General features: G+C 72.2%; 100 protein-coding genes (1 of these 100 only partly in view). 66 read left to right on the plus strand and 34 right to left on the minus strand.

The genetic code is table 11. The features are described from left to right. Positions 1-498: 498 nt before the first annotated feature. Positions 499-1,605, minus strand: a complete 1,107-nt coding sequence (locus ACIQFZ_RS01760) for a pyridoxal-phosphate dependent enzyme (RefSeq protein WP_402690388.1) — start codon at positions 1,603-1,605, stop codon at positions 499-501. 268 nt (positions 1,606-1,873) lie between these two features. Here ACIQFZ_RS01760 and ACIQFZ_RS01765 point away from each other — a divergent pair, with 268 nt between their 5' ends. The 5 genes from ACIQFZ_RS01765 to ACIQFZ_RS01785 all read left to right on the plus strand — a co-directional run bounded on the left by ACIQFZ_RS01765 (position 1,874) and on the right by ACIQFZ_RS01785 (position 7,181). Beyond that, entirely contained in the window at positions 1,874-2,626 is a 753-nt protein-coding gene (locus ACIQFZ_RS01765) for a GntR family transcriptional regulator (protein WP_365417901.1), read from the plus strand. A gap of 418 nt (positions 2,627-3,044) precedes the next feature. Next, positions 3,045-3,239, plus strand: a complete 195-nt coding sequence (locus ACIQFZ_RS01770) for an SPOR domain-containing protein (RefSeq protein ID WP_365417900.1) — start codon at positions 3,045-3,047, stop codon at positions 3,237-3,239. Between the two features lie 42 nt (positions 3,240-3,281). After that, positions 3,282-3,710 (plus strand): (deoxy)nucleoside triphosphate pyrophosphohydrolase, encoded by a 429-nt coding sequence (locus ACIQFZ_RS01775; RefSeq protein ID WP_365774085.1) that lies wholly within the window; start codon positions 3,282-3,284, stop codon positions 3,708-3,710. Positions 3,711-3,829: 119 nt separating this feature from the next. Beyond that, a complete protein-coding gene (locus ACIQFZ_RS01780) occupies positions 3,830-4,294 on the plus strand; it encodes an ATP-binding protein (RefSeq protein ID WP_365417896.1) in 465 nt (154 codons plus the stop codon). Between the two features lie 274 nt (positions 4,295-4,568). After that, positions 4,569-7,181: a SpoIIE family protein phosphatase gene (locus ACIQFZ_RS01785; protein WP_365774086.1), complete on the plus strand. Its 2,613-nt coding sequence runs from the start codon at positions 4,569-4,571 to the stop codon at positions 7,179-7,181. A 21-nt stretch (positions 7,182-7,202) separates the two neighbouring features. Here ACIQFZ_RS01785 and ACIQFZ_RS01790 read toward each other — a convergent pair whose 3' ends face one another. Continuing rightward, positions 7,203-8,975, minus strand: a complete 1,773-nt coding sequence (locus ACIQFZ_RS01790; RefSeq protein ID WP_402690389.1) for a hypothetical protein — start codon at positions 8,973-8,975, stop codon at positions 7,203-7,205. Positions 8,976-9,411: 436 nt separating this feature from the next. On the opposite strand from ACIQFZ_RS01790, the gene ACIQFZ_RS01795 reads away from it, so the two are divergent. Together ACIQFZ_RS01795 and ACIQFZ_RS01800 are read left to right on the plus strand one after the other, a co-directional pair. Further along, complete coding sequence (locus tag ACIQFZ_RS01795) at positions 9,412-10,548, plus strand: hypothetical protein (RefSeq protein WP_402690455.1); 1,137 nt, start codon at positions 9,412-9,414, stop codon at positions 10,546-10,548. Between the two features lie 28 nt (positions 10,549-10,576). Next, on the plus strand, positions 10,577-10,900 hold the full coding sequence (locus ACIQFZ_RS01800; RefSeq protein ID WP_383058168.1) for a hypothetical protein: 324 nt from the start codon (positions 10,577-10,579) through the stop codon (positions 10,898-10,900). Between the two features lie 6 nt (positions 10,901-10,906). Here the strand turns inward: ACIQFZ_RS01800 and ACIQFZ_RS01805 are convergent, their stop codons facing one another. The 4 genes from ACIQFZ_RS01805 to ACIQFZ_RS01820 all read right to left on the minus strand — a co-directional run bounded on the left by ACIQFZ_RS01805 (position 10,907) and on the right by ACIQFZ_RS01820 (position 14,872). After that, positions 10,907-11,677 carry a succinate dehydrogenase/fumarate reductase iron-sulfur subunit gene (locus ACIQFZ_RS01805; protein WP_365417884.1) on the minus strand — a complete coding sequence of 257 codons (771 nt, stop codon included), beginning with the start codon at positions 11,675-11,677 and terminating at the stop codon, positions 10,907-10,909. After that, positions 11,674-13,641 carry a fumarate reductase/succinate dehydrogenase flavoprotein subunit gene (locus ACIQFZ_RS01810; protein ID WP_402690390.1) on the minus strand — a complete coding sequence of 656 codons (1,968 nt, stop codon included), beginning with the start codon at positions 13,639-13,641 and terminating at the stop codon, positions 11,674-11,676. Before ACIQFZ_RS01810 ends, ACIQFZ_RS01805 begins: the two co-directional genes overlap by 4 nt. 25 nt (positions 13,642-13,666) lie before the next feature. Then, positions 13,667-14,503 (minus strand): hypothetical protein, encoded by an 837-nt coding sequence (locus ACIQFZ_RS01815; protein WP_365774094.1) that lies wholly within the window; start codon positions 14,501-14,503, stop codon positions 13,667-13,669. Between the two features lie 81 nt (positions 14,504-14,584). Continuing rightward, complete coding sequence (locus ACIQFZ_RS01820) at positions 14,585-14,872, minus strand: hypothetical protein (protein WP_361413207.1); 288 nt, start codon at positions 14,870-14,872, stop codon at positions 14,585-14,587. A 329-nt stretch (positions 14,873-15,201) separates the two neighbouring features. On the opposite strand from ACIQFZ_RS01820, the gene ACIQFZ_RS01825 reads away from it, so the two are divergent. The 13 genes from ACIQFZ_RS01825 to ACIQFZ_RS01885 all read left to right on the plus strand — a co-directional run bounded on the left by ACIQFZ_RS01825 (position 15,202) and on the right by ACIQFZ_RS01885 (position 32,299). After that, complete coding sequence (locus tag ACIQFZ_RS01825; protein WP_402690391.1) at positions 15,202-17,466, plus strand: ABC transporter family substrate-binding protein; 2,265 nt, start codon at positions 15,202-15,204, stop codon at positions 17,464-17,466. A gap of 269 nt (positions 17,467-17,735) precedes the next feature. Beyond that, on the plus strand, positions 17,736-19,643 hold the full coding sequence (gene typA / locus ACIQFZ_RS01830) for a translational GTPase TypA (protein WP_365434341.1): 1,908 nt from the start codon (positions 17,736-17,738) through the stop codon (positions 19,641-19,643). A gap of 604 nt (positions 19,644-20,247) precedes the next feature. Next, positions 20,248-21,876 carry an ABC transporter substrate-binding protein gene (locus tag ACIQFZ_RS01835; protein ID WP_365774097.1) on the plus strand — a complete coding sequence of 543 codons (1,629 nt, stop codon included), beginning with the start codon at positions 20,248-20,250 and terminating at the stop codon, positions 21,874-21,876. 145 nt (positions 21,877-22,021) lie between these two features. Further along, positions 22,022-22,954 carry an ABC transporter permease gene (locus tag ACIQFZ_RS01840; protein WP_383061213.1) on the plus strand — a complete coding sequence of 311 codons (933 nt, stop codon included), beginning with the start codon at positions 22,022-22,024 and terminating at the stop codon, positions 22,952-22,954. Next, a complete protein-coding gene (locus ACIQFZ_RS01845; RefSeq protein WP_365426261.1) occupies positions 22,947-23,897 on the plus strand; it encodes an ABC transporter permease in 951 nt (316 codons plus the stop codon). Before ACIQFZ_RS01840 ends, ACIQFZ_RS01845 begins: the two co-directional genes overlap by 8 nt. Positions 23,898-23,908: 11 nt before the next feature. After that, positions 23,909-24,967, plus strand: a complete 1,059-nt coding sequence (locus ACIQFZ_RS01850) for an ABC transporter ATP-binding protein (RefSeq protein WP_365426264.1) — start codon at positions 23,909-23,911, stop codon at positions 24,965-24,967. Further along, positions 24,960-26,120: a dipeptide ABC transporter ATP-binding protein gene (locus tag ACIQFZ_RS01855; RefSeq protein ID WP_365426267.1), complete on the plus strand. Its 1,161-nt coding sequence runs from the start codon at positions 24,960-24,962 to the stop codon at positions 26,118-26,120. Before ACIQFZ_RS01850 ends, ACIQFZ_RS01855 begins: the two co-directional genes overlap by 8 nt. Positions 26,121-26,204: 84 nt before the next feature. Beyond that, positions 26,205-26,606 carry a VOC family protein gene (locus tag ACIQFZ_RS01860; protein WP_365774099.1) on the plus strand — a complete coding sequence of 134 codons (402 nt, stop codon included), beginning with the start codon at positions 26,205-26,207 and terminating at the stop codon, positions 26,604-26,606. A gap of 122 nt (positions 26,607-26,728) precedes the next feature. After that, positions 26,729-28,342: an ABC transporter substrate-binding protein gene (locus ACIQFZ_RS01865; RefSeq protein ID WP_402690392.1), complete on the plus strand. Its 1,614-nt coding sequence runs from the start codon at positions 26,729-26,731 to the stop codon at positions 28,340-28,342. A 6-nt stretch (positions 28,343-28,348) separates the two neighbouring features. Then, complete coding sequence (locus ACIQFZ_RS01870) at positions 28,349-29,272, plus strand: ABC transporter permease (protein WP_365426275.1); 924 nt, start codon at positions 28,349-28,351, stop codon at positions 29,270-29,272. Continuing rightward, entirely contained in the window at positions 29,265-30,230 is a 966-nt protein-coding gene (locus tag ACIQFZ_RS01875) for an ABC transporter permease (protein ID WP_365426278.1), read from the plus strand. Before ACIQFZ_RS01870 ends, ACIQFZ_RS01875 begins: the two co-directional genes overlap by 8 nt. Before the next feature lie 7 nt (positions 30,231-30,237). Next, entirely contained in the window at positions 30,238-31,224 is a 987-nt protein-coding gene (locus tag ACIQFZ_RS01880; protein WP_376651296.1) for an ABC transporter ATP-binding protein, read from the plus strand. Further along, on the plus strand, positions 31,205-32,299 hold the full coding sequence (locus ACIQFZ_RS01885) for an ABC transporter ATP-binding protein (RefSeq protein WP_383061216.1): 1,095 nt from the start codon (positions 31,205-31,207) through the stop codon (positions 32,297-32,299). Before ACIQFZ_RS01880 ends, ACIQFZ_RS01885 begins: the two co-directional genes overlap by 20 nt. A gap of 99 nt (positions 32,300-32,398) precedes the next feature. Here ACIQFZ_RS01885 and ACIQFZ_RS01890 read toward each other — a convergent pair whose 3' ends face one another. Next, positions 32,399-34,528 (minus strand): prolyl oligopeptidase family serine peptidase, encoded by a 2,130-nt coding sequence (locus ACIQFZ_RS01890; RefSeq protein ID WP_365774101.1) that lies wholly within the window; start codon positions 34,526-34,528, stop codon positions 32,399-32,401. Positions 34,529-34,726: 198 nt separating this feature from the next. Between ACIQFZ_RS01890 and ACIQFZ_RS01895 the strand changes: the two genes are divergently transcribed. Beyond that, on the plus strand, positions 34,727-34,921 hold the full coding sequence (locus ACIQFZ_RS01895; protein ID WP_030419064.1) for a hypothetical protein: 195 nt from the start codon (positions 34,727-34,729) through the stop codon (positions 34,919-34,921). 90 nt (positions 34,922-35,011) lie between these two features. Here ACIQFZ_RS01895 and ACIQFZ_RS01900 read toward each other — a convergent pair whose 3' ends face one another. Further along, positions 35,012-35,458, minus strand: a complete 447-nt coding sequence (locus tag ACIQFZ_RS01900) for a hypothetical protein (protein WP_383061219.1) — start codon at positions 35,456-35,458, stop codon at positions 35,012-35,014. A 93-nt stretch (positions 35,459-35,551) separates the two neighbouring features. Here ACIQFZ_RS01900 and mshB point away from each other — a divergent pair, with 93 nt between their 5' ends. The 7 genes from mshB (at position 35,552) to ACIQFZ_RS01935 (ending at position 42,932) form a co-directional block, all read left to right on the plus strand. Then, positions 35,552-36,466: an N-acetyl-1-D-myo-inositol-2-amino-2-deoxy-alpha-D-glucopyranoside deacetylase gene (gene mshB, locus ACIQFZ_RS01905; RefSeq protein ID WP_402690393.1), complete on the plus strand. Its 915-nt coding sequence runs from the start codon at positions 35,552-35,554 to the stop codon at positions 36,464-36,466. After that, positions 36,463-36,879 (plus strand): DUF6113 family protein, encoded by a 417-nt coding sequence (locus ACIQFZ_RS01910; protein ID WP_383061221.1) that lies wholly within the window; start codon positions 36,463-36,465, stop codon positions 36,877-36,879. Before mshB ends, ACIQFZ_RS01910 begins: the two co-directional genes overlap by 4 nt. Before the next feature lie 159 nt (positions 36,880-37,038). Next, a complete protein-coding gene (locus tag ACIQFZ_RS01915; RefSeq protein ID WP_402690394.1) occupies positions 37,039-39,270 on the plus strand; it encodes a hypothetical protein in 2,232 nt (743 codons plus the stop codon). A 176-nt stretch (positions 39,271-39,446) separates the two neighbouring features. After that, positions 39,447-40,376 (plus strand): ABC transporter ATP-binding protein, encoded by a 930-nt coding sequence (locus tag ACIQFZ_RS01920; protein WP_365430584.1) that lies wholly within the window; start codon positions 39,447-39,449, stop codon positions 40,374-40,376. Beyond that, complete coding sequence (locus ACIQFZ_RS01925; RefSeq protein ID WP_365430582.1) at positions 40,373-41,113, plus strand: ABC transporter permease; 741 nt, start codon at positions 40,373-40,375, stop codon at positions 41,111-41,113. Before ACIQFZ_RS01920 ends, ACIQFZ_RS01925 begins: the two co-directional genes overlap by 4 nt. Continuing rightward, positions 41,110-42,321: a sensor histidine kinase gene (locus ACIQFZ_RS01930; protein ID WP_383061225.1), complete on the plus strand. Its 1,212-nt coding sequence runs from the start codon at positions 41,110-41,112 to the stop codon at positions 42,319-42,321. The genes ACIQFZ_RS01925 and ACIQFZ_RS01930 overlap by 4 nt, the downstream gene beginning before the upstream one ends. Further along, positions 42,318-42,932 carry a response regulator transcription factor gene (locus tag ACIQFZ_RS01935; RefSeq protein WP_365774105.1) on the plus strand — a complete coding sequence of 205 codons (615 nt, stop codon included), beginning with the start codon at positions 42,318-42,320 and terminating at the stop codon, positions 42,930-42,932. The genes ACIQFZ_RS01930 and ACIQFZ_RS01935 overlap by 4 nt, the downstream gene beginning before the upstream one ends. Before the next feature lie 45 nt (positions 42,933-42,977). On the opposite strand, the gene ACIQFZ_RS01940 is transcribed toward ACIQFZ_RS01935, so the two are convergent. Both ACIQFZ_RS01940 and ACIQFZ_RS01945 read right to left on the minus strand, forming a co-directional pair. Next, positions 42,978-43,829 carry a tetratricopeptide repeat protein gene (locus ACIQFZ_RS01940; protein ID WP_402690395.1) on the minus strand — a complete coding sequence of 284 codons (852 nt, stop codon included), beginning with the start codon at positions 43,827-43,829 and terminating at the stop codon, positions 42,978-42,980. Between the two features lie 29 nt (positions 43,830-43,858). Then, on the minus strand, positions 43,859-44,944 hold the full coding sequence (locus ACIQFZ_RS01945) for a GNAT family N-acetyltransferase (RefSeq protein ID WP_402690456.1): 1,086 nt from the start codon (positions 44,942-44,944) through the stop codon (positions 43,859-43,861). Positions 44,945-45,084: 140 nt separating this feature from the next. Between ACIQFZ_RS01945 and fdxA the strand changes: the two genes are divergently transcribed. Then, the gene (gene fdxA, locus ACIQFZ_RS01950) at positions 45,085-45,405 is read left to right on the plus strand and encodes a ferredoxin (protein ID WP_100568222.1); all 321 of its coding nucleotides are present in this window, start codon (positions 45,085-45,087) and stop codon (positions 45,403-45,405) included. A 112-nt stretch (positions 45,406-45,517) separates the two neighbouring features. Further along, positions 45,518-46,639 (plus strand): bifunctional succinyldiaminopimelate transaminase/glutamate-prephenate aminotransferase, encoded by a 1,122-nt coding sequence (locus ACIQFZ_RS01955; protein ID WP_402690396.1) that lies wholly within the window; start codon positions 45,518-45,520, stop codon positions 46,637-46,639. A 94-nt stretch (positions 46,640-46,733) separates the two neighbouring features. Here the strand turns inward: ACIQFZ_RS01955 and ACIQFZ_RS01960 are convergent, their stop codons facing one another. After that, positions 46,734-47,105, minus strand: coding sequence for an ATP-binding protein (locus ACIQFZ_RS01960; protein ID WP_402690397.1), 372 nt, complete (start codon positions 47,103-47,105; stop codon positions 46,734-46,736). A 222-nt stretch (positions 47,106-47,327) separates the two neighbouring features. Then, a complete protein-coding gene (locus tag ACIQFZ_RS01965) occupies positions 47,328-48,248 on the minus strand; it encodes a heavy metal transporter (protein ID WP_383061232.1) in 921 nt (306 codons plus the stop codon). A gap of 157 nt (positions 48,249-48,405) precedes the next feature. Between ACIQFZ_RS01965 and dapE the strand changes: the two genes are divergently transcribed. Both dapE and ACIQFZ_RS01975 read left to right on the plus strand, forming a co-directional pair. Continuing rightward, positions 48,406-49,485 carry a succinyl-diaminopimelate desuccinylase gene (gene dapE, locus ACIQFZ_RS01970; RefSeq protein WP_365433805.1) on the plus strand — a complete coding sequence of 360 codons (1,080 nt, stop codon included), beginning with the start codon at positions 48,406-48,408 and terminating at the stop codon, positions 49,483-49,485. A gap of 154 nt (positions 49,486-49,639) precedes the next feature. Further along, a complete protein-coding gene (locus ACIQFZ_RS01975; RefSeq protein ID WP_361426326.1) occupies positions 49,640-50,398 on the plus strand; it encodes a TIGR00730 family Rossman fold protein in 759 nt (252 codons plus the stop codon). 78 nt (positions 50,399-50,476) lie between these two features. Here ACIQFZ_RS01975 and folP read toward each other — a convergent pair whose 3' ends face one another. Next, positions 50,477-51,337, minus strand: coding sequence for a dihydropteroate synthase (folP, locus tag ACIQFZ_RS01980; protein WP_365774112.1), 861 nt, complete (start codon positions 51,335-51,337; stop codon positions 50,477-50,479). Between the two features lie 174 nt (positions 51,338-51,511). On the opposite strand from folP, the gene ACIQFZ_RS01985 reads away from it, so the two are divergent. Together ACIQFZ_RS01985 and ACIQFZ_RS01990 are read left to right on the plus strand one after the other, a co-directional pair. Beyond that, the gene (locus ACIQFZ_RS01985) at positions 51,512-51,865 is read left to right on the plus strand and encodes a DivIVA domain-containing protein (protein WP_365433811.1); all 354 of its coding nucleotides are present in this window, start codon (positions 51,512-51,514) and stop codon (positions 51,863-51,865) included. An 11-nt stretch (positions 51,866-51,876) separates the two neighbouring features. Then, a complete protein-coding gene (locus ACIQFZ_RS01990; RefSeq protein WP_365774128.1) occupies positions 51,877-52,461 on the plus strand; it encodes a DNA-3-methyladenine glycosylase I in 585 nt (194 codons plus the stop codon). Positions 52,462-52,499: 38 nt separating this feature from the next. Here the strand turns inward: ACIQFZ_RS01990 and ACIQFZ_RS01995 are convergent, their stop codons facing one another. Then, complete coding sequence (locus tag ACIQFZ_RS01995; RefSeq protein ID WP_365434913.1) at positions 52,500-53,303, minus strand: enoyl-CoA hydratase-related protein; 804 nt, start codon at positions 53,301-53,303, stop codon at positions 52,500-52,502. Between the two features lie 74 nt (positions 53,304-53,377). Between ACIQFZ_RS01995 and ACIQFZ_RS02000 the strand changes: the two genes are divergently transcribed. Beyond that, positions 53,378-53,542, plus strand: a complete 165-nt coding sequence (locus tag ACIQFZ_RS02000) for a hypothetical protein (RefSeq protein WP_365434916.1) — start codon at positions 53,378-53,380, stop codon at positions 53,540-53,542. Between the two features lie 163 nt (positions 53,543-53,705). Beyond that, a complete protein-coding gene (locus ACIQFZ_RS02005; RefSeq protein ID WP_003966491.1) occupies positions 53,706-53,873 on the plus strand; it encodes a DUF3117 domain-containing protein in 168 nt (55 codons plus the stop codon). A 99-nt stretch (positions 53,874-53,972) separates the two neighbouring features. Here the strand turns inward: ACIQFZ_RS02005 and ACIQFZ_RS02010 are convergent, their stop codons facing one another. Then, a complete protein-coding gene (locus tag ACIQFZ_RS02010; RefSeq protein WP_365434922.1) occupies positions 53,973-54,671 on the minus strand; it encodes an O-methyltransferase in 699 nt (232 codons plus the stop codon). A 246-nt stretch (positions 54,672-54,917) separates the two neighbouring features. On the opposite strand from ACIQFZ_RS02010, the gene sigE reads away from it, so the two are divergent. From sigE to ACIQFZ_RS02035, 5 genes are all read left to right on the plus strand, one after another. Continuing rightward, positions 54,918-55,619 (plus strand): RNA polymerase sigma factor SigE, encoded by a 702-nt coding sequence (gene sigE, locus ACIQFZ_RS02015; RefSeq protein WP_383056997.1) that lies wholly within the window; start codon positions 54,918-54,920, stop codon positions 55,617-55,619. Beyond that, the gene (locus ACIQFZ_RS02020; RefSeq protein ID WP_365434919.1) at positions 55,616-56,569 is read left to right on the plus strand and encodes a zf-HC2 domain-containing protein; all 954 of its coding nucleotides are present in this window, start codon (positions 55,616-55,618) and stop codon (positions 56,567-56,569) included. The genes sigE and ACIQFZ_RS02020 overlap by 4 nt, the downstream gene beginning before the upstream one ends. Positions 56,570-56,910: 341 nt before the next feature. After that, positions 56,911-58,962: a trypsin-like peptidase domain-containing protein gene (locus ACIQFZ_RS02025; protein ID WP_402690457.1), complete on the plus strand. Its 2,052-nt coding sequence runs from the start codon at positions 56,911-56,913 to the stop codon at positions 58,960-58,962. Between the two features lie 177 nt (positions 58,963-59,139). Next, positions 59,140-59,613 carry a sec-independent translocase gene (locus tag ACIQFZ_RS02030; protein WP_365773892.1) on the plus strand — a complete coding sequence of 158 codons (474 nt, stop codon included), beginning with the start codon at positions 59,140-59,142 and terminating at the stop codon, positions 59,611-59,613. Between the two features lie 203 nt (positions 59,614-59,816). After that, complete coding sequence (locus tag ACIQFZ_RS02035) at positions 59,817-60,488, plus strand: hypothetical protein (RefSeq protein ID WP_365424507.1); 672 nt, start codon at positions 59,817-59,819, stop codon at positions 60,486-60,488. 114 nt (positions 60,489-60,602) lie between these two features. Here ACIQFZ_RS02035 and ACIQFZ_RS02040 read toward each other — a convergent pair whose 3' ends face one another. Genes ACIQFZ_RS02040 through ACIQFZ_RS02050 form a run of 3 tightly spaced genes read right to left on the minus strand, consistent with a single transcriptional unit; the run spans position 60,603 to position 63,648 of the window. Beyond that, a complete protein-coding gene (locus tag ACIQFZ_RS02040; protein WP_365424509.1) occupies positions 60,603-61,736 on the minus strand; it encodes an Mrp/NBP35 family ATP-binding protein in 1,134 nt (377 codons plus the stop codon). Between the two features lie 42 nt (positions 61,737-61,778). Continuing rightward, positions 61,779-62,375 carry a DUF1003 domain-containing protein gene (locus tag ACIQFZ_RS02045; RefSeq protein ID WP_365424511.1) on the minus strand — a complete coding sequence of 199 codons (597 nt, stop codon included), beginning with the start codon at positions 62,373-62,375 and terminating at the stop codon, positions 61,779-61,781. Further along, positions 62,365-63,648: a magnesium transporter MgtE N-terminal domain-containing protein gene (locus ACIQFZ_RS02050; protein ID WP_365773894.1), complete on the minus strand. Its 1,284-nt coding sequence runs from the start codon at positions 63,646-63,648 to the stop codon at positions 62,365-62,367. Before ACIQFZ_RS02050 ends, ACIQFZ_RS02045 begins: the two co-directional genes overlap by 11 nt. A 219-nt stretch (positions 63,649-63,867) precedes the next feature. Between ACIQFZ_RS02050 and ACIQFZ_RS02055 the strand changes: the two genes are divergently transcribed. Continuing rightward, positions 63,868-64,614: a hypothetical protein gene (locus ACIQFZ_RS02055; RefSeq protein ID WP_365424514.1), complete on the plus strand. Its 747-nt coding sequence runs from the start codon at positions 63,868-63,870 to the stop codon at positions 64,612-64,614. Between the two features lie 33 nt (positions 64,615-64,647). Here the strand turns inward: ACIQFZ_RS02055 and ACIQFZ_RS02060 are convergent, their stop codons facing one another. Continuing rightward, positions 64,648-65,160, minus strand: coding sequence for a hypothetical protein (locus ACIQFZ_RS02060; protein WP_365424516.1), 513 nt, complete (start codon positions 65,158-65,160; stop codon positions 64,648-64,650). A gap of 22 nt (positions 65,161-65,182) precedes the next feature. After that, positions 65,183-66,298, minus strand: a complete 1,116-nt coding sequence (locus ACIQFZ_RS02065; protein WP_141358662.1) for a magnesium and cobalt transport protein CorA — start codon at positions 66,296-66,298, stop codon at positions 65,183-65,185. A 489-nt stretch (positions 66,299-66,787) separates the two neighbouring features. Between ACIQFZ_RS02065 and ACIQFZ_RS02070 the strand changes: the two genes are divergently transcribed. After that, a complete protein-coding gene (locus tag ACIQFZ_RS02070; protein WP_402690398.1) occupies positions 66,788-67,372 on the plus strand; it encodes a suppressor of fused domain protein in 585 nt (194 codons plus the stop codon). Positions 67,373-67,402: 30 nt separating this feature from the next. On the opposite strand, the gene ACIQFZ_RS02075 is transcribed toward ACIQFZ_RS02070, so the two are convergent. After that, complete coding sequence (locus ACIQFZ_RS02075) at positions 67,403-68,659, minus strand: MFS transporter (protein ID WP_402690399.1); 1,257 nt, start codon at positions 68,657-68,659, stop codon at positions 67,403-67,405. Positions 68,660-68,808: 149 nt separating this feature from the next. On the opposite strand from ACIQFZ_RS02075, the gene ACIQFZ_RS02080 reads away from it, so the two are divergent. The 3 genes from ACIQFZ_RS02080 (at position 68,809) to ACIQFZ_RS02090 (ending at position 71,100) form a co-directional block, all read left to right on the plus strand. After that, positions 68,809-69,450 carry a DUF6758 family protein gene (locus ACIQFZ_RS02080; RefSeq protein WP_402690400.1) on the plus strand — a complete coding sequence of 214 codons (642 nt, stop codon included), beginning with the start codon at positions 68,809-68,811 and terminating at the stop codon, positions 69,448-69,450. A 132-nt stretch (positions 69,451-69,582) separates the two neighbouring features. Further along, on the plus strand, positions 69,583-70,440 hold the full coding sequence (locus ACIQFZ_RS02085; RefSeq protein ID WP_365424522.1) for a PHP domain-containing protein: 858 nt from the start codon (positions 69,583-69,585) through the stop codon (positions 70,438-70,440). A 54-nt stretch (positions 70,441-70,494) separates the two neighbouring features. Then, positions 70,495-71,100 carry a MarC family protein gene (locus ACIQFZ_RS02090; protein ID WP_365424524.1) on the plus strand — a complete coding sequence of 202 codons (606 nt, stop codon included), beginning with the start codon at positions 70,495-70,497 and terminating at the stop codon, positions 71,098-71,100. 99 nt (positions 71,101-71,199) lie between these two features. Here ACIQFZ_RS02090 and ACIQFZ_RS02095 read toward each other — a convergent pair whose 3' ends face one another. Then, entirely contained in the window at positions 71,200-71,352 is a 153-nt protein-coding gene (locus ACIQFZ_RS02095; protein ID WP_365424526.1) for a hypothetical protein, read from the minus strand. Positions 71,353-71,547: 195 nt separating this feature from the next. Between ACIQFZ_RS02095 and ACIQFZ_RS02100 the strand changes: the two genes are divergently transcribed. Next, the gene (locus ACIQFZ_RS02100) at positions 71,548-72,444 is read left to right on the plus strand and encodes an NYN domain-containing protein (RefSeq protein WP_402690401.1); all 897 of its coding nucleotides are present in this window, start codon (positions 71,548-71,550) and stop codon (positions 72,442-72,444) included. On the opposite strand, the gene ACIQFZ_RS02105 is transcribed toward ACIQFZ_RS02100, so the two are convergent. Together ACIQFZ_RS02105 and ACIQFZ_RS02110 are read right to left on the minus strand one after the other, a co-directional pair. After that, positions 72,441-73,343, minus strand: coding sequence for an alpha/beta hydrolase (locus ACIQFZ_RS02105; protein WP_365424530.1), 903 nt, complete (start codon positions 73,341-73,343; stop codon positions 72,441-72,443). The two genes, ACIQFZ_RS02100 and ACIQFZ_RS02105, sit on opposite strands and share 4 nt — an antisense overlap. Before the next feature lie 168 nt (positions 73,344-73,511). Next, the gene (locus tag ACIQFZ_RS02110; protein WP_402690402.1) at positions 73,512-76,118 is read right to left on the minus strand and encodes a DEAD/DEAH box helicase; all 2,607 of its coding nucleotides are present in this window, start codon (positions 76,116-76,118) and stop codon (positions 73,512-73,514) included. A 490-nt stretch (positions 76,119-76,608) separates the two neighbouring features. On the opposite strand from ACIQFZ_RS02110, the gene ACIQFZ_RS02115 reads away from it, so the two are divergent. After that, positions 76,609-77,355 carry a ferritin-like domain-containing protein gene (locus ACIQFZ_RS02115; protein ID WP_365424534.1) on the plus strand — a complete coding sequence of 249 codons (747 nt, stop codon included), beginning with the start codon at positions 76,609-76,611 and terminating at the stop codon, positions 77,353-77,355. Between the two features lie 47 nt (positions 77,356-77,402). Here ACIQFZ_RS02115 and ACIQFZ_RS02120 read toward each other — a convergent pair whose 3' ends face one another. The 4 genes from ACIQFZ_RS02120 to ACIQFZ_RS02135 all read right to left on the minus strand — a co-directional run bounded on the left by ACIQFZ_RS02120 (position 77,403) and on the right by ACIQFZ_RS02135 (position 79,361). Continuing rightward, entirely contained in the window at positions 77,403-77,672 is a 270-nt protein-coding gene (locus ACIQFZ_RS02120) for a hypothetical protein (protein WP_361414382.1), read from the minus strand. 192 nt (positions 77,673-77,864) lie between these two features. Further along, on the minus strand, positions 77,865-78,092 hold the full coding sequence (locus tag ACIQFZ_RS02125) for a DUF3107 domain-containing protein (RefSeq protein ID WP_141358638.1): 228 nt from the start codon (positions 78,090-78,092) through the stop codon (positions 77,865-77,867). A gap of 175 nt (positions 78,093-78,267) precedes the next feature. Further along, complete coding sequence (locus ACIQFZ_RS02130) at positions 78,268-78,912, minus strand: TetR/AcrR family transcriptional regulator (protein WP_361414384.1); 645 nt, start codon at positions 78,910-78,912, stop codon at positions 78,268-78,270. 236 nt (positions 78,913-79,148) lie between these two features. After that, positions 79,149-79,361, minus strand: a complete 213-nt coding sequence (locus ACIQFZ_RS02135) for a hypothetical protein (RefSeq protein WP_361414386.1) — start codon at positions 79,359-79,361, stop codon at positions 79,149-79,151. Positions 79,362-79,574: 213 nt separating this feature from the next. Between ACIQFZ_RS02135 and ACIQFZ_RS02140 the strand changes: the two genes are divergently transcribed. The 7 genes from ACIQFZ_RS02140 (at position 79,575) to moeZ (ending at position 88,575) form a co-directional block, all read left to right on the plus strand. Beyond that, on the plus strand, positions 79,575-80,771 hold the full coding sequence (locus ACIQFZ_RS02140; RefSeq protein ID WP_402690403.1) for an alpha/beta fold hydrolase: 1,197 nt from the start codon (positions 79,575-79,577) through the stop codon (positions 80,769-80,771). Between the two features lie 326 nt (positions 80,772-81,097). Further along, positions 81,098-82,228: a DUF3152 domain-containing protein gene (locus ACIQFZ_RS02145; protein ID WP_402690404.1), complete on the plus strand. Its 1,131-nt coding sequence runs from the start codon at positions 81,098-81,100 to the stop codon at positions 82,226-82,228. Positions 82,229-82,459: 231 nt separating this feature from the next. Continuing rightward, positions 82,460-84,199, plus strand: a complete 1,740-nt coding sequence (locus ACIQFZ_RS02150; protein WP_365773908.1) for a DUF3492 domain-containing protein — start codon at positions 82,460-82,462, stop codon at positions 84,197-84,199. Further along, entirely contained in the window at positions 84,196-85,404 is a 1,209-nt protein-coding gene (locus ACIQFZ_RS02155) for a hypothetical protein (protein ID WP_376651311.1), read from the plus strand. Before ACIQFZ_RS02150 ends, ACIQFZ_RS02155 begins: the two co-directional genes overlap by 4 nt. A gap of 229 nt (positions 85,405-85,633) precedes the next feature. Continuing rightward, entirely contained in the window at positions 85,634-86,596 is a 963-nt protein-coding gene (locus ACIQFZ_RS02160; protein WP_365773911.1) for an NAD-dependent epimerase/dehydratase family protein, read from the plus strand. Beyond that, positions 86,584-87,333, plus strand: a complete 750-nt coding sequence (locus ACIQFZ_RS02165) for a spherulation-specific family 4 protein (RefSeq protein WP_365773912.1) — start codon at positions 86,584-86,586, stop codon at positions 87,331-87,333. The genes ACIQFZ_RS02160 and ACIQFZ_RS02165 overlap by 13 nt, the downstream gene beginning before the upstream one ends. A 63-nt stretch (positions 87,334-87,396) precedes the next feature. Then, positions 87,397-88,575, plus strand: a complete 1,179-nt coding sequence (gene moeZ, locus ACIQFZ_RS02170) for an adenylyltransferase/sulfurtransferase MoeZ (RefSeq protein WP_365424889.1) — start codon at positions 87,397-87,399, stop codon at positions 88,573-88,575. A 158-nt stretch (positions 88,576-88,733) separates the two neighbouring features. On the opposite strand, the gene ACIQFZ_RS02175 is transcribed toward moeZ, so the two are convergent. From ACIQFZ_RS02175 to ACIQFZ_RS02185, 3 genes are all read right to left on the minus strand, one after another. Continuing rightward, positions 88,734-90,272, minus strand: a complete 1,539-nt coding sequence (locus ACIQFZ_RS02175; RefSeq protein ID WP_402690405.1) for an alpha/beta hydrolase — start codon at positions 90,270-90,272, stop codon at positions 88,734-88,736. A 152-nt stretch (positions 90,273-90,424) separates the two neighbouring features. Further along, the gene (locus ACIQFZ_RS02180) at positions 90,425-91,966 is read right to left on the minus strand and encodes an alpha/beta hydrolase (protein ID WP_365424885.1); all 1,542 of its coding nucleotides are present in this window, start codon (positions 91,964-91,966) and stop codon (positions 90,425-90,427) included. Between the two features lie 73 nt (positions 91,967-92,039). Further along, positions 92,040-94,901 (minus strand): lysylphosphatidylglycerol synthase domain-containing protein, encoded by a 2,862-nt coding sequence (locus ACIQFZ_RS02185; protein ID WP_402690406.1) that lies wholly within the window; start codon positions 94,899-94,901, stop codon positions 92,040-92,042. A 186-nt stretch (positions 94,902-95,087) separates the two neighbouring features. Here ACIQFZ_RS02185 and ACIQFZ_RS02190 point away from each other — a divergent pair, with 186 nt between their 5' ends. From ACIQFZ_RS02190 to nudC, 5 genes are all read left to right on the plus strand, one after another. Further along, a complete protein-coding gene (locus tag ACIQFZ_RS02190; protein WP_402690407.1) occupies positions 95,088-95,474 on the plus strand; it encodes an MGMT family protein in 387 nt (128 codons plus the stop codon). Between the two features lie 312 nt (positions 95,475-95,786). Continuing rightward, a complete protein-coding gene (locus ACIQFZ_RS02195; RefSeq protein WP_402690408.1) occupies positions 95,787-99,314 on the plus strand; it encodes an ATP-dependent helicase in 3,528 nt (1,175 codons plus the stop codon). A gap of 100 nt (positions 99,315-99,414) precedes the next feature. Further along, complete coding sequence (locus ACIQFZ_RS02200; protein WP_402690409.1) at positions 99,415-103,014, plus strand: UvrD-helicase domain-containing protein; 3,600 nt, start codon at positions 99,415-99,417, stop codon at positions 103,012-103,014. 10 nt (positions 103,015-103,024) lie between these two features. Next, a complete protein-coding gene (locus tag ACIQFZ_RS02205; protein WP_402690410.1) occupies positions 103,025-104,428 on the plus strand; it encodes a dipeptidase in 1,404 nt (467 codons plus the stop codon). Between the two features lie 154 nt (positions 104,429-104,582). Further along, on the plus strand, positions 104,583-105,527 hold the full coding sequence (gene nudC / locus ACIQFZ_RS02210) for an NAD(+) diphosphatase (protein WP_365433231.1): 945 nt from the start codon (positions 104,583-104,585) through the stop codon (positions 105,525-105,527). Between the two features lie 81 nt (positions 105,528-105,608). Here the strand turns inward: nudC and ACIQFZ_RS02215 are convergent, their stop codons facing one another. After that, the gene (locus ACIQFZ_RS02215) at positions 105,609-105,851 is read right to left on the minus strand and encodes a mycoredoxin (protein ID WP_141358602.1); all 243 of its coding nucleotides are present in this window, start codon (positions 105,849-105,851) and stop codon (positions 105,609-105,611) included. A gap of 213 nt (positions 105,852-106,064) precedes the next feature. On the opposite strand from ACIQFZ_RS02215, the gene ACIQFZ_RS02220 reads away from it, so the two are divergent. The 5 genes from ACIQFZ_RS02220 to ACIQFZ_RS02240 all read left to right on the plus strand — a co-directional run bounded on the left by ACIQFZ_RS02220 (position 106,065) and on the right by ACIQFZ_RS02240 (position 110,056). Next, positions 106,065-108,272: an ATP-dependent DNA helicase UvrD2 gene (locus ACIQFZ_RS02220; protein ID WP_383057026.1), complete on the plus strand. Its 2,208-nt coding sequence runs from the start codon at positions 106,065-106,067 to the stop codon at positions 108,270-108,272. A 186-nt stretch (positions 108,273-108,458) separates the two neighbouring features. Continuing rightward, entirely contained in the window at positions 108,459-108,779 is a 321-nt protein-coding gene (locus ACIQFZ_RS02225; protein ID WP_365433224.1) for a hypothetical protein, read from the plus strand. Positions 108,780-108,951: 172 nt separating this feature from the next. Beyond that, positions 108,952-109,320, plus strand: a complete 369-nt coding sequence (locus tag ACIQFZ_RS02230) for a WhiB family transcriptional regulator (protein ID WP_141358597.1) — start codon at positions 108,952-108,954, stop codon at positions 109,318-109,320. Further along, positions 109,317-109,640: a hypothetical protein gene (locus ACIQFZ_RS02235; RefSeq protein ID WP_361414421.1), complete on the plus strand. Its 324-nt coding sequence runs from the start codon at positions 109,317-109,319 to the stop codon at positions 109,638-109,640. Before ACIQFZ_RS02230 ends, ACIQFZ_RS02235 begins: the two co-directional genes overlap by 4 nt. 227 nt (positions 109,641-109,867) lie before the next feature. Beyond that, positions 109,868-110,056 (plus strand): hypothetical protein, encoded by a 189-nt coding sequence (locus tag ACIQFZ_RS02240; RefSeq protein WP_402690458.1) that lies wholly within the window; start codon positions 109,868-109,870, stop codon positions 110,054-110,056. Positions 110,057-110,069: 13 nt separating this feature from the next. Here the strand turns inward: ACIQFZ_RS02240 and ACIQFZ_RS02245 are convergent, their stop codons facing one another. Beyond that, the gene (locus ACIQFZ_RS02245) at positions 110,070-111,449 is read right to left on the minus strand and encodes an AarF/ABC1/UbiB kinase family protein (protein WP_365424851.1); all 1,380 of its coding nucleotides are present in this window, start codon (positions 111,447-111,449) and stop codon (positions 110,070-110,072) included. Beyond that, on the minus strand, positions 111,442-112,656 hold the full coding sequence (locus ACIQFZ_RS02250) for a TOMM precursor leader peptide-binding protein (RefSeq protein WP_383057028.1): 1,215 nt from the start codon (positions 112,654-112,656) through the stop codon (positions 111,442-111,444). Before ACIQFZ_RS02250 ends, ACIQFZ_RS02245 begins: the two co-directional genes overlap by 8 nt. Positions 112,657-112,966: 310 nt before the next feature. On the opposite strand from ACIQFZ_RS02250, the gene ACIQFZ_RS02255 reads away from it, so the two are divergent. Then, a protein-coding gene (locus ACIQFZ_RS02255) for a M48 family metallopeptidase (protein ID WP_365424854.1) crosses the window boundary here: on the plus strand, positions 112,967-113,292 show its 5' portion. 271 nt of this gene lie beyond the right edge of the window; the window shows 326 of its 597 coding nt (coding positions 1-326); the start codon lies at positions 112,967-112,969; the stop codon falls past the right edge of the window.

A 113,292-nucleotide genomic window follows, 5' to 3' on the forward strand; every position in this document is an offset into this window, starting at 1 on the left:
CAGGGCAGGCGCGGGCAGGGCCAGCTCTGGGCCCGGCCGGACATGGCACCGTTCCGGACCGGGCCGGACAGGGCACCGCACCTCGCCGGACCCGTGCTGGACATGGCACGGCGCCGAACCATGCCGGGCCGAGCCGGACATGGCATCGAGCAGGGCAGGCGCGGGCAGGGCCAGCTCTGGGCCCGGCCGGACATGGCACCGTTCCGGACCGGGCCGGACAGGGCACCGCACCTCGCCGGACCCGTGCCGGACATGGCACGGCGCCGAACCATGCCGGGCCGAGTCGGACACGGCACCGCGCGGGGCCGAGCCGGGCATGGCACCGAGCAGGGCCGGCCTGGACACGGCATCGCGTCGGATCGAGTCGGATCGAGCTGGACCGGACCCAGCCGGACCGGGCCGGATACGCACCGGGCCGGACAGGGCCGGACACGGCACCGGGCCGCCCCGGACCCCAGCCGGACCGGGCCGGACCAGGCAGGCCGGGTTCAGCCGGGGTTACGGTCGGGCCAGGCCCGACTTCAGGCCCGCGCCGCACAGGGGGACCACCGCCGACTTCCCGCCGAGGGCGCCTTCGCGGATCGCCGCCCAGCAGACCGCGCCCGTCGACTCGACGTACAGGCCGCGGGAGGCCAGGTCGAGCTGGGCGTGGCGGATGCGGTCCTCCGTCACGGTCAGGAAGGTGCCGCCCGAGGCCCGTACCGCCCGCAGGATCTGGCGGGCCCGGGCCGGGTGGGGGACGGCGATGCCCTCGGCGTGGGTGGGAGCCACGGGGGTCGTGCCGGTGAGTTCCTCCGCGCCCTCCTCCCAGGCGCGGGCGAGCGGGGCTACCGCCGCTGCCTGCACCGCCCACAGCGCCGGGCGCCGGTCCAACAGGCCGGCCCCGAACAGCTCGGCGATCGCCAGCGCCGCGCCCAGCAGCAGCGTGCCGTTGCCCACCGGCAGGACCAGGACCTCCGGCAGGCGCCCGCCGAGGTCCTCCCACAACTCGTGCACGTAGGTCTTGGTGCCGTGCAGGAAGTACGGGTTGAAGACGTGCGAGGCGTAGAAGATGTCCGGCTCGTCCGCGGCGCGCTGCGCGGCCCTGCCCGCCGCCTCGCGGTTGCCGTCGACCACCTCCAGGCGGGCGCCGTGCGCCTCGATCTGCTCCAGCTTCTTCGCGGACGTGCCGAGCGGGACGTACACCGTGCACGGCAGGCGCGCGCGGGCGCAGTACGCGGCGATCGCCGTGCCCGCGTTGCCGCTGCTGTCGGCGACCACCTGGCGCGGGTCGGCACGCAGCGCCAGTTCGGCCAGCAGCACCGCGCCCCGGTCCTTGAACGACAGCGTCGGCATCAGGAAGTCCAGCTTCGCCGAGACCTCGTCCGTCAGCTGCACCAGGGGGGTGCGGCCCTCGCCGAGGGACAACGTGGGCGCCGGCATCGGCAGCGTCTCCGCGTACCGCCACAGGGAGTTCACCCTCCCGGTGAGGGACTTCAGGGACGCCGGGGTGGGGGAGAAGTCGAGATCGAGCGGGCCGTGGCAGGTCGGGCAGCGCCAGGCGAGGGAGTCACCGGGCACGCGGACGCCGTCGGTGGGGCAGTAGCGGTCCGGCAGAGGTGTCATGCACGCAGGTTAAGGGGCGAGGTTCGCCGACACCCCGTCATGACTCCCGCACGGCACGTCCGTCACACTCGGCCTCGCCTCCGCACCCCCGGCGCTTCCGTTTTCGGCCACGCGGAGGTGTGACGGCGGCCGTAGCGGGGAGAAAGCGCCTGGGCATGCCTTCGCTCCCCGCAAGTCATCACTTCGAGTGATTCTCTGGCCTCTGCTTGCAAGTACAACCCGCGGTTGCCACGCTGTTGCTGTCTGTACAACTTGATGGGAGCGGCCAGTGACTTTCGGTGAGCAGCCGGCGTACCTGCGCGTCGCGGATGATCTCCGCAAGAAGATCGTCGACGGTCTGCTGCCCCCGCACACCCGGCTGCCCTCACAGGCCAGAATCCGCGAGGAGTACGGCGTCTCGGACACGGTCGCGCTCGAGGCCCGCAAGGTGCTGATGGCCGAGGGGCTGGTCGAGGGCCGCTCCGGCTCGGGGACGTATGTGCGCGAGCGGCCCGTGCCGCGCCGGGTCGCCCGTTCCGGCTTCCGTCTGGCCGGCGGGGCCACGCCGTTCCGGCAGGAGCAGGCCGACGCCGAGGTGCGCGGCACCTGGGAGTCGAGCAGCACGCAGGCCGAGGCGAGCGGCGCCATCGCCGAGCGGCTCGGCATCAAGCCCGGCGACCGCGTGATGCGCACCAAGTACGTGTTCCGGAACGCCGGCGAGGCGATGATGCTCTCCACCTCCTGGGAGCCGCTCGCGCTCACCGGCCGCACCCCCGTCATGCTCCCCGAGGAGGGCCCGCTCGGCGGCATGGGCGTGGTCGAGCGCATGCGCGCCATCGACGTCATCGTCGACAACGTCACCGAGGAGGTCGGCGCCCGCCCGGGCCTTGCCGAGGAACTGCACGCCCTCGGCGGTGTCCCCGGCCATGTCGTGGTCGTCGTCCAGCGCACCTTCTACGCCTCCGGCCGCCCCGTGGAGACGGCCGACGTCGTGATCCCCGCCGACCGCTACCGGGTGGCGTACCACTTGCCGGTGAGGTAGGAGCCGCGCGGTAAGGACCGTGCGACAGGAGGCGCGGCGGGGCGGGCGCCAGGCACGGAAGCGGTGATTCCCCGGGGGTGGTGTGCGCCCCCTCGGCGCCCGGCCCTCCTCGCCCCTCTGCCCGTGCCGCCCCGCCCGGGCGCCGTATTCCGGCCGTTCTCGCAGGTCGCCACCGCGGCTGCCGCATGCCTCCGAGCGGATGTACAGAGGCCCTCGCACGGCGCGTTCGTCTCCGTGCGCCCCGGGCGGCCGATTCCCGTACTGGCCGGTTGCCTACCTCTTTGTGAAAAGCCGTATTCGCTGCGTGAAGGTTGGGCGTAGGGTCAGGCATATGCGGAGTGCGGTTTCCTCAACGGGCGGGACGCGGCGGGGGCCGGGAGCCGGACGCACAGGGGCGGGAAGGAGCAGTGGGGGCGCGATGAACGACAGCACGATCACCCTTCCCTGGCTCGTCGTCCGGCAGGACGACAACGGCAATCGGTACAGCGTGGGCAGGTACGCCACCCGCGCCGAGGCCCAGAAGATCGCGGAAAGCCTCGACGGTCCGGACACCCAGCTGTACTGGGTCGAGCGGATCGAGCAGAGCGCCGGCGGTGCGAGCGGCGAGGGCTGACCCCTTCGCCGGATGCCGGCCCGCTCCCGTAGGCTCCGGCGCATGAGCGAACGGATCGTGGTGGTCGGTGCCGCCCTGCTCGACGGCGGCCGCCTGCTCGCCGCGCGCCGCAGCGCGCCCGCCGAGCTGGCCGGCCGCTGGGAACTGCCCGGCGGCAAGGTCGAGCCCGGTGAGCGGCCCGAGGCCGCCGTCGTACGCGAGTTGCGCGAGGAACTCGGCATCGAGAGCGAGGCCGTCGAGCGTGTTCCGGGCAGCTGGCCCCTGCGACCGCCGTACGAACTCCAGGTGTGGACCGCGCGGCTGCGCCCCGGCTCCGCCGAGCCCAAGCCCCTCCAGGACCACGACGACCTGCGCTGGCTCACCCCGGCCGAGATCTGGAGCGTCCCCTGGCTGGACCAGGACGTGCCCGCCGTGCGGCAGACCCTCACCCACCTCGGAGCCGGCCCGGCGGACGGCGCCCCAGGGGCGTGAGAGTCATCGTGTGCTCCGTCAAAGTCCAGGGCGCACGGCCCGGGTGCGCCGTTCGTGCCACACCGCACCGTCGCGAGCGGTACTGCCCCCTGGGTGCCGGGTATGTCCCCCTTAGTCCTATGAGACCGGACATGGGTGGGCGCGCCGGCCTGCGAAGTGATCGGCGTGCCTGGGAAGTGAACGGCGTGATCGACACCGATGGCGACACCGCCGAGTGGACCTTTCCCGCGGATCCCGGCGCGGTGCGCACGGCCCGCGCCGCCGTCCGCGGCAAGCTGCGCAGCTGGGACCTCGACGCGCTCGGCGACACCGCGGCCCTGCTGGTGAGCGAACTGGTCACCAACTCCCTGCGGTACGCGACCGGTCCCATCGGCGTTCGGCTGCTGCGCCCCGCGGACCTGCCCAACGTGCTCCTGGTCGAGGTCTCCGACCCGCTGCCCGAGCCGCCTCGCGAGCGTCCGGCCCGCCCGGACGACGAGTCCGGCCGCGGCCTGCAACTGGTCGCCTCCACCTCCCGCCGCTGGGGCACCCGGCCGGACGACACCGGCAAGACGGTCTGGTTCGAACTGGCTGTCCCAGGGTGAGCGGGGCGGTGGACGGGCCGTGCGCGAAGCCCGCCGCGGAGCCCCCACCGCACACCGGTCGGCAGCGGCCTGCGACGGTTGTCCGCGAACGGGATTCGACCCGGTCCTGCCTGGTTAGAAGACTGATGGTGTTGTGGCAGGCCCGGACCGGAAAGCATCGGGATGGTCCTGTGATCGTGAACACCGTGTTGTGCGGCGCCGTAGTGCTGGATACTGCGGGCAGCCGCCCCCGGTGACCGGTGCCGGACGCGGTGAGCTGGAGGGGACGGTTCGCGTGAGCGAGATACCAGCGAAGGCCACGGAGTCCGAGGACCCGTCGGACGGCGCGAGGGTGGGGTCCGCGGGCGGCGGTGCAGCCGACGGGGCGCCGTCCGGGGACGCGATGTGGCAGAGCAGCCCGCCCGGCTCGATGTACGACTACATCAAGGTGGCCTCCTTCTCCATCGGCCCCGACGGACACGTCGACCAGTGGAGCCTGCGCGCCGAGCGGCTCTTCGGCATCCCCGCCGAACGCGCCGTCGGGATGGACCCCATCGAGGCGTTCATCGACCCCGACCTGCGCGAGCACGGCCAGCGCAAGATGGCCGAGATCCTCGACGGGCGGGAGTGGACCGGCGTGGTCCCCTTCCGGATCCCGGACGACGAGGACGGCCGGCGCGGTGAGGAGGGGCTCGCCGAGGTCTACGTGATGCCGACGACCACGGTGGAGGGCGACAGGGCCGCCGTGTGCACCGTCGTCGACGTCCGCACCCTGCGGCGGATCGAGACCGACCTCGCCGCCTCGCAGGCGATTTTCGGCCAATCCCCGTTCGGTTTCCTGCTGATCGACACCGACCTCAAGGTCCGTCGCGCCAACGAGCGGTTCGCCTCCATCTTCGGCGGCTCGCCGGAGGACCACCGCGGCAGGGGCGTGCACGACTACCTGCCGCGCGGCGAGGCCGAGCGGGTCACCGCCACCCTGCGCCGGGTGCTGGAGAACGGGCAGTCCATCACGGACATGCACGTCTCCGGCTTCGTGCCGGGAACCGACGAGCGCCGCCACTGGTCCGTCAACCTCTACCGCGTGCACAGCGGCAGCGGCCGCACCATCGGCATCGCCTGGCTCGGGACCGACATCACCGCCCGCCGCGACGCCGCCCGCGAGGCCGCCGCCGCGCGGCGCAACCTCGCCCTCCTCAACGAGGCCGGCGCCCGCATCGGCAACTCCCTCGACCTGGAGACCACCGCGCGCGAACTCCTCGACGTCGTGGTCCCCGGCTTCTGCGACCTGGCGACCGTCGACCTCTACCAGGGCCTGCTGGCCGGCGACGAGACCCCGCCCGGCCTCGCCGACGGCAGCGCCGAACTGCGCCGCGTCGCCTTCGCCAGCGCGGTCTCCGGCGCGCCGTTCGGCGGCGCCGGCGCCCCCGTCGAACTCGGCGCCGTGCACCACTACCCGTTCAACTCGCCCCGCGCGGACGCCCTGCGCACCGCCCGCCCGACGACCGTGCCCGGTGAGGACGGCGGCCTCGTGCAGACCACGCTGGCCGTGCCGATGGTCGCCCACGACACGGTGGTGGGACTCGCGCAGTTCGCCCGGACCAAGGGCAGCGAGCCGTTCGGCCAGCGCGACCGCGATCTCGCCGTCGAACTCGCCGCGCGCGCCGCTGTCTGCATCGACAACGCCCGCCTGTACCGGCGCGAGCACGAACGCGCCCTGATACTGCAGCGGTCCCTGCTCCCGCCCGGCGACCCGGAGGCCTCCGGCCTCGACATCGCGTGCCGCTACCTGCCCGGCAGCGCCGCCACCGGCCGGCCCAGCGAGGTCGGCGGCGACTGGTTCGACGTCATCGAACTCCCCGGCCACCGCACCGCGCTGGTCGTCGGCGACGTCATGGGCCGCGGGCTGCGCGCCGCCGTCGCCATGGGCGAACTGCGCACGGCCGTACGCACGCTGGCCCTGCTCGACCTGGAACCGGCCGAGGTGCTCTCCCAGTTGGACGAGATCGCCCGCGGCCTCGGCGCGCCCGGCGGTGTCCAGCAGGCCACCCGGGCCGCCCGCCGCCCCCGCGAGGCCGACCTCTCCGAGGTGTACCTGGCGACCTGCATCTACGCCGTCTACGACGCGGTCACCCGACGGTGCACCTTCGCCAACGCCGGCCATCTGCCGCCGGTGCTCGTCGAACCCGGCGAGTCCGCGCTGATGCTGGACGTGCCGCCCGGCATGCCCCTCGGCGTCGGCGGCGAACCCTTCGAGGAGGTGGAGGTCGAACTCCCCGAGGGCGCCCTGCTGGCCCTCTACACGGACGGCCTGGTCGAATCCCGCGACCACCCTCTGGACGAGGGCCTCCAGGCCTTCGTCGGTGCCCTCACGGACCCCTCCCGCCCCCTGGAGGACGTCTGCGACCACATCCTCAACACGCTCGGCTCCCACCACGGAGAGGACGACATCGCGCTGCTGATGGCCCGCGTCCAGGGCCTGCCCACCGAGTCCGTCGGCGACTGGGCCCTGCCGCGCGAACCCCGCAGCGTCGGTCGCGCCCGCGAGTACGCCCGCGCCCAGCTGACCGCCTGGGACCTCGAACCGCTGATCGACACCACCGAACTCCTCGTCAGCGAGCTCGTCACCAACGCCCTGCGCTACGGCGAGGGCGAGATCAGGCTCCGCCTCCTGCTCGACCGCACCCTGGTCTGCGAGGTGTGGGACTCCGGCCTCGTCCAGCCGCGCCGCCGCCGCGCCCGCGACACCGACGAGGGCGGCCGCGGCCTCCAGCTCGTGGGCCTGCTCAGCGCCGCCTGGGGATCCCGCCGCACCCCCCGCGGAAAGACGGTCTGGTTCGAACTGCCCCTGCCCGACGGGGAGAACGTCCTGACCGACCCGGCGGAGGCGCTGCTGAGCCTGTTCTGACCGCCCCGCCCGGCCAGCGGCCTACGCCGCCGGTCCCGGACGGCGCCGCCCCCGCGTCCGCGGGCCGCCGTAGCAGGCGGGCGGACCGCCGTCGGGATCCTCGGCCAGGAGGATGCCGCCGAGCACCGCTCCGGTGGCGCCGGCGGACGGGTCGGTGGTGGCGGTGTACGGGTTGCCGTGCAGGCGTACGTCCTGTTCCGCGAGGTCGCGGGCCTGGCGGGCCAGGGTGTCGGCGGTCTGCGGGTCGGTCGGGAGGAGGCGCAGCGCCTCCGCCAGCCGGATGCGGGCCGTGGCGCCGACCGCGGCCCGGTGCGTGCCGACGAAGTCGTCGGCGGCGGCGATGGCGCTGCGCGCGACGAGTTCCTCGGCGGCCGACAGGACACCGGCCCGCCGGGTTCCGACCGGCGCGGTCGCCCGTACGATCCGCCGCAGTGCGTCCAGCGGGTCGTACGGTCCCGCGGCCGGCTCGGCGTGTACGCGTACGTGGGCCAGCTCCAGGTCGGCGTGCGTGACGCGGGCGCGCAGCTCACCGGCGGCGACGTCGACGGGGACGGCCGCCGAGGACGTGCCCGGCACGAGGGCGGGTGCCTCGTCGGAGGCGGTGGCCGTTTCCGGAGCCGGGCCGTCGCCCGTACGCTGCGCGGGCTTGCGGGACTTGGCGGACTTCGGGGAGCCCGGGAGGGGCGCGGTGGCGCGGTCCGGGCCGCCGGTCAGTTGCGCGGCGGCGGACTCGGCCGCTCGCCGGATCGCCTCGAGGTCCGCCTCCGCGCCGCTGAGCGCCGCCGGTACGAGTCGCTCGGCGGTCGACAGGTCCTCGGCCAGCTGCTCGACGCCGTGCACGAACACCGCGATCTGGGCGACCGCGCCCTCGGCCACGCGCAGGTGACAGGCGGCGGCCCGGGAGTTCCCCGAGTCTGCCGACTGGTGGGCCCGGTTCAGCCGGGAGGTGGCCAGCAGCAGCCGGTCCTTGGCCTGCTCCACGTGGCCCGTGACGGATGCGACGGCCGCCGGCCCGTACCGTTCGCGGAGCCCGGCGACGGTCGAGGCGGCGGTCCCCGTGCGCCCCGCCAACTTCCGGAACCGCGCCTCGGCGACCTCCAGCGCCTCACCCGGTCCCCGCTCCAGGCCGCGCAGTTCGTCGAACGCGGCGGCCTCCGCGTCCAGCAGCCGCCCCGCCTCCTCGCAGCGCCCGACCACGCCGGCCAGCGCCTGCCGCCGGGCGGCCGCGTCCGCGGGGACCCTGTGGTCGTACCGCTCCCGCATCCGGCAGGCGGCGGCGAGCTCCGCCTCCGCCTCCCGCACCGCCCGTGCGAACGGCTCGACGGCCGCCGCGCCGAACCGCGCCTCGGCGAAGCCGAGTTCCTCCCGGCTGGTGCGCACCCAGTCGTCCGCCAGAGCGATCAACTCCGCGGACCTGCCGCCGAGTTCGTCGGACGGCGGCGGCGACCGCCGCGGCGCGGAGGGCGGGGCGGGACCGCCACCGGGGGTCGTACGGGTCCTGGCCCGCCGGGTCCGCCGGACGTACCCGTATCCGGCGAGCGCCCCCGCCGCGCCCACCGCCACGAGCGGCAGGGCGAGATAGCCCGGCGACGTCTCGTCCTGTCGCGGCGCGGCGGTGGCGGCCACCGGACGGGTCTGGGGGAGCGCAACCGCGGCGCCGCTGTTGATCGTCATCCCCGGAAGCACCAGCCACACGAGGCCCGCCGCGCCACACAGCACGGTGTGCGCCACCCGCCCCGGCAGGCGGCGGGTCGCGCCCCGCGGCCGGGCCGCCCGGAACACCGATGCCGTCACATTCGGGAGCGTATGACCGCCCGAGCGGCCACGCGACCGGGCCGCGGCACTGGTGGGGCCGACGGGACACGGCAACGCGGGAGGGGACACCAGCATGAAGAACACCACCGGCAGACAAGAAACGCCCGACACGGGAAGCGGGACCGGCGGGGAAGACACGTCCGGTACGGACGACATCACCGGCGGTCGGAAGACCGCTGGCGCGGAGCCGGCGTCCGACCCGGGGAGCGCGACCGGTACGGGTGGCAGCAGTGGCACGCTCGACAGCCCCGGCGCGGACAGCGCGAGCGGGAGGGTCGGGATCACCGGCGGGGAGGGCGCGACCGGTACGGGCGACACTGCCGACGGGCAGGAGGCCCCAGGCACGGAAAGCGCGACCGGCAAGGACGACAGCACCCGCGCGGGAAGCGCGACTGGTGCGGACGCCACCACCGGTATGGCGCACGCGTCCGGCACGGACGGCACCACCGCCGGCCAAGAGGCCGCCGGCGCGCAACGTACCGCGGACACGACGCCCTCCGACCCCGGCCAGGGGCGCGCCAGTCCGCCGCCCCGGCGGCGCCGTGGGCTGCGTTGGGTTCGTCGTGTCGCCCTCGGTGTCGTTCTGCTGCTGGTGTTGCCGCTGCTCGCCGCCGAGACCGCCCTGCGGGTGAACTACACGGGCGACCCCGCCGACGGGACGTACACCAGGGGCCAGGACGCGATCTGGCTGGGTCACGCCTGGGTGGACGGGCGGAAGAAGGACGCCGATGTCGCCGCCCTCGCCCGGCGGCTGCGTGGCACCGGGATCCGTGACCTGTATGTGCACGCGGGGCCGCTCGAACACGACGGCATGCTTCCCAAGTCGTCCTATCCCAGGGCCCGTTGGCTGATACCTGCCGTGCACCGCGCGCTGCCCGGCGTCCGTGTGCAGGCCTGGCTCGGCGACGAGCTGGCCACCGAGAGCCCGGACGGGATGCGGCTGGAGCGGGCCGAGACGCGCGCGGCCGTGGCCACCTCCACCCGCGAGATCCTGGCGGCCGGTTTCGACGGCGCCCACTTCGACCTGGAGCCGCTGCACTCCGGCGACCGCGACTACCTCGACCTGCTCGACGACCTGCGCGCCGTCACCCGAGCCCACGGCGTCCCCCTGTCCGTCGCCGCCCACCAGATCGACCCGCTGCCCGCCTTCCACTCCCTGTGGGGCACGCTCACCAACCACCCCAAGTGGTGGTCGCAGGCGTACTTCGCCCAGGTCGCCCGCCGCGTCGACCAGATCGCCCTGATGTCGTACGACACCATGCAGCCGCTGCCGAGCCTGTACGGCGGCTACGTCGCCCAGCAGACCTCCCTCGCCCTGGAGGTCACCCCGCCCACGACCGACCTGCTGATGGGCCTGCCGTTCTTCCACGACAACCGCTTCGGCCACCGCGCCTCCGCCGAGACGGTCCCCGCCGCCGTCCGCGGCGTCCGCCTCGGCCTCTCCCGCACGGACGCCGGCCGCGAGCGCTTCGGCGTCGCCCTGTACGTCGACTTCGCCGCCACGGAGGACGACTGGACCGCGTACCGGGAAGGCTGGCTGCGCCTTTCATGATCATGGTGTTGGTGGGAGGGTGATCGGTATGTACTGGATGGCGATGGCGACGACCGCGCTGGCCGTCGTGGCCGTGATGGGGCTGGTGGTGATCGGGATCCTGGGGATCACGACCGGATGGGTGGCGCCGATCGGCCGGAAAAAGGTCTTGCGGCCCAAGCTGTGGGGGTACGGCTCACTGACCGCCGCCGCCGGCATGGGCGCGTTCCTGTCCCTCGGCCCGCTGAGCAGCAGGCCGGCCGCTCACTTCAACGTCGCGCTCGTCGGCATGGCCGTGTTCTTCCTGGGCGTGTTCCTTCAGTCCCTGTCCCAGCGACCCGCTCGCACGGACTCCCTGAACCAGCCCCTGTGACGGGACCTAGGACGACCGCCGCCCGATCTTCGAGCCCAGCCACACCAGCGGGTCGTACTTGCGGTCAACCGCCCGTTCCTTCAGGGGGATCAGCGCGTTGTCGGTGATCTTGATGCCCTCGGGGCAGACCTCCGTGCAGCACTTGGTGATGTTGCAGTAGCCCAGGCCGTGGTCGTCCTGGGCCGCACGTTTGCGGTCCAGGCCCGAGTCCGCGGCGGCGTCCAGCGGGTGCATGTCGAGTTCGGCGACGCGCATCAGGAAGCGGGGGCCCGCGTACGCCCGCTTGTTGTCCTCGTGGTCGCGTACGACATGGCACACGTCCTGGCACAGGAAGCACTCGATGCACTTGCGGAACTCCTGCGGCCGGTCCACGTCCTCCTGGAACATGCGGTACTCGCCCGGACCGAGACCGGCCGGCGGGACGAAGGCCGGGACCTCGCGCGCCTTGGCGTAGTTGTAGCCGACGTCCGTCACCAGGTCACGCACGACCGGGAAGGTCCGCAGCGGTGCGACGGTGATCGTCTCCTCGGGCTCGAAGACCGACATGCGGGTCATGCACATCAGCCGGGGCCGCCCGTTGATCTCCGCGGAGCACGAACCGCACTTGCCCGCCTTGCAGTTCCAGCGCACCGCGAGGTCCGGCGCCTGGGTGGCCTGGATCCGGTGGATGATGTCCAGGACCACCTCGCCGTCGTTGACCTCGACCGCGAAGTCCTCCAGGCCCCCGTCCCGAGCGTCACCCCGCCACACCTTGAAGCGGGCCTCATAGCTGCTCACTCGTACAGCTCCTCTTCGGTGAGGTACTTGACCAGCTCCTCCTTCTCGAAGAGGGCGAGCAGGTCGGGGCGGATGGGTTCGGTGGTCTCCCGGGAGAGGGCGATCTGGCCGCGCACGGGGTCCGTAGCGGCCAGCCCGCCCGTAGGGTCGGTCAGCCGGCACAGCAGGTTGATCCGGCGCCATGCGCGCTCCATCGACGGGCAGTCCTCGCGGGTGTGCCCGCCGCGCGACTCCGTGCGCTCCAGCGCGGCCCGCGCCACGCACTCGCTGACCAGCAGCATGTTCCGCAGGTCCAGCGCGAGGTGCCAGCCCGGGTTGAACTGCCGGTGCCCCTCGACCCCGGCCCGCCGCGCCCGCACCCGCAGCTCGGCGAGCTTCTTCAGCGCCTGCTCCATCTCGCCCTCGCGGCGGATGATGCCGACCAGGTCGTTCATGGTCTGCTGGAGTTCCTGGTGCAGGGTGTACGGGTTCTCCGGTGGCCCGTCCGCGGGTGCCCCGCCCTGGGAGCCCTCCGCCGAGAACGGCCGCAGCGCCTCCGCGGCCGCCGCGTCCACCTGGGCGCCGTCCACGGCCGGGCGTTCGCGCGCCGCCCCCTGCGCGTACTCGGCCGCGTGCCACCCGGCCCGGCGCCCGAACACCAGCAGGTCGGACAGCGAGTTGCCGCCGAGCCGGTTGGAGCCGTGCATGCCGCCCGCGACCTCACCGGCCGCGAACAGCCCCGGCACCCCGCGGGCCGCCGCCGTGTCGGAGTCGACCGCGATGCCGCCCATGACGTAGTGGCAGGTCGGCCCGACCTCCATCGGCTCCGCCGTGATGTCGACGTCGGCCAGTTCCTTGAACTGGTGGTACATCGAGGGCAGCCGGCGCCGGACGGCCTCGGCCGGCATCCGTGTCGACACGTCGAGGAACACCCCGCCGTGCGGTGAGCCGCGGCCCGCCTTGACCTCGGAGTTGATCGCGCGGGCGACCTCGTCCCGGGGCAGCAGCTCCGGCGGGCGCCGGTTGTGGTCCGGGTCCTCGTACCAGCGGTCCGCCTCGTCCTCCGACTCGGCGTACTTCTCCTTGAAGACGTCGGGGATGTAGTCGAACATGAACCGCTTGTCCTCGGAGTTGCGCAGCACCCCGCCGTCGCCGCGGACCGACTCGGTGACGAGGATGCCCTTCACCGACGGCGGCCAGACCATGCCCGTCGGATGGAACTGCACGAACTCCATGTTCAGCAGCGGCGCCCCGGCGAGCAGCGCGAGCGCGTGCCCGTCGCCGGTGTACTCCCACGAGTTGGACGTCACCTTGAACGACTTGCCGATGCCGCCGGTCGCGATGACGACCGAGGGCGCCTCCAGCACGAAGAAGCGGCCGGACTCGCGATCGTAGGCGAAGACCCCGCAGACACGGTCGCCCGTGGCGGAGCCGCTGTCAGGCGCGGTCTTGAGGATCCTCGTCACCGTGCACTCCTGGAAGACCTTCAGACGGGACTCGTAGTCCCCGGTCTCCCTCTTGTCCTCCTGCTGCAACGAGACGATCTTCTGCTGGAGCGTCCGGATCAGCTCCAGGCCCGTACGGTCGCCGACGTGCGCCAGGCGCGGGTACTCGTGCCCGCCGAAGTTGCGCTGCGAGATCCGGCCGTCCTTCGTACGGTCGAACAGGGCGCCCCAGGTCTCCAGCTCCCACACCCGCTGCGGCGCCTCCTGCGCGTGCAGCTCGGCCATCCGCCACTGGTTGAGGAACTTGCCGCCGCGCATGGTGTCGCGGAAGTGGACCTGCCAGTTGTCGTGCTCGTTGACGTTGGCCATGGCCGCCGCGATGCCGCCCTCGGCCATCACCGTGTGCGCCTTGCCGAACAGCGACTTGCAGATCACCGCGGTACGCGCCCCGCGCTCGCGCGCCTCGATCGCGGCCCGCAGCCCGGCGCCGCCCGCGCCGACCACGACGACGTCCCACTCCTGCCGGTCCACCACGGACATCACAAGGCCCCACTCGTCGTACTCATCAGAAGAACCGCGGATCGTCGAAGACGCCGGAGGCGACCAGATACACGTAGAAGTCGGCGAGCGCCACGCTGAACAGCGAGGCCCAGGCCAGCTGCATGTGGCGGGCGTTCAGCCGGCTCACGAACTGCCAGAGGCGGTAGCGCACCGGATGCTTCGAGAAATGCTTGAGCTTCCCGCCCACGATGTGCCGGCAGGAGTGGCAGGAGACCGTGTACGCCCAGATCAGCAGGATGTTGACCAGGAAGACCACGGTGCCGAGGCCCATGTGGCCCCAGCGGTAGTGCTGGTCGCGGAAGGCCAGCACGGTGTCGTAGGTCAGCACGCCGGCGACCAGGATCGCCGCGTAGAAGAAGTACCGGTGGACGTTCTGCAGGATCAGCGGGAAGCGGGTCTCACCGGTGTACTTCCGGTGCGGCTCGGCGACCGCGCAGGCCGGCGGGGACGCCCAGAAGCCCCGGTAGTACGCCTTGCGGTAGTAGTAGCAGGTCAGCCGGAAGCCCAGCGGGAAGATCAGGATGATGATCGCCGGGGAGATCGCCCACCAGCTGCCGAACAGGTCGGCGTTGGGTCCCGCGTGCATGGTCCGGCAGTTCTGCGCCAGGCACGGCGAGTAGAACGGCGAGACGTACGGCGCCGCGTAGTAGTGCGCGTTCGCGAAAGCCCGCCAGGTCGAGTACACGACGAACGCGAACAGTCCGGCTGCGGTGGCGGCGGGCGCCAGCCACCAGCGGTCGGTCCGCAGATGCCGGGCGGCGATCGCGGCCCGCCCGGGGGAGCGGACACCGCCGCCGAGCGGATGGGGTTGTGTGTCGGGAGGTTCCGTACCTGTGGCCAATGCGGGACGCACCTTCCTGTCGGGCTCGCCTCCGGGGCACTGGAGCCGGTGTCGAGCCCCTTCGGGTCATGCGCGGTCGGTTCAGGGGGCGTGGCGGTCGCGGGCTCCGAGTCCCTCGTCGTCCGAGTCCGTCCACAGGGAGACGTCGTAGGGAGCGTCGGAGATGGTGACGAGCGAGGGCCGCTGGGGGGCGGCCTGGCCCTGGGAGGCCTCGCGCAGCAGGGCGACGCTCTCCCGCAGGTGGTCGGCGTCGGTACGCACGCGGCGTATCTCCAGCCCGCCACCGAGCTGCTGCTCCAGTCGGCCCACCGACCGCAGCAGGTCGTCGAGGGCTCGCTGGACCGATGTCAGGTCGTCGTGCACGGACATGACGTGACCTCGCTTCCACGGGCGTACAGCCCTAGGCGGCAACGTTCATGCGCCTGCGAGTGTTGCGCGTCACACCTGTCGGTGGGAAGGGATGTGCCGCGATTGGCGGATTGCACATCCCACACGCACGCCCGCACGCGCTCTGTCTGCGCCGGGGACCACCTGCGCCGAACGGGTGACCTTCCGGACCCGCTCCGCCGTGTCGCCTCCGGCTGACGAACCCTTTCCTCTTCAGTGGGCCGTAGATCTGATGAACACCAAAATACCGCCAAATGCGATCAAACCCCACCCGTGCCACCGGCGGGAGCGGCTCCACGGAGGTAGCACAGATGTCCTACGACGGTGTCCGTCCGCGCGCGGTCATGCGCTCGGCCGCCTTCCTGACCGCGGGCGCCCTCGCGGTGCCCCTCCTCGCCGGCTGCGGCTCGGACGACGAGGGCAGCAAGCCGCTGGCCGCCCAGGACATCGCGCCCGCAGCCCGCAAGCAGATCGCCGACGGAGGCAGGCTGCGCTGGGCGGTGGACGCGATGCCTCAGACACTGAACGTCTTCCAGGCGGACGCCGACGCCGGCACCACCCGCATCGCCCAGGCGGTACTGCCCGCCATGTTCCGGCTCGACGCGAACGGCCACCCGCAGCCCGACGCCGACTACCTGGACTCCGCCCGGGTGGTCGAGACCGAGCCCAAGCAGGTCGTCGTCTACCGGCTCAACCAGCAGGCCGTCTGGAGCGACGGCCGCGAGATCGGCGCCGCCGACTTCGCCGCCCAGTGGCGCGCCCTGTCCGGCAAGAACTCGGCGTACTGGACCGCCCGCAACGCCGGGTACGACCGCATCGAGAAGATCGAGCGCGGCGCCAACGACCTGGAGGTCCGGGTCACCTTCGCCCGCCCCTACGCCGACTGGCGGTCGCTGTTCTCGCCGCTGTACCCCAAGGACGTCATGGGCACCGCGAACGCCTTCAACGACGGCGCCCGCAGGAAGCTGGCGGTCAGCGCCGGACCGTTCGCCGTGCAGAAGATCGACACCAAGACCAAGGACGTCGTCCTCGGCCGCAACCCGCGCTGGTGGGGCCGTCAGGTCAAGCTGTCCGAGATCGTGCTGCACGAGGTGCCGCGCGACAAGCGGGCCGCCGCCCTCGCCGAGGGTTCCGTGGACGTGGCCGACATCGACCCCGCCGACGTCCCGCGGATCACGTCCGCCGGCGCCCGGGGCGGCAGCCCCCTCCATGGCTCGGCCGGCGGTCGCACCGCCGCCAGGGCGCTGCTCTCCTGGGCGGTGCTGCACGGCTCCGACGACAAGGCCGCCGACCGCGAGCGCCGCGCCCTGGCGGCGGAGCGCACGTCGCTCACCACATACCTGCGGCAGCAGCAGGTGCTGCGCGACTTCCAGGTGCGCAAGTCGCTGGAGCCCGCGTACACCCAGCTCGCCCTCAACGGCTCCGCGGGCCCCCTGGCCGACGAGCGCGTCCGCCGCGCGGTGGCGCACGCGCTGGACCGCAAGGAACTCGCCGAGATCGTCCTGAAGCCGCTCGGCCTGCCCTCGGTCCCGGTCGGCAGCCACCTCGCCGTGTCCGGCCAGGACGCCTACGCCGACAGCAGCGACGCCCTCGGCGGCCAGGACGCCGCCCAGGCGCGGGACCTGCTCGCGGACGCCGGCTGGGTGCCCGGCCCGGTCAAGGAGCAGAAGGACCCCAAGAAGCCCGAGAAGCCCGAGAAATCCGAGAAGCCCGACAAGGCGGCCGGCGGCGAGGGCCACGGCTCACAGAACTCCGCCGGGGGCGACGGGACGTACATCGTCGGCCAGAACGACCACGTGGAGGACGGCAAGGCGCCCGGTCCGAGCGAGCAGGAGCGGGACCACAAGGACCAGCAGGAGCAGCGCGGGCCGGGCGACGAGGGCGCCACGCAACTCGCCCAGGACGGCAAGCAGTACACGAACGACCACCTCAAGCAGGGCAGCGCGCCCGGCGCCTACGCCCCCAAGGGCACCGCTGCGCCGCGGCCCGGTGCCGCCGCCGGGCCGCTGGCCAAGGACGGCAAGCCGCTCACGCTGCGCTTCGTGGTTCCCTCCGGCCCCGGCTCGGACACGCTGCGCAAGGTGGCCGACCGGGTCACCGCCATGCTCAAGAAGGTCGGCGTCGGCACGGAGATCACCAGGGTCCCCGACGAGAGCTACTTCCGGGACCACATCGCCTCCGGGCAGTTCGACCTCGCGCTGTACTCCTGGCCCGCCTCCGCCTGGCCGGCCACCGACGCCCGCCCCATCTACGCCAAGCCCGCACCGGCCGCCGACGGCTCCCTGAACGTTCAGCAGAACTACACCCGCGTCGGCACCGACCAGGTCGACCAGCTCTTCGACCAGGCCATCACCACCCTGGACGAGGGCGAGCAGGCCGGCCTGCTGCGCAAGGCCGACGCCCGCATCTGGGCGGCGGCCGGCTCGATCCCCCTCTACCAGCGTCCCCAGCTGACGGTCGTCCGCAAGAACCTCGTGAACGTCGGGGCCTTCGGTTTCCAGACCCCCGTCTACGAGGACATGGGCTTCCTGAAGAAGGGGGCGAAGCCGTCGGGCGGCGCGTCGCCGAAGGGCTGAGACCGGCAGGCCACGGCCGGAAAGCCGCGGTCAGGCGACCTCCGAGGGCCCGTCGGCCCCGGGGGTCGCCGCCCTTTTCGGTAGAAGCCTGACGTGTGATCGCGCGGACACACTCCGCGTTTTGGCGGGCGCTTGCCCCGCCCTTTTTTTCGGGCGCACCCCGGCGGCCCGTACCATGGGTTGAGGCCGTGGCGTGTCCCGCCCGGCAGGGCCCGCGTAACACCGACGTACGCGCAGGTCGTCCGCACACTTCGGGAGTACGCCTCACTATGGCCACGCGCCACGACATCCGCAACGTCGCCATCGTCGCCCACGTCGACCACGGCAAGACCACCATCGTCGACGCCATGCTGAAGCAGGCCGGCGCCTTCGCCGCGCACCAGCTCGACCAGGTCGACGAACGCATGATGGACTCGAACGACCTGGAGCGTGAGAAGGGCATCACGATCCTCGCCAAGAACACGGCGGTGAAGTACCACCCCAAGGACGGCGGGGAGCCCATCACGATCAACATCATCGACACCCCCGGCCACGCCGACTTCGGCGGCGAGGTCGAGCGCGGCCTGTCGATGGTCGACGGCGTCGTCCTGCTCGTCGACGCCTCCGAGGGCCCGCTGCCGCAGACCCGCTTCGTGCTGCGCAAGGCCCTCCAGGCCCGGCTGCCCGTGATCCTCTGCATCAACAAGACGGACCGGCCCGACGCCCGGATCGACGAGGTCGTCAACGAGGCCTACGACCTGTTCCTGGACCTGGACGCCGACGAGGACCAGATCGAGTTCCCGATCGTCTACGCGTGCGGCCGGGACGGCATCGCCTCGCTGACCAAGCCGGAGGACGGCACGGTCCCCTCCGACTCCACCAGCCTGGAGCCGTTCTTCTCCACGATCCTCCAGCACATCCCGGCCCCCGTCTACGACGAGGCCGCCCCCCTCCAGGCGCACGTCACCAACCTCGACGCGGACAACTTCCTCGGCCGTATCGCGCTGCTGCGCGTCGAGCAGGGCGAGCTGCGCAAGGGCCAGACGGTCGCGTGGATCAAGCGCGACGGCTCCGTGCAGAACGTGCGGATCTCCGAGCTGATGATGACCGAGGCGCTCACCCGCAAGCCCGCCGAGAAGGCCGGCCCCGGTGACATCTGCGCCGTCGCGGGCATCCCGGACATCATGATCGGCGAGACCCTCGCGGACACCGAGAACCCCGTCCCGCTGCCGCTGATCACGGTCGACGAGCCGGCGATCTCCATGACCATCGGCACCAACACCTCCCCGCTGGTCGGCCGCGGCGGCACCGGCAAGGGCGCCGACGCGAAGACGGCCGTGAAGGACCGCAAGGTCACCGCCCGCCAGGTCAAGGACCGCCTGGAGCGCGAGCTGATCGGTAACGTCTCGCTGCGCGTCCTGGACACCGAGCGCCCGGACGCCTGGGAGGTGCAGGGCCGCGGCGAGCTGGCGCTGGCCATCCTGGTCGAGCAGATGCGCCGCGAGGGCTTCGAGCTGACCATCGGCAAGCCGCAGGTGGTCACCAAGGAGGTCGACGGCAAGGTTCACGAGCCGGTCGAGCGCATGACGATCGACGTGCCCGAGGAGCACATGGGCGCCGTCACGCAGCTCATGGGCGTGCGCAAGGGCCGGATGGACAACATGTCCAACCACGGTTCCGGCTGGGTCCGCATGGAGTTCGTCGTGCCTTCCCGGGGCCTGATCGGCTTCCGTACCGAGTTCCTGACCCAGACCCGCGGCACGGGCATCGGCCACTCGATCCACGAGGGTCACGAGCCCTGGTTCGGCACGCTGCAGACCCGCAACAACGGATCCCTGGTCGCCGACCGTTCCGGTGCCGTCACCGCGTTCGCGATGACGAACCTCCAGGAGCGCGGCGTGCTCTTCGTGGATCCGGGCACCGAGGTGTACGAGGGCATGATCGTCGGTGAGAACTCCCGCTCCGACGACATGGACGTCAACATCACCAAGGAGAAGAAGCTCACCAACATGCGGTCGTCGTCGGCCGACTCGTTCGAGGCGATCGTCCCGCCGCGCAAGCTCTCCCTGGAGCAGTCGCTGGAGTTCTGCCGCGACGACGAGTGCGTCGAGGTGACCCCGGAGGCGGTTCGCATCCGCAAGGTCGTCCTCGACCAGCGCGACCGCGCCCGCGCCGCCAGCCGCGCCAAGCACAGCTGAGGAACGGCCGGGGCCGCTCCCCGGCCCGTCCTCGGTCCCAGGCGCCCACCCGGCGGTACGCGGGTGGGCGCCTGTTTCCCGCCGGTCGGCGACCGGCGGGCCGGTACAGGGTTTTCCCTATGACGGGGCGTCAGATCTGGCCTCCGAGCCCCGCCTGTGGGAGCTTCGCCGGTGTCGCCATGGCCGGAATCCGCGGCTCGGCCGTCCTCGCGCGGCCCGTGAGACGGCATCGCTGGTACCGGCCTGGGCTCAACCACCGGTCGGCGCAACCGGTTTTCCCTCTCCCTTGTCCGCTATCCGGACAGCGAAGCCCGATAGTTGTGTAACAAGTCCGTTTCGCTGCGATCTTTCACGAAACCCTTTGTCCGGATTTTGGGAGAAGTAGACGCCAGGTGTGATCGAACCGAAACCTTGAAGGTGTGGTTCGTTCCCGTTCGGATGGCAGATAGTTAGGCGCGTAGAGCTCGGATCAAACGGGTCACGCGCTGCAGCCGGCGACGACTTGCGGGCGCGGGGGGCACCTGACGATTTCAGGCACCGGTAACGGTGATGCGTCATGTGTCCCTCTATGCGATGAACCAATGGACTCATGAGGAGGAGCCCCATGCGTGGTGCCAAGAGCGCCAAGTGGGTTGCGATGGCCGCGGTTGTGGCGCTTGGCGCGACGGCCTGTGGCGGCGGTGGCGGCGGCAACAAGGGCAGCGGCGACAAGGCCGCGATCGACCCGAGCGGCAAGTTCTCGGTCGAGGTCGGTGAGCCTCAGAACCCGCTGCAGCCGGCGAACACCATGGAGTCCAACGGCAGCATTGTCATCAAGTCGCTGTTCTCCGGGCTCGTCGACTACGACCAGAGCGGCAAGACCGTCTACGTCAATGCCCAGTCGATCGACTCCTCGGACAACAAGACCTTCACGGTCAAGCTGAAGCCCGACTGGAAGTTCCACGACGGCAGCCCGGTGACCGCGACGTCCTACGTCAAGGCCTGGAACTGGGCGGCGAACCCGGCGAACAAGCAGACCAACAGCTTCTGGTTCTCCGACATCCAGGGCTACGACGACGTCGCGCCGGCCAAGGGCAAGCCCAAGGCCGACAAGATGTCCGGCCTGAAGGTCGTCGACGACACCACCTTCACGATCACGCTGACCAAGCCGATCCCGTACTACGTGTACAAGCTCGGCTACGAGGTCTTCAACCCGCTGCCGGAGTCCTTCTACAAGGACCCGCAGGCCGCGGGCGAGCACCCGATCGGCAACGGCCCGTACAAGTTCGTCAGCTGGCAGCACAAGAAGCAGATCGAAGTTGCCAAGTACGACGACTACAAGGGCCCCAACGCCGCCAAGAACGGCGGTGTGATCTTCAAGAACTACAGCAACCTCGAGACCGCCTACGAGGACCTGAAGTCCGGCAACGTCGACGTGCTGCGCCAGGTCGCGCCGAAGGACCTGCCGGTCTACAAGCAGGACCTCGGCGACCGCGCGGTGGACCAGGCCTACTCGGCGATCCAGAGCATCGCCGTCGCCTACTACACCAAGCAGTGGAAGGACATCGACCCCAAGGTCATCCAGGGCCTGTCGATGGCGATCGACCGCGACACCATCACCAAGACCGTGCTCCAGGGCACGCGTGAGCCCGCCACCGGCTGGGTCGCCAAGGGCGTTATGGGCTACCAGCCGAACGCCGCCGGCGACGTCACCAAGTACGACCCGGCCAAGGCCAAGGAGCTCATCAAGGAGGGCGGTGGCGTTCCGGGCAACGCCATCTCCATCCAGTACAACGCCGACGGCGGCCACAAGGAGTGGGTGGAGGCGGTCTGCAACTCCATCACCAACGCCACCGGTGTGAAGTGCGTGGGCGACTCCAAGGCCGACTTCCAGGCCGACCTGAACGCGCGCCAGAACAAGCAGGTCAAGTCGCTGTACCGCTCGGGCTGGGTGCTGGACTACCCGTTCAACGCCAACTTCCTGCGTGACCTCTTCGGCACCAAGTCGGACGGCAACCAGGGTGGCTTCTCCAACAAGACCGTCGACAAGGACATCGCCGCTGCCGACAGCGCGAGCTCCCTGGAGGAGTCGGAGAAGAAGTACCAGGAGCTCGAGAAGAGCCTGGTGAACTACATGCCGTCCATCCCGCTCTGGTACTACAAGGTCAACGCCGGCTACTCGGAGAAGGTCAGCGGAGTCCAGTACGACCAGCAGGGTGACCCGATCCTGACTGGCGTTCAGGTCAAGAAGTAACCACAAACAGCCCGTTCGTCCCGGGGCGCGGAGTACCGCGCCCCGGGGAACGGCAGCGGCTGGGGGGCCCTTTCCGCACGTACCGTCCTGCGGTGCGTGCGGAAGGGGCCTCGTCGGCTGCCGCTGTGACTGACATGGAGGCACGATGGGGCGCTACGTCGCACGACGACTGCTCCAGATGATCCCGGTGTTCATCGGGACAACTCTGCTGATCTTCCTCATGGTCTATGCCCTGCCCGGTGACCCCGTGCGAGGGCTGTTCGGCGACAAGGGCGGAAGCCCCCAGGTGATCGCCGCACTGAGACATGAGTACGGCCTGGACCAGCCGATCCTGGTGCAGTACTGGCACTACATGCGGGACATGATCCTGCACGCCGACTTCGGCACGCAGATCGCCAGCGGACGGCCCGTCACGTCCGTGCTCGGCGAGGCGTTCCCGGTCACCCTGCGCCTGGCCGGACTGGCCTTCGCCATCGAGGTCGTCCTGGGCCTCGTCCTGGGCATCGTGGCAGGTCTGCGGGCCGGGCGCGCCACGGACACCGTCATCCTGCTGATCACGCTGCTGCTGATCTCGGTCCCGGTGTTCGTCCTCGGCTACATCCTCAAGGTCGTCTTCGCGTTCAACCTGGGCTGGCTGCCACCGAACGTCAACGACGACACCAACCTCAACGAGTTGCTGATGCCGGCCATCGTGCTGGCGACCGCGTCGCTGGCCTACGTGACCCGGCTCACCCGCACCTCGATCGCCGAGAACCTGCGCGCCGACTACATCCGCACGGCCATTGCCAAGGGTCTGCCCAAGCGCCGCGTGGTGGGCGTCCACCTCATGCGCAACTCGCTGATCCCGGTGGTCACCTACCTCGGCGCCGACATCGGTGCCCTGATGGGCGGTGCCGTCGTCACCGAGGGCCTGTTCAACATCCAGGGCATCGGTGGCACCATCTACCAGTCGATCGTGCGCCGCGAGGGCACCACCCTCGTCGGTCTCGTGACCATCCTGGTGCTCGTGTACCTCATCGCCAACCTGCTCGTCGACCTGCTCTACGCGGTCCTTGACCCGAGGATTCGCTATGCCTGATGTGACCCAGACCGATCTCAAGTCCGGTGCGGCCGACCCCGCCGCCGCCGAGGCCGCGGCGGCGCTGACCGAGGTGAAGCAGGAGAAGGCCCGCAGCCTGTGGGGCGACGCCTGGCAGGACCTGCGCCGCAGCTGGATCTTCATCGTCTCGGCGGTGCTGATCGTCTTTCTGCTGACGATCACCTTCTTCCCCGGGCTGTTCACCAGTGTCAACCCGGCCTCGGGCGACCTGGCCAAGCACTTCCTCCAGAAGCCGAAGCTGGGCAACGTCTTCGCCCCGGACTGGCTGGGCTACGACCAGCAGGGCCGCAGCGTCTACGCCCGTGTCATCTACGGCACGCGGGCCTCGGTGGCGGTCGGCTTCGGTACCACCCTCGCGGTGACGGTCGTGGGCGGCCTGATGGGCATGATCGCCGGTTACTTCGGCGGGATCGTCGACTCGGTGATCTCGCGGCTGACCGACGTGTTCTTCGGCGTCCCGTTCCTGCTCGGCACGATGGTCGTGCTCAACTCCTTCCAGGCCCGCACGACCTGGGTCGTCATCGGCGCGCTGAGCTTCTTCGGCTGGACGCAGATCGCCCGCGTGATGCGCGGCGCGGTGATCACCACCAAGCAGTCCGACTACGTGCACGCCGCCAAGGCCCTGGGCGCGAGCACCCCGCGCATCCTGTTCCGGCACATCCTGCCGAACACGATGGCCCCGGTGATCGTCGTCGCCACCATCTCGCTCGGCATCTACATCGTCGCCGAGGCGACCCTGTCGTACCTGGGCCTCGGCCTGAACGGTGTGTCGTGGGGCAACGACATCTCCGACGGCGGCAACCAGATCCGCGTGGCGCAGCACATCATGCTCTACCCGTCGATCATGCTCATCATCACGGTGTTGTCGTTCATCATGCTCGGTGAGGCTGTACGCAACGCCCTCGACCCGAAGACGCGCTGAGGGAGGCGTACGTGACCACCATCGAAGAAGTTGTACCCGTGCCCTCGCCCCGCGAGGGCGGGGCGGACGGCGCACCACTGCTCGAAGTGCGCGACCTGCACGTCGAGTTCCACACCCGTGAGGGTGTCGTCAGGGCCGTCAACGGCGTCAACTACAGCGTGGCGGCGGGCGAGACGCTCGCCGTGCTCGGTGAGTCGGGCTCCGGCAAGTCCGTCACGGCGCAGGCCATCATGGGCATCCTGGACATGCCCCCGGCGAAGATCCCGCAGGGCGAGATCCTCTTCCGGGGCCAGGACATGCTCGCGATGTCCGCCGAGGACCGCCGCAAGATCCGCGGCCGCCGCATCGCCATGATCTTCCAGGACGCGCTCAGCTCGCTGAACCCGGTTCTGACCGTCGGCTACCAGCTCGGCGAGATGTTCCGCGTGCACCAGGGCCTGTCCAAGAAGGAGGCCAAGGCCAAGGCGATCGAGCTGATGGACCGGGTGAAGATCCCGGCCGCCGCGGCCCGTGTGAACGACTACCCGCACCAGTTCTCGGGCGGTATGCGCCAGCGCATCATGATCGCCATGGCGCTGGCCCTGGAACCGGACCTGATCATCGCCGACGAGCCGACCACGGCCCTCGACGTGACGGTCCAGGCCCAGGTCATGGACCTTCTTGCGGAGCTCCAGCGCGAGTACAACATGGGCCTGATCCTGATCACCCACGACCTCGGCGTCGTCGCCGACGTCGCGGACAAGATCGCCGTGATGTACGCCGGCCGGATCGTGGAGCAGGCACCGGTCCGCGAGCTGTACAAGCGCCCGGCGCACCCGTACACGCGAGGCCTGCTGGACTCGATCCCGCGCCTGGACCAGAAGGGCCGGGAGCTGTACGCGATCAAGGGTCTGCCGCCCAACCTGCTGCGCGTCCCGAGCGGTTGCGCGTTCAACCCGCGCTGTCCCAAGGCTCAGGACATCTGCCGCGAGCAGATCCCGGACCTGCTGCCGGTCACCGAGCAGGACGGCGGCGAACTGGCGGGCCGTGCTTCGGCGTGCCACTTCTGGAAGGAGACGATCCATGGCTGAGCCCACGAAGCTCGCGAAGGACGACGAGCCGACGGACGACGCCATGCCGAACGTCTCCGAGGTGGAAACCGTCGAGGCGGCCTCCGAGGAGGAGGCGGTCGCGGCGCTCGACGCGCACGTCGCGCGTGGCGAGCCGATCCTCCAGGTCCGCAACCTGGTCAAGCACTTCCCGCTGACCCAGGGCATCCTGTTCAAGAAGAGCATCGGCGCGGTCAAGGCGGTCGACGGGATCTCCTTCGACCTCTACCAGGGCGAGACCCTCGGCATCGTGGGCGAGTCCGGCTGCGGCAAGTCCACGGTCGCCAAGCTGCTGATGAACCTGGAACAGGCGACCGCCGGCGAGATCTTCTACAAGGGCCAGGACATCACCCGGCTGTCCGGGCGCGCGCTGAAGGCGGTGCGCCGGAACATCCAGATGGTGTTCCAGGACCCGTACACCTCGCTCAACCCGCGTATGACGGTGGGCGACATCATCGGCGAGCCCTTCGACATCCACCCCGAGGTGGCCCCGAAGGGTGACCGGCGCCGCAAGGTGCAGGAGCTGCTGGACGTCGTCGGCCTCAACCCGGAGTACATCAACCGCTACCCGCACCAGTTCTCCGGCGGTCAGCGCCAGCGCATCGGCATCGCCCGCGGCCTCGCGCTCAACCCCGAGGTCATCATCTGCGACGAGCCGGTCTCGGCGCTGGACGTGTCCGTCCAGGCGCAGGTCATCAACCTGATGGAGCGACTGCAGGACGAGTTCAACCTCTCCTACATCTTCATCGCGCACGACCTGTCGATCGTCCGGCACATCTCGGACCGCGTGGGCGTGATGTACCTCGGCAAGATGGCCGAGATCGGCACCGACGAGCAGATCTACGACCACCCGACGCACCCCTACACCCAGGCGCTGCTGTCGGCGGTCCCGGTGCCGGACCCGGAGGCCCGCGAGCACCGCGAGCGGATCATCCTCACCGGCGACGTGCCGTCCCCGGCCAACCCGCCCTCGGGCTGCCGCTTCCGCACCCGCTGCTGGAAGGCCCAGGACAAGTGCGCCGAGGAGGTCCCGCTGCTCGCCGTGCCCGAGCGCTTCAAGGGCTCGGACTCCCCGGCGGCCCACGAGTCGGCCTGCCACTTCGCCGAGGAGAAGGACGTCGTCGGCGCGGCCTGACCCTCTCATGGCACACTCCCGGTTCCCGGCGCCCCTCCAGGCGCCGGGAACCGGCGTTTTTCCGGCGGATGCGAGGACGGGCTGATGCTGCACCACGTCGAACTCTGGGTTCCCGACCTGCCCCGTGCGGTCCATTCCTGGGGCTGGCTGCTGAGCAGCCTCGGGTACCGCCCCTACCAGGAGTGGGAGCACGGCCGCAGCTGGCGGCTGGGACCGACGTACCTGGTGGTCGAGCGGTCACCGGCGATGCGGGACGACGGAGGACACGACCGGACGCGTCCCGGCCTCAATCACCTCGCCTTCCACGCGGGCACCCCGGCCCGGGTCGACGCGCTGATGCGCCAGGCGCCCGCACACGGCTGGTCGCCGCTCTTCACCGACCGCTACCCGCACGCCGGCGGCCCCGACCACTACGCGGGCTACCTCGCCGACGCCGACGGGTTCGAGGTGGAGCTGGTGGCCTCCGGCGTTGAGCCGGCCGGCTGACGCGGGCGCCCGGCGGCGTTGACGCGTCCGCGTGCAGTGGCGCCCCCATCGGTGCGGCGAACATCAGATATGTGGCTTATGTGCTGATATGTCTCAGGTCACCGCATCCCGAGGAGGCACCCATGCGCGGAGTCGCGCGCGCTACCGCGGGGGCGGTGGGGGCCGTGCTCGTCCTCGCCGCCTGCGTGGGCGGGGGAGCCGGCGTCGGTGCCAAGGCGCTGACCGCGTCCTGGGGAGACCCGCAGAACCCGCTGGAGCCGTCCAACACCAACGAGGTGCAGGGCGGCAAGGTGCTCGACATGGTCTTCCGCGGGCTGAAGCGGTACAACCCGAAGACCGCCAAGGCCGAGAACATGCTCGCCGAGCGCATCGACACCACCGACTCGCGGCACTTCGCCGTCACCGTCAAGAACGGCTGGCGGTTCAGCAACGGCGAGCCGGTCACCGCCAGGTCCTTCGTCGACGCCTGGAACTACGGCGCGAGCCTGCGGAACAACCAGAAGAACGCCTACTTCTTCGGCTACATCGAGGGCTACGACAAGGTCCACCCCGAGAGCGGAAAGCAGAGCGCCGACACCCTCTCCGGGCTGAAGGTCACCGGCCCGCGCACCTTCACCGTCACCCTCGCCCAGAAGTTCTCCACCTTCCCCGACACCCTCGGCTACGCCGCCTTCGCCCCGCTGCCCCGCGCCTTCTTCACACACCACGCAGCCTGGCTGGACAAGCCGGTCGGCAACGGCCCGTACACCATCGAGTCGTACACCAAGGGCGCGCAGATGACCCTCAGGAAGTGGGACGGCTACCCCGGTCCGGACAAGGCGCGGAACGACGGCGTGACCCTGGTGGTCTACACCGACAGCAACACCGCGTACACCGACGTGCTGGCCGGCAACCTCGACCTCGTCGACGACATCCCCGCCGGCCAGCTCAAGAACGTGCGGACCGACCTGGCCGGCCGCTACATCAACAGCCCGGCCGGCATCCTGCAGACCCTCGCCTTCCCGTTCTACGACCCGAAGTGGAACACCAGCGGGGCACGCAAGGTCCGCACCGGCATGTCCATGGCCATCAACCGCAAGCAGATCACCGAGACCATCTTCCGCAACACCCGCACCCCGGCCACCGACTGGACCTCCCCGGTCCTCGGCACGGCCGGTGGCTACAAGCCGGGCCTGTGCGGCCATGCCTGCGACTACGATCCCGCCGCGGCCCTGAAGCTGGTCCAGGAGGGCGGCGGACTCCCCGGCGGCCAGGTGAGGATCACGTACAACGCGGACACGGGCTCGCACAAGCAGTGGGTGGACGCCGTGTGCAACTCCATCAACAACGCGCTCGGCAACGACAGGGCGTGCGTCGGCAACCCGGTCGGCACCTTCGCCGACTTCCGCAACCAGATCGGCCGGCACCGGATGACCGGACCCTTCCGGGCCGGCTGGCAGATGGACTACCCACTGATCCAGAACTTCCTCCAGCCGCTGTACTACACGGACGCCTCCTCCAACGACGGCAAGTGGTCCGACAAGCAGTTCGACCACCTCGTCGACCGGGCCAACGCCGAGTCCGACAGGCCCCGGGCGATCGGGCTCTTCCAGCAGGCCGAGGGCGTCGTACGGGACAACATGGCCGCCATCCCGCTGTGGTACCAGAACGGCAGCGCCGGCTACTCCGACCGGCTGCACGACGTGGCGCTCAATCCGTTCAGCGTCCCCGTCTACGACGAGATCAGGGTCGGCTGATCCGGCATGGGACGCTATGTCGCCAGGCGGCTGCTCCAGATGATCCCGGTGTTCTTCGGGGCCACCCTGCTGATCTTCCTGATGGTGAACGTGATGGGCGATCCCATCGCCGGACTGTGCGGCGAGCGCGCCTGCGACACCGCGACGGCTGCCCAGCTCAGACGGGAGTTCGGCCTCGACAAGCCGCTGTGGCAGCAGTACGCGACCTACATGGGCAACGTCTTCACCGGCGACTTCGGCACCGCGTTCAACGGACAGCCCGTCACACAGCTGATGGCGTCGGCGTTCCCCGTCACCATCCGGCTGACCGTCGTCGCGATCCTCTTCGAGATCGTCGTCGGCATCACCCTGGGCGTGCTGACCGGGCTGCGCCGCGGCCGGCCCGTCGACACCTCGGTCCTGGTCCTCACCCTCGTCGTCATCTCCGTCCCCACCTTCGTCACCGGTCTGCTGTTGCAACTCCTGTTCGGCGTCCAGTGGGGCTGGATCAGACCCTCGGTGTCCCCGGCGGCGGCCTTCGGCGAGCTGATCGTGCCCGGCCTGGTCCTCGCCTCCGTCTCCCTCGCCTACGTGACCCGGCTGACCCGTACCTCCATCGCCGAGAACCGGCGCTCGGACTATGTGCGCACGGCCGTCGCCAAGGGGCTGCCCCGGCGCCGGATCGTCGTCCGGCATCTGCTGCGCAACTCCCTGATCCCTGTGGTCACCTTCATCGGCACCGACATCGGCGCGCTGATGGGCGGTGCCATCGTCACCGAGCGCATCTTCAACATCCACGGCGTCGGCTACCAGCTCTACCAGGGCATCCTGCGGCAGAACACGCAGACCGTCGTCGGGTTCGTGACGGTCCTCGTCCTGGTCTTCCTGGTCGCCAACCTGCTCGTGGACCTGCTGTACGCCGTACTCGACCCGAGGATCCGCTATGCCTGAGCAGTCGCAGGAGCCCGAGCGCGCCATCGCCGGGACCGGCATGGGCGGCGCGATGGACCTGGCGGCGAGCGAGGCGACGACACTGGAGCGGGCGCCGGGCGGGCCGGAGGGCAAGCCCCGCTCCCTGTGGTCCGACGCCTGGCGCGACCTGCGCCGCAACCCCGTCTTCATCCTCTCCGCGCTGGTGATCTGCTTCCTGGTCGTCATCGCGATCCGGCCGTCCCTGATCGCCTCGGGCAACCCGCTCACCTGCGACCTGGCCAGGGCCCAGGACGGTCCCGCGCCCGGCCACCCCTTCGGCTTCGACGGCCAGGGCTGCGACGTCTACACGCGCACCGTCTACGGCGCCCGCGCGTCCGTCACGGTCGGCATGTGCGCCACGCTCGGGGTGGCGCTCTTCGGCTCGGTGCTGGGCGGGATCGCCGGATTCTTCGGCGGCGCCGGGGATGCCGTGCTGTCCCGGGCCACCGACATCTTCTTCGCCATCCCCGTCGTCCTCGGCGGTCTCGTCCTGCTGTCCGTCGTCCCGAGCAGCACCGTCTGGCCCGTCGTCGGGTTCATCGTGCTGCTCGGCTGGCCGCAGATCTCCCGGATCGCGCGCGGCGCGGTCATCACCACCAAACAACTCGACTACGTCCAGGCCGCCCGCGCCCTGGGCGCCTCCAACTCCCGCATCCTGCTGCGGCACATCGCGCCCAACGCCGTCGCCCCGGTGATCGTCGTCGCCACCATCGCGCTCGGCACGTACATCGCGCTGGAGGCCACCCTGTCCTATCTCGGCGTCGGGCTGAAGCCGCCCAGCGTCTCCTGGGGCATCGACATCTCCGCCGCCTCGCCCTATGTCCGCAACGCCCCGCACGCGCTGCTGTGGCCCGCCGGGGCGCTGGCGATCACCGTCCTGGCCTTCATCATGCTCGGCGACGCGGTGCGCGACGCCCTCGACCCGAAGCTGAGGTGACGGCGCCTTGCTGCTCGAAGTTTGTGATCTGCACGTGGAGTTCCGCACCCGGGACGGGGTCGTCCACGCCGTCAACGGAGTCGGCTACGAGGTGGACTCCGGGGAGACGCTCGCCGTGCTCGGGGAGTCCGGCTCCGGCAAGTCCGTGACCGCGCAGGCGATCATGGGCATCCTCGACGTGCCGCCCGGCCGGATCAGCGGCGGGCGGATCCTCTTCCGCGGCAGGGACCTGCTGGAACTGAAGGAGGACGAACGGCGGCGGATCCGGGGCGCCGAGATGGCGATGATCTTCCAGGACGCGCTGTCCGCGCTGAACCCGGTGCTGACCGTCGGCGACCAGCTCGGCGAGATGTTCATCGTGCACCGGGGCCTGTCCCGCAAGGACGCGCGCGCCAGGGCCGTGGAGCTGATGGACCGGGTGCGCATCCCGGCCGCCGGGCAGCGCGTCCGCGACTATCCGCACCAGTTCTCCGGCGGCATGCGCCAGCGCATCATGATCGCCATGGCGCTGGCCCTGGAACCGGCGCTCATCATCGCCGACGAGCCGACCACCGCCCTCGACGTCACCGTCCAGGCCCAGGTGATGGACCTGCTCGCCGAACTCCGGCGCGAGTACCGCATGGGGCTCGTCCTGATCACCCACGACCTGGGCGTGGTCGCCGACGTCGCCGACCGGATCGCGGTGATGTACGCGGGCCGGATCGTGGAGTCCGCGCCGGTGCACGACATCTACAAGGCGCCCGCCCACCCGTACACCAGGGGCCTGCTGGACTCGATCCCGCGCCTGGGCCACAAGGGCCGGGAGCTCTACGCCATCAAGGGCCTGCCGCCCAACCTCCAGGCGATCCCGCCCGGTTGCGCCTTCCACCCGCGCTGCCCCATGGCCAGGGACGTGTGCCGCACGGACGTACCGCCGCTGTACGAGGTCTCCGAAAGCCGTGCGAGCGCCTGCCACTTCTGGAGGGAGTGCCTGGATGGCAGAGCAGACGGCTGAGCGGACGGCCGAGCCGATCCTGGAGGTCCGCGGGCTCGTCAAGCACTACCCGCTCACCCGGGGCGTCCTGTTCAGGAAGCAGATCGGGGCGGTCAAGGCGGTCGACGGCGTCGACTTCACCCTGGCCCGGGGCGAAACGCTCGGCATCGTGGGCGAGTCCGGCTGCGGCAAGTCCACGGTCGCGAAGATGCTGTGCAACCTGGAGCGGCCCACAGCGGGCGAGATCCGCTACCGGGGCGAGGACATCACCCGGCTGTCCGGCCGAGCGCTGAAGGCGGTGCGCCGGAACATCCAGATGGTGTTCCAGGACCCGTACACCTCGCTCAACCCCCGTATGACGGTGGGCGACATCATCGGCGAGCCGTACGAGATCCACCCCGAGGCGGCTCCCAAGGGCGACCGGCGCCGCAGGGTGATGGAACTGCTGGACGTGGTCGGCCTCGACCCGGAGTACGTCAACCGCTATCCGCACCAGTTCTCCGGCGGCCAGCGCCAACGTATCGGCATCGCACGGGGGTTGGCCCTGCGTCCCGAGATCATCGTCGCCGACGAGCCGGTCTCCGCGCTCGACGTCTCGGTGCAGGCCCAGGTGATCAACCTGATGGAGCGGCTTCAGGACGAGTTCGACCTGTCCTACGTCTTCATCGCGCACGACCTGTCGATCGTGCGGCACATCTCCGACCGGGTAGGGGTCATGTACCTCGGGCGGATCGTCGAGATCGGCACCGACGAGCAGATCTACGACCATCCGACGCACCCCTACACCCAGGCGCTGCTGTCCGCCGTGCCCGTGCCGGACCCGGGGGCACGGGAACGCCGGGAGCGGATCATCCTCTCGGGAGACGTGCCGTCCCCGACGAACATCCCCTCCGGCTGCCGCTTCCGCACCCGCTGCTGGAAGGCACGGGAGCGCTGCACGCTGGAGGTGCCGGAGCTGGCGGTGCCCGCGGACTTCCGGCACGACACCGGGCCCGCGGTGCACCCCTCGGCATGCCACTACGCGGCGGAGCTCCAAGTGGTGCCGCCGGAGGAACGGGACACCGGGGGACAGGGCAGCGGCACCAGGGCGCCGTGACCGCGTCGGCGCGCGGACGCCCTCACGTCCCGGGACGGGGCCGGGGCGCCGTGTCGCGTGCCCCCGGCCCCATACCCGTGTGCGGTGTCCTGACGGCGCTCAGCCGAGCCCGAGCGAACGCTTGAGGAAGTCCACCTGGAGCAGGAGCAGGTTCTCGGCGACCTGCTCCTGCGGCGTCATGTGGGTGACCCCGGACAGCGGCAGTACCTCGTGCGGGCGGCCGGCGGCGAGCAGGGCGGAGGACAGCCGCAGGGCGTGGGCGACCACCACGTTGTCGTCGGCCAGACCGTGCACGATCATCAGCGGCCGGTGCGGCTCGGCGGGCGAGGACAGCCCGTCGTCGGTGACCAGGGAGCTGTGGGCGTACACCCCCGGCGCCTGCTCCGGGTCGCCCAGATACCGCTCGGTGTAGTGGGTGTCGTACAGGCGCCAGTCGGTGACCGGGGCGCCCGCGATGCCCGCGTGGAAGACGTCCGGGCGGCGCAGCACGGCCAGCGCGGCCAGGTAGCCGCCGTAGGACCAGCCGCGGATCGCCACCCGGCCGAGGTCGAGCGGATACGTCTTGGCAAGGTCCTGCAAGGCCTCGATCTGGTCGTCGAGGGTGACCGTGAAGTCGTGGTGGACGGCCTTCTCCCAGGCGGGGGAGCGGCCCGGGGTGCCGCGGCCGTCTGCGACGACCACCGCGAAGCCCTGGTCGGCGAACCACTGGGAGGTGAGGTGCGCGTTGTGCGCGGCCACCACGCGGGAGCCGTGCGGGCCGCCGTAGGGGTCGAGGAGGACGGGCAGGGGGGCGGAGGCGGCAGTGTCACGGGGGTAGTCCGTAGGCATAAGCACGGCGCACGGGATTCGGCGTGCGCCCCCCTGGGTGAGGGTCACGCGCGGGGACAAACCGGGATCTTCGGCGTGGGAGCGGATGGTGGCCACCGTCCGGCCCTCGCGCACCACCCGCACCCGGGCGCCCGGCCGGTCGAGCGTGGCGGAGACGAGGACGGCCACGCCCCCGGCGCGCACCGCGGTGTGTACACCGGGCTCCTGGCTCACGCGCTCCACGCCCAGTTCGTTGACGCGGTAGACGTGCACCTCACCGGTCTCCGGCTCGGCGGACTCCTCGCCGGCCGAGGCGGAGACCAGCACGTCGTCGTCCGACACGTCCAGCACGGCCTGCACGTGCAACTGCGCTCCTGTGAGCGGCCGTTCACCGACCGCCAGCACCCGTGCACCGCCCTCTTCGGCGACCCGCACGAGCTGCCCGGAGGGGGACCAGCACGGCACCCCGGGGAAAAGATCAAGCCAATCTGGATCTTCGTCGGCGTGCACCATACGGGTCGCGCCGGACTCCGGATCCACCGCCAGGTACAGCTGGCTGCGCTGGTCGCGCGCCTGCACGAGGAGCAGTGGCGCCCCTGCCGCTGACCAGTGCACATGAGCCAGATACGGGTAGCGGGACCGGTCCCAGAGGACCTCCGTGCGGGTCCCGTCCAGGCCGAACACGAACAACTGTACGTCCGCGTTGGGGGTGCCGGCGGCCGGGTAGGGGACGCGGCTCGGCTCCCGTCCGGGATGGGCCGGATCGGAGATCCACCACCGTCGCACCGGCGTGTCGTCCACGCGCGCCACGAGCAGCCGGTCCGACTCCGGTGCCCACCAGAAGCCGCGGGAACGGTGCATCTCCTCGGCCGCGATGAACTCCGCGAGGCCGTAGGCGACGCCCTCGGACTCCGGTTCGGCGAGCGCCCGGTCGCCGTCGCCCTCGGCGCCCACCACTCGCAGGGCCCCGGCGGTGACGTAGGCGACGTGCCGTCCGTCGGGGGACGGACGCGGGTCGATCACCGGCCCGGGGGCGGGCAGTTCGCGTGCCGTACCCGCCCTCAACTCGGCCGTGAAAAGCCGTCCTGACAAGGCAAAAGACGCCAACTCCGCGGCGGTGTCGGTGGCGTAGCCGACGATGCCCGCGCCACCCTCGCGACTGCGTTCGCGGCGGGCCCGTTCCTCGGCCGAGAGGTGCTCGGTGGCACCGCCCAGGAGGGCGCTCGGGTCGGCTGCCATGCGCTCCGCGCCGTCGTCAAGGTCGAGCACCCAAAGGGAGTTGGCCCGGTCGGTGCCGGATCCGGAGCGCAGGAACACGACGCGGGAGGCGTCGGGAGCCACGGTGAACGCGCGCGGCGCGCCGAGCGTGAACCGCTGGGTGCGCGCGTGCCGTCGGGGGAAGGAGACAGGCTCGGTCGTCATGTCATGACCATATTGGCCATGCGCCCCCTTGTGCGGCCGTGCGCCGACCGATGCGCGCGTGCGGATAGTTATGATCGTTAGCGCATAGTGGGTATGAACCTGCTGCCCGCTGTGTGGATCTATCTGCCCCTCATAGTCCGACGACCACCGATACCCCCGACACCCCCCGCGTCCTGGGATCTTTGGAGGTGAACCGCCGTGGCACTCTCGATTTCGGCGGTGGTGCTGCTGGCGATCATCGTCTTCTTGCTGATCAAGAAGTCAGGCCTCAAGGCCGGTCATGCGGTCGTGTGCATGCTCCTGGGCTTCTATCTGGCGTCCTCCACGGTCGCCCCCACGATCAGCGAACTCACCACGAACATCGCGGGGATGATCGGCAACTTCAAGTTCTGAGGCTGTCCGGCGCCCCGCTCGCCCGGCCCCGCCGGGGCCGGTTCCGGGTCGGAACCGGGTTCAGGATCAGGTTCCGCGCGGGGTTCCGGGTCAGAGGTCGCCGCAGGCGTCGCGTGCCGTCGCCAGTTCCTTCTTCACTTCCTTGCCGAAGTCGAAGGTCTGCGCATGGAGCGCCTGCGCTCGCCGGACGCTTTCGGCGAGCGGTTCGTACCGCTTGTCGCCCGCGGCCGCCGACGCCGAGAGCACACCGGCCGCGGCGAACCGGTTCAACGCGATGTCGCCCTCCGGTCCCTTCGCGCCGTACTTCGACTCGTCGAACCCGCTGAGGGCGCGGCACGCGTCGCGTGCGTCGTCCGCCGGGGCGTTCGCGGTGGACCGGCCGTCGTCGCTCAGAGCCCATGCCGCGCCCACGGCGCCCCCGCCGACCAGGAGGCCCGCCACCAGCGCGACGACCGGGACGACGCCGGGGCGCCGGGAAGGCGCGGGTGCCGGTGAGGCGGGCGGGACCGGAGCGCTGTACTGCGGCTGCGACGACATGCCACTAATTTACGACATGTATATGACAGGTTCGACTGCGACTCCGGTGGCCCGCGCCGGGGGCGGGGCCCGGCCCCTCGTAGGGTTGGTCCCATGACGGAACGGGCCGCTCGGCGGCTGATGCTGGTGCACGCGCATCCCGACGACGAGTCGATCAACAACGGCGCGACCATGGCGCGGTACGCGGCCGAGGGTGCCCTGGTGACGCTGGTGACCTGCACGCTCGGGGAGCTGGGCGAGGTCATCCCGGAGGAACTGCGGCATCTGGAGGGGTCGGCCGGGCTCGGCGCGTACCGGAGGCAGGAGCTGGCCGCGGCCATGCGGGAGCTCGGAGTCGAGGACTTCCGGCTGCTCGGCGGGGCCGGGCGGTACCGGGACTCCGGGATGATGGGGCTCGCCGACAACGACGACCCGGACTGCCTGTGGCAGGCCGGCCTCGACACCGCCGCCGAGCACCTCGTCGCCGTGATCCGTGAGGTGCGCCCGCAGATCCTCGTCACCTACGACGACAACGGCGGCTACGGCCACCCCGACCACATCCAGGCCCACCGGATCGCGATGCGCGCCGCGGACCTGGCCGCCGACCCTGCCGTACGCCCCGACCTCGGCCGGCCCTGGCGGATCGCCAAGGTGTACTGGAACCGCGTCCCGCGTCCGGTCGCCGAGGCCGCCTTCGCACGGCTGAAGGACGACCTGCCCGGGCTGCCGTTCGACGAGCCGGCGGCGATCGGCGACGTTCCCGGAGTCGTCGGCGACGAGCGCGTCACCGCGGCGGTCGACGGCAGTGCGTACGCCGCCGCCAAGACCGCGGCGATGGCCGCGCACACCACCCAGATCGAGATGGCCGAGCCGTACTTCGCCCTCTCCAACCAGCTCGCCCAGCCGGTCTTCACCACCGAGTTCTACGAGCTGGTGCGCGGGGAACCCGGTGCCGGGGAGGGGGAGCGGGAGACCGACCTGTTCGCCGGGGTCGATCTGTCCGCCGGGGCCGAGAAGGAGGCGTCATGAGTACAGGGGGAGGGGGTCCCATGCTCGCGCAGCCCCTCAAGCCGCCCTCCGCCGGGCGGGCCGCCGCGTATCTCGGGCTCTTCCTGCTCGGCGCGGTGGTCGCGGTCGCGGGCGCCCTGGTGCAGGCCGCCTGGTTCCCCGGTGGGCTGCTGCTCGCGCTCGCGGGCGCCGCCGGGCTGTTCCTGGGCGGGGCGCGGGCCGCGCGCAGCCGGGGCGGGGCCGTGGCGGGCGCGGGCGGCTGGATCGTCACCGTCTTCATGCTCACCACCAGCCGCCCCGAAGGGGACTTCTTCTTCGCGGCCGAGAGCGGCTCCTATCTCTTCCTGCTCGGCGGCATGGCCGTTGCTGTGATCTGCGCCACCCTGGCGCCGGGCCGGCAACGGCGCGACGGCGACGCCCGACTTGGGAAGTGACGTACCACTTCTTCCCATGGTGCCGGTGCGGGTCCGGTGGGGGTTTACCCAACGGTCCCGGGATAAGGGCCGGAAGCGGCCAGTATGGTGGTGCGCGCGCCGCCGAGCCGCCCGCACTGAGGTCGTAACGGGCGGCGGAGCCAACCGGGAGAACCTGCCTTGAGTCGTGAAACTGACACTCCGTCGTCCGGGCCCAACGGGCACGGCGGAGCCGCCTACCCCTCGGGGACCCCGCCGTACGGAATCCCGGCGGTGTCCGACGACCGTGCGGACGAGGGCCGTTCGGCCACGCAGCCCGAGGAACGCAAGACCGAGACCACGCTGACGACCCGGATCCGGATCAACATCCCCGGATCCCGGCCGATCCCGCCGGTCGTCGTGCGTACGCCCGTCTCCTCGGAGGGATCCGAGAACAGCGCCCAGGACGCCGGCGGCGAGGCTCCGCAGCCGGCCGCCCCGGCGCCCGAGGCCGCCGAGGAGCCGCCCGCCGAACCCGCGGCACCGGCCGCGGAGAAGGCGACCAGCGACTGGTTCGCGCCCCGCAAGCCCCAGGCGAACAAAGGCGGTCAGGGCGGCGGCTCCACCAACGGCGCGGGAATGCCGGGTGGTTCGGGCGCGCCCGCGGCGAACGGTTCCGGCCCCGGCGCTTCCGGTCCGGGAACCTCCGTCCCCGGGCCCTCGGGCGCCGGCTCCTCCGTCCCGAGCTCTTCCGGCGGGGCCCGCCCCGGTGGCGTGGTCGGCGCCATGAACGTGCCCGGGGTGCCCAACGGCTCCCGCCCCGGCTCCACCAACGGCGCCGGGCTGCCCGGGGTCACCGGTGGCCCCGTCGCCCCCGGTCACGGCGGCGGCACCGGGTCCTTCGACGTCACCGAGGCGCTGGCCGCGGGCCCGCTCTCCGGCGGCCCCCGCCCCGGCGACGAGCCGCGCCGCGACGACCTTCCGTACTTCTCCGACAACGGGCACGGCGGACGCGACGGCCAGGGCGGCCCGAGCGGCACCGGCGGCCTGGGCGGTCCGGGCGCCCCCGGCGTGCCGGGCGGTCCGCAGGGCCCCACGGGCCCGACGGGCGGCCCCGTCACCGGCGACGGACCGCTGCGGCCGCCCGGGGTCGGCGCGCCCGCGGGACCCGCCGCGGGCGCGGGACACCCGGGTGGTGCCCCCGGCGCGCACACGGCACGCCCCGGCGGCGGTCTGAGCGACGACACCGCGGTCCTCACCCCGCAGCAGCACGTTCCTGAGCCGGGCACCCCCGGTTACGGCGCCCGGCCGGAGAACGTCTCCGGGCACACCGTCACCAGCGGCATGCCCGTCATCCAGCCCGGCGCCAACTCGCCGTTCAGGCCCGGCGCCGACGGGAACGGGCCGGCGGCGCACACGCCGCCGCGGCTGCCCGAGCCGGCCCCGCAGAGCGCCGCCGCGGCCCCCGCCGCGCCCAAGGCCAAGAAGAAGGGCCGCAACAAGCTCGTCCTGCTCTGCGGCGCCGTGATCGTCGTCGCCGGTGTCGCCTACGGCGCCGGGCTGCTGATGAACCACTCCGACGTGCCCAAGGGCACCACCGTGCTCGGCGTCGACATCGGCGGCGGCACCCGCGACGACGCGGTCAAGAAGCTCGACGACGCCTTCGGCAGCCGGGTGAACCAGCCGCTGAAGCTGTCGGTCGAGGGCGGGACCGTCACCCTCAAGCCGGACCAGGCCGGGCTCCAGTTCGACACCCAGGCCACGGCCAGCTCGGCCGCGACGAGCGACTACAACCCCGTGTCGGTGATCGGCTCGCTGTTCGGCAACCACCGGGTGATCGAGCCGCAGATGCCGGTCGACGAGGAGAAGCTCCAGGTCGCTCTGCAGAGTGTCTCGGGCGGCGACGGGTCGATGACCGAGGGCGGGATCAAGTTCCAGTCCGGCAAGGCCGTCGCCGTCTACGGCAAGCCGGGCAAGGGCATCGACGTCGGCGGCTCGACCCGGCTGGTCCAGCGGGCGTACCGCGCCCAGGTGGAGAAGGGCGCGGCCACGGCGGTCCAGCTGCCCACGGTCACCCGGCAGCCGACGGTCTCGAACGCCGAGGTCGACCGGATGATGAAGGAGTTCGCGGAGCCCGCGATGTCCAAGATCGTCACCGTTCAGACCGATCCGTTGCACAAGATCCCGTTCGGCTCCCTGTCCCTGCCGAAGATCCTCGGTGTCAAGGCCGTCGACGGCAAGCTCTCGGAGACGTACGACCTCGAGGCGCTCAAGAAGGCGTACGGCGGCACCTTCGACGGTGTGCTGATCACCCGGGCCACCGGGCAGAAGACGGCCGTCACCCCCCAGGACGTGGCCTCCGCGCTGCGCAAGGCGCTGCGCGGCAAGACGGCGGCGGAGCGGGTCGGAGTCATCGACACCAACCCCAGCTAGTGCGGCGACAGCACTAGAAGCCTCACAGCGGCGGCAGAGGGCACCCGGTCCGTACGGACACCGGGTGCCCTCTCGGCTGTCCTGTCCCCTCGCCTCGCGACCATGACATCTGTCATCCGGCAGTCAGGACCCGCGACACTGCCCGGCACCCCCGCCCGTCGGCCAGCATGGCGGCCATGACGACAACAGCGGAGCGAGCCGCCACCACCACGGTGGTGGGGTTCGACCAGGTGACCAAGAGCTACGGGGACGTACGGGCCGTGGACGGGCTGACCCTCGCCCTGCGTCCGGGCGAGACCGTGGCCCTGCTCGGCCCGAACGGCGCCGGCAAGTCGACCACCCTCGACCTGCTGCTCGGCCTCCGGCAGCCCGACAGCGGCACCGTCAGCGTCTTCGGCACCAGCCCGCGCGAGGCGATCGTCGCCGGGCGCGTGGGCGCCATGCTGCAGAGCGGCGGACTGATGGAGGACGTCACCGTCGCCGAGCTGGTGCGGCTCGCCTGCGACCTGCACCCCAAGCGGTACAAGACCGCCGACGTGCTGGCCCGGGCCGGTATCTCCCAGATCGCCGACCGCAAGGTGAACAAGCTCTCCGGCGGCCAGGCCCAGCGCGTCCGCTTCGCTCTGGCCACCGCCGGCGACAGCGACCTGATCGTCCTGGACGAGCCGACCACCGGCATGGACGTCTCCGCCCGCCAGGCCTTCTGGGCCACCATGCGCGAACAGGCCGACCAGGGCCGTGCGGTCCTGTTCGCCACGCACTACCTGGAGGAGGCCGACGCCATCGCCGACCGGGTGCTGGTGCTGCACCGGGGACGGCTGCTGGCCGACGGCACCGCCGCCGAGATCAAGGCGAAGGCGGGGGCGCGACGGGTCTCCTTCGACCTTCAGGGCCCCATCGACGAGGCCGCCCTGCGCGATCTGCCCTTCCTGACCTCGATGACCGTGAGCGGCCAGACCGTCCGCATCCAGTCCGCCGACGCCGACGCGACCGTGCACGCCCTGTACGGGCTCGGCGTCTACCCCCGCAACCTCGAAGTCGCCGGGCTCGGGCTCGAGCAGGCCTTCGTCGCCATCACCGAGGCCGAGGAGGCCAAGCAGTCGTGAACAGTCTGATCAGGCTGGAACTCGCCCGCGCCCTGCGCAACCGCAAGTTCCTGTTCTTCTCGGTGCTCTACCCCTCGATCCTGTTTCTGATCATCGCGGGCAAGGCGGACGGCGTCACCAAGGTCGACGGCACCGGTCTGACCGTCCCGACGTACATGATGGTCTCCATGGCCTCCTTCGGCGCGCTCACCGCCGTGCTCATGGGCAACAGTGAGCGCATCGCCAAGGAGCGCGAGAGCGGCTGGGTACGGCAGCTGCGGCTCACCCCCCTGCCCGGGCGCGGCTACGTCCTCGCCAAGACCGCCGGCGCCGCCGTGGTCAGCCTGCCGTCCATCGTCGTCGTCTTCGTGGTCGCCGCCGCCGTCAAGCAGGTCCGCCTGGAGGCCTGGCAGTGGCTCGCCCTCACCGGCGCGATCTGGGCCGGCAGCCTGGTCTTCGCCGCGCTCGGCGTCGCCATCGGCTACCTCGCCACCGGGGACGCGGTCCGCCCGATCACGATGATCATCTACTTCGGCCTGTCCATGCTCGGCGGTCTGTGGATGCCGTCGACCACCTTCCCGCGGTGGCTGCAGAACATCGCCGAGTGGCTGCCCACGCACGCGTACGCTGCACTGGGGCGGGCGATCGAGGAGAGCCAGGCCCCGCACGCGAAGGACCTCGCCATCCTCGTCGTCTTCTTCGCCCTGTTCGCGGGCGGCGCGGCCTGGCTGTACCGGAAGGACACGCTGAAGGCGTGAGCGTCGTGACGGAAGACCCGCGGCCCGGCGAAGCCCGGGCGGACCGGCTGATGCGCATGGGGGAACCGCCCCGGAACGGGGGCGAGGCGCTGCGCAAACTGGTGTGGATCCTGCCCTGGCTGATCTTCCTCAGCTCGCCGGTGCACGACCTGCTCTCGGGCGCCCACACGGCCGCCGCCGCCGCGGCCGGCTGGGCGGGCCTCGCGGCCTTCACCGGGACCTATCTGACGCTGGTCTACCGGAACATGGGCCGGCCGTTCTCCGGGGCGGTCGTCGGCTGGCTCGTCGCCTTGCTCGGCGTGCTCGCCGTCGTGCTGTGCCTGACCCTCGGCTCGCCGTGGATCGGCCTGTTCGTGTACGTCTCCGTGGCCTGCGGCGCGACGAACCCGCTGCGGATCGCCTACTGGACGATCCCGCTGACCACGGCCGTGATGCTGCTCGTCGCCCGGCACACGGGCACCGAGGGCGAGTGGACCCTGTTCCTGCTGGTGATGCTCGTCGGCTTCGCGATGACCGGCGTACGGCAACTCGTGCGCACCACGATCGACCTGCGCAAGGCCCGGGCCACCGTCGCCCAGCTCGCCGCCAACGAGGAGCGGCTGCGGCTCGCCCGCGACCTGCACGACCTGCTCGGCCACTCGCTCTCGCTGATCACGCTGAAGAGCGAGCTGGCCGGCCGGATGCTGCCGGACCACCCGGACAAGGCGGCCCAGCAGGTCGCCGACATCGAACAGGTCAGCCGCCAGGCCCTGGTCGACGTCCGCGAGGCCGTCACCGGCTACCGCCGCCCCCGCCTGCACGCCGAACTGGCGGGCGCCCAGGTGGCGCTGACCGCCGCCGACGTCACCGCCGACGTGCCCGCCGAGCCCGACCTGCACGGCGTCCCCGAGGAAAGCGAGTCCGCGCTCGCCTGGGCGCTGCGCGAGGCGATCACCAACGTCGTACGGCACAGCGGCGCGACCCGGTGCACAGTCGACCTGGTGCGCCGCCAGACCCTGGACGGGCCGTTCCTCGAACTGTGCGTCGAGGACAACGGCTCGGGCGGCTCCGCCGGCGTGGGCAAGGGCCCCGGCAACGGTCTGACGGGCCTGGCCGAGCGCCTGGAGAAGGCGGGCGGGCAACTGGAGGCGGGGCGCGCCAAGCGCGGCTTCCGGCTCGTCGCCCGGGTGCCTCTCGCCTCCCCCGCGGACGTAGGATCCCCGGCATGAGCCGAACGATCAAGGTCCTCCTGGCCGAGGACCAGTCGATGGTCCGCGAGGCACTGGCCGCCCTGCTCGGCCTCGAGGAGGACATCGAGGTCGTCGCCCAGGTGGCGCGCGGGGACGAGGTCGTGGCGGCGGCGCACGCCCACGGGGTCGACGTGGCCCTGCTCGACATCGAGATGCCCGGCTGCACCGGCATCGAGGCGGCCGCCCGGCTCCACAAGGAACTGCCCGCGGTGAAACTGGTCGTGCTCACCACCTTCGGCCGCCCCGGCTATCTGCGCAGCGCCATGGAAGCGGGCGCGGACGCGTTCCTGGTCAAGGACGCCCCGGCCGCGCAACTCGCCGCGGCGGTACGGAAGGTGCTCGCCGGCGAGCGGGTCATCGACCCCACGCTGGCCGCGGCGGCGCTGGCCGAGGGCGCCAACCCGCTGACCGACCGGGAGCGCGAGGTCCTGCGCGCCGCGGCCGACGGCTCCACCAACGCCGAGCTCGCCGCCGCCCTCCACCTGTCCCAGGGCACGGTCCGCAACTACCTGTCGACCGCGATCCAGAAACTCGCGGTGCGCAACAGGACGGAGGCGGTGCGCATCGCACGGGAGAAGGGCTGGCTGTAGCGGCGCTCGCCGGGCACGCCGGGCGGCCGCGGCTTCGGCCCGGCCTCAGTTCAGCAGGGCCCGCGCGGCCCGCGCCTGCTCCCGCACCTGCTCGGCCGCGGGCTCGTCCACCGCGCCCAGCACATCGGCATACGCCTCCAGCTCCCGGGCCCCGCCCACGAAGTCTCCGCGCTGCACCAGCAACTGCGCCCGCTCGTAACGCAGCCGCGCCGGATGCGACGGCAGCAGCAGCGACAGCTCCACCGCCCACAGCGACACGTCCGACCGCTCGGGCCGTATGGCCGCCCAGGCCCGGATGTTGTTCAGGATCCGGGACACGACCTCCAGCGGGGAGGCGGGCACCAGCATCGACGGGTGCAGCGGCGCGCCCGTCGCCCCGACCACCAGCAGTTCGGCGTCCGCCCCCGTGAGCACCCGGCCCCCGTCGAACGGGTCCGCGAGCACCTGTTCCCCGGCCGCCCCGAACCCCACGACGAAGTGCCCCGGCAGCGCGACCCCGTACACCGGCGCCCCGGCCCGCCGCGCGACCTCCATCCACACCACCGACAGCAGGATGGGCAGCCCGCGCCGCCGCACCAGCACCTCGTGCAGCAGGGACGACTCCAGCCGCTGGTAGTCCGCCGCCGAGCCGTGGAAGCCGTACCGCTCGCCGAGCAGTCCGCACAGGGCCTGCGCCCAGTCCCGCGGCCCGCCCGGCCAGTACGGCAGCTGTCCCGCGAGCCGGTCCAGCTCCAGCTGCGCCGCGTCCATGCCGGCCTCGTCCAGCGTCCCGTCGGCCGCCGCGCCCACCAGCAGGCACAGCATCGCGAGGTCCGGCCGCTCGGACCGTACCTCCTCGCCGAACCACCGGCGCACCGCGGCGGACCGTTCCGGGGACGGCGGATGCAGGGGACGCATAGCAGGCTCGTGCCCTTCCACGACGATCCCTACGACGGACGAGCGCCGGAGTTTTGCGGGGGCCCCGACGGAGACCCCGTCGCGGACTCCGCCCCCGACGGCCGCGGGTGGCCGCTGTCGCCGGACTCCGGGGCGCGGTAGTGGTGGTACGCGTGGTGCGCGCCGAAGCCCATGCCGGCGTACAGCGCCCGCGCCGCGGTGTTGTCGCTCTCGACCTGGAGCCAGGCCGCCGACGCGCCCTCGTCGAGGGCCTTGCCGGCGAGCGCGGCGAGCACGGTGGTGGCGAGCCCGCGTCGCCGCAGCGCCGGATCCACCTCGACGGCGGCGAAGGACGCCCACCGGCCGTCGACGACGCACCGTCCGATCGCCGCGGGGACACCGCCCTCACCGGGCACCGTCGCGAACCACACCGACGGCCCGCTGCCGAGCACCTTCAGGGCCACCTCGCTCACCCCCTTGCGCTGGTACCGCGCAAGCCACTCCTCGTCGGCCGTGCGGGACAGCACGACCCCGGAGCCCTCGGCCCGGTCGGCGACCGGCGCGAGCGCCCCGATCCACAGCTCGGCGGTCACCTCGCGCACCCAGCCCCGCCGCTCCAGCTCCGCGCAGAGCAGTTCCTGCGTGCCGTCGGCGCCGGTGGCGGTCTGGATGTACGCGGGCAGGCCGCGCTCGCCGTACCAGCGTCGTACGGCGACCAGGGCCGCGTCGAGCGGAAGTCCGGGATCGCCGAGCGGCAGCACCGAGTTGGCGCGGCGGGTGAACCCCGCGGCCGCCCGCAGTTCCCACTCGCCCAGCCGCTCGCTCTCCACCGGCCGCCAGGCCCGCGCCGCCGCGCGCGCGAGCTCCTCGTACGTGGCCGCCGGGCCCCGTCGCCGGGCCGGTGCCGCCGGTACGACCTTGCCCGCGACCAGGGAGGACTCCGTGATCCGCACGGTCTCGCCACTCCTTCGTGTGATCAGCAGCACACCGTGGTCCCATGATGTGAGAACTCCGACCGTGTCGGTGAACTTCTCACCCGGCGCGCCAGGTTCGCTCAAGCGCCGTATCGAGACCCGTTTGCCCACGTCAGCAGCGCTGATTCGGACCTCGAGGCGTCCTGTCGCCGATATTTCCACAGGTCTGTTCACCCCTCCTGTTCGGATCATGCCCCGGAACGGAGATACTAGGGGCGGGCATCGACGACGCCGCGCTCCCGCGCGCCAGGCGGCGGAGCCTGTGGAGGCCCGCCAGCGCCCTATCGAGGAGGAACGACAGCGTGACCTACGTCATCGCGCAGCCTTGTGTCGACGTCAAGGACAAGGCGTGCATCGAGGAGTGCCCGGTCGACTGCATCTACGAGGGCCAGCGGTCCTTGTACATCCACCCGGACGAATGCGTCGACTGCGGTGCCTGTGAACCGGTCTGCCCGGTCGAGGCTATCTTCTACGAGGACGACACTCCCGAGGAGTGGAAGGACTACTACAAGGCCAACGTCGAGTTCTTCGACGAGCTCGGCTCTCCCGGTGGCGCCAGCAAGCTGGGGCTGATCGAGCGCGACCACCCCATCATCGCCGCGCTGCCGCCGCAGAACCAGTAAGAGCGGCCCGCCTTCGCGCCGCCTCGGTCCCGTACGGCCTGATCGCACTCCAGCGCTCCGCCCGCCGCACGGGACCGAGGCGTTTTTGGACCAGAAAGTGAGCCTGATCCCCGTGTCCGCACTCTCCGACCGGCTCCCCGCCTTTCCCTGGGACAAGCTGGAGCCGTACAAGAAGACGGCCGCAGCCCATCCGGACGGCATCGTCGACCTGTCGGTCGGCACCCCGGTGGACCCGGTCCCCGACCTGATCCAGAAGGCGCTGATCGCGGCCGCGGACTCCCCGGGCTACCCGACCGTGTGGGGCACGCCCGAACTGCGTGACGCGATCACCGGCTGGGTCGAGCGTCGCCTTGGCGCGCGGGACGTCACCCACCGGCACGTCCTGCCGATCGTCGGCTCCAAGGAACTGGTCGCCTGGCTCCCCACCCAACTGGGCCTCGGCCCCGGCGACAAGGTCGCGTACCCGCGCCTGGCCTACCCGACCTACGAGGTCGGCGCCCGCCTGGCCGGCGCCGAGCACCTCGTCTACTCGGCGACACCGGGCGCCGGCGTACCGGGACCCACGGAGCTGGACCCGGCGGGCCTGAAGCTGCTGTGGCTGAACTCGCCCTCCAACCCCACGGGCCAGGTGCTGCCCAAGGAGGAGCTGAAGAGGATCGTCGCCTGGGCCCGCGAGCACGGCGTGCTGGTCTTCTCCGACGAGTGCTACCTGGAGCTGGGCTGGGAGGCGGACCCGGTCTCGGTCCTGCACCCGGACGTGAACGGCGGCTCGTACGAGGGCATCGTCGCGGTCCACTCGCTGTCCAAGCGCTCGAACCTGGCCGGCTACCGCGCCGCCTTCCTGGCCGGCGACCCGGCCGTCCTCGGCCCCCTGCTGGAGATCCGCAAGCACGGCGGGATGATGACCGCGGCGCCGACGCAGGCGGCGGTCGTGGCCGCCCTCGGCGACGACACCCACGTCCGCGAGCAGCGCGAACGCTATGCCGACCGCCGCACGGACCTGCGCCGGGCGCTCCTCGCCCACGGTTTCCGCATCGAGCACAGCGAGGCGAGCCTCTACCTGTGGGCCACCCGCGACGAGTCCTGCTGGACCACGGTCGCCCACCTCGCCGAACGAGGCATCCTGGTCGCTCCCGGCGACTTCTACGGTCCGGCGGGCGCGGACTTCGTACGCGTCGCGCTGACGGCGACGGACGAGCGGGTCCGCGCCGCGGTGGAGCGCCTGGCCGGGTAGTCCGCGACGGCCGTAGCCCACGCGCGGACGGGCTCCGCACGCCGACGGGGTCCGGGGAGGAGACCCCGGACCCCGTCGGTCGTTCGAGGGGCGCTCAGCCGAGAGGCAGACCGGAGACCGGCAGGGACTGCGTCGGCAGCCCGCCCTTGGCCGCCGTGTTCGCGGCGCCGCCGAGGAGTCCTCCGGCGGACCCCGCCGCGTCGCCGGCCGCCTTTTGCGCCGCCGGCGCCGCCTGCTTCACGACCTTGCCGCCGGTGCCGCCCGCGACCCCGGTGACGTGCCGCGCGGCACCGTCCACGGTGTTGCCGACGCTCGCCCCGTCCAGGGCGGTCAGCCCGCCGAGGTTCGGGGCGGCCGGCAGCTCGGGGGCAGCGCTCGCGGCTCCGGCCGCACCGACCCCGGTGGCCGCTCCCGCGGCGACGAGCAGCGCGGCACGGGCGATCCGGCGGGTCAGGGGGAGGGACATGGTGCTCCTTCGACGGAGGGAACGGACGCTCTGACTACCGCTCGAAGTCCGCGAAGGTTGCGGCGGGCCAACGTAAAGAGTTGGTAACGCGTCGCATTATCGGGTACGCGTAAAACCGGACAAAGGGCACTTCTTCAAAGGTCGTAAAACCCCATGCAGCCCTGTGCTGCCAAGGGCTTCGGTGCCCTTGGCAGGGGTGATCCCTCAGGGTGAGGACCCGTACTAACGCCCGGTCGTGGTGATGAGGACCGAGCCCGCCGCCCGCTCCGCTCCGGCGGCGCCCCGCGTCTGCGCCGTCCGCCACCGGCTGTCGGTCATCCCGGCCGTCCACTGCCAGCCGCCGTAGGCGACCTGCTCGATGTGCAGCGCGGAGGCGTTGGCCACCGCCCAGTGCGCCAGCTGCCAGCCGCGCTGCCGCGCGCCGCGCCCGGCGTCGGCCGTGTCGTCGGGCACGGGCACCGTCACGGTCCGCCCCTCCCCGCTCGCGCTCGCCACCGGGCTAGGGGTGGGCGTCGGCGACGGTTTGCCGCCGACCTCCGCGCCCGCCTCCTGCACGACGTCCCGGCCGAAGTCCCGGACGAGCGCGACACGCACCGCGTCCGGGCCGCTGGTCCGGGTGGGACCCGGGCGGCCCCGGCAGGCCAGCGTGGCCCCGGAGCGCCCGGTGAGCGCGGCGGCGAGCAGCGTCGCGTCCGGCTCGTGCTTGGCGTACGCCTGCGGGAAGCCGCTGCGCTGCACGCGCTGGGCGGCCACGGTCAGCGGCAGCCGCGTGTAGCCGGGGACCTTGTTCAGGTGCTCGTAGAAGATCCCCGCCGAGTAGGCCGGGTCCATGATCTCCTCCGGCGAGCCCCAGCCCTGCGAGGGCCGCTGCTGGAACAGGCCGAGGGAGTCCCGGTCGCCGTAGTCGATGTTGCGCAGCGCGGACTCCTGGAGGGCGGTGGCCAGCGCGATGGTCACCGCCCGCTCGGGCATGCCGCGCCCGGTGCCTACGGCCGCGATCGTCGCCGCGTTCACCGCCTGCTCCGGCGTGAACCGGTACGACGCGCCGTCGCCCTTGCCGGAGACGACCTCGCAGCCCGGGCCTCCGGTGCCTCCGGTGAGGTACTGCACCGAGAGGTAGCCGGCGAGCCCGAGGAGGACCACGACAGCCGCCCCGAACCGGAGGAGGCGGCCACGACGCTTGGAAGAGGGGGGAGGGTGCGGCACGCCTACAAGGTACTGGAGGCTGCCGGGGCGCATGAGGCAGGTGTGGACAACGCGCGGGGACGTACGGGCGGTTCGCCGCGTTAGGGTCGACCGCATGGCCGATAACCCGCTTGACCTCACGCTGGACGCCGCGCGCCTGACCGCGCGACTCGTCGACTTCCCCTCGGAGAGCGGCACCGAGAAGCCGCTCGCCGACGCGATCGAGGGCGCCCTGCGTGCCCTGCCGCACCTGACGGTCGACCGCTTCGGCAACAACGTCGTGGCCCGCACGAACCTCGGGCGCGCGCAGCGGGTGATCCTGGCCGGCCACATCGACACGGTCCCGATCGCCGGAAACGTCCCCTCGCGGCTCGACGAGGACGGCGTCCTGTGGGGCTGCGGCACCTGCGACATGAAGTCCGGCGTGGCGGTCCAGCTGCGCATCGCGGCCACGGTCCCCGCCCCCAACCGCGACCTGACCTTCGTCTTCTACGACAACGAGGAGGTCGCCGCCGAGCTGAACGGCCTCAAGCACGTCGCCGAGGCGCACCCGGAGTGGCTGGCCGGCGACTTCGCCGTGCTGCTCGAACCCTCCGACGGCGAGGTCGAGGGCGGCTGCCAGGGCACCCTGCGGGTGCTGCTGAGGACCAAGGGCGAGCGGGCCCACTCGGCGCGCGGCTGGATGGGCTCCAACGCCATCCACGCCGCCGCGCCGATCCTGCGGCGGCTCGCCGAGTACCAGCCCCGCTATCCGGTCATCGACGGCCTGGAGTACCGCGAGGGCCTCAACGCGGTCGGTGTCTTGGGCGGGGTGGCGGGCAACGTCATCCCCGACGAGTGCGTGGTCACGGTCAACTTCCGCTACGCCCCGGACCGCACCGAGGAGGAGGCCGTCGCCCACGTCCGCGAGGTGTTCGCGGACTGCGGGGTGGAGGAGTTCGTGATCGACGACCACAGCGGCGGCGCCCTGCCGGGGCTGAACCACCCGGCCGCGGCCGCGTTCATCGAGGCGGTCGGCGGCACCGCGCGCCCGAAGTACGGCTGGACGGACGTCTCGCGCTTCTCGGCGCTGGGCATCCCCGCCGTCAACTACGGCCCCGGCAACCCCCACTTGGCGCACAAGCGTGACGAGCGGGTGGAGACGGCCAAGATCCTCGCGGGCGAGGAGCGGCTGCGGGACTGGCTGACGGACTGACCGCCGTCACGAACGTCGGACCGCCGTCACGGGTGTCCGACCGCCGCCACGGGCGTCCGCACGGCGCTTCACGGCGGACATACCGACGTCCCCCTCTCGTAACCCCCGTGGATCTACGCTGAGGTGGAACGTCACGCACACGGAGGGAGCGCACATGCCAACAGGCAACCCCGAGGGCAAGAAGCAGCCACCGGAGGAGCAGCGCCTCGGGCCGGTCCTCCGGCGGCGTGGCCAGGTCCAGGCAAGCACCACGGACCAGCGGTTGCTGGACGAGCGCGCTCCCACGGACTGGGTCCACACGGACCCCTGGCGCGTCCTGCGCATCCAGTCGGAGTTCATCGAGGGCTTCGGCACGCTCGCCGAACTCCCGCCTGCCATCAGCGTGTTCGGCTCCGCACGGACGGCGGTGGACTCGCCGGAGTACGACGCCGGGGTGCGCCTCGGCCGGGGCCTGGTCGAGGCGGGCTTCGCGGTGATCACGGGCGGCGGCCCGGGCGCGATGGAGGCGGCGAACAAGGGCGCGCTGGAGGCCGGCGGCGTCTCGGTGGGCCTGGGCATCGAACTGCCCTTCGAGCAGGGCCTGAACGCCTATGTCGACATCGGCCTCAACTTCCGCTACTTCTTCGTCCGCAAGATGATGTTCGTGAAGTACGCGGAGGGCTTCGTCGTCCTGCCCGGCGGCCTCGGCACCCTGGACGAGCTCTTCGAGGCCCTGACCCTCGTGCAGACCCAGAAGGTCACCCGCTTCCCGATCGTCCTCTTCGGCACCGCGTACTGGGGCGGACTGGTCGACTGGCTGCAGAACACCCTGATCGCCCAGGGCAAGGCGGCCCAGGCCGACCTCACCCTGTTCCACGTCACGGACGACGTGACGGAGGCGGTGGCCCTGATGTCGAAGGAGGCGGGCCGCTAGCGCGCCCGTACGGCGGGGCGCGGGGCACTGTGCGCCCGGCCCCACCGGCCCCGCCGGAGCGCTGTCGTCGGGAAAGCCCTACGCCAGCCCGCGCCGGGCCACCGCCGGCGGCCGGTGCCCCGCGATGGACGCCACCATGTCCAGCACCTGCCGCGTCTCGGCGACCTCGTGCACCCGGTACACCTGGGCCCCCAGCCACGCCGAGACAGCCGTCGTCGCCAGCGTCCCCACCAGTCGCTCCTTCACCGGCTTGTCCAGCGTCTCGCCCACGAAGTCCTTGTTGGACAGCGACACCAGCACCGGCCACCCGGTCGCGACCATCTCGCCCAGCCGCCGGGTCGCCTCCAGGCTGTGCCGCGTGTTCTTGCCGAAGTCGTGCCCGGGGTCGATGATCACCGACTCCCGGGGCACGCCGAGCGCCACCGCCCGCTCGGCCAGCCCCACGGTCACCCGGAGGATGTCGGCCATGACGTCGTCGTACGTCACCCGGTGCGGCCGTGTCCGCGGCTCCGCGCCGCCGGCGTGCGTGCAGACCAGGCCGGTGCCGTAGCGCGCCGCGACCTCGGCGAGCCGCGGGTCCACCCCGCCCCACGCGTCGTTCAGCAGGTCGGCACCCGCCTCGCACACGGCCTCGCCGACGTCGGCCCGCCAGGTGTCGACGCTGATGACCACGTCCGGGAACCGGCGCCGTACCTCGGCCACGAAGCCGACCGTCCGCCGGGCCTCCTCCTCGGCCGTCACCTCGTCGCCGGGCCCGGCCTTCACCCCGCCGATGTCGATGATCGCGGCCCCCTCGGCGACCGCCTGCTCCACGCGCGCGAGGGCCGGCTCGTCACGGAACGTCGACCCCTGGTCGTAGAAGGAGTCCGGGGTCCGGTTGACGATCGCCATGATCACCGGCTCGTGCGCGTCGAATGCGCGCCTGCCCAGCCTGAGCATCCCCTGTGACCTCTCCTCTTCTTCCGGGTCTTCCCGGTCTTCCCCGGTCTTCCCCGGTCCTGCCGGTCTTCCCCGGCCTTTCCCGGTCTTCGGCCGTCTGCGACCCTAACCGTCAGCCTCGCATGGCACGATCGGACCCTGACACTTACGACAGACTCCGTGGGGACCCCAGCGATGGTTATGTTCTTCTTCCTGGTCGTCGCGCTCGCCGTCGTGGTCGCCGCGGTGACCCTCGCGGTGGTGGGCGGCGGCGAGGGAACCGGACCGCTGCCCGAGGCGGCGCCCGAGCGGCTCCTGGATCCGCTGCCACCGGACCGCCCGGTGGACCGCGCGGACGTGGAGAGCCTCCGCTTCCCGATGACCGTCCGGGGCTACCGCATGGCGGACGTCGACGACGCGCTCGGCCGTCTCGGCGCCGAACTCGCCGAGCGCGACGCGCGGATCGCCGACCTGGAGTCCGCGCTGGCCGGTGCCCGCGCCGCCGCCCACGTCCACCTGACCAAGCCCGATCCGGAGGACCAGCGGTGACGGACGAGACCATGACGCCGGGTGCAGCGATCGCCGGCCCGGACGGCGCCCTGCGCTGCCCGTGGGCCCTGTCCACGGCGGATTACGTGGCCTACCACGACGAGGAGTGGGGCCGCCCGGTCCACGGCGACGACGCGCTCTACGAACGCCTCGCCCTGGAGGCCTTCCAGTCCGGCCTGTCCTGGATCACCATCCTGCGCCGCCGCGCCGGCTTCCGCTCCGCCTTCGCCGACTTCAAGATCGCGGCGGTGGCGGACTTCACCGACGCCGACCGCGAGCGGCTGCTCGCCGACCCGGGCATCATCCGCAACCGCGCCAAGATCGACGCGACGCTGGCCAACGCGCGCGTGATCGCCGACTGGTCCCCGGGCGAGCTGGACGCCCTCATCTGGTCCCACGCCCCGGACCCCGCCACCCGTCCGGTACCCAGGACCCTCTCCGACGTCCCGGCCGTCACCCCCGAGTCCACGGCCCTGTCGAAGGCCCTGAAGAAGCGCGGTCTGCGCTTCGTCGGCCCGACGACCGCGTACGCCCTGATGCAGGCGTGCGGCCTGGTCGACGACCACCTCGCGGACTGCGTGGCGCGTCGCCCCTGACCGGCCGGGTCAGGGGCGACGCGCCGCCTACGCCGCGGTCAGCGGCCCAGGTACTTCGGCTTCTCCTTGTCGACGAACGCCTGGACGGCGATCGCGTGGTCCTCGGACTGCCCTGCCCGGGTCTGGAGTTCGTCCTCCTTCTGGAGGGTCTCCTCCAGGGAGTGCGTCAGTCCGAAGGCCACCGCCTCCTTCAGTGCCGCGTACGCCACCGTCGGCCCCGCGGCCAGCGCCCGCGCCGTCCTCTCGGCCTCGGCCCGCAGGTCGGCGGCCGGCACGACCCGGTTCGCGATGCCCAGTTCGTGCGCCTCCTGGGCGGTGATGCGGCGCGGGAAGAGCAGCAGGTCGGTGGCGCGGGACGGCCCCACCACCCGAGACAGGGTCCACGAGATCCCCGAGTCCCCGGTGAGCGCGACGCCCGCGAACGAGGTGTTGAAGGACGCCGTGTCCGCCACGATCCGGTAGTCGGCGGCGAGCGCGAAGCCGAAGCCCGCCCCGGCGGCGACCCCGTTCACGGCGGCGACCACAGGCTTCCGCGCCCCCGCCAGCGCCCGCACGATCGGGTTGTAGTGCTCCCGCACGGTGCTCATGGTCTGCCCCGACCCGGACTCCCGGTCGGCGGCCAGCAGCCCGATGTGCTCCTTGAGGTCCTGGCCCACGCAGAACGCCCGGTCCCCGGCGGCGGTGAGCAGCACCGCCCGCACGGCGCCGTCGTCCGCCGCCTCCCGGGCCGCGTCCCGGAGGGCCACCTTGGCGGCGACGTTCAGCGCGTTCATCGCCTCGGGGCGGTTCAGCGTGATCGTCGCGAGCCCGTCGCTCACCTCGTAGAGCACGGTGTCGGCCATGGGACATCCCCTCCGGTGTCGCCTCGATGACGTACCACTCGGTACGTCATGGTCGGTCCTGGTCCGAGGACAGCATGACGGAGATCACCGGCCGGGTCGCGGACCTGGCATGTGACCTGCGTCAAAGAATTCCGGCGCGTCCGCGGCGGGCGCACGAAGGCGTGGGGGCGCAGTATCGCAGCCACATCGCCGAATTGAGTGGTTTTGCTCGCGCGCGTTGCCCAAGCGATGCCAACTGATGTTGGTCATCGGGTCCTGGGATGCGGGATAATGGCTTGGAAGCAATGTGTTCGATGCCGGTGTCGCGTGTCCTGTGCCGTTCTGGGGCAGGGATCGCGCGCGTGCCCTTTCGGTGGGCCGTCGGCTTTGACGATGAGCTGGGTTTCAGGAAGGGGAACGAGCATGGCGGCCATGAAGCCGCGGACGGGTGATGGCCCGCTCGAGGTGACCAAGGAGGGGCGGGGCATCGTCATGCGCGTTCCGCTCGAAGGCGGCGGTCGGCTCGTCGTCGAGTTGACCCCTGACGAGGCCGACGCGCTCGGCGACGCCCTCAAGAAGGTCGTCGGCTGACGCGGAAGCGGCCATACCCTTTCAGTAGCCCCGGCATCGTACGCGGTGTCGGGGTCGCTGTTTGTGCGGGGTCGCGCGACACGCGGGTGACGCGAGCGCTCAGCGTTTGACGGCGCACAGCAGTCCGTCGCCCACCGGCAGCAGGGAAGGCGTCAGGTCGGGGCTCTCGCGCACCGTGCGCAGCAGCTCCCGCAGCCGCACGACCTCCGTCGGCTGCGGTCCGGAGTCCACCGTCCGCCCGTGCGCGAAGACACCCTCGAAGGCGACGAGGCCTCCCGGGCGCAGCAGGCGCAACGATTCAGCGAGGTATTCGGGGAACTCCTGCCGGTCGCCGTCGCAGAACACGAGGTCGTATCCCGCGTCCGCGAGCCGGGGCAGCACGTCCAGGGCGCGGCCGGGGATGAAGCGGGCGCGGTTGCCGGCGAAGCCCGCGGCGCGGAACGCCTGGCGGGCGAACTGCTGGTGCTCCGGCTCGGGATCGACGGTGGTCAGCACCCCGTCCGGCCGCATGCCGTGCAACAGGTGGATCCCGGAGACCCCGGTGCCGGTGCCGATCTCCGCGACCGCCTTGGCGTCCACGGTGGCGGCCAGCAACCGCAGCGCGGCGCCCGCGCCGGGCGACACCGAGCGCAGCCCTGCCTCACGGGCCCGCTCACGGGCCCAGCGCAGCGCGTCGTCCTCGGCGACATAGGCGTCGGCGAACGCCCAGCTCGTCTGCCGGTTGCCGGTAATGACCCTCTCCTGTCCCCGTGGTTGCCTGGGCGTGACTGTATCCGTTGGGGCCGGGAACCCGCAGATGGGACCGGTCGTTTGATGGGGTGAGGATGCGACACGGGGCGCGAGGACGGCGTGGACGGGGGGTATGGGATGGATCGGGACACCGAGCAAGTGCTGACGCAGTCGCACCAGCCGTGCCAGCACGTGTCAAATTCTCGTAAAACTGCTTATCCGGAGCTAACGGGCGAGGTGGCTATGGTAGGGGCTCCACTGGACACCACCAGAGCCGACAGGGGAGGTGCGGCCGCGCCTGAGGATCGGGGAGGAGTGCTACGGCGCTTTCTCGGATCGGCGGGCAGGCCGAAATCCGTGACCAACACCGCTGCTGACGTGAGCCACATCGCCGAATCCACCCAGACCGCGACCTTCTCGACCGACGCGGACGGGCAGGCGTGGACTCCGCCCACCTGGGAGGAGATCGTCAGCACGCACAGCGGCCGTGTCTACCGCCTGGCCTACCGCCTCACCGGCAACCAGCACGACGCCGAGGATCTCACCCAGGAGGTCTTCGTCCGCGTCTTCCGCTCCCTGTCGACCTACACCCCGGGCACGTTCGAGGGCTGGCTGCACCGCATCACCACGAACCTCTTCCTGGACATGGTCCGCCGCAAGCAGCGCATCCGCTTCGACGCGCTCGGCGACGACGCGGCCGAGCGGCTGCCCAGCAAGGAGCCCACTCCGCAGCAGCTCTTCAACGACGCGCACTTCGACGCGGACGTCCAGCAGGCCCTGGACACCCTCGCGCCCGAGTTCCGTGCCGCCGTCGTCCTGTGCGACATCGAAGGACTGTCGTACGAGGAGATCGCCGCGACCCTGGGCGTCAAGCTCGGCACGGTGCGCTCCCGCATCCACCGCGGCCGTTCGCAGCTGCGCAAGGCCCTTGCGCACCGCTCGCCGCAGGCCCGGGCCGAGCGCCGCGGCTTCGTGGCCCCGGTCCCCGCGCTGGGGGGAGGGGGCGCGACCGCGTGAGTGGATCACGACCGAACCCCGCGGGGCGCCTCGCGGAACAGCATCTGGGAGACCGGCTCGCCGCCCTCGTGGACGGCGAGCTCGGTCACGACACGCGTGAGCGTGTCCTGGCGCACGTGGCCACCTGCCCGAAGTGCAAGGCGGAGGTCGACGCACAGCGCCGTTTGAAGAACGTCTTCGCCCAGGCGGCCCCACCGCCTCCCTCCGAGAGCTTCCTGGCCCGCCTCCAGGGCCTCCCGGGGGGTGGTACCGGCAGTGGCGGTGGTGGTTCGCCGCTGGGCGGCGGAGGGCTGCCCGGAGGGCTGTCCTCAGGCTCCGGGGTGTTCGGGGTGGAGCGCGGCGAGCAGTTCGAGTTCGGGTATGTGCCGGCCCGGCCGCATCCCGCCGTCCCCGCCGAGGATCGCGGCTTCCGGATCCACCCCGTCGGCCGTCCCGACAGCGAGCGGTCCGCCTTGAGAGGGCTGCGGTTCGCGTTCGTCGCCGCCGGGGCCGTGTCGCTGGCCGCGGTCGCCCTGGGCGGGGTGACCACCGGCTCGGCGGGTGACACCGCGGCGGAGGCGCGCGGCTCCGGGACCGGCAGCAACGTGACTCCGGCGCGCACGGCGGGTTCGGGCGCGGCGTCGGCCGCCGACACCGCGCGGCGCCGCCAGTCGGCCGCGCCGCAGTCGGGCCAGGGGCAGCGGTCGTCGGGCTCGGCGCAGGCGGCCTCGGCGCCGCCGGCCGCACCGCTGCTGCCGGGGGCCGTGCCTCCCGGCGGGCAGACGGAGAACGTGATGCACCCGCTGACCACCCCGGTGGTCGCCGGCGCGGCCGTCATGTCGCCGTTGATACGTCCGCTCACCGCGACCCCGCCGATCTCCCTGACCTCGTGGTCCGCCGACCCGGGACTCACGACCCCGGGCCTGCTCGCCACACCCTCTCCCACCGCTTCCTCCCGCACCGCGCACTGACCGGTCCCTGCGCCCCGGCCCGGGAACCTGGTTGAATCCAGAGTGGTCGCGCCCATGACACCGGTCGGGGCGCGGAGTCGACGACGCACGGCCACCGAACGACGAGCCGTGCCGCGACCCGCTGTGGGGAGAACATGAACGAGGGCAAGCCCACGAAGTCCGCCCGCCTGAAGTGGTGGAGCCGCGCAGTCCCTCCGGACGACCGGCCGGAGGGCACGTCCGATCCCGTCCCGGCCGTCGACGCGGCCGGGACGTCCGCCCAGGGTGCGGCAGCCGGTGGGCCGGTCGAGGAGCCGCAGGGCGCGGCCCCCGCACGCGCCGACGCACACGGTGACTACGAACTGGACCGCCCGTTCCAGGCCTCCGGCGCCGCCCCCGACACGGGCGACTTCGAACTCGCTCGGCCTCTCCCGGCGTCCACCGGGGCGGAGGACGCGCCGTCCGCCCTTGCCGCCGAATCGGACCACGCATCGGCGGCACCGGCAGCGTCGGCTGCGCCCGCCACGCTTGCCACACCTGCCGTGCCCGCGGCGCCCGGCGAGCCTGCTGCACCCGCTGCGGCACCCGCCGCACCTGCCAAGCCTGGGGTGCCCGGCGAGCTTGCCGCACCCGCTGCGCCTGCCGAGCCTGCCGTACCCGCCGCGCCGGTGACTCCCGCCGGGCCCGGGGCGTCCGCAGAGATGGGTGCCAGCCGGCCCCTGGAGGGGCCGTCCGGGGCCGTTGACGCCTCCGTCGGATCCGGCGAGCGGCCCAGGCCGTTGCACGATCCCGATCCCTACAGCACCCCTCCGTACGGCGAGCCCGGTCCCTGGGCTCCCGCCCCGCCCGTGCAGCACCCGGCGGTGACGCCCGCCCAGGGCACACCCGCCCTCTCCTCCGGCACCCCTGCACCCGCCCCCCACGGCTCGCCCGCCGCAGACGCCCAGCCGTATGGTTCGGCGCACCCGGCGCCCCAGCCGGCCGCCCCGGCTCCCACGCACCCCGCGCCCGGCCTCCCCTCGCAGCCGCAGGCCCCGGCCGCCGCACCGCAGGAGGCGCCGCCCGCGGACGCCATGCCGGCGGGCGTGCCGCAAGGAACCCCGCTCGGGGGCGACCCGTCGCACGGTGTGCCCGCCCAGGCAGTGGGTGACGGGCACGGCATGCCCGCCCCCGGCGCTGCCGAGACCCACCCCGGTGCCGGCCCCGCCGACCCCTGGGGGCGTTACGACCCCTGGGCCGGTGGCCAGGTCGCCGCGCCGTTGCAGCAGAGCGGGGTCGGCGTGCTCAGCGTCGAGCAGCGGCACCGGCGGGTCACACGGGCGCTGGTGAGCGGGGCCGTGGTGCTCGCGCTGGTGTCCGGAGCGCTCGGCGGGCTGGCCGGGGCGTACCTCGAGCGCAACGGCGGCGTGGGCACCGTGGAGCTGCCGCAGGCCGGGAAGGAGCCCGTCGGGCGCGCCCCGGACAGCGTCGCCGGGATCGCCGCGCGGGCCCTGCCCAGCGTGGTGACGCTGCATGTCAGCGGCTCCGGCGAGCAGGGCACCGGCACCGGGTTCGTGCTCGACCGCCTCGGCCACGTCCTCACCAACAACCACGTCGTGGAGAACGCCGCCTCCGGCGGCGACATATCGGTGACCTTCAGCGGCGGCCAGACCGCCAAGGCCAGGATCATCGGCCGGGACGCCGGATACGACCTCGCCGTGGTCCAGGTCCGCGGCGTGCGCGGACTGACCCCCATCCCGCTCGGCAACTCCGACAACGTGCAGGTGGGCGACCCGGTCGTGGCCATCGGCGCGCCGTTCGACCTGGCCAACACCGTCACCTCCGGCATCATCAGCGCCAAGGAGCGCCCCATCACGGCCGGCGGTGAGAAGGGCGACGGCAGCGACGTGTCCTACGTCGACGCCCTCCAGACCGACGCGCCGATCAACCCGGGCAACTCCGGCGGCCCCCTCCTCGACGCCCGCGGCCGGGTCGTCGGCATCAACTCCGCCATCCGCTCCGCGGACACCGGCTCCGACCTGCAGACCGGCCAGGCCGGTTCCATCGGCCTGGGCTTCGCCATCCCCGTCAACCAGGCCAGGCGCGTCGCCGAGGAACTGATCAACCACGGCAAGGCCAGCCACCCGGTGATCGGGGTGACCCTGGACATGAACTACCCCGGCGACGGAGCCAGGGTCGGCGCCAAGGGCCGGGACGGCGGACCGCCGGTCACCTCCGGCGGTCCCGGTGCCAAGGCGGGCATCAGGGCCGGAGACGTCATCACCGCGGTGGACGGGCAGCGCGTCCACTCGGGCGAGGAGTTGATCGTGAAGACACGCGCCCACCGCCCCGGCGACCGTCTGGAGCTGACCGTCGAACGCGACGGAAAGACACGGAAGGTTTCCCTGGTACTCGGGTCCTCGAACAGCAACTGACACAAAACGTGCGCAACAAGCCGGAAAACCCGTCGTGTACACGCAGTCCGACACCTCGGGGCGGTACCGGTGGGGCACGTTGGCCGGGTACCGTGGATCCGGCCCGGACCACGGACAGCCCCACACAGACCGGACCACCCGAGGGCCGAGGACCGAGGACATCGCAAGGAGCTTCAGGTGTTCAATGACATAGGACCGCTCGAGCTGCTGACGATCATCATCGTGGCCGTGCTCGTGTTCGGTCCCGAAAAGCTCCCGAAGGTCATCCAGGACGTGACACGCACGATCCGGAAGATCCGTGAGTTCTCGGAGAGCGCCAAGCAGGACATCCGCAGCGAACTCGGCCCGGAATTCAAGGACTTCGAGTTCGAGGACCTCAACCCCAAGACGTTCATCCGCAAGCAGCTGGACAACGACGACCTGGGGCTGCAGGAGATCCGCAACGGCTTCGACCTGAAGAAGGAGATGGCCGAGGTCACGGACGCGGTGAACGGCAACGAGTACGACTCCTCGGCGTCCTCCACGTCGTCTTCGGGCTCCGCGGGTTCTTCGGGTTCCTCGGGTTCGGCCGGCGGCCGGATCGACATGACCAAGAAGTCCGAGACCCCTGCTCAGGACGAGCGCCCGCCCTTCGACGCGGACGCCACCTGACCCGTCCCATGTGACGCGTCTCACGCCGCGCACGGCCCGTGCGCGGCGTGAAACGGCCGTACCCGCGACCCACGCGCCGAGAGGTTTCCCGGTTGCCCGAAGCGGGATGGATATGCTGCCGAGTCGTTGTGCGGACCGGACGAGTACGCCCGAAGGGGGGCGGGACACCCCGGTTCGACGAGAGCGAGGAGGCCACCGGGCACATGGAGACGACAAGTCGGGCAGGCGCGCAGGCGCCGGCCGCGGAGGGTGGACAACAGTCCCCCTTCGCCCGGCGCACGGCCGACGGTTACCTGCTGGCGCCCTTTCCCTGGTACGGCCTCGACGAGGCCTTCACGGGGCCGCGCTGGCTGATGCAGGTCGGCACTTCGGCCGACGGTTCCGTGGAACACGGTTCGACCGGGCACGGCGACGAGCCGTCCGTACGCAACGAGTCCGTGTCCGGATCGCCGGACGAGTCCAAGGAGAGGTTCGCGGTAGTCGTCACCGTCGCCGCCCAACCCGTACGGCGCCTCGCCGACGGCACGGGCCAGCTGGAGGCCACCTCGGTCTCCTCGGCGGCCTGGCTGGCCGCGGTGGGCCTGCTGTCCTTCACCTGGCCCGGGCAGGTGGACCACACCCTGCGGGACGACTGGCTGGAGCAGCAGACGGAGACCGCGTGGGAGCTGGCCGACGACCTGTCCGGCCCGGAGTGGTCCATGCTCTCCCTGCCCGTGGACGGCGTCCCGACGCCGTTCTACTACCGGGAGTCGGAGTTCGGCTGGGTACTCGCCGGTTCCACCTCCCAGGGCGTCCACGTGGGGGCGTACGGCAGGGGCATGAGCGCGTACGGGCTCGGCTTCGCCATGATCAAGGACATCAACGCGTACGCCTGACACCACGCGGCACACGGCGTACACGGCGGACACAGTACGAAGGGGCGCCGTCCTCGCGGGACGGCGCCCCTGTCGCCGTGCGGGCGGTACGGGCCGCCACGGCCCCCGTACGGCCTAGAACTTGTTCCTCGGGGTGATCCCCAGCGACAGACCCGCGAGGCCCCGCTGCCGGCCCGCGAGCTTGTCGGCGATCGCCCGCAGGGCCGAGCCCGCGGGGGAGTCCGGGTCGGTCAGGACGACCGGCTTGCCCTCGTCGCCGCCCTCGCGCAGGCGGACGTCGATCGGGATGGAGCCGAGCACCGGGACCGTGGCACCGGTGGTGCGGGTCAGGCCCTCGGCGACCGCCTGGCCGCCGCCCGTGCCGAAGACGTCGACCATCTCGTCGCAGTGCGGGCAGGGCAGGCCGGACATGTTCTCGACCACGCCGACGATCTTCTGGTGGGTCTGCACGGCGATGGAGCCCGCCCGCTCGGCCACCTCGGCCGCCGCCTGCTGAGGCGTCGTCACCACCAGGATCTCGGCGTTCGGCACCAGTTGGGCCACGGAGATCGCGATGTCGCCGGTGCCGGGCGGCAGGTCCAGGAGGAGGACGTCCAGGTCGCCCCAGTACACGTCCGCCAGGAACTGCTGGAGCGCGCGGTGCAGCATCGGTCCGCGCCAGACGACCGGCGCGTTGCCCGGGGTGAACATGCCGATGGAGATGACCTTCACGCCGTTCGCCGACGGCGGCATGATCATGTTCTCGACCTGGGTCGGGCGGCCGTCCGCGCCCAGCATCCGCGGCACGCTGTGGCCGTAGATGTCGGCGTCGACCACGCCCACCTTCAGACCGTCGGCCGCCAGCGCCGCCGCCAGGTTCACCGTCACCGAGGACTTGCCGACGCCGCCCTTGCCGGAGGCGACGGCGTAGACGCGGGTGAGGCTGCCGGGCTTGGCGAAGGGGACCTCGCGCTCGGCCTGGCCGCCGCGCAGTGCGGTCGTCAGTTCCCGGCGCTGCTCGTCGCTCATCACGTCGAGCGTGACGTCGACCCGGGTGACGCCCTCGACGCGGGAGACGGCGTCGGTCACCCGCTGGGTGATCGTCTCGCGCATCGGGCAGCCGGAGACCGTCAGGTAGACGGTGACCGCGACCGCTCCGTCCGCGCCGATCTCCACTGATTTGACCATGCCGAGCTCGGTGATGGGCCGGTGGATCTCGGGATCGTCAACCGTCGCCAGAGCTGCGCGCACCGCGTCTTCCGTAGCCATAAGGACGATGGTACGGCGCTCCGTGCGGGCCCCGGGACCCCGTCACCGGTCGTCCATGTCACGTGCGTGCGCGTGATCCGCCGGGAATACCCCGTGCCGGCGATGGCCGTCGACGGTCCGCTCCTCCAGCTCCTTGACCAGGTCCTGGAGCTCCGAGCGCATCCAGTCCCGGGTGGCCACCTCGCCCAGGCCCATGCGCAGCGCGGCGATCTCGCGCGTCAGGTACTCGGTGTCGGCGATCGACCGCTCGTTCTGCTTGCGGTCCTGTTCGAGGTTGACCCGGTCCCGGTCGTCCTGCCGGTTCTGCGCCAGCAGGATCAGCGGGGCGGCGTAGGAGGCCTGGAGGGACAGGGCCAGGGTCAGGAAGATGAACGGGTACTCGTCGAACCGCAGATGCCGGGGCGCGGCCACGTTCCACAGCACCCAGACGATGATCACCACCGTCATCCAGACGATGAACCGCCCGGTGCCCAGGAACCGCGCGATGCGCTCGGACAGCCGCCCGAAGGCTTCCGGGTCCCACTCCGGCAGCAGCCGGCGCCGGGGCGGGCGCGGCTGGTCCAGCCGGCCGGCCCGCGGCCGCCCGGCGGCGGTGGCCCCCACCGGCCGCTCGCGGATGACCTCTCGCTCAGCCGCCATGCGTCGCCGCCCCCTCGTCCAGGTCGTACTCCGTCTCCCGCCAGTCGTCCGGCAGCATGTGGTCCAGGACGTCGTCCACAGTGACCGCGCCGAGCAGCGAGCCGGACTCGTCGACGACGGGCGCCGCCACCATGTCGTAGGTCGCGAAGAACCCGGCGACGACCGGCAGCGTGGAGTCGGGCGCGAGGGGTTGCAGGTCGTCGTCGAGGATCGAGCCGACGAGGGTGTAGGGCGGGTCGCGCAGCAGCCGCTGGAAGTGCACCGTGCCCAGGTACTTCCCGGTCGGGGTCTCGTCGGGGGGGCGGCACACGTAGACCTGGGCGGCCAGCGCGGGGGAGCGGTCGCGGTTGCGGACGCGGGCCAGGGCGTCGGCGACGGTCGCGTCCGGGCGCAGCACGATCGGTTCGGTCGTCATCAGGCCGCCCGCGGTGTGCTCCTCGTACGACATCAGCCGGCGCATGTCCGCCGCGTCGGCGGGCTCCATCAGCCCCAGCAGCCGCTCCTGCTCCGCCTGCGGGAGCTCGGCGAGCAGGTCGGCGGCGTCGTCCGGGTCCATCGCCTCCAGCACGTCGGCCGCGCGCTCGCCCTTCAGCTTGCCGAGGATCTCGATCTGGTCGTCCTCCGGGAGCTCTTCGAGGACGTCGGCGAGCCGGTCGTCGTCCAGCGCGGCGGCGACCTCTGCTCGCCGCTTGGAGGACAGGTGGTGCAGCACGTTGGCCAGGTCGGCGGGGCGCAGCTGCTCGAAGGTGGCGAGCAGGCTCTCCGCGCCCTGCCCGTGCTCCTCCAGGGAGAAGCCGGTGACCGCGGACCACTCCACGGTCAGGGCCTCTCCCCGGTTGCGCCGGAACGCGCCGCCCTTCCTGCCCTTGCGGACGAAGACGCGGTCGACCTCCCAGTCCCGGCGCGCGGACAGCTGCCGCACCGACATGTCCAGGACCGTGACCTCCTCGCCGGTCTCCACGAGCGTCACCCGCCGGTCGAGCAGTTCGCCGAAGACGAGACGTTCGGTGGGGCGCTGCTCGAAGCGCCGGACGTTGAGCACGCCCGTGGTGATGACCTGGCCCGACTCGATGCCGGTCACCCGGGTCATGGGCAGGAAGATGCGGCGCCGGGTGGCGAGTTCGACGACCAGCCCGAGCAGACGGGGCGGCCGACGCCCGACGCGCAGCATGACGACCAGATCGCGGACGCGGCCCACCTGGTCGCCCGTCGGGTCGAAGACGGCGACTCCGGAGAGATGCGAGACGAAGATCCGGGGGGCGCCCGCTGCCATGGCTGCGCCTCCTTTGCACGGCTGTGTGGTGCGTGTGTTGCGTGTCTTGTGTGCCGGGCTTCTTTTCCCAATTGCCCGCTCAAGTGCGCTTCAGGCTAGCCCGTCCACCTCGGATACGCCCTGGTGAGGGTCCGGACGAGCCGGGTCCGCCGGGCGCCCTCGGCCCCGGTACGCTGCCGTACGCCGCTCAGGACACCCGTCAGAAAGGCAGCTCCACCTGTGACCGTGATTCCCCAGGGCCGTACCCGCCGGGCCACGCTGACGAGCGTGCTGTGTGCTCTGGTCGTTGCGGGCGCGGGTCTGACGGGGTGTTCCGGGGACGATCCGGACGCGGGCACCAACGGGGTGGGCAGACTCCCGGCCGACAAGATCCAGGCCAGGACGAAGGCGGCGGCCGCCACCGCGGACACCGTGCACCTGTCCGGGAACGTGGTCAGCAACGGCCGTACGTACCGGCTCGACATGCGTCTGAAGGACGACGGCGGCTCCGGTTCGGTCACCTCGGAGGGGGTGACCTTCGGGCTGCTGCGGGTCGGGGAGCAGCTGTATGTGAAGGCGGACGCCGAGTTCTGGGGCAAGGTCGACGGCAGCGGCAAGGCCACCGGGGCCGCCGACAAGCTGGACGGCAAGTACGTGAAGGTGCCGCAGGGCGATCCCGCGTACAAGCGGTTCAGCGGCTTCACGGACAAGGACCTGCTCCTCGACGGGCTGCTGACCCTGCACGGCGCGCTGGCGACCGACGGGCACCACGCGCAGGCGGGCGTCCGCACGATCCGCATCACCGGCGGCCAGGGCTCCGGCGGCACCCTGGACGTCTCCCTGGAGGGCACCCCCTACCCGCTGCGCCTGGTGCGCGCGGGCGACGCGGGGACGCTGAGTTTCTCGGACTGGGGCAAGGACTTCGCCGTGGCCCAGCCGAAGAAGGACGAGACGGTCGACTACGGCAAACAGCTGCCGACGTCCTGACCTCCGTGCCCCTCCCCGGTTTTTTGGAGGGGGCTACTTCCGGCGCCGTCTCTTCACCAGCAGCCGCGGCAGCCCGTCCGGGACCGGCCGGCGGGTCGTCGCCGGGGTCGGCAGCGGTGCCTCGGCCAGCGAGCCCTCCGGCAGCGGCGCGGTCGTCCCCGTGGGCTCCAGGCGCAGCACCCGGCACTCGCGGGCCCAGCGCGCCGTCATGGCCTCGCCGTCGGGCGCGTTGAGCCGCTTCCCCTTCAGTTCGGCCACGACCTCCTGCCACCGCGGGGTGTCCGGCGCGATCTCCACGACCCGCGCGGCCCAGGTGACCAGGCGGCCGCCCTTGTCCTTGCTGCGCACCGTCACCTCGGCGGCGGCCCCGTCGGCCAGTCCGGGCAGCGGCTGCTCGCCGGGCCCGTCGCCCACCACGCACGCGGCGCCCTCGTGCCAGACGTGCCACAGGGCACGGGCCGGGACGCCGGGGCCCTTGACCCAGATGAGGCCGGACTTCTTCGTGGCCTCCTCGACGAGGGCCTGGTCGAGCAGCTCGGTGTTCATGGCAGAAGAGTAACGAGCCCGCTCACAGCCAGCCGTTGCGCTTGAGCGTGCGGTGGATGCCCAGGCAGATCGCGGCCGTGACCGCCACGATCAGCGGGTAGCCGTACTTCAGGTGCAGCTCGGGCATGTACTTGAAGTTCATGCCGTACACCCCGCAGACCATCGTCGGTACGGCGATGATCGCGGCCCAGGCCGTGATCTTCCGCATGTCCTCGTTCTGGGCGACGGACGCCTGCGCCAGGTTGGCCTGGAGGATGGAGTTGAGCAGCTCGTCGAAGCCGATGACCTGCTCCTGCACACGGGCCACGTGGTCGGCCACGTCCCGGAAGTACTTCTGGATGTCCGGGTCGATCAGCCGCATCGGACGCTCGCTCAGCAGTTGCATGGGCCGCAGCAGCGGCGACACCGCCCGCTTGAACGCCAGTACCTCGCGCTTGAGTTGGTAGATCCGGCCGGCGTCGGTGCCGCGCGGGGTGCCGCCCCGGCCCGGCGAGAACACCTCCGTCTCGACCTCGTCGACGTCTTCCTGCAACGCGTCCGCGACCGCCATGTACCCGTCGACGACGTGGTCGGCGATGGCGTGCAGCACCGCGGAGGGGCCCTTGGCCAGCAGTTCGGGGTCGTCCTGCAGCCGGTGCCGCAGCGCGCGCAGCGAGCCCTGCCCGCCGTGCCGGACGGTGATGAAGAAGTCCCGGCCGGTGAAGCACATCACCTCGCCGGTCTCCACGATCTCGCTGTTGGCGGTCAGCTCGTCGTGGTCCACGTAGTGGATGGTCTTGAAGACCGTGAAGAGCGTGTCGTCGTAGCGCTCCAGCTTGGGCCGCTGATGGGCCGTGACCGCGTCCTCCACGGCCAGCGGATGCAGCCCGAACTCCCCGGCGATACCGGCGAACTCGGCCTCGTTCGGCTCGTGCAGGCCGATCCACACGAAGCCCCCGTCGCGCCGCACCTGGCGCATCGCCTCCTGCGGGGTGAGCGGCCGGTCGGTCGGGACACGGGAGCCGTCGCGGTAGACGGCGCAGTCCACGATGGCCGAGGGCGTGGCCGGGTCGCGCGTGGTGTCGTACGCGCCGTCGTCCTGGCGCGCGGCCGTGCGGGAGGGGCGGACCACGGAACGCAGGTCGCGGATCATCGACATGGCGGGGCTCCTTCGCAGTGAGCGACGAGGGCCGCCGACGGCGGTTGGAACTGCCCGGAATGAGGACGTGGTGGGCTCAAGGATGTTTGGCACGTCCACAAAGCGGGGAGCACCGCACCGTCGCGGTGGCGAGCTTCGTCACTGTTCAGATCAGACAGATCAAACGAAACGAAGTGCTCTTCCGTATGACGTGCACGAGGGCACGAACGCGAGAGGTGGCGGCCGACCGGAGTCAGAGCGACGACATCAGCGGCGGGAAGAGCGGGTGCTACTGCACGGTCGACTTCGATCCATGACAGCCCCACCTCCTCCGGCCGGTCCCTCGTAAGGGAGTCCCATCGGCGTCAGGGCCGGATCGAGACCTCCCAGGGCTGAACACCTGGGGGGCATCCCGCTGTGCGCTGCCCCGGACGACCGGCCAAGAGTATCAGCAGCCCGGTGTGTCAAGGTGCCGCTTTGCCTGCCGCTGACGAGTTCTATGCTCGCCGCATGGCTGATGTTCTTCCTCTGGTAGAGGCCCGGTTGTGTTCCGCGCTGGGTGAACCGGACGCCCGCGCCGTGGTCACCTTCCTCGGCACGGACCGGCTCGAGGTCCTGCGCTTCCACGAGGGGGACATAGTCCGGTACGCCACACTCGGCATGTCCGCGCGGCCCATGTCCGACCCCACCGCGCTGCTCGCCGACCCGGTCAAGGGGCCGCGCGCGGAGCTGGTCCTCTCCGTCCGCGCCGGACTCGCCGACACCGACAAGGTGCTCCGCCCGCTCGCCGTGCTGGGAGCGTCTCCGCAGGTCGAGGGCGTGGTCGTGGCGCCGGGTGCCTCGCTCGACGTGGGCGAGCCGCTGTGGCCCGGCGCGTCCTTCACCTCGGTCCTGGTGGCCGAGCCGGGCGGCCTGGTGGAGGACCTGGAACTCGACGGGCCGCTGGACCCCGTACGGTTCCTGCCGCTGCTGCCGATGACGCCGAACGAGGCCGCCTGGAAGCGGGTGCACGGCGCGCAGGCCCTGCGCGAGCGCTGGCTGAGCCACGGGACGGACCTGCGGGACCCCGTCCGCGCTTCCGTCCCGCTGGAGTGAGCAAGCTCACCAACAGACCGCCGGTCGGCGTCAGTTGGCGAAGACCGTGACGCTGTCCTCGGTGGCGTGCCGCGGCTGGAGCTCCTCCGCCTTGCGGTCGAGGGCTCGGCGTCGGACGGCGACCACCACCGCGCCCGCCGCCGCGGTTGCTCCCGCGACCACGAACGGCACGTGGATGTCCGTCCACTCCGCGATCTTCGGCGCGAAGAAGGGCGCGGCGGCGGCCGCGAACCAGCGCACGAAGTTGTAGCCCGCGCTCGCCACCGGACGGGGGGCGTCCGACACTCCGAGGGCCAGCTCGGTGTAGACGGTGTTGTTCACGCCGATGAAGGCGCCGGACAGGATGGTGCAGACGACGGCGGTGGTGTGGTCGCCGTAGCCGAGGACGACCACGTCGGCGGCCAGCAGCACCAGCGAGCCGCCGAGCACCTTCAGCGAACCGAACCGCGCCTGCATGCGCGGCGCCACCACCACCGAGAACAGCGCGAGCAGCACACCCCAGGCGAAGAACACCGCACCCGACTTGTACGGGGTCATGTTCAGCACGAACGGCGTGAAGGCCAGCACGGTGAAGAACGTGTAGTTGTAGAAGAACGCCGAGACCGCCGCAGAGGCCAGGCCGCCGTGGCCGAGCGCCTTGACCGGGTCCAGCAGGGAGGTCTTGCGGGCCGGCTTCGGCTGCTCCTTCAGGAACGCCGTGATGCACAGGAAGCCGACCGCCATCAGGAACGCGGTGCCGAAGAACGGATAGCGCCAGCTGGCGTTGCCGAGCAGTGCGCCGAGCAGCGGGCCGCAGGCCATGCCGAGGCCGAGCGCCGACTCGTAGAGCAGGATCGCTGCCGCGCTGCCGCCCGCCGCCGCGCCGACGATCACCGCGAGGGCGGTGGAGACGAAGAGCGCGTTGCCGAGGCCCCAGCCGGCCCGGAAGCCGACGAGCTCGGCGACGGAGCCCGAGGTGCCGGCGAGTCCGGCGAAGACCACCACGAGGGCGAGGCCGAGCAGCAGGGTCTTGCGGCCGCCGATGCGGCTGGAGACGAAGCCGGTCACCAGCATCGCGAAGGCGGTGATCAGGAAGTACGAGGTGAAGAGCAGGGAGACCTGGCTCGTGGTGGCGTTCAGGCCCTTGGCGATGGAGGGCAGGATCGGGTCGACGAGCCCGATGCCCATGAAGGCGACGACGGACGCGCCGGCCGTCGCCCAGACCGCCCTGGGCTGCCGCAGGATGCCTCCCGCGCCCGCGTCGAACGGGTCGTCGTCCTCCGCGGGACCTCCTGTGCTGCTGTGCATGCTGCTCCCTCCGATCGTTGCTGTTTACACATAATAAGTTAGCCACCCTAATTGATGCGACATGCATCTAGTTGGTCGTGGCCGGGTGTCCGGGCCGGACGGGTGATCGTCCTTGACGTGGCGCTGCCGGGGTAGGACCGTGGGGCCCTATGAGGGGCGAACCCAGTTGCCCGAAGTGCGGTGGCCGGGTCAGGGCTCCCGGACTCTTCAGCGATTCCTGGCAGTGCGACGTGCACGGGACCGTGTATCCGTTGCAACCCGTGATCCCGCCCAGCGTCGAGGCCCTCGGTGCCGTGGTGCGGCGCACCCAGGTGCCCGTGTGGATGCCGTGGCCCCTGCCGGTCGGCTGGCTGTTCACCGGCGTGGTCTACGCCGGGGACGACCGCAGCGGCGGCCGGGCCACGGCCGTGGCCTGTTCCGGACCCGGTCCGCTCGGCGGCATGGGGGAACTCATCCTGGTCGCCGAGGAACTCGGCGTCGGCCTCGGCGCGCGCTACGCCGGCATCGACGGCCCGGACCCCGGCACCTACCTGGACGTGGAGAAGCCGCCCGACGCCAAGGTCCTGACCGGCGGCCGCCCCACCCCGCTGTGGCACGTGTCCGGCGCCCCGGACGACCGTGCGGTCTTCGCGGGCGAGGCGCTCGGGCTGTGGCTGTGGGCGGTGGTGTGGCCCGAGCAGTCCGGGCTGCTGATGTACGACGAGCTGGTACTGGCCGACCTGCGGGACGCGGGCGCCGAACTCGAACTGGTCCCGTGTGGGGCGCTGTCGCCGCGACTGCTCCATCCGTAGGGGCCGCCGCGAGCCGCAGGAATGCGCGAGTCGTAGGGGGCGCATCGCTCTCGCGGGTGTGACACGGCACCCCCGGGCGCCCGTTATCCTGGGGTGTCCCCTTCCGTCCCGTCAGAGCCTGGAGTCCGTGTCGTGCGCATCGATCTGCACACCCACTCCAACGCGTCCGACGGCACGGACACCCCTGCCGAGCTGGTGCGCAACGCCGCCGCCGCGGGTCTGGACGTCGTCGCGCTGACCGACCACGACACCACCCGCGGGTACGCCGAGGCGATCGCCGCGCTCCCCGAGGGGCTCACCCTCGTCACCGGTGCCGAGCTCTCCTGCCGTGTCGACGGCATCAGCATGCACCTGCTGGCCTACCTCTTCGACCCCGCGGAGCCCGCGCTGCTCGCCGAGCGCGAGCTGGTCCGCGACGACCGGGTGCCGCGGGCCAAGGCCATGATCGCCAAGCTGAACGCGCTGGGCGTGCCGGTCACCTGGGAGCAGGTCGCGCGGATCGCCGGCGACGGCTCGGTCGGGCGGCCGCACGTCGCCTCGGCGCTGGTCGAGCTCGGCGTCGTACCCACCGTGAGCGACGCCTTCACCCGGGACTGGCTGGCCGACGGCGGCCGCGCCTGGGTCGAGAAGCACGAGACGGACCCCTTCGAGGCGATCCGGCTGGTCAAGGACGCGGGCGGGGTGTGTGTCTTCGCCCACCCGGCGGCGGCCAAGCGGGGCCGTACGGTGCCGGAGCCCCGTATCGCCGAGATGGCCGCGGCCGGGCTGGACGGCCTCGAGGTCGACCATATGGACCACGACCCCGACGCCCGTGCGCGGCTGCGCGGGCTGGCCGGCGAACTGGGCCTGCTCGCGACCGGCTCCAGCGACTACCACGGCAGCCGCAAGACCGTCTCGCTCGGTGAGTTCACGACGCATCCCGACGTGTACGGGGAGATCACGCGGCGGGCCACCGGCGCGTTCCCGGTCCCGGGCGCCGGCGGGGTCTGAGGCCCGCCTCCCCCGCCCTCACGTCACTCCTCTCTTCCTCAAGGCCTCTCACCGATGTTCGACGCTGCCGTTTTCGGTTCCCTGTTCCTCACCCTTTTCGTCATCATGGATCCCCCCGGGATCACCCCGATCTTCCTCGCGCTGACCGCCGGACGACCGGCCAAGACGCAGAAGCGTATGGCCTTCCAGGCCGTCTGCGTGGCCGGCGGGGTCATCGCCGTCTTCGGCGTGCTCGGCAACCAGATCCTGGGCTACCTGCACGTGTCCGTCCCGGCGCTGATGATCGCCGGCGGACTGCTCCTGCTGCTGATCGCGCTCGACCTGCTCACCGGCAAGACGGACGAACCCAAGCAGACCAAGGACGTCAACGTCGCGCTCGTCCCGCTCGGCATGCCACTCCTCGCCGGTCCCGGCGCGATCGTGTCCGTGATCCTCGCCGTGGAGAAGGCCGACAGCGTGGCCGGCCAGGTCTCGGTGTGGTCGGCGATCCTCGCGATCCACGTGGTGCTGTGGCTGGTCATGCGCTACTCGCTGCTGATCATCCGGGTCATCAAGGACGGCGGTGTGGTCCTGGTGACACGGCTGGCGGGCATGATGCTCTCCGCGATCGCGGTGCAGCAGATCATCAACGGGGTCACGCAGGTGATCCAGGGCACCTGAGCGTGTACATGCGCGAAGCCCCCGTACGGCAGCCGTACGGGGGCTTCGAAGCTTCTGCGGTGGTCCGCATCTGTTACGAGGCCGGGGTCTCGGCCTCTGTCACGAGGCCGTGGTATCGGCCGGGCGGATCCACAGCCGCTGCCCGACAGCGGCGGCCTGCTGAACGATCCGGTTGACGGAGGCGGCGTCCACGACGGTGCAGTCCACGGGCGTGCCGTCGACCTCGTCGAGTCGCATGATTTCGAAGCGCATTGCCTCTCCCTTCGTCTGGTCATCCTCCTGAGGAGAACTACTGGCTTCACCCGGGTACAACGACCTGCACGACGCAAACATTCCCTACGCTAAGGAAATTTTTCGAATGTCTAATCAGTGACCGGTAAGGCAGCTTCAATTGACCGATCGGGACCGGTTGTGTTCGCAGCGTGACCGCCGGGACAATGGAAGGCGATGAACGATGACCTTGCGGCGCTGTCCACCCGCATCGACCGCACGAACGAGTTGCTGGAACGCATGCTCGCCGAGGTGGCGAAGACGCCCTCGACCCATGCGATCTTCGTCGACGCCGGGTACCTCTACGCGGCGGCGGGGCGGCTGGTGGCCGGGACGGAGGACCGCCGCGCCTTCGACCTGGACGCCGAGGGGCTGATCGACGCGCTCATCGACCGGGCCCGCACCATCTTCGCCGACAGCCGGCTGCTGCGCGTCTACTGGTACGACGGCGCCCGGCGTCGCATCCACACTGCCGAGCAGCAGTCGATCGCCGAACTGCCGGACGTCAAGGTCCGACTGGGCAACCTCAACGCCAACAACCAGCAGAAGGGCGTGGACTCCCTCATCCGCACGGACCTGGAGTCACTGGCCCGCCACCGCGCCATCAGCGACGCCGCGCTGCTCGGCGGCGACGAGGACCTGGTGTCGGCGGTGGAGGCCGCCCAGGGCTACGGCGCCCGGGTGCATCTGTGGGGCATCGAGGCCCCCGACGCCCGCAACCAGGCCGAGCCGCTGCTCTGGGAGGTCGACAGCCAGCGCACCCTCGACCTCGAGTTCTTCAAGCCGTACGTCTCCCGGCGCACCGCCCCCGCGTACGACCCCGCCCAGACGGCCCGCCCGACCCGCGAGAACGTCCGCTTCGTGGGCGCGCAGATCGCCGCCAAGTGGCTCGCGGAGCGCGGCCGCGAAACCCTGGCGGAACTGCTCCCCGGGCATCCGTATCTGCCGGGGTCGGTGGACCAGGACCTGCTGGTCGAGGCCGAGGGCATTCTCCAGTACTCCCTGCGCGGCCAGGCGGACCTGCGGCGCGCGCTGCGGGACGGCTTCTGGGAGCACCTTCAGACGCAGTTCTAGCCGGCCGTCCGGTCCTCCGGCGGTTCGATGGCGGTGTCCCAGAAGCCGGCGAGGGCGCGGGCGGTGGCGAGCGGCTGGTCGCAATTGGGGGAGTGCTCGGCCCCCTCGACGACCGTGCGCCGGGCGCCCAGCCGCCGGGCCATGTCGTCCAGGAGGGGCACCGGCCAGGTGTCGTCCCGCGCGCCCGAGAGCACGTGGAACGGCAGCGGCAGGGTGGCGAGTTCGGCGACGCGGTCCGGCTCGGTGCACAACTGGAGACCGGTTGCAAGGAGTTGGGCGGCCTTGTGGCCCAGCCAGCGGCGGCGCAGGTCCGCGCGGTCGTCGAGGCCCGCGTCGAGTCCGGCGCCGGTGTCGGTCTCCTCGGGCGGTTCCATCGCCTGGATGACCCCCCACACCTCGGCCATCGACATCACGCCGAGCGCGTCCCGCAGCAGTTTCACGCGCTGCTGCTGGGAGGCGGAGATCTGCGCCGGGCCGGAGGCCATCAGGGTGAGCGACACGAAGGGGGAGTGGTCGAGGAGCACGGTCGCGCGTGCGATCTGCCCGCCCAGCGAATGCCCGAGCAGATGCAGCGGCGTGCCGAGCGCCTCCGCCTGCGCGAGGACGTCCCGGGCGAGTTCCCTCTGGGCGTACGCGGAGCCGTCGTCCACCGGCCCGTCCGACTCGAACTGCCCGCGGCCGTCCACGGCCACCGTGCGGTACCCGCGCGCCGCGAGCGGCTCGTGCAGCGGGTTGAAGTCCTCCTTGCTCCCGGTGAACCCCGGCAGCAGCAGCGCGGTGCCCCGCGGCTCGGCACCGGTCGAGACGGGCGCGTCGACCACGGCGAACTCGCCGCGCGCGGTGCGCAGCCGGTAGGCGCGCGCTCCGGGCGGCGGAACGAACGTAGGAGGCCTGCTCATGCGCCGAGGCTATCGGGCACTGCGCCCTCGGGGGCGTGGGGACGGCAGTTCGGGTGAACCGGTCGGCGGTCGGGGTGGACCGGCCGGGTCCCGCCGCGTACGCCGGCGGCCCGGTCCCACACGGAGTGGGCCGGGCCGCCGGGTAGTACGGGCGCCTGGAGCGCCGGATCAGGCCTCCGTGGACTCCACCGCGGTGGCCGTCTTCCCGGTGGTCTGCGCCGGGATCTCGGCGGCGTCCACCGCTGCCTTGGCGGCGGCCGCCGTCTTGCGCGCACGGCGCGGCTTCGGCTCGGCGGCCGTGCTCCCGGTCGTGTCGACGGCCTCCGCGGGAGCCTCGGCAGCCTTGCGGGTCCGGCGGCGCGGCTTGACCTCTGCCTCTGCCTCCGCCGTCGCCGCGACCGCCTTACGGGTGCGGCGGGGCTTGGCCTCGGCGGTGTCCACGGTGGCTTCCGGCGCGTCCGCGGCGGCCGTGGCCTTGCGGGTGCGGCGGGGCTTGACTGCCGTGGCCTCGTCGGTGACGGGTGCGTCGGCCGTCTCGGCGGCCTTGCGGGTCCGGCGGCGCGGCTTGGTCTCCGCCTCGCCGGTGGTGCCCTCGGCGGTGTCCGTCACGGTCTCGGGCGCGGTGGCCGCGGCCTTGCGGGTGCGGCGGCGCGGCTTGGCCTCCGTACCCTCGGCGACGTCGACCGCCGCCTCGGCGGCGCTGTCGGGTCCGTCGGCCACCTGAGCCGGGATCTCCGCGGCGACCGTGTCGGCGGCCTTGCGGGTGCGACGCGGCTTGGCCTCGGCAGCGGCTTCCGGCGCGTCCGTGGCGGCCGTGGCCTTGCGGGTACGGCGACGGGGCTTGGTCTCTGCCTCGTCGACGGTGCCCTCGGCGGTGTCCACGGCGGCTTCCGGTGCGGTGGCCGCGGCCTTGCGAGTGCGGCGGCGCGGCTTGGTCTCCGCCTCGTCGGCGGTGCCTTCGGCGGTGTCCGCAGCCGCTTCAGGTGCGGTGACCGCGGCCTTGCGGGTGCGGCGGCGCGGCTTGGCCTCTGCCTCGTCGGCGGTGGACTCCGCCGTCGCCAGGGCCGTCTCGGCGCCGGTCTCGGCCGGAGCCGCCGGTTCCGGGGCGACCTCGGTCACGGTCTCGGCCGGGGCTGTCGTGACCGCCTGCTCCGCCGACTTGCGGGTGCGGCGGCGCGACTTCGCGGGCGCCTCGGTGGTGTCGAGGGCGGGGCCCTCGGCCGTCGTCACCGCGGACTCGGCGGACGCAACGGACTCGACGGGCTCAGCGGACTCGGACGGTGCCGTCGGCTCGCCGGCCGTCACCGGCTGCGCCGGCGCACCGCCGCGCAGACGGCGCCGGCGGCGCGGAGTGCGTGTGGCGGATGCCTCCTCCGCGACCGTGGACTCGACCGGCACGGCGTCGGCCGACGTGCCGTCGGCAGGCGTGACCGCTGCCGGGTCCATCGGAGCGCCGCCACGGGTGCGGCGCCGGCGACGCGGCGTACGTGCCGGGCGCTCTCGCTCCGCCGAACGCTCACGGTCCGCCGAGCGGTCCTCGCTCCGGCCGCCCCGGCCACCGCGACCGCGTGCACCGCGACCGCCGGTCTCGCCGAGGTCCTCCAGCTCCTCCGCCTCCAGTCCGGCACGGGTGCGCTCCGAGCGCGGCAGGACGCCCTTGGTGCCCTCGGGGATGCCCTGCTCGGCGAAGAGGTGCGGCGAGGTGGAGTACGTCTCGACCGGGTCGTTGAAGTCCAGCTCCAGCGCCTTGTTGATGAGTTGCCAGCGCGGGATGTCGTCCCAGTCGACGAGCGTGATCGCCGTACCCTTCGCGCCCGCGCGGCCCGTACGGCCGATGCGGTGCAGGTACGTTTTCTCGTCCTCGGGCGACTGGTAGTTGACGACGTGTGTGACGCCCTCGACGTCGATGCCGCGGGCGGCGACGTCGGTGCAGACGAGCACGTCGACCTTGCCGTTGCGGAAGGCGCGCAGCGCCTGCTCGCGGGCGCCCTGGCCGAGGTCGCCGTGGACCGAGCCGGAGGCGAAGCCGCGACGCTGGAGCTGCTCGGCGATGTCGGCGGCCGTGCGCTTCGTCCGGCAGAAGATCATCGCCAGTCCGCGGCCGTCGGCCTGGAGGATGCGGGCGACCATCTCCGGCTTGTCGAGCGAGTGCGCGCGGTAGACGAACTGCTTGATGTTCGCGACCGTCGCGCCCTCGTCGTCCGGCGCGGTGGCGCGGATGTGCGTCGGCTGCGACATGTAGCGGCGGGCCAGACCGATGACCGCGCCCGGCATGGTGGCCGAGAACAGCATGGTCTGCCGCCTGGCCGGCAGCATGTTGATGATCTTCTCGACGTCGGGCAGGAAGCCCAGGTCGAGCATCTCGTCGGCCTCGTCGAGCACCAGGCACTTGACGTGCTTCAGGTTCAGCTTCTTCTGGCCGGCGAGGTCCAGCAGGCGGCCCGGGGTGCCGACGACCACGTCGACGCCCTTCTTCAGGGCCTCCACCTGGGGTTCGTAGGCCCGGCCGCCGTAGATCGCGGTGACGCGTACGTTGCGCACCTTGCCCGCGGTCAGCAGGTCGTTGGTGACCTGGACGCACAGCTCGCGCGTGGGGACGACGACGAGCGCCTGCGGGGTGTCGGTGAGGGCCTCGGGCTGCGCGCGGCCCGCCTCGACGTCGGCGGGGACCGTGACGCGCTCGAGGAGCGGAAGGCCGAAGCCGAGCGTCTTGCCGGTGCCGGTCTTGGCCTGGCCGATGACGTCCGTGCCCGTCAGGGCCACGGGCAGCGTCATCTCCTGGATGGGGAAGGGAGTGGTGATGCCGACGGCTTCCAGGGCCTCGGCGGTCTCGGGGAGGATCCCGAGTGCTCGGAACGTCGTAGTCAGGGTGCTGCCTCTTCTGTGTGCGCGGTGCGAGGCGAGCGCGGGGGTCGTGTCTGACCGGGCCGGGGACGTCGGCCGCCCACGCGGGCGGGCCGTGTGGCACGGGACCACAGCCGACGCTCTAGCGCTCGAACCGCTTGGAGGTCCCTCCGATCGTCGTACGCACAGTGCCGTACGGTCAGGGAGGGCTGTCGGGTCGGAGCCGATCGGGCCACCGACCGGGCATCCTCATGCATGCAGCCTGTCGACATACGCCGAAACACGTCGGCGTACTCAGCAGGCGCATTACCACCATACCCCGGAAACGCGCACACGTGATGGCCGATTCGGTCACGTAGTCGTCGTCACACTGGTTGACCAGGTCCTTGGCAGGCGCCGAGAGCGGGCTATTGTGCGCTTCATGACGAGCTCTGACAAGTCTGACAACGTCTCCGACGCGCCCGCCGAACCCACCGGCATCGCCGCCCAGGGCTGGGCGACGGCCGCCGCCGACCCGCAGTACCGCGCCGCGGTCGTGGACCTGCTCGGTGCCCTCGCGTACGGAGAGCTCGCGGCGTTCGAACGGCTCGCGGAGGACGCCAAGCTGGCGCCCACCCTCGCGGACAAGGCCGAGCTGGCGAAGATGGCGTCGGCCGAGTTCCACCACTTCGAGCGGCTGCGCAACCGGCTCGCGGAGATCGGCGAGGAGCCGACGCTCGCGATGGAGCCGTTCGTGGCCGCGCTCGACGGCTTCCACCGGCAGACGGCGCCCTCGGACTGGCTGGAAGGGCTCGTCAAGGCCTACGTCGGCGACTCGATCGCCAGCGACTTCTACCGGGAGGTCGCCGTCCGCCTGGACTCCGACACGCGCGAGCTGGTCCTGGCCGTCCTGGACGACACCGGGCACGCCGGCTTCGCGGTGGAGAAGGTGCGCGCGGCGATCGACGCGGACCCGCGCGTGGGCGGCCGGCTCGCGCTGTGGGCGCGGCGGCTGATGGGCGAGGCCCTGTCGCAGTCCCAGCGGGTCGTGGCCGACCGGGACGCGCTGTCCACGATGCTCGTCGGCGGCGTCGCGGACGGCTTCGACCTCGCCGAGGTCGGCAGGATGTTCTCCCGGATCACCGAGGCGCACACCAAGCGGATGGCCGCGCTGGGGCTGGCCGCGTAGGACTGCCGGGAGGCGTGGTCAGGGGGTGCGCCGCCGTCGGCGCCGGATCAGGCCGGCGCCGACCGCCGGCGCAGTCTTCCCGCGGGGCGCACCAGCAGGGACAGCGAGGCGGCCGAGACGACCACCGCGCCGAGCAGCGTCGGCAGCAGGCTGCCGGAGCCCAGCGCGCTGTGTGTGACGAAGCCACCGAAGAGGCCCCCCGCGACACCGGTCGACTGCACCAGGAGACGGGACGGCAGGCGGTGGGACAGGCGGTGGAACGCGGTCCAGCCGAACAGCAGACCGATCAGCGCGGAGCCGAGCGTTTCCAAGAACATGTTGGTTCCCTCCCACACGATCGGCCGGTGCCTGGCGGTCGTAGCCGGTCATACCCCTGACCTGCGGAATGCAACCCTCCCTGTGAGCGGATTGTGCGCCACCCGTGAAAGCGCCACCCGTGAAAGGGAGACACGGGAGGGGCCCGGCGGTTCTCCACCGCCGGGCCCCTCCCGTCGTCCGTGACGCGGCGGCTACAGCGCGCCGAAGCCCACCTTGCGCGGGGCCGGCTCACCGAGCTCGACGTACGCGAGGCGGTCGGCCGGTACCAGCACCTTGCGGCCGTGCTCGTCGACGAGGGTCAGCAGCTGCGACTTCCCGGCCAGCGCCTCGGACACCGCCCGCTCGACCTCCTCGGCAGTCTGACCGCTCTCCAGAACGATCTCGCGGGGCGCGTGCTGCACGCCGATCTTGACCTCCACGGCTATGTCCCTCCGACGGTCAGTGAAGTGCGCGACCTTCCGCGCCGTACCAGCACACATTAGCCCGGTGAGGGGACGAGCACGCTCCGCCCGGGAACGCCAGGAGCGAACAGCCCACGGGAACAGAACCCCCGTACGGCGGTGTCCCGGCGGGGTGCGGTGGTGCCGCCGGCGCTCAGTGGTGCTGTTCGGCGCCGTGCAGCGGGAAACCGGCGATGCCGCGCCACGCCAGGGACGCCAGCAACTGGACCGCCTGGTCGCGGGGGACGCTGCGGTCGCTGTGCAGCCAGGAGCGGGCCACCACCTGGGCGAGTCCGCCGAGGCCCGAGGCCAGCAGCATCGATTCCGCGCGCGAGAGGCCGGTGTCCTCCGCGATGACGTCGCAGATCGCCTCGGCGCACTCGTTGGCGACCTTGTCGACGCGCTCGCGCACCGCCGGCTCGTTCGTCAGGTCCGATTCGAAGACCAGCCGGAAGGCACCGCCGTCGTCCTCGACGTAGGCGAAGTACGCGTCCATCGTGGCGCGCACGCGCTGCTTGTTGTCGGTGGTCGAGGCGAGCGCGCCCCGCACCGACTGGATGAGCGCCTCGCAGTGCTGGTCCAGCAGGGCGAGGTAGAGGTCGAGCTTGCCCGGGAAGTGCTGGTAGAGCACCGGCTTGCTGACGCCGGCGCGCTCGGCGATGTCGTCCATCGCGGCCGCGTGGTACCCCTGTGCCACGAAGACTTCCTGGGCGGCACCCAGCAGCTGGTTCCGTCGGGCACGGCGCGGCAGGCGCGTGCCTCGCGGGCGTGCCGCCTCTGTCTGCTCGATGGCTGTCACGCCGCCTCCCAAAGTCGTCCACATACGGTGTGCGCCGCGCCGCCATCGTACTTTTCGGTAACCGTGGTGTGCGCGGTGCGAGCGCAGGATTTCACGGACCGGACGGCGACAAAAGCGGCATAGAGCGTTTCAAACGGGCGCAAGGTGGGCATAAAGCTCCGCTCCTGCTCAGCGGCGGTCTTTGCCGTCGCGTGTTCCTGGCGTCGCCTCACGCGCCACCTCGTCCGCCCCGTCCCTCACCGGTAGTCGTCCTCGTCGATGGAGACGACCCGCGCCTGTTCGATGAGATCGGCCTCGTTGGCCCTGTCCGGATCCCCGGTGAGGGGTTCGTCGCGGTCCGGCGCGACGTCCGCGTGCTGCTCGGCGGCGTCGCCCTCCGGGGCCTCGACGGCGATCTCCGTGGCGTCGTCGTCCTCGAACGTCTCGGGATCGGTGGGGTCGAATGCCATGCTGGGCTCCCTTCCTGCGGAATGTCCCTGCGGAATGTCCCTGGAAGAAGCAGGGGCCATGGGCGGGTGCCCTCTGTATGAGCGTAGGAGACACCCGATCGCGACGCTATGCGATCCGCGGCCCGATCGGCGGTCCTGTACGCGCACAATCTGTGACCGCGAACACAGGCGAACACAGGAGTCACTACGTGATCGTCTCGTAACATTGCCCGCATGTCTTCGACCGAGCTGCCCTTTGTGCCGCCCGCCAACGTATTTCCGCGGGTGACGCCCGTCGGGGTCGAGGAGGGCGAACGGCTGCGCTCGGTCGAACTGCCGGGGATGACGCTGTCGGTACGCGCGCGGCCACCCGCGCGGGAGGGACTGCCGCCCGCACTGTACGTGCACGGCCTCGGTGGCTCCTCCCAAAACTGGTCCGCCCTGATGCCGCTGCTCGGCGGTGTCGTCGACGGCGAGGCGGTCGACCTGCCGGGCTTCGGCGACTCCCCGCCACCGGACGACGGCGACTACTCCGTCACCGGGCACACGCGCGCGGTGATCCGCTTCCTCGACGCCTCCGGCCGCGGACCGGTGCACCTCATGGGCAACTCGCTGGGCGGCGCCGTGTCCACGCGCGTCGCGGCGCTGCGGCCCGATCTCGTGCGGACGCTCACGCTCGTCTCGCCCGCGCTGCCCGAACTCCGGGTGCAGCGCACCGCCTTGCCGACCGGCCTGCTCGCGGTGCCCGGCGTGACCGCCCTGTTCACCCGGCTCACCCGGGAGTGGACGGCGGAGCAGCGGGTCCGCGGGGTCATGGCCCTGTGCTACGGCGACCCGGGGCGGGTGACGCCCGAGGGGTTCCGCAACGCGGTGGGGGAGATGGAGCGGCGGCTTCAACTGCCATACTTCTGGGACGCGATGTCGCGCTCCGCGCGCGGGATCGTGGACGCGTACACGCTGGGTGGCCAGCACGGCCTGTGGCGGCAGGCCGAGCGGGTCCTCGCGCCCACGCTGCTGATCTACGGCGGCCGCGACCAGCTCGTCGGCTTCCGCATGGCGCAGCGGGCGGCCCGTGCCTTCCGCCACTCCCGCCTCCTCACCCTGCCGGACGCCGGCCATGTGGCGATGATGGAGTACCCGGAGACCGTGGCCACCGCGTTCCGCGAACTGCTGCTGGACACAGGAGAGTTGGAGGCCGGATCGATGACGGAACCGGGAGCGGCCGCCGGGGCCGAGAGGGACGGCGGCGTACGGACCGGCGTCGAGTCCACCGGCGCCGAAGCCGGCCGCGGGGCTTCCAGAGCCGAGACGGCCGGCCGGACTTCCGGCGCGCAGACCGGCGGTGGCGCTTCCGGCGCCGGGGCGGTCGGTGGTGCTTCCGGCTCGGAGGCCGGCGGTGGAGCCTCCTCAGGCGCGGGTGCGGGGGGCTGAGGGCCGACGTGGGACGCCACAGCCGCCGCGGGCCCGCGCCCAAGGGCAGGACCGAGAACACGAGTACCGGCCGGGACGACCGCGCACCCCAGGAGGGGTACGGGCCGGCCGACGGCGGGCCCCGCTTCCAGGGCGGGGCGCCGCGTGTCGCCGACGGCACCGGCACTCCGGCGCGGGGTGTTCCCCGACTTGCCGGTGGCACACCGGCTCGCGGGTTTCCGCGGTTGCCCGATGGGACGCCGGCCGGCGGGATTCCGCCGGTTCGTGGTGGGCACCCGGAGCAGCGAGAAGCCGGTGGCGGCTGGGGGCAGTTGGGAGCGCAAGCCATGAACGGGGGCGGGGCGCAGGGGCCGACGGCCGCCGGTCTCGGCAGCTCGACGGGCCTCGGCGGCTCCGCCGCCCCGACCGCCGCCTCCGTACGCACCCGCGCTCCGATTCCCCGGCAGCGGCGGGCGTCGTCCGCCGGGCCGCGGCAGGACTACCTGGAAGCCTTCGATGAGGACGACGATGTCTTCACCCCGCGGCCCCGCCGTGACGTGAGCACCGCGAGCCCGTCCGCGGCGCCGCCCTCCGCTCCGGCTCGGCAGGACGCGGTGGACGACGGGGGCGACGACGCCGCACATCCGACCGGCGAGCCCGCGCGGGGCACCGCGGCCAAGGGGAAGACGTTCACCGGCATAGCGGCCGCCGCCGTCACCACCGTGCTCGCCGTCGTCGTCGCGGGACAGGTCGCCGAGGACCAGTCCGGCGCCGGGGTGCTCTCCCAGTCCGCCACCGACCAGGAGGGGCCCGGTGCCGCCGACATCGCGGGCGCGGACGGCAAGGCGGCCCCGCCCGCGCCGCCGAACGTGTCGGCACTGACGTACGACCAGAAGATGAGCACGAAGTACCCGCTCAGCCCCGCACTCAAGGGATCCGGCCAGTTCGACGCGGTCCCGGGCTTCGCCAAGGCGCCCGGCACGGGACGCAAGTACACCTACCGCGTCGACGTGGAGCAGGGCCTCGGCCTGGACGGCGAGCACTTCGCCGCGGCCGTGCAGAAGACGCTCAACGACCACCGCAGCTGGGCCCACGGTGGAGCCCGCACCTTCGAGCGCATCTCCTCCGGCCGCCCCGACTTCGTCATCACGCTCGCCAGCCCGGGCACCACCGCCACCTGGTGCGCCAAGTCCGGTCTGGACACCACCGAGGACAACGTCTCCTGCGACTCGGCCGCCACCGAACGCGTGATGATCAACGCCTACCGGTGGGCGCAGGGCTCCAAGACCTACGGCGACGAGATGTACGCCTACCGGCAGATGCTGATCAACCACGAGGTCGGCCACCGGCTCGGCTACGGCCACGTCACCTGCGACAAGGACGGCGCGCTGGCGCCCGTCATGCAGCAGCAGACGAAGTTCCTCGACCACAACGGAATCCAGTGCCTGCCCAACGCATGGCCCTACCCGGGGAATTGACCGGAGGCCGGCCGGACCGGTTCGCGGTGTGACGTTTCGTGTCCGGTTGACCTCTTAGCGCGACGGAACGCCGTCCGTACGGGAAAGTTACGACTGTTCACCCCTTTTGGTGGCGTGATGGACAACCGTCCATCGCGTCACCGTCATGTCCGCATACGTTCGTCCCGCTGCGAGCCGCCGGTGCGACGGCGGCTCCCCACACGGGACAGACGGGAGATCGGGGGTGCACGCGTGCGCATCGGACTGGTGACGGAGGGTTGCTATCCGTATGTGAGCAGTGACGCCGGACTCTGGTGCGAACGGCTCGTGCGCGGGCTCGAACGGCACGAGTTCGACCTCTACGCGCTCAGCCGCAGCCGGCAGCAGGAGGACGAGGGCTGGGTGCCGCTGCCGCCACAGGTCGTCCGGGTCCGCACCGCGTCCCCGTGGGCGGCCGAGGACGACGGGGCCGTGTACGGACGGCGCGCGCGCCGGCGCTTCGCCGAGTGCTACGGGGAGTTGGCGTCGGCGCTGGTCGCGGCGAGCGGCGGCGATCTGCGCGAGGTCGGCGAGCCCGGCACGGCGGCGGCCACCGGCGGTGCCGGAATTGAGGCGGACCGTTTCAGCAGCGCGCTGTACGGCCTCGCCGAACTCGCCCGCGACGAGGGCGGCCTGGCGGGCGCCCTGCGCTCGGAAGTCGCCGTCCGCGCGCTGGAACACGCCTGCCGCGGGCCTCGCGCACCGCGGGCGGCGCGCGAGGCCCGCGTCCCCGATCTGCTCGCGGTCGCCGCGCACCTGCGGCAGGCGCTGAGCCCGCTGTCGCTCGACTGGTACGAGGACGACGGCCTCGGCGCCACCGACCTCTGCCACGCGGCGGCCGGCGGCACGGCGGCCCTGTCCGGACTGCTCGCCCGCCACTTCACCGGCGTGCCCCTGCTGGTCACCGAGTACGGCGTACAACTGCGCGCGCACTACCTCGCCACCGGCGCCGACGGGACCGCCCCGGCCGTGCGGGCCCTGCTCGCCGCCTTCCACGGCAGTCTCGCCGCCGAGGTCTACCAGCGGGCCGCCGTCGTCACCCACGGCAACGCGCACGCCCGCCGCTGGCAGGAGCGCTGCGGCGCCGACCGCGCCAAGCTGCGCACCGTCCACCCCGGCATGGACGCCGCTCCCTTCGCCGAGGCGGGGGAGTCGCCGGAGGCCGCCGACCCGGACACGCTCGTGTGGGTCGGCCGCGTCGGGCCGGCCAAGGACCTGGTGTCCCTGCTGCACGCCTTCGCCGAGGTGCGCAAGCAGGAACCGAAGGCACGGCTGCGGATCGTGAGCGCGGGAACCGGCTCCGACGGCGCCGCCTACCTGGGTCACTGCAGGGCGCTCGCCGCCCAGCTCTTCCCCGACGAGGCCGAGGGCCCGCACACGGTCGGGCACAACCCGGTGTCCTTCGAGGAGATCGGCGGCCCGGAGGTGCCGACCCTCGCCGACGCCTACGCCTCGGGCGCCGTGGTCGTCCTGTCGAGCGTGGTCGAGGGCTTCCCCCTCGGCCTGGTCGAGGCCATGCTCTGCGGCCGTGCGACGGTCTCCACGGACGTCGGCGCGGTCGTCGAGGTCGTCGGCGGCACCGGGGTGGTCGTGCCCCCGCGCAATCCGCGGGCGCTCGCCGAGGTGTGCGTGAACCTGCTGCGCGACCCCGAGCGCCGTGCGCGCCTGGGCGCCGCCGCCCGCGCCCGCGCACTCGAACTGTTCACCATCGAGCAGAACATCGCGGCCTTCCACGGCATCTACCTGGAGGTCGTCTCGCACTGTCCGGTCCAGCGCGTCGTTCTCGACGAGACCGGTGAGCCCCTTCCGTTCGCCGCTCCCGCCGAGGCCCATGTGCCCGGCCGCTGGACCCGGGCCGTGGACCACGTCGCGGCACGCTCGCGCCCCAGCTGGGCCACCGGCTCACCGACGGGGTACGCGGCCCCCACGACCACCACGGAGGCTTCCCGATGAGCGGTCCGAGAACAGGAGACGACCTCGGCACCCCGGCCGACTGGGGCGGTCCGGTCGGCGGTTTCGGCGGGCCCGCCCTCGACCCGAGCCCCTCCGTGCCCTCCCGGCGCGGTGCGGCCGACCCGGTCAAGGTGCTGATGCACCGTCACCGCGAGCTGTGCGAACAGGCCGTCGACCCCTTGGAGATCGCCGCGGGCCTGGAGGCGCACGGCGTCACCGACCGCACCGCCGCCCGCTTCCGCCACCGTGACGTCTTCTCCCTCGCCGAGGAGATGTACGCCCGGATCAGCCGTGACGCCGAGACACCCCCGCGGCACGAGACTGTCGCCGTACCCCGGCTGGGCCTCGGCCGGGCCGCGTTCGGCCTGCTGCCCGGCGCCCTGTGCGCGGCCGCCGTGGCCGGAGTGCGCCTGACCGAGGGCCGGACGCGTCTGGGCGTCGCCGCGCTCGGTGTCGTGGCCGTGGGCCTGGGCCTGCGCGCCGTACTCCGCCGCGGCCCGCTGAGGGCCGAGGAACGTACGCCCCCAGGCCCGCACACGCCCGGCACCCGCACGTGGACGTGCTGGCTCCTCGGCTACGCCCTCCTCGGCGACGGCCTCCTCGGCGCGGCCGTCGGCGGCGGGCCCGACGGACTGCCCGACGGCACCGCGGCCGGGGCCTGGCCCCTGGCCATCGCCCCCGTGCTGGCCCTCGCCCTGGCCTGCGGACCGGCGGCCTGGACCGCGCACCTCTTCACCGTGGGAGCCCGGCGCAAGGTGACCGCAAGCCGGGGCCTCGAGGAGTTCGCCGCGTCCGTACGGCCCCTGCTGCTCGGCGCGTTCGGCCTGTTCCTGTGCGCCCTGGCCGCCCTGCTCGCGGTGTGCGGCGCGATCCTGGACGAGCCCGCCGGCTACGCCCCGGCCCTCACACTGGGCGCGCTGCTGCTGCTCGCGCGCCTTCTCACCACGCACGGCTTCACACATGCCCCGGCCGTCGCCCTCGGCGCCGCGGCCGCGGCCGAAGTGGCGGCCCAGGCCATCGTCTTCACCGCCCGCCTCCCCGGCTGCGGCGCCCTCGCCGCCCCGGTCGACACCCTCGTGGCCGCCTGGGGCCCCGGTGGCGTACCCGCCCTCGCCTGCGGGGCCGCCGCCCTGGCCCTCCTCCTGCACGCGACCCGCACGCTGACCCGGGCCTCCGCCCATGCCCTGGCGGAGCGGCAGCCGTGAGGGACGGGGCCGGTCCCGGTCACCCCTGCGCGCCCCCGTACGGCCGCAGCCACGGGTCCCGTGTGCGCTTCCCCGCCGACCGCAGGCACTTGAGCCGACGCAGGCCCCCGGCCCACCGCCGAAGCCCGTCGCACCACCGCCCAGAAGGAGAACACCAAATGATCACCGCCCGATCCGGAGCGTCCGGAGCATCCGGAGCCACCGGAGCGCACACCCCGGGAGCCGCCCGATGAGGGTTCTGCTGATCGGAGCCAGCGGATACCTCGGCCGCTTCGTCGCCGACCGCCTGCTCGCCGACCCGGCCGTCCAGCTCACCGCGCTGGGCCGCGGCGACGACGCCGACGTCCGCTTCGACCTCGCGGCCGGCAGCCCCGGAGCGCTCACCCGCTTCCTGGACGCGGTCCACCCCGGCGTCGTCGTCAACTGCGCGGGCGCCACCCGCGGCGGCGCCCGCGACCTCACCCGGCACAACACCGTCGCCGTCGCCACCGTCTGCGAGGCCCTGCGCCGCAGCGGCTGCGGCGCCCGCCTGGTGCAGGTCGGCTGCAGCTCCGAGTACGGCCCCAGCCAGCCCGGCTCCTCCACGGCCGAGGACGCCGTGCCCCGCCCCGGCGGCCCGTACGGCGTCAGCAAGCTCGCCGCCACCGAACTGGTTCTCGGCTCCGGCCTCGACGCCGTCGTGCTCCGTGTCTTCTCGCCCGCCGGACCCGGCACCCCGGCCGGCTCGCCGCTCGGCCGGCTCGCCGAGGCCATGCGCCGCGCCATGCAGTCCGGCGACAGCGACCTCAAACTCGGCGGTCTCGGCGTCCAGCGCGACTTCGTCGACGTCCGCGACGTGGCCCGCGCCGTCCACGCCGCCTCCCTCTCGGCCGCCCAGGGCGTCATCAACATCGGCTCGGGCCGCGCCGTCCGGCTGCGCGACGCTGCGGCGATCCTCGCCCGCGTCGCCGGATACGGGGGAGCCCTGCACGAGCTCGACGGCCCGCCCGGCGGCCCCCTCAGGGCCGCCATCGGGCACCCCCGGACCGAGTCGGACCACCCCGCCCCGGTCGCGTACCCGTACCCCGACGGCTGCGGCAGCTGGCAGCAGGCCGATGTGCGCACGGCCCGCGACCGGCTCGGCTGGCGGCCCCGGATCAACCTCGAAGAGTCCCTGGCCGACATCTGGATGGAGGCGGCATGCCGTATCTGACCAGCACCCCCGTGGGCATCTCGAGCACCGGACTGCGCACCGGACTCGGTGTCCCCGGCTGGGCCCACCCTCTTCTCGCCCCGGCCGAGTGGAGCGAACTCACCCGGCCCGGCACGCCCCTGCACTGGGTCGTCCTCAACGTCGCCGACGGCCCCGGCGTCCAGCCCGACCCGCACTGCCTGGAGGCGGCGGGACGGCTGCGCAACGCGGGCGTCCGCGTCCTCGGCCACCTCGACGCCGGGCACGGCGCCCGGTCCTCCACCGAGCTGATCTCCGAAGCGCGGCGGTACCTCGAGTGGTACCGGGCCGACGGCTTCCTGCTGGACCGCTGCCCCGCCGACCGCGCCGGGCTGCCCGAGGTCCGCCGTACGATCGGCGCGCTGCGGGCCGTGCGTGACGATGCCCATATCGTCCTCGGCCACGGCACCCACCCGCACCCCGGCTACGCCGAGAACGCCGACCAACTGGTGACCTTCCGCGGCCCGTGGAGCGACTACCGCTGGTCGCAGGCCGCGGAGTGGACCGCCGACTATCCGCCCGAGCGCTTCTGCCACTTCGTGCACGGCGTTCCGCGCGGCCACCTCGACGAGGCGCTGCGCATCGCCCGCTGGCAGGGGGCGGCGACCATCTGGTTCACCGACCGCTCCGACCGCGACGGCACGGCCGCCCCCTGGGAGGACATGCCCGGTTACTGGGACGAAATCGTCTCGCGGATCGGACGAGGTGTCTCGGAATGAAGAAGGCCGTGGCAGTGTTACCAGAAGAACAACCGTAGTGTTTGACCGACCAACGGAGTCCCCGTGTCGCTGCCACCCCTGGTCGAGCCCGCTCCAGAGCTCACCGTAGACGAGGTCCGCAGGTACTCCCGCCACCTGATCATCCCCGACGTGGGGATGGACGGGCAGAAGCGGCTGAAGAACGCCAAGGTGCTCTTTGTGGGTGCCGGCGGGCTGGGTTCGCCGGGTCTGATGTACATGGCCGCGGCGGGCGTCGGCACCCTCGGCATCGTGGAGTTCGACGAGGTGGACGAGTCGAACCTGCAGCGCCAGGTCATCCACAGCCAGTCCGACATCGGCCGCCCCAAGGCCGAGTCGGCGCGCGACACCATCAAGGGCATCAACCCGTACGTGGACGTGGTCCTTCACCAGGAGCGGCTCGAGGCCGACAACGTGAAGGAGATCTTCAGCCAGTACGACCTGATCGTCGACGGCACGGACAACTTCGCGACCCGGTACCTGGTCAACGACGCCTGCGTGCTGCTGAACAAGCCGTACGTGTGGGGTTCGATCTACCGCTTCGACGGCCAGGCCTCCGTCTTCTGGTCCGAGCACGGCCCCTGCTACCGCTGCCTCTACCCGGAGCCGCCGCCGCCCGGCATGGTCCCCTCCTGCGCCGAGGGTGGCGTCCTGGGCGTGCTGTGCGCGTCCATCGGCTCCATCCAGGCCAACGAGGCCATCAAGCTCCTGACGGGCATCGGCGAGCCGCTGGTCGGACGCCTGATGATCTACGACGCCCTGGAGATGCAGTACCGCCAGGTCAAGGTCCGCAAGGACCCCGACTGCGCGGTCTGCGGCAAGAACCCGACCGTCACCGAACTCATCGACTACGAGGCCTTCTGCGGCGTCGTCTCCGAGGAGGCCCAGGCGGCGGCCGCCGACTCGACGATCACTCCCAAGCAGCTCAAGGAGTGGATCGACGACGGTGAGAACATCGAAATCATCGACGTCCGCGAGCCGAACGAGTTCGAGATCGTCTCCATCCCGGGCGCCCGGCTGATCCCGAAGAACGAGTTCCTCATGGGCTCTGCCCTGGAGAGCCTCCCGCAGGACAAGAAGATCGTCCTGAACTGCAAGACGGGTGTCCGCAGTGCGGAAGTCCTCGCCGTGCTGAAGTCCGCGGGCTTCGCGGACGCCGTGCACGTCGGCGGCGGCGTGATCGGCTGGGTCAACCAGATCGAGCCGGACAAGCCGATCTACTGATCGCCGGTTTCGTCGACCAGCGAGCCTGACGAAGCCCACGGCTCTGACCAGGTCGGATGCCGTGGGCTTCTGTCGCTGTCGGCACGACGCCGGCACTCGCTCACGCCGACCGTCCCCAGCCACAGCGGGTTTCCGGGTGCCCGGAGCCCCCGCTGTCGTCAGGAACAGACCTTGCCGTCCCTCGGCACCGTGCCGTGCAGCAGATACGCGTTCACCGTCGAGTCCACGCAGTCGCTTCCGCTGCCGTACGCCCCGTGTCCCTCTCCCTTCCAGGTGAGTTCCACACCGACGCCCTTGCCGAGTGCGTCCGCCATTCTCCGGGCGCCCTCGTAGGGGGTCGCCGGGTCCCCGGTGTTGCCGATCAGCAGGATCGGTGCCGCACCCGGCGCGCTGACCTGAGGGGTGTCGTACTGACCGGGCACTGGCCAGTCGTGGCACCAGCCGGCCGTGTCCCAGGCCATGAAGGCGCCGAACACCGGCGAGATCCGCTCGAACTCGGGCAGCAGCTTCCTCGCCTCCTCCGGCGTCGGCCGCTGCTTGGCGTCCAGGCACGATATGACCCGTTGGGCGTGGGTCGTCGTGCCGTAGCGGCCCGAGTCGTCACGGTCGTTGTAGGCGTCGGCGAGGGACAGCAGCCCCGAGCCGTCGCCCTGTTCCGCCACGGCGAGGGCGCTTGTCAGGGCCGGCCAGCCGCTCTTGCTGTAGAGCGGCAGTGCGATGCCAGTGAGCGCCGACGTCTGCGTCAGCTTCCGCCCGGAGGAGGTCGTGGACAGCGGCTCGGCGTCGATTCGCCGCAGCAGATCCGCGATCTTCCGCGAACCCCGTTCCGGATCCTGGCCGGTGGACTTCAGGTAGGCGTCCAGCGCCCGCTGGAATCCCCTGGTCTGGTTCAGCGCGTGGCCCACGGAGTCCGCGGTCGGGTCCACCACCGCGTCCAGCACCACCCGCCCGACGCGCTGCGGGAACAAGTGGGCGTACACACCGCCGAGTTCGGTGCCGTAGGACATGCCGAAGTAGTGCATCCTGGCGTCGCCGAGCACGTGGCGGATCAGGTCCATGTCCCGGGCGGTGTCGGTCGTCGAGACGTGGGCGAGCAGCTCTCCGGCCGCCTTCCGGCAGCCCTGGCCGAAGTCGGCCGCGTCCTGGAAGTAGGCCCGCTCCTCGGCCGCGGTGTCCGGTGTCACGTCGATCGCCTCGGAGGCCTGGATCCGCCGGTCGCTGCGGCAGCGCACGCCCGAACTGCCGCCGACCCCGCGCGGATCCCAGCTCACCAGGTCGTATCGCTGCCGCAGGGTGGTGACCTCGGAGGCGTACGACGGCAGCGCGGCCACGCCCGAGCCACCGGGGCCGCCGAAGTTGAACAGCAGGGAACCGGTGCGCTCCGCGGTGGCCCTGGCGCGGATGAGGGAGAGGCCGATGGTCTCGCCGTCCGGCCGGGACCAGTCCAGCGGTGCCTTGAGCGTCGCGCACCGCCATTCGTCGCCCGGCGCGGGCGAGTCGGCCGTGGCCGCGCAGCGGCCCCAGTCCAGCCGCTGCGAGGTGAGCGAGGAGGGCAGCCGTGCGGAGGGCGTGCCGGCCGGCGCCGGAGCGGACCGGTCCTTTCCGTCGTCCGCGCTTCGGCCGGCCGGCCCGCCGCCGCACCCGGCCAGCAGCACCGCGGCGGCTACCGCGGCCGCCCACTGCGTCAGACGCGCCATGTGCTTCCCCCCTCACAGGCTCTCCGCGGATCGGCCGCGGGAAGCGTTCAGGTCATGGTAGGCAGATCCCACCACCCTCGTGGGAGCCTGTGGATAACCATCTGACCTGCTCTTTTGTGTGTGAGGTGGGGAGGTAGCGGCCCTTCGCCCGGCTACGCGCAGACCGTCCCGGCCGGCGGCACCTTTCCATCGAGCAGATAGCTGTTCACCGCGTTCTGCACGCAAGGGTTCTTGCTGTTGTACGCGCCGTGCCCCTGGCCCTGCCAGGTGAGTTCGATGCCGACGCCCTTGCCCAGCGCGTTCGCCATCCTCTTGGCGCCGCCGTACGGAGTCGCCGGGTCGCCGGTGTTACCGACCACGAGGATCGGCGCCGAGCCCGGCGCGCTCACGTCGGCGTGGGCGGCCGCGCCCGGCACCGCCCATTGGGTGCAGCTGAGCATGCCCCAGGCGAGGAAGTCCCCGAACACCGGCGAGGCGGCCCGGAACTCGGGCAGCTTCTGCTCCACGAAGGCGGGGGTGTAACGCTGCTTCTGGTCGGCGCAGTTGATGGCGGTGTTCGCGGCGGCGAGGTTGTTGTACTCGCCGTTGGCGTTGCGGCCGTTCATCGCGTCGGACAGCAGCATCAGGATCTGGCCGTTGCCGGCGTAGGCCAGCTGGAGCCCCTCGGTGAGCGGGGCCCAGAGCTCCTTGGAGTACAGGGCCTGGGCGATGCCGTTGGTCGCGGCGGTCCGCGTCAGCCGACGTGGGAAGATGCCGGAGAGCGGATTGGTGTCGAGCTTCTTGAGCAGAGCGGCGATGCGGTCCTCGACGTCCCGGACGCTGCTGCCGATCGGGCATTTGGTGCCCTTCGAGGCGCAGTCCTTCGCGAAGTTGTCGAGGGCGAGCTGGAAGCCCCTGGTCTGGCCGAGCGAGGTCTGCTCGGGGGTCTGGGTGGGGTCGACGACCCCGTCGAAGACGGCGCGGCCCACGTGCTTGGGGAACAGATGCGCGTACACGCCGCCGAGTTCGGTTCCGTAGGAGATGCCGAAGTAGTGCAGCTTGGCGTCGCCGAGGACCTGGCGGATCAGGTCAATGTCGCGGGCGGCGTCGGTGGTGCGCACATGCGGCAGGATCTTCCCGGAGTTCTTCTCGCAGCCGGCGTTGAACTGCTTGGTGTTGTTCACGAACGTGGCACGTTCGGCGGCGGTTTGCGGTACCGCGTCCTGCTGGAAGTGCTGGTCGAGCTGTGCGTCGGTCTTGCATTTCACGCCGGCGCTGCGCCCCACCCCGCGCGGGTCGAAGCTCACCAGGTCGTAGCGGCCGCGCAGCTTGGCGTAGTCCTGGGCGATCGCGGGCAGCGTGGCGATGCCGGAGCCGCCCGGGCCGCCGAAATTGAAGAGCAGCGAGCCGATGCGCTTGCCGGGCCCGGTCGCCTGCGTCCGGATCAGCGCGATGTCGATCGTGTTGCCCTTTGGCTTGCTCCAGTCCAGCGGCGCCTTCATGGTGGCGCACTGCCACTTGCCGCCGTTGGGCAGCGGCGAGGGTGCGGCCCCGCCGCCCTCCGACGCGGACGGCGCCGGGCAGTCCTTCCAGTCCAGCCCCGGGTCCGTCGGCCCCCCGCCGACGGAGAGCCCGCCGCAGCCTGCCGTCAGGGCGCTCAGCAGGACGGTGGTCGTGGTCAGGGCGGCGGCGCGCAGCCCGTGGCGCTTGTGCATGCCCCCATCCTCATACCGCCGGCGGCCACCCGCGCGGGACGCGGGCCGTTCGGAGTACGCGCGGCCGCCGTCCCTACAGGGCGCCCTTGCGGGACAGGTGGTTGAAGGCCAGCCAGCCGGGCAGGACCGGCAGCCACAGCGTCAGCAGCCGGAACATCAGCACCGCGGGCGCGGCCACTTCCTTCGGCAGGCCCACCGCGATCAGGCCGACCGTGAGGGTGGCCTCGACCGCGCCCACGCCGCCCGGGGTCGGCGCGGCCGAGCCGAGCGCGTTGCCGGCGAGGAAGACGACGGCGACGCTGGCGATGCTGAGAGAGGTCGACTGGTCGCCGAAGGCCCGGATCGAGGCGTCCAGGCACATCACGAAGCAGAACGTCAGCAGCAGCATGCCGCCGATGCCGGTCACCAGCTTCTGCGGCCGCTGGAGCACGTCCAGCATGCGCGGCACGACACCCGCGAAGAGCGAACGCACGCGCGTGACGACGAACTTCCGCAGAAACGGCACCGAGGTGACCACCAGCACGAGCACCGCGACCGTCAGCAGGCCCGCGATGACCGTCCGGGACGGCGACAGGGACGGCGTCTTCTCGGTGCCGGTCAGATAACCGAAGGACAGCAGCATCAGGATGTGGCAGCCGAGCCCGAACAGCTGCGAGGCGCCGACACTGGCCACCGCGAGCCCCGGGCGCACGCCCGCGCGTTGCAGGAAGCGCGTGTTCAGGGCCACGCCGCCGACCGCGGCCGGTGCCACGATCTTCACGAACGAGCCGGCGACCTGCGCCGCCACCGTCCGTACGAACGGGACGCGCTCCGGTACGAAGCCCAGCAGCGCCATGGCGGCGGCGACATAGCTGAGCGCCGAGAAGAGCACCGCCGCGATCACCCAGCCCCACTGGGCGTGGGCGAAGAGCGTGCCGAACTCGATGTGCGTGAGCTGGGTCAGCAGGTAGTAGGCGCCGATGGCACCCGCGATGAAACTGATCAGCGTGCGGGGCCGGACCCGCTCCAGCCGGGCCGGCTCGACCGGCGCCTGCGGCCTGATCCGCAGCACCTGGTGGCGGATCTGGGTGAGCAGATCCTCTTCGCGGGCCTCCTCCAGGGCCTCGCCGATGGCCCGCTTCTCCGCCCGCGCCTCGGCACGCTCGGCCTTCTTGTCCTTCTTGTCGGGCCTCTCCGGCTTTTCCGGCTTTCCTGCTTTTTCCGGCTTCTCTGTCTTCTCTGTCTTCTCTGTTTTTTCCAGGTCGACCGTGGCGGTGTCGCCGGTGCCACCACTGTCCTGGGCGGCCTGCTCCAGGCGGGCCTGCTTGGCCTGCCGGGACGACTCGAGCACCGCCTCGCGTTCCCGCTGCGCCCGCTCCCGGGCCAGCCTGCGCAACGTCGCGCGCGTGGAGCGCGTCAGCGCGATGGGCTGGAGCATGGGCAGACAGTCGGCGACCGCGTCGGGGCCCAGGACGCCGACCGCGGAGGCCACGGAGCGCTCCGCGCCCACCCGCAGGCCGAGCGTCGTCAGCAGTTGGGCGATGTCCATGCGCAGCAGCAGATCACCGGCCGCGATCTCGCCGCCGCGCAGGTCGGTGAGGATCACCTTGCGGGAACGATCCACCAGGATCGCGTCACCGGCCAGCCTGCGGTGTGCGATGCGCCGTGACTGCAAGGCCCGCACCTGCTGCCAGGTGTGGTGCAGCAGTTCGTCGGTGATCTCCTCGTCCGCCAGCGAGTCGAGCGTGCGCCCGCCGGTGTGCTCGTAGACGAGCATCACGGCGTCGGGGCCGAGTTCGGAGGTCGCGATCAGCTTGGGCGCGTTGGCGCCGGCCGCGATGGCCGCGTAGGCGAGGAGGGCCTCCTGCTCCAGGGCCTGGCGCAGCGACTGCAGGCTGCGGCGGGTGGCGAAACCGCGCAGCGTGAGGTTGCGCCACACGCGGTAGAAGAAGCCCTGTGCCTGCTGCTCGCGGTCGACGACCGTGACGTCCAGCGGTGGTCCGTCCTCCAGGGTGACGAAGTAGCGCCGGCCGCGGTCGCCGCTGTCCGCGGTATCGGCTGCCTCCTCGCGGGCCGCGCTGACCGGGTGGAAGCCGACGGTCCGCAGGCCTGCCACCAGGGTTCGTCCCGTGGGGCGGACGTTCGGTGAGCCGACCGCGTACAGGGTGCCGTAGGCGATGGTCCAGCCGATCAGCACCGTCAGGATGATCGAGAACGGCGTGGTGTACCCGGTGACCAGCATCGAGAAGGCGTCTAGCAGCAGCACGATCCACAGCACCGCGCGCCAGCGCGGCCGGCGGGACATGCCGACCGCCGTCATGTACGCGATGACGGGGGCGAGGTAGCCGTGCACCGGATCGGTGAGTGCGTGGACGTTGCCGGGGGAGGGCTGGGTGAGCGCGTCCTGGATCGAGTGCGGGGCGCCCTTGGCGACCCACAGGTCGGTGGCGAGCGTCACCCCGTGCGCGAGGACGGCCGCGAGCACGCCGTCGGCGATCCGCAGCCCGTCCCGTTTGATCAGCCGCTCGATCGCGAAGGCGACCGGGACCAGCAGGATCGCGATGCTGGACGCCAGCCCGGCGATCTTGATGAGCAGGTCGGGGGCCTGGCCGGTGCCCTTGTTGATGTCCTGTTCGAGGCCCGAGGTGGTGCCGTGCGCGAACCCGGCGATCGCCAGCAGTACGACGATGGCGAGCACGCCCACCAGCAGCCGCATCAGGTCGGAGGGACGGTGCACGCGCGCGGGGAGCAGCGGCTCGTCGCCCTCGAGTTCGTCGGCGTGCGTCACGACGTCCTCCTCCGCGGGCTTCCTGCCGGCCTTCGGAGCGTCCGTGTCACCGGCCTTCGGAGAGCCCGTGCCCCCCGCCCTCCGAGCGTCCGTGCCGCCGGTGCCGGGGCGCGACGAAACTCCAGAGGTGCCCTCCGCGTCATCGGGGTGCACGCCCTGCTGCTTCATAGTCTCTTCTTGGTCTCGTATCACCGGTCACCGCCCGCACGATGGTGGCATGTCCCACCGGCACACAGAGGCATCAGGGTGCATATGCGGGGCCGCACAGTCTGCCCGAGGCGCCGCCCGGTAGCGAGGGCCACGCCCCGAACGCGGCACGGTCCGCTGTCGGTGGGGTGGGGCAGGATGGGACGGATGAGCGAAGTGAGCACTTCGGACGACGGCCGCCCCGAGCACCCCGACGCGCTGCCCGAGTACGCCGAGCGGGTCCTGGAGGTCGCCGAGATGATCCCGCCCGGGTGCGTCATGACGTACGGCGACGTCGCCGAGTGGCTGGAGCGGGGAGGTCCCCGCCAGGTGGGCCGCGTGATGGCCCTGTACGGCGGCGCCGTCCCGTGGTGGCGGGTCGTACGCGCCGACGGGCTCCTGCTCCCGGGCCACGAACTGCGTGCTCTCGCCCACTACCGCACGGAGGGCACACCCCTGAAGGAGGCGAGCAGGGCGGCCGAGGGCCACCTGCCCCGCCTCGACATGAGACGGGCCCGGTGGGACGGCGGCGAACGTGCGCAGGGTCACACCTGACAGCTTCCGCCATTCGAGGGGCCTGTGGGGAGCCCATGGCCCGTACGGGGGAATCGAGGCACGTCCGTGGCATGCCGTACGTTCGTGGTTCGAGGGACACACGTGACGGCGGTGCCGAGGGAGGACCGGGAGAAGCAGGGGAAGAAGGCGAAGCCCTCCTTCCGCGCCCGGCCGCGGCGTAGCGTCGGCTCCGCGTGTCCCCCTCACCCCAGCGGCCACCGCCCCACCCCTCCGGCCGTCCGTCCCCGCGACGACGGCGCTGCGCGCCGGCCGTGACAGACCCCAGCACACCCACCAGGACCGGCGAACCACGTGAGCTCCTCTTCCTCCACCAGGCGCCTGCCGCACCCCCGGGTGCGGCAGGGGGACCGTGGCGCCTACCGGCTGGTGCGTACCCCGCCGACCAGACCGGATCCCCCTCGTCTGGACGCCGCACAGCGCTCCGTGGTTGACCACCGGGCCGGTCCGCTGCTCGTCCTCGCAGGTCCGGGCACCGGCAAGACCACCACGCTGGTCGAGTCCGTGGCCGCCCGGATCGCCCGCGGCCAGGACCCTGAGCGGATCCTGGTGCTCACGTTCAGCCGCAGGGCCGCCGTCGACGTGCGCGATCGCATGGCGCTGCGCACCGGCGCGGCCCACGTCCCGCAGGCGACCACCTTCCACTCGTTCTGCTACGCCCTGGTCCGCGCCCACCAGGCCGGCGAACTGTTCGTCGAGCCGATGCGGCTGTTGTCCGGACCCGAGCAGGACGTGGCCGTCCGCTCGCTGCTGGCCGGCCAGGTCGACCTGGAGCGGCTGGGCCTGGCGCACGTGCGCTGGCCGGACGAGCTGCGCGCCTGCCTGACCACCCGAGGCTTCGCCGACGAGGTCCGCGCGGTCCTCGCCCGCAGCCGCGAGCTGGGCCTCGGCCCCGACGCCCTGGCCGACTTCGCCCGCCGTATCGGCCGCCCCGACTGGCAGGCCGCGGCAGCCTTCCTGGCCGAGTACCTCGACGTCCTCGACCTGCGGGGCGTCCTCGACTACGCCGAACTGGTCCACCGCGCGGTACTCCTCGCCCGCCGCCCCGAGGTCGCCGAACAGCTCGCCGCGCGGTATGACGCGGTCTACGTCGACGAGTACCAGGACACCGATCCCGCCCAGGTACGGCTGCTGCGCGCGCTGGCTGGAGACGGCCGCACTCTGCTCGCCTTCGGCGACCCCGACCAGTCGATCTACGCGTTCCGGGGCGCGGACGTGAACGGCATCCTCCAGTTCCCGCAGACGTTCCCGCGCGCGGACGGCACTCCGGCGCCCGTGCGGGTCCTGCGCACCTCCCGGCGCTCGGGCGCCGCCCTGCTGGCCGCGACCCGGCTGCTGACCCGGCGGATGCCGCTCACCCGCCTGCCCGCCGACAAGGTCCGCGCCCACCGCGAGCTCACCCCGGTGCGCGACGGCGGCCGCGTCGAGGTCCACACGTACCCGACGGCGGGCACCGAGGTGGACAACATCGCCGACATCCTGCGCCGGGCGCACCTGGAGGACGGCGTCCCGTGGAGCGAGATGGCTGTCCTGGTACGTGCCGGCGCCCGCTCCATCCCGGGCCTCCGCCGCGCCCTGACGGCAGCCGGAGTGCCCCTGGACGTCGACGGCGACGACTTGCCGCTGCGCCATGAACCGGCGGTGGCGCCGCTGCTGACGGCGCTGCGGGCGGTGGCGACCGCGGAGACGATGCGGCGCTCGGAGAAAACGGAGAGAGCAGGGGAAGCGGGGGGAGCGGGGGAATCGGAGGAAGGGGTCGCCGAGGAGGCGGCCGACGCCGATGGGCCGGCCGCAAGTATCGGGGAGCAGGCTGTCGGCAGCGGGGAGCAGGCCGCCGTCACCGGGGAGCAGGCTGCTGGCAGTGGAGAAGGGGCCTTTGTCACCGGAGAGCAGGCCGCCGTAGCGCCGGCCCCGGAGCGGCCCGAAGCGGATCCGGAGGCGGACGCCTGCTGGCTGGACACCGAGACCGCGCTCACCCTCCTCGCCTCGCCGCTGGCGGGCATGGACGCCGCCGACCTGCGCCGCCTGGGCCGCGCCCTGCGCGAGGAGGAACGCGCCGCAGGCAACCCGCTGCCAGCGCCCTCGGACGAGCTGCTCGCGAGGGCGCTTGCGGAACCCGAGCGTCTGGTCGCTCACGACCCCACGTACGCGCGTGGCGCCCAGCGCCTCGGCGCGCTGCTCAGGAAGGCACGGGAACGCCTGGCGGGCGGAGGGACCGCCGAGGAGGCGTTGTGGGACCTGTGGGACGGCACACCGTGGCCGTCCCGCCTGGCACGGGCGGCCCGGCGCGGCGGCGCGGCGGGCCGCAACGCGGACCGCGACCTCGACGCCGTGTGCGCGCTGTTCGCGACCGCCGCCCGCGCGGAGGAGCGCACCGGCGGCCTGGGCGCCCTGAACTTCCTGGCCGAGATCGAGGCCGAGGACATCGCCGCCGACACGCTCACCCGGCGCGCCGTGCGCCCCGACGCCGTCCGGCTGATGACGGCGCACCGCTCCAAGGGCCTGCAGTGGCGCCTGGTCGTCGTCGCGGGCGTCCAGGAAGGCCTGTGGCCGGACCTGCGGCGCCGCGGCTCCCTGCTGGAGGCCGACCGCATCGGCCGCGACGGACTCGCCGCCCCGCTCACCCCCGGCGCGCTCCTCGCGGAGGAGCGGCGGCTGTTCTACGTGGCCGCCACGCGCGCGCGTGAACGCCTCGTGGTGACCGCGGTGAAGGCCCCCGCGGACGACGGCGACCAGCCCTCCCGCTTCCTCACCGAACTCGGTGTCGAACCCAGAGACGTCACCTCCCGCCCGCGCCGCCCGCTGTCGGTCGCGGCACTCGTCGCCGAGCTGCGTGCCACGACCGTCGACCCGCGCGCCTCCGCCCCCCTCCGGCAGGCCGCCGCGCACCGGCTGGCCCGGCTGGCCGCGCTCGCCGACGACGAGGGCCGTCCGCTGGTGCCCGCGGCCCACCCCTACCGCTGGTGGGGCATGGCCGACCCGACCGAGAGCAAGGTGCCGCTGCGCGACCGCGACCAGCCCGTGGCGCTGTCCGGCAGCGCCCTCGACCAGCTCGCCAACACCTGCGCCCTCCAGTGGTTCCTCAGCCGCGAGGTCAAGGCCGACGCCCCCGCGACCGCCGCCCAGGGCTTCGGCAACGTGGTGCACGTCCTCGCCGACGAGGTCGCCTCCGGGCGCAGCCCCGCCGACCTCGCGGTCCTCATGGAACGCCTGGAGACGGTGTGGAACGCGCTCGCCTTCGACGCGCCGTGGAAGTCGGCGCAGGAGAAGGAGCACGCGCGCGTGGCGCTGGAGCGCTTCCTGAACTGGCACGTCCTGGAGCGCGCCGGCCGCACCCCGGTGGCCGGCGAGCACGACTTCGACCTGACCCTGGAAGCGGGCGGCTACCAGGTGCGCATCCGCGGCTCCATGGACCGGGTGGAGGCCGACTCCGAGGGACGTGCCTACGTCGTCGACTTCAAGACCGGCAAGCAGGCGCCCACCGGGGCCGAGGTGGCCCGCCATCCGCAGCTGGCCGTCTACCAGCTCGCCGTCCGCGAGGGCGCCGTCGACGGGGTCTTCGACGGGGAACGCCCCGAGCCGGGCGGCGCCGAGCTGGTCCAGCTGCGCCAGGGCGCGGCCAAACGGGACGGCGGCGACGGCCTGCCCAAGGTGCAGACCCAGGAGCCGCTGGAGGGGGAATGGGCCGGCGAGCTGCTGGCCACCGCCGCCGGGAAGGTTCTTGACGAGCGGTTCACGCCGACGGCCGGGCAGCACTGCGCGCACTGCGCCTTCCGGGCGTCGTGCAGCGCGCGGCCGGAGGGGCGCCACATCGTCGAGTGAGCCGCGTGACGAACGGCACCACCCGTGCTGACCTGCGCGTCTTTCGACCTTGGCGGCCATCTGGCACGGATTGTCAGTGCCCGCCGCTAGCCTCTGTGAGGTGCCCGCCCGTATCACCGATCCCGAGCAGCTCAAGGAGCTCCTCGGGATTCCGTTCACCCCGGAGCAGACGGCCTGCATCATCGCGCCGCCGGCCCCGCAGGTGATCGTGGCCGGCGCCGGCTCCGGCAAGACGACCGTGATGGCGGCCCGCGTGGTGTGGCTGGTCGGCACCGGGCAGGTCGCCCCCGAGCAGGTCCTCGGGCTGACCTTCACCAACAAGGCCGCCGGCGAACTCGCCGAACGCGTCCGCAAGGCCCTGATCAGGGCCGGCGTCACCGACCCCGAGGCCATCGACCCCGACAACCCGCCGGGTGAGCCGCTGATCTCCACCTACCACGCCTTCGCCGGCCGTCTCCTGAAGGACCACGGACTGCGCATCGGGCTCGAACCCACCGCCCGCCTGCTCGCCGACGCCACCCGCTACCAGCTCGCCGCGCGCGTGCTGCGCGAGGCACCCGGCCCCTACCCGGCGCTGGCCCGCTCCTTCCCGGACCTGGTGAGCGACCTCCTGGCCCTCGACGCCGAGCTCGCCGAACACCTCGTACGCCCGGAGGACCTGAGCGCCTGGGACGCCGGGCTGCTGCGCTCCCTGGAAGGCGCCAAGCTCACCAACGCCGACCTGCGCAAGGTCCCGGAGACGGCCGCCGCCCGCCGGGAACTGGCCGAGCTGGTGCTCCGCTACCGGGCCGCCAAACGCGAGCGCGATCTGCTCGACTTCGGCGACCAGATCGCCCTGGCCGCACGGCTCGCCCGCCTGCCGGAGGTCGGTCGCGTCCTGCGCGAGGAGTTCCGGGTGGTCCTGCTCGACGAGTACCAGGACACCTCCGTAGCCCAGCGCATCCTGCTGGCCGGCCTCTTCGGCGACGGCACCGGCCACCCCGTCACCGCCGTCGGCGACCCCTGCCAGGCGATCTACGGCTGGCGCGGCGCCTCCGTCGCCAACCTCGACGACTTCCCCGAGCACTTCGCGCACGCCGACGGCCCCCCCGCCACCCGCCAGGCCCTCAGCGAGAATCGCCGCAGCGGCGGCCGCCTCCTCGACCTCGCCAACGGCCTCGCCGAACCCCTGCGCGCCATGCACGCGGGCGTGGAGGCCCTGCGCCCGGCCCCCGGCGCGGAACGTGACGGCCTGGTGCGCTGCGCACTGCTGCCCACCCACGCCGAGGAGATCGACTGGGTCGCCGACTCGATCGCCCACCTCGTGGGGACCGGGACGGCACCCGGCGAGATCGCCGTCCTGTGCCGTACGGCGGGCGACTTCGCCGAGATCCAGGGTGCCCTGGTCGCCCGTGACGTCCCGGTCGAGGTGGTCGGCCTGTCCGGGCTGCTGCACCTGCCCGAGGTCGCCGACCTCGTCGCCGTCTGCGAGGTCCTTCAGGACCCCGGCGCCAACGCCGCGCTGGTACGGCTGCTGACCGGCCCGCGCTGGCGCATCGGCCCGCGCGACCTCGCGCTCCTGGGCCGCCGGGCGAGGCTGCTCGTCGCCCACGCGCGCGTGGACGCCGCCGACGACCCCGACAGCCGGCTCGCCGAGGCCGTCGAGGGCGTCGACCCGGCCGAGGTGATCTCGCTCGCGGACGCCCTCGACACCTTCCTCGAAACGCCCCTGGACGGTGCCCGGGACGACGACCGGCTGCCGTTCTCCCCGGACGCGCGCGTGCGGTTCGCCAGGCTCGCCGCCGAACTGCGCGACCTGCGGCGTTCGCTGTCCGACCCGCTGATGGACGTCCTGCACCGCGTCCTGGCCGTCACTGGTCTGGAGGTGGAGCTGTCGGCCTCCCCGCACGCCCTGGCCGCCCGCCGCCGCGAGACCCTGGCGAACTTCCTGGACATCGCCGCCTCCTTCGCCGCGAACGAGAGCGAGGCGAGCCTGCTGGCCTTCCTCGGCTTCCTGCGCACCGCCGCCCAGTACGAGAAGGGCCTCGACAACGCGCTGCCCGGCGGCGAGAACACCGTCAAGGTGCTCACCGCGCACAGGTCCAAGGGCCTGGAGTGGGACGTTGTCGCCGTCCCCGGCCTGGTCACCGGCACCTTCCCCAGCGGGCAGGGCCGGGAGAAGTGGACCAGCCAGGGCAAGGTGCTGCCGCACGCCCTGCGCGGCGACGCCGACACCCTCCCCGACATCGACGGCTGGGACGCGCGCGGCATGAAGGCCTTCCACGAGGCTATGAAGGACCACCAGCACACCGAGGAACTCCGCCTCGGATACGTCACCTTCACCCGCCCCCGCTCCCTGCTCCTCGGCTCCGGCCACTGGTGGGGCCCGAGCCAGAAGCGGCCCCGCGGCCCGTCCGCGTTCCTTCAGGCCCTGTACGACCACTGCGCCGCCGGCCACGGTGAGATCGAGGCCTGGGCGGACGAGCCCGGTGAGGACGAGGAGAACCCGGCCCTGCACCGGGCCACCGCCGACCAGGTGTGGCCCCTGCCGCTGGACGAGGCCGCCCTGGCCCGCCGCCGTGAGGCCGCCGCGATCGTCCTCGCCCACCTGGAGGACCTCGCCACCGGCGCTGACGGCCACCCGGAGGCCACGCACGACCCCACGTCCCACGACGACCCCGACTGGCCCGCGGCACCGCAGGACGACGCACTTCCACACGACGAGGCACTTCCGCGCGACGACGCGCCTCCGTACGACGACGAGCCGCCCTTCGGCGAGGAGGACCCCTTCGGAGAGGACGACCTCTTCGAAGACGACAACCCCTTCGAGGGGGACACCGACGACTGGGACTCCTGGAGCGGCGACCGTCCGACCGTCCCGCACCAGGCGCCCCCGCCCGACCACCACCCCGCGCCCCCGCCCGCACGCGAGCACTCGGAGCGCCCCGACCCGGACCGTGCACCCGGATCCAGCCCCCTCGTCCCGGAGGAGGCCCGCATGGTCGCCTCCTGGGACCGGGACCTCGAAGCGCTGACCGGAGAACTCCGGCGCGCCCGGCAGAGCGTCACCGACGTACCGCTACCGACGACCCTGACCGCGTCGCAGCTGCTGCACCTGGCCGCCGACCCCGACGGGTTCGCGCGGGAACTCGCGCGCCCCATGCCGCGCCCCCCGCAACCGGCCGCACGCCGTGGCACCCGCTTCCACGCCTGGGTGGAATCCCGCTTCGAAGAGCTGACGCTGCCCATGCTGGAGCCCGGGGAACTGCCCGGTGGCGACGCCGAGATCGCCGACGAACGCGACCTCGAAGCCCTCAAGGAGGCCTTCGAACGCACCCCGTACGCCCGCCGCACGCCCCACCGCGTCGAAGCGCCCTTCCAGCTCGCCCTCGCCGGCCGTGTCGTCCGGGGCCGGATCGACGCCGTCTACAAGGAGGGCGACGGCGAGCGGGCGACGTACGAGATCGTGGACTGGAAGACGCTCCGCTCCCGCACGGCGGACCCGCTCCAGCTCGCCGTGTACCGGCTGGGCTGGGCCGAGCAGCGGGGCATCCCCCTGGACCGTGTCACGGCCGCGTTCGTCTACGTACGCACCGGCGAGGTGGTGCGGCACGACGACCTCCCGGGCCGTGCCGAGCTGGAACGGCTGCTGACGGAGGAGCCGCAGCCCGAGCAGCGGTGTGACGAACCGCCCGAACGGGAAGCCACCGCGGGCCGATAGGCTCGGAGCCATGAGCCAGACCCCGGACAGCGCCGTCCGTACGTACATCGAGCAGCACCGCACCGCCTTCCTCGACGACCTCGCCGAATGGCTGCGCATCCCGTCCGTGTCGGCCCAGCCCGACCACGCGCCCGATGTACGGCGCAGCGCCGACTGGCTCGCCGGCAAACTCCAGCAGACCGGTTTCACCACCACCGAGGTCTGGCAGACCCCGGGCGCCCCCGCCGTCTTCGCCGAGTGGCGCTCCGACGACCCCGAGGCCCCCACGGTCCTCGTCTACGGCCACCACGACGTCCAGCCCGCCGCCCGCGAGGACGGCTGGGACAGCGAGCCCTTCGAGCCCGTCGTCCGCGAAGGACGCCTCTACGCGCGCGGGGCGGCCGACGACAAGGGCCAGGTGTTCTTCCACACACTCGGCGTCCGCGCCCACCTCGCCGCCACCGGCCGCACCGCCCCGGCGGTGAACCTGAAGCTGCTGATCGAGGGCGAGGAGGAGTCCGGCTCCCCGCACTTCCGGGCGCTCGTCGAGGAGCACGCGGAGCGCCTGGCCGCCGATGCGGTGATCGTCTCCGACACCGGCATGTGGTCCGCGGACACCCCCACGGTGTGCACCGGAATGCGCGGCCTCGCCGAGTGCGAGATCCGGCTGTACGGACCCGACCAGGACATCCACTCCGGCTCCTTCGGCGGCGCGGTGCCCAACCCGGCGACCGCCGCGGCCCACCTCGTCGCCGCCCTGCATGACGAGCACGCGCGCGTGGCCGTCCCCGGCTTCTACGACGGCATCGTGGAACTCACCGACCGGGAGCGCCGGCTTTTCGCCGAGCTGCCGTTCGCCGAGGAGCAGTGGCTGCGCACCGCCAAGTCGTACGCCACCCACGGCGAGGCCGGGTACACCACCCTGGAGCGCATCTGGGCCCGCCCCGCCGCCGAGGTCAACGGCATCGGCGGCGGCTACCAGGGTCCCGGCAGCAAGACGATCATCCCCTCCACGGCGATGGTCAAGCTGTCGTTCCGCCTCGTCGCCGGCCAGGACCCCGACCACATCGAGAAGGCCGTCCGCGCCTGGGCCGCCGAGCAGGTGCCCGCGGGGATACGGCACGAGATCGTGTTCGGCGCTGCCACGCGCCCGTGCCTGACGCCGCTGGACCACCCGGCCCTGCAGTCCGTGGTCCGCGCCATGGGCCGCGCCTTCGAGGCTCCCGTCCGCTTCACCCGCGAGGGCGGCTCGGGCCCGGCCGCCGACCTCCAGGAGGTGCTCGGCGCGCCCGTCCTCTTCCTGGGCATCTCCGTCCCCTCCGACGGCTGGCACGCGCCGAACGAGAAGGTCGAGCTCGACCTCCTGCTCAAGGGCGTCGAGACCAGTGCGTACCTGTGGGGCGACCTCGGGGAGCACTGGCACGATGCGCCCTGACGGGCGCCCACCGGCCCGGGCGGTGTCGTGCCGGGCGCACACTGGTAAGGCCGTCCCGTGCCCCCAGGCCCCGCCGGACGCGGACGCCTCCTGCCGAACGTCCCGCTGAACCGCCGCCGAAACAACCGTTGCACCGGGGGAGTTGGAAGCACCCGTGACCACCTGGACCGACCACACCGCCGACCGACCCATCTCGCTCACCGCGCCCAGCGGCATCGACCGGGCCGCCCACCACCGGCTCGACGAGGCCTGGCTCGCCGCGGCGTGGAGCCACCCCTCGACGCGCTGCTTCGTGGTCTCCGGCGGTCAGGCCCTGATCGACGAGACACTCGACGGCCGGACCGAACTGGTCACGACGCCCTCCTTCGAGGCGCCCCTCACCGAGGCGCACCGCTACTTCCTCGGCACGGACGCGGAGGGCGTCAGATACTTCGCCCTGCAGAAGGACTCCCTGCCCGGCCGCATGGACCAGTCCGCCCGCCCGGCCGGCCTGCGCGAGGCCGGCCTGCTGCTGTCACCCCGGGACGCCGGCCTGATGGCGCACGCGGTGGCCCTGGAGAACTGGCAGCGGCTGCACCGCTTCTGCTCCCGCTGCGGTGAGCGCACCGTGATCGCCGCGGCCGGACACATCCGCCGCTGCCCGGCCTGCGGCGCCGAGCACTACCCGCGCACCGACCCCGCCGTGATCATGGCGGTCACCGACGACGAGGACCGCATCCTGCTCGGCCGCCAGGTGCACTGGCCCGAGGGCCGCTTCTCCACGCTCGCCGGCTTCGTCGAGCCCGGGGAGTCCATCGAGCAGTCGGTGCGCCGCGAGGTCCACGAGGAGGTGGGCGTCACCGTCGGCGAGGTCGAGTACGTCGCCAGTCAGCCCTGGCCGTTCCCCTCCAGCCTCATGCTGGGCTTCATGGCACACGCCACCTCGACCGAGATCGCCGTCGACGGCGACGAGATCCACGAGGCCCGCTGGTTCTCCCGCGAGGAACTGCGCGCGGCCTTCGAGTCCGGCGAGGTCCTGCCGCCCTACGGCATCTCCATCGCGGCCCGGCTCATCGAGCTCTGGTACGGCAAGCCGCTCCCGACGAGGAGCGCCGTCTGAGGCGCTCGGACGACGAGAAGGCGGCCTTCCCGGGGATGCCGGGGAGGCCGCCTTCGGCGTCTGTCGTGCGGTGTGCCGCGATCAGGCGCCGACCTTCTCCTTGACCTGGGCCAGCGACGGGTTCGTGAGAGTCGAACCGTCCGGGAAGAGCACGGTGGGAACCGTCTGGTTTCCGCCATTGGCCTTCTCGACGAAGTCCGCGGACTCCGGGTCCTGCTCGATGTTGATCTCGGTGTACGCGATGCCCTCGCGGTCCATCTGGCTCTTCAGCCGGCGGCAGTAGCCGCACCACGTGGTGCTGTACATCGTCACAGTGCCCGGCATGTCTCTCGCGCTCCTTCGGCGGCTCGGGGACGTATTCGTCGCAGGGAAGGAACGTACGCCATCGCTCCGGCATTCCCACCGGGGGTATCCGGCAGGGCGTGACGCGCGGCACGAGGACCCGCGGCACGAGGACGCGCGGCATTAGTACGACCGCGGGGGCTGCCTGTGGACAACCGGCTCATGCGTCCCACGGCGACCTGGCAGCATGGCTGTGTGACAGCAGCAACGCACTCCCCGCTCTTCCCTCGGGTCCCGGACTCCGCCGACGCGGTGCTCGACGGGCTGGACCCCGAGCAGCGCGAGGTGGCCACCTCTCTTCAGGGGCCGGTGTGCGTCCTGGCGGGCGCCGGCACGGGCAAAACCCGGGCGATCACCCACCGCATCGCCTACGGAGTGCGCGCGGGTGTCCTCCAGCCCTCCAGCGTGCTGGCCGTCACCTTCACCAACCGTGCCGCGGGGGAGATGCGGGGCCGACTGCGCCAGCTCGGCGCGCACGGCGTGCAGGCCCGCACCTTCCACTCCGCCGCCCTGCGGCAGTTGCAGTACTTCTGGCCGAAAGCGATCGGTGGCGCCATGCCCCGGCTCGTCGACCGCAAGATCCAGCTCGTCGCGGACGCGGCCGCCGCCTGCCGCATCCGCCTGGACCGGGGCGAGCTGCGGGACGTCACCGCCGAGATCGAGTGGTCCAAGGTCACCCAGACCGTCCCGGCCGACTACGCCCTCGCGGCCGCGAAGGACGGCCGCACCGCCCCCCGCGACCCGGCCGAGATCGCCCAGCTGTACTCGGTGTACGAGGACCTCAAGCGGGACCGCTCGGTCATCGACTTCGAGGACGTCCTGCTGCTGACCGTCGCCGTCCTCCAGGACCGGGCCGACGTCGCCGAACAGGTCCGCGCCCAGTACCAGCACTTCGTGGTGGACGAGTACCAGGACGTCTCCCCGCTCCAGCAGCGCCTGCTGGAGCTGTGGCTGGGCGACCGCGACAGCCTGTGCGTCGTAGGCGACGCCAGCCAGACGATCTACTCCTTCACCGGAGCGACCCCCGACCACCTGCTCGACTTCCGCACCCGTCATCCCGGCGCCACCGTCGTCAAGCTGGTCCGCGACTACCGCTCCACCCCGCAGGTCGTCCACCTCGCCAACGGACTGCTCGCCCAGGCCCGGGGCAGGGCAGCCGACCACCGGCTGGAACTGGTCTCCCAGCGCGCCTCCGGCCCCGAGCCCGCCTACTCCGAGTACACCGACGAGCCCGCCGAGGCCGAGGGGGCCGCCCACCGCATCCACGACCTCATCGCCTCCGGCGTCCCGGCGAGCGAGATCGCCGTCCTGTTCCGGACGAACGCCCAGTCCGAGACCTACGAGCAGGCCCTGGCCGACGTCGGCGTGCCCTATCAGCTGCGCGGCGCCGAGCGCTTCTTCGACCGGCCCGAGGTGCGCAAGGCCGGCGTCGCCCTGCGGGCCGCCGCACGTTTCGGCGGCAACGACTCCCTCCTCGACGACGCCGTCGACCTGCCCTCACAAGTGCGTGCCGTGCTGTCCGGGGAGGGCTGGACTCCGCAGCCGCCGGCCGGCTCCGGCGCGGTCAGGGAACGCTGGGAGTCGCTGGCCGCCCTCGTGAACCTCGCCCGGGACTTCGCCGCCGCCCGGCAGGGCGCGACGCTCGGCGACCTCGTGGCGGAACTCGACGAACGGGCGAACGCCCAGCACGCCCCGACGGTCCAGGGCGTCACCCTCGCCTCCCTGCACTCGGCCAAGGGCCTGGAGTGGGACGTCGTCTTCCTGGCCGGCGTCGCCGAGGGCATGATCCCCATCACCTACGCCAGAACCGACGAACAGATCGAGGAGGAGCGCCGCCTCCTCTACGTGGGTGTCACCCGCGCCCGCGAGCGGCTGCACGTCTCCTGGTCGCTGTCCCGCTCGCCCGGCGGCCGTCCCAGCCGCCGCCCCAGCCGCTTCCTCGACGGGCTGCGCCCCGGCTCGGCCGGTGCCGCGGGCCGCACCGCGCCCGGCGGCTCAGGGGGCATCGAGCGCGGCTTCACCGCGGCCGTGGGGACGCGGGAAGCGCCCGTCCCGCGGCGCACGCAGCGCACCCCGGCCCGGTGCCGGGTCTGCGGCCGCACGCTCACCGAGGCCGGCGAGATGAAGCTGATGCGCTGCGAGGGCTGCCCCTCCGACATGGACGAGGGCCTGTACGAGCGGCTGCGCGAGTGGCGGGCGGGCCAGGCGGGACGCAGCGGGCAGCCCGCCTTCTGCGTCTTCACCGACAAGACCTTGATGGCGATCGCCGAGGGCGTTCCGGACGACGAGCGCGAACTGGCGCGCATCCCCGGAGTGGGGATGCGCAAGCTCCGCCGGTACGGATCGGATGTTCTCGCCATCTGCGCAGGCCGGGAGCCCGCGGGAGAAGGGATCGAGGACTGACCGAGGACTGACCGAGGACTGAGGGGAACTCGTCAGAAAAATAGTTTGCGTACCCGCCGTCCGTCCCCATAGGTTCTTGGTCACGGGAACGGTGGCCTTCCTGAGGCCCTGATTCCGTGTTCTACTTGCATATCCGTACGGACTGGCTCACCCCAGTCCCCCAGACGCCGAGAGGAGGCGAGCCCAGTGATCACTATCAAGACCAGCTCCATCAGCACCGCCAAAATGACCGATCGCTCGGTCGTCTCCCTGTGCATGCTCGGCGCCTTCAACCAGGGCACCGGTCTGTCCGGCATCGCTGCCGCGCGTCCGGAGTCCTTTATGTCCCTCGCGGGTCTTCCCGTCCGTGAGCGTGACGAGCGACCGACCAAGGCACTGGAAGCAGTAGCGGCACAGGCACAGGCCTATGCCGTTCAGGCGGCCGGTGCCGGTAACCGGGAGCAGACGAAGCAGCACCACCTGACGTGGGCCTTCCGTGGGCCAGAACCCTGGAGTGATCCAGCCTGATCGCCGATCAGGCCGGCGCCTTCAGGGCCGCGGAACCCCATCCGGGATCCGCGGCCCTTCTGTTTTCCCCGAACGGGGACAGCGAAGCGAAGGGGCCTCGGGACAAGACAAACCCGGTAGCCAGCCGACACCCGGCCGACCGGCCGACCCGAACAGACGAGGAAGACGAACCGTGCAACTCGAAGCGCACGTCCCGTCCGTACCGCCTTCCGACACGATCCCCAAGCCTGGTCTCACGGAGGACCCCGCCTTGACCCCGCTCACCGCGCTCACCGCGCTCGACGACGCCATCGAGAACCTCGGCGTGCCCGTCCCGTGCCGCTCCTACGACCCGGAGGTCTTCTTCGCCGAGTCGCCGGCGGACGTGGAGTACGCCAAGTCCCTCTGCCGCACCTGCCCGCTGATCGAGGCCTGCCTCGCCGGCGCCAAGGAGCGGCGTGAGCCCTGGGGCGTCTGGGGCGGCGAGCTGTTCGTCCAAGGTGTCGTCGTCGCCCGGAAGCGGCCGCGTGGCCGCCCGCGGAAGAACCCGGTCACGGCATGAACACCGCAGGAACGATCGACCGCCCCCTCACGCACGACCCCCAGAAGCAGGCCCCGATGAAGCCGTCCGCCAGCGAGCCCGCAGGCTCCGCAACTGAAGACGTCACCACCACCGGCGCGAACGACTCGCGTCAGAACAGGAACCGAGAGATGCAACTCATCCCAGAAGCGCTGGCTCGTGCGCATATGCACGAGCGGCTGCACGAGGCGGAGAGGGAACGCCAGGCCGTACGCCTGGCGGCCGCCCGCCGGATGCAGCGCCGCGCCGAGCGCGCCTCGCTGCGCGCCCGCCGCGCGCTCGCCATGGCAGTGATGCACTGACCCACAACGCTGTTCCCCACCGCCAGGCGGTGGCCTCCCGGCCCGGGAGGCCGGAACTCTCCCCGCGGGGGCCGGTCCGTCCGAACGGACCGGCCCCCGCGGTGCGTTGTTCCCGCCGATCAGCGGCCCGGCGGTATGGTCGCGGAGTGACGAGTCTTCCCGGAGGCACGAACCACGCGAGCGCGGCCCACGCGGGTACGGCGCACCACGGCACGGACCGCGACGGCATGGACCGCGACGGCGAGAGCGCGGAGCGTCCCACCCTGGTGTGCGCGCGCTGCGGCACCCCGGCCGAGGGCCAGCCGCCCACCTGGACCTGCTCCGTGGAGAACGGCGCCCGGCGCTACTTCTGCGACGCCTGCTCCCGCGAGAACCTCCGCTCGATCGAGGGGCGCCTGGACTCCGCCTGGTGGTAGTCCCCCCGCGTGCTCACGCCTCGGCGGCCGACTGCTCGTCGTCCGGCTCCTCGCCTTCCGGACGGGCGGCGAAACCCGGCAGCCACTCCTCCAGCTCCTCCCGCAGCCGCACCGTGGCACCCAGCTGGCACAGCACACCGATGGTGCTGAGCGTGACCCGGTGGATGAGCAGGTACGACGGGGGCAGATTGAGCTGCTTGCCCAGTTGGTAGGCGGGGGAGCGGGGATCGGCGATCCGGGCCGCCTGACTGCGCATCCAGCCGCGGGTGAAGGTGAACTCCTCCACCTGGGCCGGTTCGATGATCGGCAGGAGGTAGTCGAGGACGGCGTCCGGGTCCAGCTCGACGGACTCCTTCACGAAGCCCTCCGTGGAGAGCATCTCGTAGACCGCTTCCGCCTCTCCGTCGAGCGCCATGCGCAGGGCTGAGCCGATGGGCGTCGGCAGGCCACCGGGAAGGCGGTCGACGGTACCGAAGTCCAGGACGCCCAGGCGCCAGTCGTCCTCGCCCTCCGGTCCGCCGGGCAGAAGACGGAAGTTGCCGGGGTGCGGGTCGGCGTGCAGCAGGCCGGTGCGGGCCGGGCCGGAGAACAGGAAGCGGGCCAGCAGCTGGCCGGCGCGGTCGCGCTGGGCCTGGGTGCCGTCCGCGATCACCTCGGACAGCGGAACACCGTCCATCCACTCGGTGACCAGGACCTGGTCGCGCTGGTGGACGACCGCCGGGACGACGACGTCCGGGTCGTCGGCGAACTCCTCGGCATGAGCCTGCTGGGCCTGCGCCTCCAGTCCGTAGTCCAGCTCCTCGGAGACGCGGTCCTTGAGCTCGGCGATCAACGGCTTGATGTCCACGCCGGGAACCAGCGGCCCCAGCAGACGGGCGAAACGGCTCAACTGGGTCAGGTCGGATACGAGGGCCTCACCGGCGCCGGGGTACTGCACCTTGACCGCGACCTCGCGGCCGTCGTGCCATACCGCCCGGTGCACCTGCCCGATCGAGGCCGCCGCGGACGGCTTGTCCTCGAACTCCTCGAACAGCTCGCGCCAGTGCGCCCCGAGCCGCTCCTTCAGTACGGAGTGCATCGTGCGCGTCGGCATCGGCGGCGCCGCCTCCTGGAGCTTGGTCAGCGCCACCCGGTAGGGGCCGGCGACCTCCTCGGGGAGCGCCGACTCGAAGACGGACAGCGCCTGCCCGAACTTCATCGCCCCGCCCTTGAGCTCGCCGAGCACCTTGAACAACTGCTCGGCCGTGCGTTGCTGCAGCTCACGGCCGACGAGATCGGCGGACTCGCCGACGATCCGTTTGCCGAGTCCCCAGGTCGCTCTCCCGGCGAAACCGAGCGGGAGCGCGGCGAGCTTGGCGGTCCGGGTGACCGCCTTCCGGGGAAGATCAGACATGCGCCCTCCAAGTCCCAGCAAGCCGCGCCGCGTCTGCCCGACGGCAGGGCGTCGATGACGGCCGTTGCCCAGCCATTGTCGCGCGTGCCTCCCCGTTCTTTGAGGCGCGCTCCCTCTCGGCTCTCCCGGCCGCGCCGCACGGACAGGACGGATGCGGCCACACCGGTCGCGCGCGCCAGTTCAGGCCGGGCAGCGACACCTCCCAGCGGGCGCCCGCGCTGGAGGGCGACTCCCCGTCCAGGAAGGCGAGCGCGTGCGCGGCCGACAGGGCGGCCACGGTCGCGGCGAGAGCCAGATCACACGAACGTACGTGACGTGGCCTGCCCGAGCGCCACTGCGCCACCAGACGCGGCCACGTCCCGTCCCGGTCCGTGCGGTCCCGGTGCAGGCAGTCGGCGCAGCCGGTCTCGCCGGGCAGGACGAGCGGGCCCACGACGCCCGTGCCCTCCACCACCCCGGCGTACAGATGAGGGGTGCCGGACTCGATCAGGGCGGCGGCCGCGGACGGGTCGGGCGCGTGCACGGCGATGTCGTCCCGCGGGGCGAGGACCACCAGGGCGAATCCCCGCTCCTCCCGCTCGGGCTGCGTCCGGGGGGTGCGGCGGACCGGGCGGTCCGGGGCCGCCGCCCGCACGGCCCGCCGCGCCGCGGTGTCCCGGCGCGCGCCGACGGTCTCGGCGGACAGCCCGCCCGGGGCGACGTCCCACGGCTCCACACAGCCGCCGTCGCGCACGTCGACCTCGCCGACCCCCGCCCCGGACAGCAGCGCGGCCAGGACGGCGCCCACCCGGCCCGCGCCTTTGACCTGCACACGCGCCTCACGTCTGGCGGCGAGGCGTTCCATCGCCTCGCCCGGTTCGCGCGTGATCAGGGAGAGGGAGGCGAGATCGGGCCCCAGCCGGTCCACGGCCTCCTTCCGCTCTCTCAGCGCGCCCGCCGCCGCGCCGCCGCCCCGGGCGTCGTCCAGGAGCCCGGCCTGGGCCAGCCGCTCCACCAGACGGTCGACATGGCCGTCGGGCAGATCCATACGGCGCGCCTCCTCCCGCAGCAGCGGCAGTCCGCGCGTGCCGTTGAGCAGGTCCAGGAAACTGCCCGTCGCGGTGTCCAGCGGGCCCAGTGTCATTGCGTGCGCGGGAGTCATCCCGAACTGCACGGTGCCGAGATCACGCCAGCCGCGCCTGAGCGCGGGTTTCACCATCGGATGCATGCGAGCCCCCGTAGCCCGAAGAAGGAGAAGCATCGAAAACGAAGGAAACGAAGGAAACGAACGAAGCGAAGGGAAGGGAACGAAGGAAGCGAAGAAAGGCATCGAAACGCCCTCGTGCGCCGGTGGAGCCGGTCCGAGCCGCCACCGACGACTGCCACGACTGCCAGCATGCCCGGCCCGGACAGCGGGTGCCGGAAGTTGTCCACAGGCGGTGGGTACTCGTCGTACGAATCGGACCCTCGGTGGGGGATCTGCACGGAACCGTTCCGGGCCCGGGACTTCTCGTCCCCGCACCCGGTAACGTCGGGGCGTGTCCGCCGACCCACTGAACCGTGCCGGAACGCCACAGCGCGGCAAGACCAGCCGGCCGCCGGAGAGCGAGGCGGCGAGCGAGATCGAGGTCCGCAGGAGCGCCCGGCGCCGCCGGACGGTCTCCGCGTACCGCGAGGGCGGTCGCACCGTCGTGCTCATCCCCGCCCGGATGTCCGAGGCGGAGGAGCGGCGCTGGGTGAGCGTCATGCTCGACAAGCTGGCCGCCCAGGAGAGCCGGCGGGCGCTCGGCGACACGGAGCTGGCCGAACGCGCCGAGCGGCTGTCCGCCCAGTACTTCGACGGCCGTGCCCGGCCCGCCTCGGT

It is taken from the genome of Streptomyces sp. NPDC093064 (assembly GCF_044754605.1).
Taxonomy (GTDB): Bacteria; Actinomycetota; Actinomycetes; order Streptomycetales; family Streptomycetaceae; genus Streptomyces.

Excerpts from the sequence above, each read along its gene's own strand:
- ACIQFZ_RS01760 (WP_402690388.1), bottom strand. The coding sequence starts at position 1,605 with ATGACACCTCTGCCGGACCGCTACTGCCCCACCGACGGCGTCCGCGTG.
- ACIQFZ_RS01770 (WP_365417900.1), top strand. The coding sequence starts at position 3,045 with ATGAACGACAGCACGATCACCCTTCCCTGGCTCGTCGTCCGGCAGGAC.
- ACIQFZ_RS01775 (WP_365774085.1), top strand. The coding sequence starts at position 3,282 with ATGAGCGAACGGATCGTGGTGGTCGGTGCCGCCCTGCTCGACGGCGGC.
- ACIQFZ_RS01780 (WP_365417896.1), top strand. The coding sequence starts at position 3,830 with ATGAGACCGGACATGGGTGGGCGCGCCGGCCTGCGAAGTGATCGGCGT.
- ACIQFZ_RS01795 (WP_402690455.1), top strand. The coding sequence starts at position 9,412 with ATGGCGCACGCGTCCGGCACGGACGGCACCACCGCCGGCCAAGAGGCC.
- ACIQFZ_RS01800 (WP_383058168.1), top strand. The coding sequence starts at position 10,577 with ATGTACTGGATGGCGATGGCGACGACCGCGCTGGCCGTCGTGGCCGTG.
- ACIQFZ_RS01810 (WP_402690390.1), bottom strand. The coding sequence starts at position 13,641 with ATGTCCGTGGTGGACCGGCAGGAGTGGGACGTCGTCGTGGTCGGCGCG.
- ACIQFZ_RS01820 (WP_361413207.1), bottom strand. The coding sequence starts at position 14,872 with ATGTCCGTGCACGACGACCTGACATCGGTCCAGCGAGCCCTCGACGAC.
- ACIQFZ_RS01825 (WP_402690391.1), top strand. The coding sequence starts at position 15,202 with ATGTCCTACGACGGTGTCCGTCCGCGCGCGGTCATGCGCTCGGCCGCC.
- typA (WP_365434341.1), top strand. The coding sequence starts at position 17,736 with ATGGCCACGCGCCACGACATCCGCAACGTCGCCATCGTCGCCCACGTC.
- ACIQFZ_RS01835 (WP_365774097.1), top strand. The coding sequence starts at position 20,248 with ATGCGTGGTGCCAAGAGCGCCAAGTGGGTTGCGATGGCCGCGGTTGTG.
- ACIQFZ_RS01840 (WP_383061213.1), top strand. The coding sequence starts at position 22,022 with ATGGGGCGCTACGTCGCACGACGACTGCTCCAGATGATCCCGGTGTTC.
- ACIQFZ_RS01845 (WP_365426261.1), top strand. The coding sequence starts at position 22,947 with ATGCCTGATGTGACCCAGACCGATCTCAAGTCCGGTGCGGCCGACCCC.
- ACIQFZ_RS01855 (WP_365426267.1), top strand. The coding sequence starts at position 24,960 with ATGGCTGAGCCCACGAAGCTCGCGAAGGACGACGAGCCGACGGACGAC.
- ACIQFZ_RS01860 (WP_365774099.1), top strand. The coding sequence starts at position 26,205 with ATGCTGCACCACGTCGAACTCTGGGTTCCCGACCTGCCCCGTGCGGTC.
- ACIQFZ_RS01865 (WP_402690392.1), top strand. The coding sequence starts at position 26,729 with ATGCGCGGAGTCGCGCGCGCTACCGCGGGGGCGGTGGGGGCCGTGCTC.
- ACIQFZ_RS01870 (WP_365426275.1), top strand. The coding sequence starts at position 28,349 with ATGGGACGCTATGTCGCCAGGCGGCTGCTCCAGATGATCCCGGTGTTC.
- ACIQFZ_RS01875 (WP_365426278.1), top strand. The coding sequence starts at position 29,265 with ATGCCTGAGCAGTCGCAGGAGCCCGAGCGCGCCATCGCCGGGACCGGC.
- ACIQFZ_RS01885 (WP_383061216.1), top strand. The coding sequence starts at position 31,205 with ATGGCAGAGCAGACGGCTGAGCGGACGGCCGAGCCGATCCTGGAGGTC.
- ACIQFZ_RS01890 (WP_365774101.1), bottom strand. The coding sequence starts at position 34,528 with ATGACGACCGAGCCTGTCTCCTTCCCCCGACGGCACGCGCGCACCCAG.
- ACIQFZ_RS01900 (WP_383061219.1), bottom strand. The coding sequence starts at position 35,458 with ATGTCGTCGCAGCCGCAGTACAGCGCTCCGGTCCCGCCCGCCTCACCG.
- mshB (WP_402690393.1), top strand. The coding sequence starts at position 35,552 with ATGACGGAACGGGCCGCTCGGCGGCTGATGCTGGTGCACGCGCATCCC.
- ACIQFZ_RS01910 (WP_383061221.1), top strand. The coding sequence starts at position 36,463 with ATGAGTACAGGGGGAGGGGGTCCCATGCTCGCGCAGCCCCTCAAGCCG.
- ACIQFZ_RS01920 (WP_365430584.1), top strand. The coding sequence starts at position 39,447 with ATGACGACAACAGCGGAGCGAGCCGCCACCACCACGGTGGTGGGGTTC.
- ACIQFZ_RS01935 (WP_365774105.1), top strand. The coding sequence starts at position 42,318 with ATGAGCCGAACGATCAAGGTCCTCCTGGCCGAGGACCAGTCGATGGTC.
- ACIQFZ_RS01940 (WP_402690395.1), bottom strand. The coding sequence starts at position 43,829 with ATGCGTCCCCTGCATCCGCCGTCCCCGGAACGGTCCGCCGCGGTGCGC.
- ACIQFZ_RS01960 (WP_402690397.1), bottom strand. The coding sequence starts at position 47,105 with ATGTCCCTCCCCCTGACCCGCCGGATCGCCCGTGCCGCGCTGCTCGTC.
- dapE (WP_365433805.1), top strand. The coding sequence starts at position 48,406 with ATGGCCGATAACCCGCTTGACCTCACGCTGGACGCCGCGCGCCTGACC.
- ACIQFZ_RS01975 (WP_361426326.1), top strand. The coding sequence starts at position 49,640 with ATGCCAACAGGCAACCCCGAGGGCAAGAAGCAGCCACCGGAGGAGCAG.
- folP (WP_365774112.1), bottom strand. The coding sequence starts at position 51,337 with ATGCTCAGGCTGGGCAGGCGCGCATTCGACGCGCACGAGCCGGTGATC.
- ACIQFZ_RS01985 (WP_365433811.1), top strand. The coding sequence starts at position 51,512 with ATGGTTATGTTCTTCTTCCTGGTCGTCGCGCTCGCCGTCGTGGTCGCC.
- ACIQFZ_RS01990 (WP_365774128.1), top strand. The coding sequence starts at position 51,877 with ATGACGCCGGGTGCAGCGATCGCCGGCCCGGACGGCGCCCTGCGCTGC.
- ACIQFZ_RS01995 (WP_365434913.1), bottom strand. The coding sequence starts at position 53,303 with ATGGCCGACACCGTGCTCTACGAGGTGAGCGACGGGCTCGCGACGATC.
- ACIQFZ_RS02000 (WP_365434916.1), top strand. The coding sequence starts at position 53,378 with ATGACGGAGATCACCGGCCGGGTCGCGGACCTGGCATGTGACCTGCGT.
- ACIQFZ_RS02005 (WP_003966491.1), top strand. The coding sequence starts at position 53,706 with ATGGCGGCCATGAAGCCGCGGACGGGTGATGGCCCGCTCGAGGTGACC.
- ACIQFZ_RS02035 (WP_365424507.1), top strand. The coding sequence starts at position 59,817 with ATGGAGACGACAAGTCGGGCAGGCGCGCAGGCGCCGGCCGCGGAGGGT.
- ACIQFZ_RS02040 (WP_365424509.1), bottom strand. The coding sequence starts at position 61,736 with ATGGCTACGGAAGACGCGGTGCGCGCAGCTCTGGCGACGGTTGACGAT.
- ACIQFZ_RS02045 (WP_365424511.1), bottom strand. The coding sequence starts at position 62,375 with ATGGCGGCTGAGCGAGAGGTCATCCGCGAGCGGCCGGTGGGGGCCACC.
- ACIQFZ_RS02050 (WP_365773894.1), bottom strand. The coding sequence starts at position 63,648 with ATGGCAGCGGGCGCCCCCCGGATCTTCGTCTCGCATCTCTCCGGAGTC.
- ACIQFZ_RS02060 (WP_365424516.1), bottom strand. The coding sequence starts at position 65,160 with ATGAACACCGAGCTGCTCGACCAGGCCCTCGTCGAGGAGGCCACGAAG.
- ACIQFZ_RS02065 (WP_141358662.1), bottom strand. The coding sequence starts at position 66,298 with ATGTCGATGATCCGCGACCTGCGTTCCGTGGTCCGCCCCTCCCGCACG.
- ACIQFZ_RS02070 (WP_402690398.1), top strand. The coding sequence starts at position 66,788 with ATGGCTGATGTTCTTCCTCTGGTAGAGGCCCGGTTGTGTTCCGCGCTG.
- ACIQFZ_RS02075 (WP_402690399.1), bottom strand. The coding sequence starts at position 68,659 with ATGCACAGCAGCACAGGAGGTCCCGCGGAGGACGACGACCCGTTCGAC.
- ACIQFZ_RS02080 (WP_402690400.1), top strand. The coding sequence starts at position 68,809 with ATGAGGGGCGAACCCAGTTGCCCGAAGTGCGGTGGCCGGGTCAGGGCT.
- ACIQFZ_RS02090 (WP_365424524.1), top strand. The coding sequence starts at position 70,495 with ATGTTCGACGCTGCCGTTTTCGGTTCCCTGTTCCTCACCCTTTTCGTC.
- ACIQFZ_RS02095 (WP_365424526.1), bottom strand. The coding sequence starts at position 71,352 with ATGCGCTTCGAAATCATGCGACTCGACGAGGTCGACGGCACGCCCGTG.
- ACIQFZ_RS02100 (WP_402690401.1), top strand. The coding sequence starts at position 71,548 with ATGAACGATGACCTTGCGGCGCTGTCCACCCGCATCGACCGCACGAAC.
- ACIQFZ_RS02105 (WP_365424530.1), bottom strand. The coding sequence starts at position 73,343 with ATGAGCAGGCCTCCTACGTTCGTTCCGCCGCCCGGAGCGCGCGCCTAC.
- ACIQFZ_RS02110 (WP_402690402.1), bottom strand. The coding sequence starts at position 76,118 with ATGACGCTGCCCGTGGCCCTGACGGGCACGGACGTCATCGGCCAGGCC.
- ACIQFZ_RS02115 (WP_365424534.1), top strand. The coding sequence starts at position 76,609 with ATGACGAGCTCTGACAAGTCTGACAACGTCTCCGACGCGCCCGCCGAA.
- ACIQFZ_RS02120 (WP_361414382.1), bottom strand. The coding sequence starts at position 77,672 with ATGTTCTTGGAAACGCTCGGCTCCGCGCTGATCGGTCTGCTGTTCGGC.
- ACIQFZ_RS02135 (WP_361414386.1), bottom strand. The coding sequence starts at position 79,361 with ATGGCATTCGACCCCACCGATCCCGAGACGTTCGAGGACGACGACGCC.
- ACIQFZ_RS02140 (WP_402690403.1), top strand. The coding sequence starts at position 79,575 with ATGTCTTCGACCGAGCTGCCCTTTGTGCCGCCCGCCAACGTATTTCCG.
- ACIQFZ_RS02145 (WP_402690404.1), top strand. The coding sequence starts at position 81,098 with ATGAACGGGGGCGGGGCGCAGGGGCCGACGGCCGCCGGTCTCGGCAGC.
- ACIQFZ_RS02155 (WP_376651311.1), top strand. The coding sequence starts at position 84,196 with ATGAGCGGTCCGAGAACAGGAGACGACCTCGGCACCCCGGCCGACTGG.
- ACIQFZ_RS02160 (WP_365773911.1), top strand. The coding sequence starts at position 85,634 with ATGAGGGTTCTGCTGATCGGAGCCAGCGGATACCTCGGCCGCTTCGTC.
- ACIQFZ_RS02165 (WP_365773912.1), top strand. The coding sequence starts at position 86,584 with ATGCCGTATCTGACCAGCACCCCCGTGGGCATCTCGAGCACCGGACTG.
- ACIQFZ_RS02175 (WP_402690405.1), bottom strand. The coding sequence starts at position 90,272 with ATGGCGCGTCTGACGCAGTGGGCGGCCGCGGTAGCCGCCGCGGTGCTG.
- ACIQFZ_RS02180 (WP_365424885.1), bottom strand. The coding sequence starts at position 91,966 with ATGCACAAGCGCCACGGGCTGCGCGCCGCCGCCCTGACCACGACCACC.
- ACIQFZ_RS02185 (WP_402690406.1), bottom strand. The coding sequence starts at position 94,901 with ATGAAGCAGCAGGGCGTGCACCCCGATGACGCGGAGGGCACCTCTGGA.
- ACIQFZ_RS02190 (WP_402690407.1), top strand. The coding sequence starts at position 95,088 with ATGAGCGAAGTGAGCACTTCGGACGACGGCCGCCCCGAGCACCCCGAC.
- ACIQFZ_RS02205 (WP_402690410.1), top strand. The coding sequence starts at position 103,025 with ATGAGCCAGACCCCGGACAGCGCCGTCCGTACGTACATCGAGCAGCAC.
- ACIQFZ_RS02215 (WP_141358602.1), bottom strand. The coding sequence starts at position 105,851 with ATGCCGGGCACTGTGACGATGTACAGCACCACGTGGTGCGGCTACTGC.
- ACIQFZ_RS02235 (WP_361414421.1), top strand. The coding sequence starts at position 109,317 with ATGAACACCGCAGGAACGATCGACCGCCCCCTCACGCACGACCCCCAG.
- ACIQFZ_RS02240 (WP_402690458.1), top strand. The coding sequence starts at position 109,868 with ATGGACCGCGACGGCGAGAGCGCGGAGCGTCCCACCCTGGTGTGCGCG.
- ACIQFZ_RS02245 (WP_365424851.1), bottom strand. The coding sequence starts at position 111,449 with ATGTCTGATCTTCCCCGGAAGGCGGTCACCCGGACCGCCAAGCTCGCC.
- ACIQFZ_RS02250 (WP_383057028.1), bottom strand. The coding sequence starts at position 112,656 with ATGCATCCGATGGTGAAACCCGCGCTCAGGCGCGGCTGGCGTGATCTC.